Consider the following 112,687-nt stretch of genomic DNA (forward strand, 5'->3'; position numbering starts at 1 on the left):
AGAGCAAGCGCAGCGGCAACTGACAGCCGTGCTGGCGGGATGCTAGTCTCGCCGCCACTCAAGCACTTACGCCATTCGGGCCAAGGACCGGTCGCCATGGTTATCGTCCCCGCCGAGCACCCGCTGGACTGGAAGAAACCTCCCGTCATCACGCTGCTGCTGATCGTCCTCAACGTCCTGATCTACTTCGGCTACCAGGGTGGCGACAGCACCCGGCGCGAAGAAGCGGTGCGCATCTACCTCGAACAGGACCTGCTCAGCCATGAGCGGCCGTTGTTCAGCGCCTCGCTGGAACGCCGCGACCGCCTGGAAGCCGATCAACAGCGCGCCCTCGAAGGCCTTCCCCGTCAACGGCTGGCCTGGCTGGTGCTCTCGGACCTGGAGTTCGGCCACGAACTGCGCGCCCTGCCCGCCTTCCAGCAGGACGCCGCCTGGCAGGCCTCCCGCCTCAGAGCCGAAGCAGCCCGCGACCAGACCAGCAGCCTGCGCTTCGGCTTCATCCCCGAGCGCTTCACCGTGCAGGGCCTGTTCGGCTCGATGTTCCTGCATGGCAGCTTCTGGCACCTGGCCGGCAACATGGTGTTCCTGTTCATCTTCGGCTTCGCCCTCGAAGCGGCGCTGGGTCGGGCCCTTTATCTGGGCCTCTACCTGTTCAGCGGCCTGTGCTCCGGCCTGCTGTGGTGGGCCCTCGATCCTTCCTGGGTGCCGGGCATCGGCGCCTCGGGCGCGATCTCCGGTCTGATGGGCATGTACATCGGCGTCTACGGCCTGCGGCGCATCCAGTTCTTCTACTGGCTCGGGCCCCTGATGGGCTACCTCAAGGCACCGGCGCTGTGGATCCTGCCACTGTGGCTGGGCAAGGAGCTGTTCGGGCTGGTCCGCGCCGCCGACCATGTGAACTACTACGCGCACATCGGCGGCCTGGTTTCTGGTTTTCTCGCCGTCTGGCTACCGCGCACGCTGGGGCGCATGCCGGTGGACGAGGCCTACCTGAGCAAGGAAGACCCGGACGCCCCGTTCAAGCGCGCCCTGGCGTCGCTGGACGAGCAGATCGGCCGCTTCGCCCTCGACCAGGCCGCCGCACGCGGCCCGGAGCTGCTGCGGCAGTTTCCCGGGCAGCCGGTACTGGTCGAGCGTCTCTACGGCGTCGCCAAGGGGCGGCAGGACCGTGCCCTGATGAGCGAAACCCTCAAGCAGTTGTTCGCCCTGCCACCTTCCGCGACAGCCGACGCGCTGCTACGCCGCCTCGCCGAGGAAAGTGCCGCCAGCGACGCAGGGCTGCTGGCCCATCCGGCGATTCAATTGCACCTGTTGCGCAAACTGCTCCAACGCAACGAATCCGCTCAGGCATTGCACAGCTGGCGGCGCCTGTCGCGCTCGGGCCAACTGCCCGAACCGCTACCCGGCCTGACCCTGCAACTGGCCAAGCAGATGGGGCAGAAACGTGACCTGCAGGCCGTGCGCGAGCTATCGCGCTTCCTCCGCCAGCACTACCCGGATGCCGATCCAACCCGGCAGCTGACGATCTACCAGCAACATCTGGCCCCCTGATCCGCCCATGAAAAAGCCCCGCCGGCGAACCGGCGGGGCCTGGGTCATCCCTGTGTCTGGGCGCTACAGACGGCGGCTGAAATCGCGGACTTCCTCTTCCGCTTTTTCGCGGGTCCAGCCATAGCGCTCCTGCAGTTTGCCTACCAGGTATTCGGCGTGTCCGTCCGCCGCCTGCAGGTCGTCGTCAGTGAGCTTGCCCCACTTTTCCTTGAGCGTGCCGGACAGCTGCTTCCACTTTCCTTTGATGACGTCAGTGTTCATGGCGATCCTCCTCTGAAGGTTGGACAGGGGCGAGGCCGTGCGGCCTTACTCGACAGACTTCAGGCCATCGGCGGAAACCGCTGTCACGCCCTTGATACCTTTGGTGGTCTGAATGGCCAGTTCCTTCTCGGCGTCGGTCTTGACGTTACCCGAGAGGGAAACCACACCCTTGTTGGTCTCGACCTTGATGTTGGTGCCGCTGATGTCCTTGTTGGCGATCAGCGAAGACTTCACCTTGCTGGTGATCCAGGTGTCGGAGACCGCCTCTTCGGTTTTCTGAACTGTCTCGTTAGCGGCCAGAGTCGTCGGCTGGGCGAACACCGAGTTGGCGAACGAGAAGCTCAGGGCGGTTGCAGTGGCAGCGGCGAGAGCCAGTTTGTTGAAACGTTTCATGGCGGTTTCTCCTGAATTATTGGAAAACTGCGGCCCGTGCCTGGCAGCAGTTGCACCAGGACTATCGCAAGCCCTGTGCCATCTTTTCCAATTCAGGAAAATCCTTACAAATCAGTGCGTTGTGAAAACTCCAACAGCCCCCTTCGCTTGCAGTTTGCAAAGCCCGCCGCTGCGCTTCATGCAGCTTGCACGATCAGGTCCCGGAGCTTCGACCCAACTTCGCCAGCACGGCCTCGAGTTGCACCACCTCGCCCATCTGCTCGAACGCCGGGTAGCGCTGCCGAATGAAAGCCAGCAGCTGCTGCGCCGGCTCCACCTGGCCCAGCTGTTCGGAGAAAGCCCGCGCCGCCATCAGATAGGCACGTGGTAGGCCGGGGTACTCCGGGAAGCGCTTGTGCAGGTTGCGCAGCAGGCTCAGCCCCTCGCGGGCCTTGTGGCGCTCGATCAGGACCTCGGCGATGCGCTCGCACACGCTTGGGTCCTCCGGCAGGTAATCTGCCTGCAGCTGCCGGGCATTGAGGAAGGCACTGGCAGCCAGCTGCGGATTGAGCCGGCTGGCCAGGCCCAGATAGTGCGGCAGGTGGTTCAGGCATTCGGCGCGCTCGTTCAGGGCGAAGAGCAACTGGTGATAGCGCTCGTTCAGCTTGAGGTCCTGGCGACCTTCACGCAGGGCGGCGACCAGAATCTCCAGGGCGGCGCCGGTCTGCCCCTCCTTGACCCGCACTTCCGCCTCAGCCAGCGCCTTGCGACGGTGCCATTCCGGCGCGGCAAAGCCGGCTGGTGCGTCTTCCCCGGCGGAGACGTAGCCCAGTTCGCCCTGATACTGGAACACGGCGTAGCCCATCATGGCGCACATCACCACGGCGAAATAACCGGTCAGCCCCGCCACGACCGGGACCATCACCACGCGCGGCAGTCCGTTGGAGAGCAGCCAGCCAACATAGGTGGGCGATTGCCAGAGGATGAACAGGAACACGCAGAGGATAAGGTAACGCCAGCCCATGGCGGCGATGACCTGCCCCACTTCACTGGGGCTGAGCGCAGCGCCCAGGCTCTTGTCCAGGGATAGGCGGATGATGCTCGCCGGCAGCACCAGCATGAGGCCGATGTTGGCGGCCCAGTAGACGGCCTCGCTGTGGAAGTCGGCCGCCAGCCAGAGCAGGACCAGGGCGATCAGGAACACAGCCAGTTGCTGGAAGAAGGTCCGCAAGCTGTCAGCACTGAAGGCTTCGACCAGGCCCGGGGCGTCCTGGCCGCCAAAGCTCGCGGCTTCGATCACGCTGTGCAGGTACTTGGTTGCCACGCTGAGCAGCGCGACCCAGAGCACGATCATCGCCGGCATGAACACGCAGGCCAGTGCCAGCAGGGCGCAGAAGGCCAGCGGCCCGGCCTGGAAGCCGTAGGCGAAGAATTTCGGCAGGCGCTCCCAGAAGGGTTGCGCGGTATTGGCCGCGCCAAGGAAGCGCAGGTGGCCGCGGCACAACGGGCACGCCGGTGCGTACTCAGGAGCGTCGGCGTTGAGCGGAATGCAGCAGTCGCCGTAATGACGCTCGCAGGGCTGGCAATGCCAGGTCGCGGGCTGGGCACTGTGGTAGTGACAGTAACGCTTGTCCATCTCGGGGCATCCTTGGAGCGAGATCGGCGAATAGCGCATTTTCAAGGCAAAAAAAGAGGGCCCGCAAGGGGCCCTCTTTCATTTCACCGATTGCTTACACGCCAGAGGCTTCAGCAGCGGCTACGTCCTTGATGGACAGCTTGATGCGGCCACGGTTGTCCACGTCGAGAACCAGGACTTTGACTTCCTGGCCTTCCTGCAGAACGTCGGTGACCTTGTCGATGCGCTTGTCGCTGATCTGCGAGATGTGCACCAGACCATCCTTGCCCGGCAGGATGTTGACGAAGGCACCGAAGTCCACGATGCGCTCGACCTTGCCGACGTAGATCTTGCCGATTTCGGCTTCCGCGGTGATACCCAGGACGCGCTGCTTGGCGGCCTCGGCAGCTTCCTTGGTTTCGCCGTAGATCTTCACGCTGCCATCGTCCTCGATGTCGATCGAGGCCTTGGTCTCTTCGCAGATGCTGCGAATGGTGGCGCCGCCCTTGCCGATGACGTCGCGGATCTTGTCGGTGTCGATCTTCATCTGGATCATGGTCGGAGCGTTTTCCGACAGCTCGGCGCGCGGAGCGGCGATGATCTGGTTCATCTGACCGAGGATGTTCAGGCGAGCTTCCAGGGCCTGGCCCAGGGCGATCTCCATGATCTCTTCGGTGATGCCGTTGATCTTGATGTCCATCTGCAGGGCGGTAACGCCCTTGTCGGTACCGGCAACCTTGAAGTCCATGTCGCCCAGGTGGTCTTCGTCACCCAGGATGTCGGTCAGGATGGCGAACTTGTCACCTTCCTTCACCAGACCCATGGCGATACCGGCAACCGGCGCCTTGACCGGAACACCGGCGTCCATCAGAGCCAGGGAAGCACCGCAAACGGAAGCCATGGAGCTGGAGCCGTTGGACTCGGTGATCTCGGAAACGACGCGGATGGTGTAGGGGAACTCGTCCTGGGTCGGCAGCATGGCAGCAACACTGCGGCGTGCCAGACGACCGTGGCCGATTTCACGACGGCCCGCGCTGCCCATGCGGCCACACTCGCCTACCGAGAACGGCGGGAAGTTGTAGTGCAGCATGAAGGGGTCTTTGCGCTCGCCTTCGAGGGTGTCGAGCAGCTGCGCGTCACGGGCGGTGCCGAGGGTGGCAACGACCAGAGCCTGGGTTTCGCCACGGGTGAACAGCGCCGAACCGTGGGTCTTGCCCAGTACGCCGACTTCGATACGCAGCGGGCGAACGGTGCGGGTGTCGCGGCCGTCGATACGCGGCTTGCCGTTGACGATGTTTTCGCGAACGGTGCGGTATTCCAGCAGGCCGAAGACGTCTTTGACTTCAGCTGCGGAGAACTGGCCTTCGCCTTCGCCAGCGAACTTGGCGACGATTTCGTCACGCAGGGCGCCCAGGGCGGCATAACGGTCTTGCTTGACGGTGACGGTGTAGGCTTCGGAGATAGCAGCACCGAACTCGGCCTTGATGGCGTTGACCAGGACGGTGTTCTCCACCGGGGCGGTCCAGTTCCAGGTCGGCTTGCCAACTTCGGTAGCCAGCTCGGCAACGGCGCGGATAACCGACTGGAACTCTTCGTGTGCGTAGAGCACAGCGCCCAGCATCTGGTCTTCGGTCAGCTCTTCGGCTTCGGATTCAACCATCAGCACGGCGTCGGAGGTACCGGCCACGACCATGTCGAGGCTGGAGCTCTGCTGCTGCTCGTAGGTCGGGTTGAGGATGTAGCCGATTTCCGGGTGGAAGCCAACACGGGCAGCGCCGATCGGGCCGGCGAACGGAATGCCGGAGATCGCCAGGGCGGCGGAGGTGCCGATCATGGCAGCGATGTCCGGATCGGACTTCTTGTTGGTGGAAACGACGGTGCAGACAACCTGCACTTCGTTCATGAAGCCTTCCGGGAACAGCGGGCGGATCGGACGGTCGATCAGGCGCGAGGTCAGGGTTTCCTTCTCGGAAGGACGGCCTTCACGCTTGAAGAAACCACCGGGGATGCGGCCAGCTGCGTAGGTCTTCTCCTGATAGTGCACGGAGAGCGGGAAGAAGCTCTTGCTCGGGTCGGCCTGCTTGGCGCCGACGACGGTGCAGAGCACGGTGACGTCGTCCATGGTGACCAGGACGGCACCGGTGGCCTGGCGGGCGATGCGGCCAGTCTCGAGGGTTACGGTCGACTGACCGAACTGGAATTTCTTGGTTACCGGGTTCACGGTTGCTCTACCTTCTCTTTAGTTGCCTTGGGGGAAATTGTGGAAATGCCGGGAGTCGGACCCGATTTCATTCCCTGTAAAAGCGAGAAAGCCGGGAGCCAGAGCCGATGAGCGGTTTACACCGCCCATCGACCCCGGACTCCCAGCTTCCCACTTCAGGCTTGCCGTCTTAGCGACGCAGGCCCAGGCGACCGATCAGGGCGCTGTAACGAGAGGTGTCCTTGCTCTTCAGGTAGTCCAGCAGCTTACGACGCTGGTTAACCATACGGATCAGGCCACGACGGGAGTGGTGGTCTTTGCCGTTGGCCTTGAAGTGGTCCTGCAGCTTGTTGATGTTGGCGGACAGCAGTGCAACCTGCACTTCCGGAGAACCGGTGTCGCCTTCAGCTTGCTTGTACTCGTTAACGATCTGGGCTTTTTCTTGGACGCTCAGTGCCATGATGGGGCTTCCTCTGAGGTAACAGGCCAGGGACTTATCCCTGTGTTCATAGTAAGAGGAGTGACCGTGCCTGCTGACAGCCACCCTCGGTTTCGGTCTTAAGACCGAATCAGTCGACGCGGCGCCAGGCGCCCGTCTTCGACCACTTCACCGATACCGATGAAGCGACCTTCATGATCCTGCACCCGCAGCATGCCGAACTTCGGCATATCGGGGGCGCGTACCGGCTGACCATGCAGCCAGTAATAGGCGCTGTGCTCCGACAACTGCAGCAGCGGCCAGTGCTCCAGGCCGGCATCCACCGGCAACAGGAAGCGGTCGAGGGCTTCGTTGCCACCCTCGGCATGGACTTTCTCGAGTTCCTCCAGCGTCACCGACTGGTTCAGTTGGAAGGGACCTGCCTGTGTCCGGCGCAGGGCGGCGACGTGTGCGCCACAACCGAGTTCGCGGCCGAGGTCTTCGACCAGGGTGCGAATGTAGGTGCCCTTGCTGCAGGAAACCGCCAGCGTCGCACAGGGCGACTCGAACGCGAGCATTTCCAGGCGCGCAATAGTAACAGAACGCGCCTCGCGCTCCACTACCTCTCCCGCACGGGCCAGCTTGTACAACGGCTGGCCGTCCTTCTTCAGGGCCGAGTACATCGGCGGCACCTGCTCTATGTCGCCACGGAAGCGCGGCAGCAGGGCCTCGATGGCTTCCCGACCAGCGGTTACTTCGCGCTGCTCGACCACCTCGCCTTCGGCATCGGCGGTGGTCGTCGTGACGCCCAGTTTGGCAATCGTCTCGTAGGCCTTGTCGGCGTCGAGCAGGTACTGGGAGAACTTGGTCGCCTCGCCGAAGCACAGCGGCAGCACGCCGGTGGCCAGCGGATCGAGGCTGCCGGTGTGGCCGGCCTTCTCGGCATTGAGCAGCCAGCGCACTTTCTGCAGCGCCTGGTTGGAGCTCATGCCGAGCGGCTTGTCGAGAATCAGCACACCGTTGACCGCACGGCGAATGCGTTTCACCTGGGCCACGCGTTACTCCTCGGAATCGCCGCCGCGACGATCGGCAGCCACGGCGCGCTCGATCAGCGCCGACAGCTCGGCACCGCGCCGGATGCTGGCGTCGTAGCTGAAGTGCAGTTGCGGCACGGTGCGCAGCTTCATCGCCTTGCCCAGCTGCATGCGCAGAAAGCCCGCGGCATCGTTGAGGATGCTGGTGTTCTGCTTCACCACTTCGGCGTTGTCGTCCTGGCCCATCACGGTGACGTACACCTTGGCATGGGACAGGTCACGGGCCACGTCGACGCCGGTGATGGTCACCAGGCCGAGACGCGGGTCCTTGATTTCACGCTGGATCAGCAGCGCCAGTTCGCGCTGCATCTGGTCGCCGATACGCTGGGTACGGCTGTACTCTTTAGCCATTTTTCTAACCTGCTTACCCGAGCCGCGAGGCTCCGGCATCTATTACGGGTTTGAATTCAATCGGATGGCTAGGCGGGAAGCCGAAGACAGTGCTCCAGCACGGCAAGGCTTCCCAACGACGCCATACGGTTGAAGGCAAATCCGTATAAGCGGCAAACGCCCGGGACAGCTGGTCAGCCGGCCCGGGCGCTGCGTTCACGCTCGAATACCCTTACAGAGTACGAGCGACTTCGACCTTCTCGAACACTTCGATCTTGTCGCCGACGCGGACGTCGTTGTAGCTCTTCACGCCGATACCGCATTCCATGCCGGCACGGACTTCCGAGACGTCATCCTTGAAGCGACGCAGGGATTCCAGCTCGCCTTCGAAGATGACCACGTCGTCGCGCAGTACACGGATCGGACGGTTGCGGTGCACCAGACCCTCGGTGACCATGCAGCCGGCGACCGCGCCGAACTTCGGCGAACGGAACACGTCGCGCACTTCGGCGATACCCAGGATGTTCTCGCGAACATCGCTGCCGAGCATGCCGGTCAGGGCTTTCTTGACGTCTTCGATGATGTCGTAGATCACGTTGTAGTAACGCATGTCGAGGCCTTCGGACTCGACGATTTTGCGCGCACCGGCGTCAGCACGGACGTTGAAGCCGAACAGCACCGCGTTGGAGGCCAGCGCCAGGTTGGCATCGGACTCGGTGATACCACCGACGCCGCCACCGACCACGCGAACCTGCACTTCGTCGTTGCCCAGGCCGCTGAGCGAGCCCTGCAGGGCTTCCAGCGAACCGCGGACATCGGACTTGAGCACGATGTTGAGGGTCTTCTTCTCTTCCTGGCCCATGTTCTCGAAGATGTTTTCCAGCTTGCCGGCGTGGGCACGAGCCAGTTTCACTTCGCGGAACTTGCCCTGGCGGAACAGAGCGACTTCGCGGGCCTTCTTCTCGTCGGCAACCACGGTCATCTCGTCGCCGGCGTCCGGGGTGCCATCGAGGCCGAGGATCTCGACCGGAATGGACGGACCCGCTTCCTTGATCGGCTTGCCGTTCTCGTCGAGCATCGCACGGACACGGCCGTAATTGACGCCGACCAGTACCATGTCGCCCTGACGCAGAGTACCGTCCTGGACCAGCACGGTGGCTACCGGGCCACGGCCCTTGTCCAGACGCGACTCGACCACCACGCCACGGCCCGGGGCCGACGGAGTGGCTTTGAGTTCGAGCACTTCAGCCTGCAGCAGTACGGCTTCGAGCAATTCGTCGACGCCAGTACCCAGCTTGGCGGAAACGTGAACGTACGGAGCATCGCCGCCCCACTCTTCCGGGATCACGTCCAGAGCGGCCAGGCCGTTCTTGATGTTGTCCGGGTTGGCGTCGGGCTTGTCGATCTTGTTCACCGCGACCACGATCGGCACGCCGGCCGCTTTCGCGTGCTGTACGGCTTCCTGGGTCTGCGGCATCACGCCGTCGTCCGCTGCCACCACGAGGATGACGATGTCGGTCGCCTGGGCACCACGGGCACGCATCGCGGTGAACGCGGCGTGGCCAGGGGTGTCGAGGAAGGTGACCATGCCGCGGTCGGTTTCCACGTGGTAGGCGCCGATGTGCTGGGTGATGCCGCCGGCTTCGCCAGCTGCAACCTTCGCACGACGGATGTAGTCGAGCAGCGAGGTCTTGCCGTGGTCGACGTGGCCCATGACGGTCACGACCGGCGCGCGGGAAACCGCCTCACCTTCGAACTTCAGGGATTCGGCCAGTTGCTCTTCCAGGGCGTTCTCGCTGACCAGCTTGACCTTGTGGCCGAGCTCTTCGGCGATCAACTGAGCGGTTTCCTGGTCGAGTACCTGGTTGATGGTCACCGGGGTGCCCATCTTGAACATGAACTTGACGACCTCGGCACCCTTCACCGACATCTGGGCAGCGAGATCGCCCACGGTGATGGTCTCGCCGATATTCACTTCACGCACAATCGGTCCTGTCGGGCTCTGGAACCCGTGCTGGTTACGCTTCTTCAGCTTGCCCTTGCCGCGGCCACCGCCGCGACGGCCAAAGCTGTCGTCGTCGTCGCCACCACCGCTGCGTACAACGCGCGGAGCAGTGGTCTTTTCCTTTTCCTTGATCGACGGGCGATGCTGGGCATGCTTGCGATCACGGCGCTCGTCCTCTTCGTCACGCTTGGGCGCGCGGCGCACTTCTTCCTTCTTGCGGTCGTCCGCAGCCGGAGCAGCAGCGGCCGGAGCAGCCGGAGCGGCAGCAGGTGCTGCGGCACGCGGTGCTTCGGCGGCGGCCGGAGCGGCAGCAGCAGGCGCAGCATCAGTGGTCTGGCGAGCAGCGTCCGCCTGACGGCGAGCCTCTTCTGCGGCAGCACGCTGACGAGCTTCTTCCTCGACCTTCAGACGAGCAGCTTCTTCAGCAGCACGCTGTTCTTCCAGCTCGCGCTGACGCTCGGCTTCGACCTCTTCAGGGTCGCGCTTGACGTAGGTCTTCTTCTTGCGAACCTCGACGCTGACGGTCTTGCTGCCAGCGACCCGAATGGTCGAGGTGGTCTTGCGTTGCAGGGTGATCTTGCGCGGCTCATCCGCGCGATCACCGTGGCTGCCTTTCAAGTGGGCCAGCAGCGCTTGCTTCTCGCTGTCGGTCACCACCTGCTCGGCGTTGTTATGCGGCAGACCCGCTTCGCGCATCTGCTGCAGCAGGCGCTCTACCGGCGTATCGACCGTCTTGGCCAGTTCTTTCACCGTGACTTGCGTCATGCACTTCTCTCCTCAGGCCGCGAATGCTTACTCGAACCAATGGGCCCGGGCGGCCATGATCAACTTGCCGGCACGCTCTTCGTCCATGCCGTCGATGTCGAGCAGGTCGTCAATAGACTGCTCGGCAAGATCTTCACGGGTGGTTACGCCACGCAGCGCCAGGTCCACGGCCAGCTCTTTGGTCATACCATCGAGGCTGAGCAGGTCTTCGGCAGGTTGTGCGTCGGCGAGTTTCTCTTCAGTGGCGATGGCTTTGGTCAGCAGGCGGTCCTTGGCACGCGAGCGCAGCTCGTTGACGATGTCTTCGTCGAAGCCGTCGATGCTGAGCATCTCTTCCATCGGTACGTAGGCAATCTCTTCCAGGGTGGTGAAACCTTCTTCAACCAGAACCTGGGCGAGTTCTTCATCGACATCCAGCTCGTCGACGAAGCGCTGCAGGATGTCGCCAGTTTCAGCCTGCTGTTTGGCCTGGATATCGGCCTCGGTCATTACGTTCAGGGTCCAGCCGGTGAGCTGGCTGGCCAGACGGACGTTCTGGCCACTGCGGCCGATGGCCTGTGCCAGGTTGTCCTCGGCGACGGCGATATCCATGGTGTGGGTATCTTCGTCGACGATGATCGCTGCCACTTCGGCCGGAGCCATGGCGTTGATCACGAACTGCGCGGGGTTGTCATCCCAGAGGACGATGTCCACACGCTCGCCGCCCAGTTCGCCGGAGACGGCCTGGACGCGGGAACCACGCATACCGATGCAGGCGCCCTGCGGGTCGATACGCTTGTCCTTGGAGCGAACGGCGATCTTGGCGCGCGAACCCGGATCACGGGCAGCGGCCATCACGTCGATCAGTTGCTCGGCGATTTCCGGTACTTCGATGCGGAACAGCTCGATCAGCATTTCCGGCGCGGTACGCGACAGGATCAGCTGAGGACCACGGTTCTCGCTGCGGATTTCCTTCAGTAGGGCACGCACGCGGGTGCCGACGCGGAAGGTTTCACGCGGGATGATCTGATCGCGGGCCAGCAGCGCTTCGGCGTTGTTGCCTAAATCGACGATCACGTTGTCGCGGGTGACCTTCTTGACGGTGCCGGAGATGATCTCGTTGACCTTCTCGCGGTAGGCGTCGACCACCTGAGCGCGCTCGGCTTCGCGAACCTTCTGCACGATGACCTGCTTTGCGGTCTGTGCGGCGATACGGCCGAACTCGATGGATTCGATCTTCTCTTCGATGACCTCGCCGGCTTTCATGCCGGGGTGCTCTTCCTGCACGTCTTCGACGGTCAGTTCCGATGCCGGATTGGAGTAGTCCTCGTCTTCGACGATGGTCCAGCGACGGAAGGTTTCGTAGTTGCCGTTGGCGCGGTTGATTTCCACGCGCAGGTCAACCTCGTCCTCGAAACGCTTTTTGGTCGCAGTCGCCAGAGCGAGCTCCAGCGCTTCAAAAATCACGCCAGGCGGTACACCCTTCTCGTTGGATACCGACTCAACAACCAGCAGTACTTCTTTGCTCATCGTACGCCTCGCCTTTCAATCCATTGGAATCCGCGCTCTGGCGGCTCACTCAAATCGGGGAATGATGTTGGCCTTGTCGATCGAGTCGACCGGCAGCAGGTATTCATGGTCATCCACTAGGACCACCACATCCTGCTCCTCCACACCACGGAGAATGCCCTGGAAATTGCGACGCCTTTCGAAGGGCGTGCGCAGCTTGATCTTCACCTGCTCGCCGACGTAACGGGCGAACTGTTCGAGTGTGAAGAGCGGCCGATCCATGCCGGGCGACGACACCTCGAGGGTGTACTCGCCACTGATCGGGTCTTCCACGTCGAGGATGCCACTGATCTGACGACTGACGATTTCGCAGTCATCGACCAGGATGCCTTCGGCACGATCGATATAAACCCGGAGCAGGGAATGGCGACCTTGGGAAATGTACTCCAGGCCCCAGCACTCATAGCCGAGCGCTTCTACTACAGGGGCCAACAAGGCCTGCAACTGTTCTAGCTTGCTCGACACCTGATCGCCTCGCGTATGCTGTAGAAACAAAAAATGGGCGAAACGCCCATCCCTTAAGGACCGCCCTGAACCGGCGGCGCGGACTGTCCAGCTAGCAAAAAGCCCCTTAAAAGGGGCTCTGCCAAACTGGTTGCGGGAGCTGGATTTGAACCAACGACCTTCGGGTTATGAGCCCGACGAGCTACCAGACTGCTCCATCCCGCGTCAAAGCTGGTGCGAAATTATACGGTCGAGCCCCTTGAAGGTCAACCGAAACTCCGAAACGACAAGGCCCGCACTGCGGGCCTTTTCGTATATGGTACCGAGGAGGGGACTCGAACCCCTACAGCCTATGGCCACTACCACCTCAAGGTAGCGTGTCTACCAATTCCACCACCTCGGCAAAAAACCTTGCCTGCTTACTTCTGCTCAGGAGCCGCCGGAACGTCGCCGTTACCGCCTGCAGGGGCTTGAGGTTGCCCTTGCGCGCCCGGCACATCATTCGCTGCCGGAGCTTGTTCCTGCTTCTGCTCCATCACTGCTGGATCAGGAAGCCCAGCGTGACGAATTATATCAGCTTTTTCTTTAGCAAAATACGCTAAACCCAAGCTGGTAATAAAAAAAACTGCAGCCAGCACAGCGGTGAAGCGACTCAGGAAGGTAGCAGAACCCTGACTACCAAACACAGTCCCCGAAGCGCCAGCACCGAACGACGCACCGGCGTCGGCACCCTTGCCTTGCTGAAGCAGGACCAGCACAACCAGACCCAGCGCCATCAGCAGGTGAATCACGATTACAACTGTTTCCAGCATCTTCAGTTTCCTGCGGCGCGACAGATCGCACCGAACTCATCTGCATTCAGGGAAGCTCCACCAATGAGCCCCCCATCGATATCCGGCATGCCGAAAAGCTCGACAGCGTTGGCGGCCTTGACACTGCCGCCGTACAGGAGACGAAGGCCGCGAGCCACCTCTGCGTTTTCCGCCGAGATCTGCGCGCGAATCGCCGCATGTACTTCCTGGGCTTGCTCGGGAGAAGCAGTCAGCCCCGTCCCAATCGCCCACACCGGCTCGTAAGCCACAACGGCGCGGGAGAACGCCCCGACACCGAGATCTTCGATCACCGAGCCCAACTGGCGCCCGACGACCTCAAGAGTCTTGCCTGCCTCACGCTGCTCGCGGGTCTCGCCCACGCACAGGATCGGAATCAGGCCACACGACTGAACCGCCGCAAACTTGCGACTGATCACACCATCGCTCTCACCCAGAATCAGGCGACGCTCGGAGTGACCAACCAGCACCAGGGAGCAGTTCGCGTCCGCCAGCTGACTGGCTGCGATCTCGCCCGTCAAGGCGCCCTGCATCGGCTCAACCGCGCAATTCTGCGCACCGACGGCAACCGTCTTTCCATTCAGGCCTTGTACGACCTGATTGATGTACAGACAGGGCGGAAATACCGCCACATCGACACCCGTAGGGAGAGCCAGTTGACGCAGGCCTTTGATCAGCTCCGTTACGCTGGAGCGGGTACCGTGCATTTTCCAATTACCGGCCACTAAGGGTCGACGCATGCTGTACCTCGCTGAGCAAAGTGGGCGCAGATATTACTCGACGCTTTGGGAACTGACAAGAGAAATCAAGCACATACCTCTGTAACGACTTTTGCCAGCTGCTCGGCATAGCCGCGAACGCGAGCCTCTTCGTCACCCTCGACCATCACCCGAACCAGCGGCTCGGTACCGGACTTGCGCAGCAGAACGCGGCCGCGCCCGGCCATTTCCTCGGTCACCTTGGCGCAAGCTTCCTTGACCGCCGGATGCTCCAGAGGATCGACGCCACCGCCAGCGAAACGCACGTTGATCAGCACCTGCGGGCACTTGCGAATGCCCATGCGCGCCTCGGCCAGGTTCTGCCCGCGGGTCTTGAGCGCCATCAGCACCTGCAGCGCCGCAATGATCGCATCGCCCGTGGTGGTGTGCTGGTAGCACACGACATGGCCGGAATTCTCGCCACCCAGTTGCCAGTTGCGCGACTGCAGCTCGGACATCACGTAGCGGTCGCCCACCTTGGCGCGGGCGAAGGGAATATGCAGTTCCTGCAGAGCCAATTCGAGCCCCAGGTTGCTCATCAGGGTCCCGACCACGCCACCATGCAGCTTGCCGCGATCGAGCATGTCACGGGCGATCAGGTAGAGAATCTCGTCGCCGTCGACGATGGTGCCGGTATGGTCGACCATCATCACCCGGTCGCCGTCGCCGTCGAAGGCGATACCGATATCCGCATGATTAGCCAGAACAGCTTCCTGCAGCGCCCCCATGTGGGTGGAACCGCAATTGTGGTTGATGTTCAGGCCGTTGGGCTCGGCGCCGATGACGAATACCTCGGCACCCAGCTCACGGAATACGTTGGGTGCGATCTTGTAGGTCGCGCCATGGGCGCAATCCAGCGCGATGCGCAGGCCGGCGAAACTGGTGTTCGAGGGCACGCTGCTCTTGCAGAACTCGATGTAACGGCCAGCCGCGTCATTGATGCGCGAGACCTTGCCCAGACGAGCGGACTCGACCACGGTCATCGGCGCATCCAGGAGCTCCTCGATGATCAGCTCGACCTCGTCGGGCAGCTTGGTACCCTGGCCGGAGAAGAACTTGATGCCGTTGTCGTCATGGGGATTGTGCGAGGCACTGATGACAATGCCGGCTTCAGCATGGAAGGTGCGGGTCAGATAGGCGATGCCGGGAGTCGGCATCGGCCCCAGCAGCATCACGTCTGCCCCGGCGGCAGACAAACCAGCCTCCAGCGCGGATTCGAACATGTAGCCGGAAATCCGGGTGTCCTTGCCGACCAATACGCGGCATTTGCCCTGCTGACGGAAGGCCATGCCCACAGCCCAGCCCAACTTCAGCACGAATTCCGGCGTGATCGGCGGAGTGCCTACGCGCCCGCGAATTCCATCGGTACCGAAATACTTCCTGCTCATGCGGGCATCCCCTCTTCCGTTGCACTTTCCACTGCGTGAATCATTCGAACCACATCCACGGTCTCAGCGACATCATGGACACGGATAATGCTGGCTCCCTTGGTGACTGCAAGGGCGGCCAGCGCCAGACTGCCGTAGAGACGCTCACCCACCTCACGGCCGAGCGCGCGCCCGACCATGCTCTTGCGCGAGACTCCGACCAGCAGCGGGCACCCCATGTCAATCAACCTGTCCATCTGCCGGAACAGATTCAGGTTATGGCCCTGGGTCTTGGCAAAACCGAAGCCAGGATCGATGACGATCCGCTCGCGGGCAATGCCCACGGCTTCGCACAGCGCAATGCGCTCCTCAAGGAAGCCACGGACCTCCTGAAGGATATCCGGGTAACGCGGGTCGTCCTGCATGTTTCCCGGCTCACCGCGCATGTGCATCAGGCACACCGGGAGCCCGGTATCGACGGCAGCATCCAGGGCACCGTCACGCTGCAGGGAGCGTACGTCGTTGATCAGCCCAGCACCGAGACGAGCCGTCTCGCGCATCACGGCCGGAGTGGAGGTATCCACCGAAATCACCACATCCAGCTCGCGGGCGATGGCCTCGACCACCGGAGCGACGCGTTCCAGCTCCTCGGTGGGCGAAACCACGCGAGCGCCCGGACGGGTCGACTCGCCGCCGATATCGATCAGCGTGGCGCCGGCCGCGACCATCTCCGCCGCGTGACGCAACGCAGCATCGTGCTGGTTGAAGCGCCCGCCGTCGGAGAAGGAATCAGGGGTGACATTGAGGATGCCCATGACGTGTGGGCGACTTAAATCAAGAACCCGGTTGCCGCAAGGCAACCGGGTCGGGTGGTACAACGAACTCATTCAGTACTCTCAGTGTTCGCCGGCGGGCCCGCCAATCGGGTTTTCCTGGCGACCTTCGTCGCGCGGCGAGGCGGCGTTGCCGGAGGAACCGGAGTTGCCACCCTGCCAGTCACGCGGTTCACGCGGAGTGCGGCCGGCCATGATGTCGTCGATCTGGTCGGCATCGATGGTTTCGTACTTCATCAGCGCGTCGGCCATCATGTCGAGCTTGTCACGGTTATCTTCCAGCAGACGCTTGGCGATGCCGTAGCAGTCGTCGATGATGCGGCGCACTTCCTGGTCGATCAGCTTGGCGGTCTCACCCGAGATATTCGAGTGCTGGCCACCCGCGCTACGACCGAGGAAGACCTCACCCTCCTCTTCCGCGTACATCAGCGGACCGAGCTTCTCCGACAGGCCCCACTTGGTCACCATGTTCCGCGCCAGCTGGGTGGCGCGCATGATGTCGTTGGAAGCGCCGGTGGTCACGCCTTCGAAGCCCAGGGTCATCTCTTCGGCGATGCGGCCACCGAACAGAGAGCAGATCTGGCTTTCCAGAGCGCGCTTGGACAGGCTGTAGCGGTCCTCTTCCGGCAGGAACATGGTCACGCCCAGGGCGCGGCCGCGCGGAATGATGGAAACCTTGTAGACCGGGTCGTGTTCCGGCACAAGGCGGCCAACGATGGCGTGGCCGGCTTCGTGGAACGCGGTGTTCTTCTTCTCCTTCTCGGACATGACCATGGTCTTGCGCTCGGCGCCCATCATGATCTTGTCCTTGGCCAGCTCGAACTCACGCATGTCGACGATGCGTTTGTTGGAACGAGCGGCGAACAGCGAAGCCTCGTTGACCAGGTTGGCCAGATCGGCACCCGAGAAACCCGGAGTACCGCGCGCGATCACGGCCGGATCGACGTTGTCGCCCAGCGGAACCTTGCGCATGTGCACTTTCAGGATCTGTTCGCGACCACGGATATCCGGCAGACCGACCACCACCTGGCGGTCGAAGCGCCCCGGACGCAGCAGCGCAGGGTCGAGCACGTCCGGACGGTTGGTCGCGGCGATGACGATGATGCCGTCATTCATCTCGAAGCCGTCCATCTCCACCAGCAGTTGGTTGAGAGTCTGCTCGCGCTCGTCGTGACCGCCACCCAGACCGGCGCCACGATGGCGGCCGACGGCGTCGATCTCGTCGATGAAGATGATGCAGGGTGCGTGCTTCTTGGCCTGGTCGAACATGTCGCGAACGCGCGAGGCGCCCACGCCGACGAACATTTCCACGAAGTCCGAACCGGAAATGGTGAAGAACGGCACCTTGGCTTCGCCGGCGATCGCCTTGGCGAGCAAGGTCTTACCGGTACCAGGCGGGCCGACCATCAGCACACCGCGCGGGATACGACCGCCCAGGCGCTGGAACTTGCCCGGATCGCGGAGGAACTCCACCAGCTCGCTGACTTCTTCCTTGGCCTCGTCGCAACCGGCGACGTCGGCGAAGGTGGTCTTCACCTGGTCTTCCGACAACAGGCGGGCCTTGCTCTTGCCGAAGCTCATCGGGCCGCCACGTCCGCCGCCGCCGCCCTGCATCTGGCGCATGAAGAACATGAAGACCGCGATGATCACCAGGATCGGGAAGCTCGCTACCAGCAACTGAGTCCAGATGCTCTGCTGCTCGGGCTGCTTACCCTCAACAACGACGTTGTTGTTGACCAGGTCGCCGATCAGGCCGTTGTCCTGGATCGCCGGGCGGATGGTCTTGAAGGTGTCACCATCCTGGCGCTTGCCGGTGATGACATAGCCGTCGACGGTCACGCGCTCGACCTTGCCGTCCTTCACCTGCTGGATGAAGTCGGAATAGTTGAGCGTCTGCGGCTCGCTCGGGCTGGAGAAGTTGTTCATCACGGTGACGAGTACCGCCGCGATGATCAGCCACAGAATCAGGTTCTTTGCCATGTCGTTCAATTGACTACCCTCTGAAGCCGGCTCCGCCCTGGAAACCGCTTCTCACGACGGCCAGACTCCTTCCGGCCAAAATTACTACACAACGCCCGCCGCCAGGCAGGCGCCGTCTGTAACCCTTTATGAACCCCGGCTTTCACCGGTACAAGCAAAACCTGCAAGGCATAGACCAGAAGCCGGCCCAATCATTCCAGTCTAGGCGCCGCGAAAGCCCCGTGCGAGCAGATACTGCTCCCGCGAACGGTCGCGGGACGACAGCGGTTTGCGCATCTGCACCTTCTCGAAGTTCTCACGAACCATCTTGTGGTAAGCGTCGAAACCCTCACCCTGGAAAATCTTGATCAGGAAATCGCCACCCGGACGCAGCACACGGGTGCACAGGTCCAGGGCCAGCTCGCAGAGGAACATCGCACGAGGCATGTCCACAGCGGGCAATCCACTCATATTGGGGGCCATATCGGAAATCACAAGGTCTACCGGATTTTCTCCGATGGCCTCGAGCAACTGGGCAAAGACCTCGTCCTCGGTGAAGTCACCCTGGATGAAGGTGACGTCCGGGATACTGTCCATCGGCAGGATGTCCGACGCGATCAGAGTGCCCTTGTCGCCGATCACCCGACTGGTGACCTGCGACCAGCCGCCCGGCGCCGCGCCGAGGTCGACCACGGTCATGCCGGGGCGCAGGATGCGATCCTTCTCCTGGATTTCCAGCAGTTTGTAGCTGGCGCGCGAGCGATAGCCGTCGCGCTGTGCCATCTTCACGTAAGGATCGTCGAAATGTTCTTTCAGCCAGCGATGGCTAGTCTTGGAACGGGCCACGTATTACCTCGTCTGAGCGGCATCCCGGTATAACCGAAACTCGGGTAGAATATCCGCCTTTTTTCCCAGGGGTCAGATTATGGCGCTCTCTCAGGAGCAGAAAAAGCAGTTCAAATCTATCGGACATCACCTGAAACCCGTATTGACCGTTGCTGAAAACGGTCTTTCGGAAGGTGTGATGGCCGAGCTTGAGCGTGCGCTCAACGATCATGAACTGATCAAGGTGCAGTTCCGCATCACCGAACGCGACGACCGTCGTGCGCTGATCGACGAACTCTGTCAGAACGGCAGCTGCGAACTGGTTCAGTCCATCGGCAAGATGGCGCTGATCTATCGTCGCAATCCCAAGCCGAACAAGAACCTGTCGAACATCAGCCGCTTCAGCGGCCTCTGACAGTCAAGACCGGCAACGCGGAGCCGGCAAGGCTCCGCCGCGTCAGCTCCGCTCGTCCCGCCCGGGCGCCGGTTGCAGCACCAGCAGCAGACCGCACAGTGCCACCACCAGATAGTTGAACAGCAGCCAACGCTCAGCGTCCGGCGCTACCTGGCGCACCACGAAATAGGCCGCTGCCATCACCAATACGGTCAGCAGCAACTGCCCCCGCGTCTCACGGGTAAAGGCAGCGAGCCCGCGCGCCTGCCAGAGCACCAGAGCCTGGAGCAGCACGCAGAATCCCGCAAAACCCAGCAGCAGCGGCTTCAGGCCGTCGGCGACGGTTTCCACCAGCAATGGCGCCAGGCCGATCTTGTCCAGCGCCGGCAAAACCACGAACTGAAGCAGCCAGAGGCCGCCAACCCAGAATGTCTGGGCCAGCAGCCAGCTGATGGTGCCTGCGTTGAGGGATTGCCGATCAGGCGTGGCGGACTTCAACGATCTCGTACTCGACGTCGCCGCCCGGAGTCTTGACCAGAACAGCGTCGCCTTCAGTCTTGCCGATCAGCGCACGGGCGATCGGCGAGTTGACCGAGATCTTGCTGTTCTTGATGTCCGCCTCGTCGTCGCCGACGATCTGGTAGGTCACCGTCTCGTCGGTCTCGACGTTGGCGATATCGACGGTAGTGCCGAAGATCACCTTGCCGCTGTGCGGAATGGTGGTCACGTCGATGATCTGCGCATTGGACAGCTTGGCCTCGATGTCGCGGATGCGAGCTTCGGACATACCCTGCTGTTCACGGGCCGCGTGGTATTCGGCGTTTTCCTTGAGGTCGCCCAGTTCACGCGCTTCGGCGATGGCCTGGGTGATCTGCGGGCGCAGAACGGTCTTCAGGTACTTCAGTTCTTCTTCCAGGGCGCGAGCGCCCTGGACGGTCATTGGAAATTTGCTCATGCGTTGATTCCTGCATGGAGATCCTGCAGACGGCGAACGGTCTTCTCGGGACCGAACTTGAGCGCCTCACAGATCGCCTGCCCCGCCGCAATGGTGGTGGTGCAGTAGATCTTGTGCTGCAGGGCGTTACGACGGATGGAATAGGAGTCAGCGATGGACTGGCGGCCTTCGGTGGTGTTGATGATCAGGGTGACTTCGTCATTCTTGATCATGTCGACCACGTGAGGACGGCCCTCAGTCACCTTGTTCACGCGACGCACCGGCAGACCGGCAGCCTCGATCACCTTGGCGGTGCCAGCAGTGGCAACCACCTCGAAGCCCAGCGCGACCAGATCGCGAGCGACCTGAACGGCTTGCGGCTTGTCGTCCTCGCGGACGCTGATGAAGGCGCAACCGGCGTTCGGCAGGATTTCGCTGGCGCCCAGCTGGGCCTTGGCGAATGCCTCACCGAAGCTGTCGCCGACACCCATCACCTCGCCAGTGGACTTCATCTCTGGGCCGAGGATCGGGTCGACGCCGGGGAACTTGGCGAACGGGAACACCGCTTCCTTGACGCTATAGTACGGCGGGATCACCTCCTGGGTGAAGCCGACTTCGGCCAGGGACTTGCCAGCCATGACGCGGGCCGCAACTTTGGCCAGCGATTCGCCGATGCACTTGGAGACGAACGGCACGGTACGGGACGCGCGCGGGTTCACCTCGATCACGTAGATGTCTTCGCCCTGTACGGCCATCTGCACGTTCATCAGGCCGACCACGCCGAGCTCCAGGGCCATCTTCTTGACCTGCTCGCGGATTTCGTCCTGGATGTGCTGCGGCAGCGAGTACGGCGGCAGCGAGCAGGCGGAGTCACCGGAGTGCACGCCGGCCTGTTCGATGTGCTGCATGATCGCGCCGATCACCACGGTCTCGCCGTCGCACACCGCGTCGATGTCGACTTCGATGGCGCAGTTCAGGAAGCGGTCCAGCAGCACCGGGCTGTCGTTGGAAACCTTAACGGCCTCGCGCATGTAGCGCTTGAGCTCTTCTTCCTGGTAGACGATTTCCATCGCGCGGCCGCCCAGTACGTAGGACGGGCGAACTACCATCGGGTAGCCGATGTTCTTCGACAGCTCCAGAGCCTGGTCTTCGCTGCGCGCGGTGGCGTTGGCCGGCTGACGCAGGTTCAGGCGCTGGACCATGTGCTGGAAGCGCTCGCGGTCTTCGGCGCGGTCGATGGCGTCCGGGCTGGTACCGATGATCGGCACGCCGGCTTCTTCCAGGGCACGGCAGAGTTTCAGCGGGGTCTGGCCGCCGTACTGCACGATCACGCCCTTGGGCTGCTCGACGCGGACGATTTCCAGCACGTCTTCCAGGGTCACCGGCTCGAAGTACAGGCGATCGGACGTGTCGTAGTCAGTGGAGACAGTTTCCGGGTTGCAGTTGACCATGATGGTCTCGTAACCGTCTTCACGCATGGCCAGTGCGGCGTGTACGCAGCAGTAGTCGAACTCGATGCCCTGGCCGATGCGGTTCGGACCGCCACCCAGGATCATGATCTTGTCGCGAGTCGACGGATTGGCTTCGCACTCTTCCTCGTAGGTCGAGTACATGTAGGCGGTGTCGGTGGCGAATTCGGCGGCGCAGGTGTCCACGCGCTTGTACACCGGCAGCACCTTGAGCTTGTGGCGGTGGTTGCGCAGGTTCTTCTCGGTCACACCCAGCAGAGTGGCCAGGCGGGCGTCGGAGAAGCCCTTGCGCTTGAGCTTGTACATCAGCTCGCGGTCGATGGCGGACAGACCCAGGGTCTTGACGCGCTCTTCATCCTTGACCAGGTCCTCGATCTGCACCAGGAACCACTCGTCGATGCGAGTCAGGTCGAAGACTTCGGCGATGGTCTTGCCAGCGCGGAAGGCGTCGGCGACGTACCAGATGCGGTCGGCATTGGGCACGGTCAGCTCGCGCTTGAGGATGCTCTCGGCTTCCGGGTTGCTCAGGTCCAGCTTCGGATCGAAGCCGGTGGCACCGACTTCCAGGCCGCGCAGGGCTTTCTGCACGGACTCCTGGAAGGTGCGGCCGATGGCCATGACTTCACCCACGGACTTCATCTGGGTGGTCAGGCGGGCGTCAGCTTTCGGGAATTTCTCGAAGGCGAAACGCGGGATCTTGGTGACGACGTAGTCGATCGCCGGCTCGAAGGACGCTGGGGTGCGGCCGCCGGTGATGTCGTTCTGCAGTTCGTCGAGGGTGTAGCCGACCGCCAGCTTGGCAGCGATCTTGGCGATCGGGAAGCCGGTGGCCTTGGAGGCCAGCGCCGAGGAACGCGATACGCGCGGGTTCATCTCGATCACGACCATGCGACCGGTGTTCGGGCAGATGCCGAACTGCACGTTCGAGCCGCCGGTTTCCACGCCGATCTCACGCAGCACCGCCAGCGAGGCGTTGCGCATGATCTGGTATTCCTTGTCGGTCAGGGTCTGCGCCGGGGCCACGGTGATGGAGTCACCGGTGTGCACGCCCATCGGGTCGAAGTTCTCGATGGCGCAGACGATGATGCAGTTGTCCTTCTTGTCGCGGACAACCTCCATCTCGTATTCCTTCCAGCCGATCAGCGATTCGTCGATCAGCAGCTCGTTGGTCGGCGACAGGTCCAGACCACGGGTGCAGATTTCCTCGAATTCTTCGCGGTTGTAGGCGATGCCGCCGCCGGTGCCGCCCATGGTGAAGGACGGACGGATGATGCACGGGAAGTTGACCTTCTCCAGCACACCGTAGGCCTCTTCCATGGTGTGGGCGATACCCGAGCGCGGGCAGGCCAGGCCGATGTCGCGCATGGCCTTGTCGAAGCGCGAACGGTCTTCGGCCTTGTCGATGGTGTCAGCGTTGGCGCCGATCATTTCCACACCGAACTGCTCGAGCACGCCGTGGCGCTCCAGGTCCAGGGCGCAGTTCAGAGCGGTCTGGCCGCCCATGGTCGGCAGCAGCGCGTCAGGGCGCTCCTTCTCGATGATCTTGGCGACAGTCTGCCACTTGATCGGCTCGATGTAGGTGGCGTCGGCCATGGCCGGGTCGGTCATGATGGTGGCCGGGTTGGAGTTCACCAGGATGACACGGAAGCCTTCTTCCTTCAGGGCCTTGCAGGCCTGTGCGCCGGAGTAGTCGAACTCGCAGGCCTGGCCGATGACGATCGGGCCGGCGCCGAGGATCAGGATGCTCTTGATGTCTGTACGCTTGGGCATGGGACTCTCGTTGCAATATTCAGGAAAGGGTTGCGCTGGCCAGCTTCACGCCAAAGCCGACGAACAGGGCGCCGACGCCACTCGAGGCGCCGGCAGCCAGCCGTTGCCGCCGACGGAACCAGGCCGCCAGACGCACACCGGAGAAAATCAGGAAACTCAGGTACAGGGCGCTGATGATCTCGAGGATCGTACCCAGCACCAGGAACGACAGGCCGGGGTAGGCGTAACCCGGGTCGACGAACTGGATGAAGAAGGAAATGAAGAAGAGGATCGCCTTGGGGTTGGACAGGCTCAGCAGCAGCGCCTTGCGGAACGGCTGGTTGACGTCCACTTCCTTCGCCGGCGCGGCGGCCGCCTCCAGCGGGTGGCGCAGCTTCTGCCAGCCACCGCGGAGCATGCCGATCCCCAGATAGAACAGGTACGCGGCGCCGACGTACTTCAGGCCCAGGAACAGCATCGGCTCAGCCTTGAGGACCGAGGCGATTCCCAGCGCCGACAGGAACATCAGGATCGCATCACCGAGGAACACCGCACTCGCCGCCCGGTAGCCCGAGGCCACGCCGCGCTGGGCGGCAGTGGCGAGGACGAACAGCGAGTTCGGCCCCGGCAGCAGGACGATGAACAACGTACCCAGGACGTAGGTCCAGAGGTCGGTGATTCCCAGGGTCGGCATCATCTTCTTCTACCTCTTCGAGCTCGTACTCAGCGACGCTCGGCCATCGCCGCGATGAAGCGGTCGAACAGCGGAGCCACGTCATGCGGGCCTGGGCTGGCTTCCGGGTGACCCTGGAAGCTGAAGGCTACCTTGTCGGTGCGCTCGATACCCTGCAGGGTGCCGTCGAACAGCGACTTGTGGGTGGCGCGCAGGTTGGCCGGCATGCTGCCTTCATCGACTGCGAAACCGTGGTTCTGGCTGGTGATCATCACCACGCCCGAATCCAGGTCCTGCACCGGGTGGTTGGCACCGTGGTGGCCGTGGCCCATCTTCAGGGTCTTGGCGCCGGAGGCCAGGGCCAGCAACTGGTGGCCGAGGCAGATGCCGAAGACCGGAATCTCGGTATCGAGGAACTCGCGGATGGCCTGGATGGCGTAGTCGCACGGCTCGGGGTCGCCAGGACCGTTGGAGAGGAAGATGCCGTCCGGGTTCAGGGCAAGCACTTCGCTGGCCGGGGTCTGCGCCGGCACCACGGTCAGTCGGCAGCCGCGGGCAACCAGCATGCGCAGGATGTTCAGCTTGACGCCGAAGTCATAGGCGACCACGTGGTACGGCAGGTCGGCGGCGGCAATTTCCGGATGGCTGTCGGTTTCCAGATTCCACACGCTGGAGCGCCACTCGTAGCGCTCGGTGGAGGAAACGACTTTTGCCAGGTCCATGCCTTTCAGGCCCGGGAAGCCGCGCGCCAGTTCGAGGGCCTTTTCCTCGGTGGCGTCGTCGCCGACCAGGATGCAGCCGTTCTGCGAACCCTTCTCGCGCAGGATGCGGGTCAGGCGGCGGGTATCGATGCCGGCGATGGCAACGGTGCCGTTCTCTTTCAGGTAGTCCGGCAGGGACTGCTTGTCGCGCCAGCTGCTGGAGAGCAGCGGCAGATCACGGATGATCAGGCCGGCGGCCCAGACCTTGTTCGACTCGGCGTCTTCCGGCGTGGTGCCGGTGTTGCCGATGTGCGGGTAGGTCAGGGTGACGATCTGTTGGGCGTAGGAAGGATCGGTGAGGATTTCCTGGTAGCCGGTCATGGCGGTGTTGAACACCACCTCTCCGACGGTCTGACCGTCGGCGCCGATGGCGTCACCGCGAAAAACGCTGCCGTCGGCAAGTGCAAGTATGGCTGGCTTAGTCAAGAAGACCTCCCGTAGTTCAAGCCTGGCTGGGCGTGCGCAGATTGTAAAAAAGCGGGATGACATCAGAAGAAGTCATCCCGCTTTTTATGTGATCATGCTGCGCTACTTTTAGTGGACACACTAAAGCTGTAGTTTACAGAAATGCGACATCATGGTCCACCTTTTGCACGACGTACGGCCATGCCACTCAGCGCAAGCCGAGAACATCCTGCATGTCGTACAGGCCGTTGGCCTGCCCATCCAGCCACTGCGCAGCACGCACGGCGCCGCGAGCGAAGGTCATGCGGCTCGAAGCCTTGTGGGTGATTTCCACGCGCTCGCCGTCAGCAGCGAACAGGACGGTGTGATCGCCCACCACGTCGCCGGCACGCACGGTGGCGAAACCGATGGTCTCGCGCGGACGGGCGCCGGTCTGACCTTCACGACCGTACACAGCCACCTTTTCCAGATCACGACCCAGCGCGTTGGCAACCACTTCGCCCATGCGCAGCGCGGTGCCGGACGGCGCGTCGACCTTGTGACGGTGGTGCGCTTCGAGAATCTCGATGTCCACGTCGTCGCCCAGAACACGGGCGGCGGTGTCGAGCAGCTTCAGGCAGAGGTTCACACCGACGCTGTAGTTGGCCGCGAAGACGATCGGGATGTCCTTCGCCGCTTCGCTGAGCAGCTCCTTCTCCGCCGTGGAGAAACCGGTGGTACCGATGACCATGGCCTTGCCGGCCTTGCGGCAGACTTCCAGGTTCTTCAGGGTCACGGTCGGGTGGGTGAAGTCGATCAGCACGTCGAACTCATCGACCACCTTGGCCAGGTCCCCCGACAGCGGCACACCAATGCGGCCCAGACCGGCCAGCTCACCAGCGTCGGCGCCCACCAGAGTGCTGTCCGGACGGTCGACCGCCGCGGTCAGGCCGGCGCTGCCATTGGTCTGCTGGACCGCCTCGATCAGGGTCTTGCCCATGCGCCCGGCGGCGCCCATTACGGCTATACGTCGCATATAAAACAGCTCCAAAGCTAAAAAAGCCCCGGACGATTCGCACCGCCGGGGCCTTGCATCATAGATCGTCGAAGAAGCGCTTCATGCCTTCGAACCAGCCACTGGCTTTCGGCGAGTGGGAAGAGTTGCCCTGCAGGGTATTGCGGAACTCTTCGAGCAACTCGCGCTGACGCTTGTCCAGGTTGACCGGCGTTTCGACGACGACGCGGCACATCAGATCGCCCGCACCGCCGCCGCGCACCGGGGCAACGCCCTTGCCGCGCAGGCGGAACAGCTTGCCGGTCTGGGTACCCTCGGGGATCTTCAGCTTCACGCGGCCGTCCAGGGTCGGCACTTCCAGCTCGCCACCCAGGGCGGCGTCGGCGAAGCTGATTGGCACTTCGCAGTACAGGTGCTTGCCGTCGCGCTGGAAGATGTCGTGCTCGCGCACGTTCACCACCACGTACAGGTCGCCCGCCGGGCCACCGTGTGCGCCGGCTTCGCCTTCGCCGGTGAGACGGATGCGGTCACCAGTATCGACGCCGGCCGGGACTTTCACCGACAGGGTCTTGTGCTCTTCCACGCGACCCTGGCCGTGGCAGGAGCCACAGGGGTCGGTGATCATCTTGCCGCTGCCATGGCAACGCGGGCAGGTCTGCTGCACCGAGAAGAAGCCCTGCTGCATGCGCACCTGACCGATACCACCACAGGTGGTACAGGTGACCGGCGTGGTGCCGGGCTTGGCGCCGCTGCCGCTGCAGGTCTTGCAGCCGACCAGAGTGGGAACGCGGATGGTCACGGTGGTGCCGCGAACCGCATCTTCCAGGTCCAGGTCGAGGGTGTAGCGCAGGTCGGCGCCGCGCGCCGGGCCGCCACGGGAGCCGCCGCGTCCGCCGCCGCCACCGAAGAAGTCGCTGAAGACATCGCCGAAGATGTCCGAGAAGCTCGCGCCACCGAAGCCCGCACCGCCACCGCCCATCTGCGGGTCGACACCGGCATGGCCGTACTGGTCGTAAGCCGCGCGCTTGCTGGCGTCGGACAGGACCTCGTACGCCTCGTTGGCTTCCTTGAATTTGTCCTCGGCTTCCTTGTCGCCGGGGTTGCGGTCCGGGTGGAACTTCATGGCGAGCCGGCGATAGGCCTTCTTCAGGTCCGCTTCGCTGGCGCCGCGCTCGACACCCAGTACCTCATAAAAATCACGTTTGGCCATAAAATCTTTGCACCTTGAAAACCTCTCCCCCAGACACGCCAACGCGGGAGCAAGCCCCCGCGTGACGTTTCATGCGCACCGACACGCTGGTCGGTGCGCCGGAGCGGAAGCAAGCACGCGGCTTACTTGTTCTCCTTGACCTCTTCGAACTCGGCGTCGACGACATCGTCGCCAGCCTTGTCGTCAGCGGCCTCGCCCTGAGCGGCAGCACCCGGCTGCGGCTGTTCGGCGTACATCTTCTGCGCCAGCGGAGTGGATGCCTGGGACAGCGCATTCATCTTCGCTTCGATCTCGGCCTTGTCGTCGCCCTTCACGGCAACTTCCAGCTCGCCCAGCGCCTTGTCGATGGCAGCCTTCTCTTCGGCAGTGGCCTTGTCGCCAGCCTCGGTGACCATCTTGCGAGTCGCATGGACCAGCGCATCACCCTGGTTGCGGGCAGCGGCCAGCTCCTCGAACTTGCGGTCTTCCTCGGCATTCGCCTCGGCGTCGCGGACCATCTGCTGGATCTCGTCTTCGGACAGGCCCGAAGAAGCCTTGATCACGATGGACTGCTGCTTGCCGGTGGCCTTGTCTTTCGCACCAACGTGCAGGATACCGTTGGCGTCAATGTCGAAGGTCACTTCGATCTGCGGCACACCGCGCGGAGCCGGCGGGATGTCGGCCAGGTCGAATTTGCCCAGCGACTTGTTCTGGCCGGCTTGCTTGCGCTCGCCTTGCAGCACATGGATGGTCACGGCGCCCTGGTTGTCATCGGCAGTGGAGAACACCTGCGACTTCTTGGTCGGGATGGTGGTGTTCTTGTCGATCAGTGCGGTCATCACGCCACCGAGGGTTTCGATACCCAAGGTCAGCGGGGTAACGTCGAGCAGCAGCACGTCCTTCACGTCACCGGCCAGCACGGCGCCCTGGATGGCAGCACCCATGGCTACGGCTTCGTCCGGGTTGACGTCCTTGCGCGCTTCCTTGCCGAAGAACTCGGCAACGGTCTTCTGTACCAGCGGCATGCGGGTCTGGCCGCCGACCAGGATCACTTCGTCGATCTTCGAGACGTCCAGGCCGGCGTCTTTCAGCGCAACGCGGCACGGCTCGATGGTGCGGGTGACCAGGTCTTCCACCAGGGATTCCAGCTTGGCGCGGGAAACCTTGACGTTCAGGTGTTTCGGGCCGGACGCGTCAGCGGTGACGTACGGCAGGTTGACGTCAGTCTGCTGGGTCGAGGACAGCTCGATCTTCGCCTTCTCGGCAGCTTCCTTCAGGCGCTGCATGGCCAGCGGGTCGCCCTTGAGGTCCATGCCGGATTCTTTCTTGAACTCTTCGACGAGGTAGTCGATCAGGCGCAGGTCGAAGTCTTCACCACCCAGGAAGGTGTCACCGTTGGTGGCCAGTACTTCGAACTGGTGCTCGCCATCGACTTCGGCGATTTCGATCACGGAAACGTCGAAGGTACCGCCGCCCAGGTCATAGACGATGATGGTGTGGTCGCCCTTGGCCTTGTCCAGGCCATAGGCCAGCGCAGCCGCGGTCGGTTCGTTGATGATGCGCTTGACGTCCAGACCGGCGATGCGACCGGCGTCCTTGGTGGCCTGACGCTGGCTGTCGTTGAAGTAGGCCGGAACGGTGATGACCGCTTCGGTGACCGGCTCGCCCAGGTAGTCCTCGGCGGTCTTCTTCATCTTCTTCAGGACTTCGGCGGAGACCTGCGGCGGAGCCATCTTCTGGCCCTTGGCCTCGACCCATGCGTCGCCGTTGTCAGCCTTGACGATCTTGTAAGGCACCATTTTGATGTCTTTCTGTACGACGTCTTCTTCGAAGCGACGGCCGATCAGGCGCTTCACCGCGTACAGGGTGTTGGTCGGGTTGGTCACGGCCTGGCGCTTCGCCGGCTGACCTACCAGGATTTCGCCGTCGTTGGCGTAGCCGATGATCGACGGGGTGGTACGAGCGCCTTCGGCGTTCTCGATGACCTTGACGTTACCGTTCTCCAGGATGGACACACAGGAGTTGGTGGTCCCCAGGTCGATACCAATGATTTTGCCCATATTTCACTCTCCAGAAATTAGATTCCGCGCTGACCCTGTTGCGGGTCTTTGGCTCGGTTGATTACCCAGATGGGGACCGGGTGGTGGATTTCAAGCCTTCTCGTCGATCGAAGGCGGAGTTTGTTCCGGTGCCTTGCTGACCACGACCATGGCCGGACGCAGCAGACGACCGTTGAGCAGATAGCCCTTCTGGAACACCTTGACCACGCTGCCCGGCTCGAGACGAATGCTCTCTTCCATCGCCATGGCCTGGTGGTGTTCGGGGTTGAACGGCTCGCCGTGCGGATCGACCGGCTCGAGGTTGTAGCGCTTCAGGGTGTCGTGGAACATCTTCAGCGTCAGCTCGATGCCTTCGCGCATCGGCTTGATCACTTCGTCTTCCGGGTTCGACATCTCCAGCGCGCGCTCGAGGGTATCGACGATCGGCAGCAGGTCGCCGGCGAATTTCTCCAGGGCGAACTTGTGCGCCTTCTCCACGTCCTGCTCGGCACGGCGGCGGACGTTCTGCAGTTCGGCAACGGCGCGCAGGCTCTGGTCCTTCGCCGCGGCTACCTGTTCTTCCAGTTCCAGCACGCGGGCGTTCAGATCCCCGTTGGCGCCGGCGTCCGGCTGCTCGTTGAACTGGGAATCCTGAGTCTGTTGTTCGTCAGACATGCCACTCTCCTAAAAAAGAAAATAAGCCTTTGAAAACAAGGCGAACCCAATGGTCCGCGGCTCTGCCGTGTATATGGGGCGGCTTTTCCTGACTTCAAGGGCGCGACTCAAAGGGGCAGCCCGCAAAGGCGACGAGGGAGAATTGCCAGCGGCAAAAAATACTGTATAAATAACCAGACCTATCTGCGGAGCCGCCGCCCATGCTGGTTCATCTGTCCGTGCACAACTACGCCATTGTCGAGCACCTCGATCTCGAGCTCGCCGCCGGCATGACCGTGATCACCGGCGAAACCGGCGCCGGCAAGTCGATCATGCTCGACGCCCTCGGGCTCGCGCTGGGCGACCGCGCCGACAGCGGCGTGGTACGCCCCGGCTCCGACAAGGCAGACATTCTCGCCAGCTTCGATGTCAGCGCGATTGCCGAAGCCCGCGACTGGCTTGCCGAGCGCGACCTGGAACAGGACGGGCCGTGCATCCTGCGCCGAGTGATCACCGCCGAAGGCCGCTCCCGCGCGTACATCAACGGCTCCCCCTGCCCACTGGGCGACCTCAAACACCTGGGCGAGCTGCTGATCGACATCCACAGCCAGCACGAGCACCAGTCGCTGCTCAAGGCCGACACCCACCGCCGCCTGCTCGACGAATTCGCCGGCAGCCAGGACCTGGCGCGCCAGGTACACCTCGCCGCGCAGCGCTGGAAGCAGACCCGCCAGGAGCTGGACCGCCTGTCACGCAACGGCGACGAGCAGCGCGCCCGCCATCAGTTGCTCAGCTACCAGCTGGAAGAACTGGAAAACCTCGGCCTGGGTGACAACGAACTGGAGCTGCTGGAAGCCGAACACAAGACCCAGAGCAACGCCGGCAGCCTGATCGCCGCCTGCCGCCAGGTCGTCGAGCTGTGCAGTGAAAGCGATGCCGGCAACGTGTTGTCGGCACTGACCTCCAGCCTCAACCGTCTCACCGCCTTCCCGAGCCAGCCGGCTGCATTGGGCGAAGCGGTGAACCTGCTCTCCAGTGCGCAGATCCAGGTGGAAGAAGCCATCGGCGAGCTGAATCGCTTCGTCGATCACTTCGACGCCGACCCCATGCGCCTGCAACAACTGGAAGAGCGCATGGACGCCATCTATAGCCTCGCGCGCAAACACCGCGTGCAGCCCCACGAACTGCAGGACCTGCAGCAGCGACTGCTGGACGAACTGGACGCGCTGATCGCCGACGACGAAGCCGTGGAGCGTCTGGGCGACGAACTGGCCGCCTACGCCCGCCACTATCAAGAGAAGGCCGACGAGCTCAGCCGCCTGCGCCAGGACGCCGCGCCGAAACTGGCCAAGGCCGTGGAAGTGGAGATGCAGCGCCTGGGCATGCCCGGCGGGCGCTTCGCCATCGAACTGCGCCAGTCCAGCTCGGACGAGCCGCAGGTCAGTGGCCTGGAGCAGCTGGAATTCCTGGTCAGCGCCAACCCCGGCCAGCCGATGAAAGGCCTGGCCAAGGTCGCCTCGGGCGGCGAATTGTCGCGCATCAGCCTGGCGATCCAGGTGATCACCGCACAGACCTCGCGCATTCCTACCCTGGTCTTCGACGAAGTGGACGTCGGTATCGGCGGTCCCACTGCCGAAGTGGTCGGCCAGTTGCTGCGTCGCCTTGGTGATCGCGGCCAGGTGCTGACCGTCACCCACCTGCCGCAGGTCGCCGCCCAAGGCCACCAGCACCTGTTCGTGCACAAGGACCGCGATACCAGCGAAACCCGCACCGCCGTGGCCAACCTGAAGAAGGCCGAGCGCATCGAGGAAATCGCCCGCATGCTTGGCGGCGTGGACCTGACCAAGGAATCCCTGGCCCACGCCCGCAAGATGGTGGATTCGGCCGTACAAGGCTGAAGCGCTTCCACTCAAAAGCCGCACAAACGAAAACGGCGACCCGAGGGTCGCCGTTTCTGCATCTGCGTGCGCTTACTTCTTCTTGCGCACGTAGAGCACCAGGTTGTGATCGACGAGCTCGAAGCCGCGCTCCTTGACGATCTCCTTCTGGCGTTTCTCGATTTCCGAGTCCATGAACTCGATGACTTCGCCGGTATCGACGCAGACCATGTGATCATGGTGACCGCTGTCAGCCAGCTCGAAGACGGCATGGCCGCCATCGAAGTTGTGGCGCACCACCAGGCCGGCGGCTTCGAACTGGGTCAGGACGCGGTAGACGGTGGCCAGACCGACGTCTTCACCCGCCTCCATCAGCGCTTTGTAAACATCCTCTGCGCTCATGTGGCGCTGCTCGGCGGAATCGAGCATCTGGAGGATCTTGACGCGCGGCAGTGTGACCTTAAGTCCGGCTTTGCGCAGTTCGCTATTTTCAACCATGTGTGCTTTCTCGGCGCGGAATGCTTCGCAGCATCTCTCAATACAGGTATGATCGGGATTTCGTCGCTCAGCCAAGATAGTGGAAGTCACCCCTTGATGCAAAACGCCAAGCTCATGCTGACCAGTCTCGCTTTCGGGCTGGGACTCGCCGCACTCGCCGGTTGCTCGTTCCCGGGGGTCTACAAGATCGACATCCAGCAGGGCAACGTTGTAACGCAGGATATGATAGACCAGTTGAAGCCCGGAATGACCCGGCGCCAAGTGCGGTTTATCATGGGCAACCCCCTGATCGTGGATACTTTCCACCCCAATCGCTGGGACTACCTCTACAGCATCCAACCTGGCGGCGGTCAGCGCCAGCAGGAACGGATGAGCCTGTACTTCGGCGAAAACGACCAGCTGGTCGGTCTGAACGGCGACTTCATGCCCGGCGTCAGCCGCGACGAGTCGATCCTCGGCAAGGAAGGCACCCCGGCAACCTCGCCGTCGCAGCCGACCCAGCAGCAGCCCGAACAGCCCAAGGAAGAACCGGCCAAGCCCGGCTCCGTGGAAGAGCAGATCCAGAAGGAAGTCGACCAGGTGGAAACCGTGCCGGTCCCGACTCCGGAACCGCTGGACAAGAATCCGCAGTAAGGGATTCGCGCCAACGAAAAAGCCCGGCCAATGCCGGGCTTTTTGCTGCCTGCGCTTTCAGCACACAAGAATCAGCAGCGCGCCGCCTTGGCCCGCGCAGCGCGCTGCTTGCGTACTTCCTTGGGATCAACGATCAGCGGACGGTAGATTTCCACTCGCTCGCTCTCCTCCAGCACACGCTCCTCGGGCCTCGCCACTGCCTTGCCGAAGATACCCAGCGGGCAATCCTGCACATCCAGGCCGGGAAATTGCGCAGCGATGCCCGACAACAACACCGCTTCGCGCATCCGCGTGCCGCGCGGAACACTCAGGCGCAGCAGCGCCTGCTTCTCCGGCAACGCGTAGACGACCTCGATGGCGATGCTCGCGGATTCAGCCATGCAGCTGCTTGGCGCGCTGGCAGAAGGCGTCGACCATGGTGTTCGCCGCCTGGGTGAACAACGGGCCGAGGGTGGCTTTCACCAGGGCGCCAGCGTAGTCGAAGGTCAGGTCGAGGGAAATCTTGCAGGCCTTGTCGCCCAGGGCCTTGAAGGTCCACACGCCGTGCAGCTGGGAGAAGGGGCCTTCCTCGAGATTCATCTCGATGCTCTGCCCCGGCACCAGCGCATTACGCGTGGTGAAGCGCTGGGTGATGCTGCCCTTGGCCACGGTCAGCTCGGCGCGCATGGCCGTATCGCTGGCCTCCAGCACGGTGGAGGCGGAACACCAGGGCAGGAACTCCGGGTAGCGCGCCACATCGTTGACCAGGTCGTACAGCGCCTTCGCCGGATAGGGCAGCAGCGCCGAACGCTGGATATGCGTGCTCATAGACGTCTCGCTTGGTTGTGGGGCGTTTCATACGCCCGCTGCTCAAAAAAACAGCGCGCATTGTCCGAGATTAGCCACACACCCTCAAGCTTGCATGCCGTCGCACGTTGTCCCGATAGCGGCGCGGCGAGCGACTCCCTATAATGCGCGGCCTATGGCTAAACAGAAGAAACACCCTTCGGGGACCATCGCGCAGAACAAGAAGGCTCTGCACGACTACTTCATCGAGCAGCGCTTCGAGGCGGGCGTCGCCCTGGCCGGCTGGGAAGTGAAAAGCCTGCGCGCCGGCAAGGCGCAGCTGGTGGACAGCTACGTGCTGCTCAAGGATGGCGAAGCCTGGCTGCTGGGCAGCCACATCACGCCGCTGACCACTGCCAGCACCCACGTCATCGCCGACCCGGTGCGCACGCGCAAGCTGCTGCTGCACAAGCGCGAGCTGGGCAAGCTGTTCGGTGCCGTGCAGCAGAAGGGCTACGCCTGCGTCGCGCTGTCGATGTACTGGAAGAAGCACCTGATCAAGTGCGAGATCGCACTGGCCAAGGGCAAGAAAGAGTACGACAAGCGCGGCACCGAGAAGGAGCGCGACTCCGACCGGGAAATCCAGCGCGCTATTCGTCACGGCAAGGACGACTGAGTCCTTTCGCGCCCTCCTGCGAGGGCGCGTTGCCGGTCAGGCGTCCACCGAGCCTTGGCGTCGCTGTGCCCGTTGCAGGCGCAACTCCTTCGCCTGCACCTCGGCCAGCACTTCCTGCACGTAGTCGATATGTCGCTGGGAAATCTCCCGCGCAGCTTCCGCGTGCCCGCCGATAATCGCCTCGTACAACTCGCGGTGCTGGCGCATCAGCTGCTCGCGGGTCTCGTCACGCTGCGCGTACATCCCGCCGATGTTGGTCACCACGTTGCGCTTGAGCAGGTCGAACAGGCCGCGAATGGTGTGCAGCAGCACGGCGTTGTGACTGGCCTCGGCAATGGCCAGGTGAAAGGCCGCGTCCGCCGCACCCTCTTCCGCACGACTGACTTTCCCCACGCGCAGGTAACAGTCCTGCAGCGCATCGAAGGCCTGTTTCAGGCGCTGGTGATCCACCTCGGTCGCGCGCTGCGCCGCGTAGAAGGCGCAGGAGCCTTCCAGGGTGTGGCGAAACTCCAGCAGGTCGCGCTGGGCCTCCGGGTTGCTCTCCAGCAGATGCAGCAGCGGATCGCTGAACATTGAGCCCAGTCCTTCGCTGACGTAGTTGCCGCCGCCCTGACGACTGACCAGCAGGCCCTTGGCGCCGAGCTTCTGGATCGCCTCGCGCAGTGACGGCCGCGAGACGCCAAATTGTTCGGCCAGCACACGCTCGGCAGGCAGTCGCTCGCCAGCCTTGAGAGTGCCCTCGAGGATCATCGCCTCCAGCCGCTCGACAATGTCGTCCGACAGACGGCGTTGCTTGACCTGACCAAAACTCATGCGGGTGAACTCCTTCGCTCTCTCACTCTAGGCCGCGACCTGCGCGGCGCGCGGCAGCCTAACCAGTGCCGCCAGCGACAACAAGACCAGCGCACCTATCCGATAACGCTCGACAAAAGTCGCAGGGCAGCAAATTGACACGCCGACAGCAGGGCTTTTACCCTGAGCGCTCGGCTTTGTAAATTGGTCATACCAATTTACCGGAAGTCGGATTACACGACAACACATGCACGAAAAACTACAAGCCGCGATCAGTCGACCGTCTGCCCAACGCGCCACAAGCGCATCGGAATCGCCCGACCGGCAACCAGGCCCTCCACCCAAAAACAATTAGGGAGCCAACCAGATGCAAACCTGGCAGCAGATCTACACCCCGCTCGGCAGCCTCGGCCTGTCCGCGCTGGTCGCCGTCATCCCGATCGTGTTCTTCTTCCTCGCCCTCGCCGTGTTCCGCCTCAAGGGCCACGTCGCCGGCAGCATCACCCTCGCCCTCTCGATCATCATCGCCATCGCCGCCTTCGGCATGCCCGCCGACATGGCCATCGCCGCCGCCGGCTATGGCTTCGCCTACGGCCTGTGGCCGATCGCCTGGATCATCGTCGCGGCGGTGTTCCTCTACAAGCTCACGGTCAAGAGCGGCCAGTTCGAAGTGATCCGCAGCTCGGTGCTGTCGATCACCGGCGACCAGCGCCTGCAGGTGCTGTTGATCGGTTTCTCCTTCGGCGCCTTCCTCGAAGGTGCCGCGGGCTTCGGCGCGCCGGTGGCGATCACCGCCGCCCTGCTCGTCGGCCTGGGCTTCAATCCGCTGTATGCCGCAGGCCTGTGCCTGATCGCCAACACCGCGCCGGTAGCCTTCGGCGCCCTGGGCATCCCGATCATCGTCGCTGGCCAGGTCACTGGTATCGACGCGTTCAAGATCGGCGCCATGACTGGCCGCCAGCTGCCGTTCCTGTCGATCCTCGTGCCGTTCTGGCTGGTGTTCATGATGGACGGCCTCAAGGGCGTGAAGGAAACCTGGCCGGCCGCGCTGGTCGCCGGCGGCAGCTTCGCCATCACCCAGTACTTCACCTCCAACTTCATCGGCCCGGAACTGCCGGACATCACCTCCGCCCTGGTCAGCCTGATTTCCCTGACCCTGTTCCTGAAGGTCTGGCAACCCGCCAGCGAGCGTGAAGTGGTCGCCACCGCCGGCGGCGCCGCCGTGCTGGGCGGCAACGGCCCGCGCAGCGCCGAGCCGACTCCCTACAGCTTCGGCGAAATCCTCAAGGCCTGGTCGCCCTTCCTGGTGCTGACCGTACTGGTCACCATCTGGACCCTGAAGCCGTTCAAGGCGCTCTTCGCTCCAGGCGGCGCGCTGTACAACCTGGTCTTCAACTTCGCCATTCCGCACCTGGACCAACTGGTGGTGAAGACCGCGCCCATCGTCGCCAACCCGACGCCGATCGCCGCCGTGTTCAAACTGGACCCGGTCTCGGCCACCGGCACCGCGATCTTCCTCTCCGCCGTGATCTCGATGTTCGTCCTGCGCATCAGCGCGAAAACTGGTCTGACCACCTTCAAGGAGACCCTGGTCGAGCTGAAATGGCCGATCCTCTCCATCGGCATGGTGCTGGCCTTCGCCTTCGTCACCAACTACTCGGGCATGTCCACCACCCTGGCACTGGTCCTGGCCGGCACCGGCGCGGCCTTCCCGTTCTTCTCGCCGTTCCTCGGCTGGCTGGGTGTGTTCCTGACTGGTTCGGATACCTCTTCCAACGCCCTGTTCAGCTCGCTGCAGTCCACCACCGCGCACCAGATCGGGGTCAATGACACCCTGCTGGTGGCCGCCAACACCAGCGGCGGCGTGACCGGCAAGATGATCTCGCCGCAGTCCATCGCCGTGGCCTGCGCCGCGACCGGCATGGTCGGCAAGGAATCCGATCTGTTCCGCTTCACCCTCAAGCACAGCCTGATGTTCGCCGCCCTGGTGGGACTGATCACCCTGGCCCAGGCGTACATCTTCACCGGCATGCTGGTGCACTAAGGCAAGACCCGACTCCGCGCCTGCGCGCGGAGATCCGTCCAAAGCAGCTAAGGTCTTTCGAGGTCACCCGCGCCAGCGCGGCGGCCTCGACAAGTCCCTCAACGATGAGACGCCCATGATCATCTCTGCCTCTACCGACTACCGCGCCGCGGCCCAACGCAAGCTGCCGCCGTTCCTCTTCCACTACGCCGACGGCGGCGCCTACGCCGAGCGCACCCTGCGCAACAACGTCGACGACCTGGCCAACATCGCCCTGCGCCAGCGCGTGCTGAAGAACATGTCCGAGCTGAGCCTTGAGACGAAGCTGTTCGACGAGACGTTGAGCATGCCCATCGCCCTGGCCCCCGTCGGCCTGACCGGCATGTACGCCCGGCGCGGAGAAGTACAGGCAGCCCGCGCGGCCGCCGCGAAAGGCATCCCGTTCACTATGTCCACGGTGTCGGTCTGCCCCATCGAGGAAGTCGCCCCGGCCATCGACCGGCCCATGTGGTTCCAGCTCTATGTGCTGAAGGATCGCGGCTTCATGCGCAATGCCCTCGAGCGCGCCAAGGCCGCCGGCGTGAAGACCCTGGTGTTCACCGTCGACATGCCGGTGCCCGGCGCCCGCTACCGAGATGCCCACTCCGGCATGAGCGGCCCGAACGCGCCGCTGCGCCGTGTCTGGCAGGCCATGACCCACCCGTCCTGGGCCCTCGACGTTGGCCTGCTGGGCAAGCCCCACGACCTGGGCAACATCTCCAAATACCGTGGCAACCCCACGGGCCTGGCCGACTACATCGGCTGGCTGGGCGCCAACTTCGACCCGTCGATCTCCTGGAAGGACCTGGAGTGGATCCGTGAATTCTGGGACGGCCCGATGATCATCAAGGGCATCCTCGACCCGGAAGACGCAAAGGATGCAGTGAAATTCGGTGCCGACGGCATCGTCGTGTCCAACCACGGCGGCCGCCAGCTCGACGGCGTGCTCTCCAGCGCCCGCGCCTTGCCGGCGATTGCCGATGCAGTGAAAGGCGACCTGAAGATCCTCGCCGACTCCGGCATCCGCAACGGCCTGGACGTCGTGCGCATGATCGCCCTGGGCGCGGACACCGTGCTCATCGGCCGCGCCTTCCTCTACGCCCTGGCGACCCACGGCGAAGCCGGCGTCAGGAACCTGCTGGACCTGTTCGAGAAGGAAATGCGCGTGGCCATGGTGCTCACCGGCGCCAAGACCATTGGCGAGATCACCCGCGACTCGCTGGTGCGCGAACTGGGCGCGTGATCCATACGCCCACACGAAATACAGCCTGATTGACCGGGGTACTTGGCGCGCCAGACGCCATGGCCCCGCGAGGAGATTGCATGAGCCTGCCCGCCGCGTTCCTCGACACGGTAGAACACCTGATCCCCCGCGAGCGCCGCTTCGACGACCCGCTCTCGACCCTGGCCTTCGGTACCGATGCCAGTTTCTACCGGCTGATCCCCAAGCTGGTGATCCGCGTCGAGAGCGAAGACGAAGTCGCCAGCCTGCTCAAGGCCGCCCACGCCAACCAGGTCGCGGTGACTTTCCGCGCCGCCGGTACCAGCCTCTCCGGCCAGGCCGTGAGCGACTCGGTGCTGCTGGTGCTGGGTGACAACTGGAACGGCCGCGACATCCGCGACGGCGGTACGCAGATTCGCCTGCAGCCCGGCGTCATCGGCGCCCAGGCCAACGCCTGGCTGGCTCCGTTCGGCCGCAAGATCGGCCCGGACCCGGCGTCGATCAACGCCTGCAAGATCGGCGGCATCGTCGCCAACAACGCCAGCGGCATGTGTTGCGGCACCGCGCAGAACAGCTACCACACCCTGGCCGGCATGCGCCTGCTGCTGGCCGACGGCACGCTGCTGGACAGCGAGCTGCCCGACAGCCTCGCGGCTTTCCGCGAAAGCCACGGCACACTGCTCGACCAGCTCGCCGAGCTGGGCCGGCAGACCCGCGCCAACACCGAGCTGGCCGCGAAGATCCGCCACAAGTACCGCCTGAAGAACACCACCGGCCTGTCGCTGAATGCGCTGGTCGACTACGACGAGCCGCTGGATATCCTCACCCACCTGATGGTCGGCTCCGAGGGCACCCTGGGCTTCATCAGCGCGGTCACCTACGACACCGTGCCCGACCACCCGAACAAGGCCAGCGCGCTGATCGTCTTCCCCGACGTGGAGACCTGCTGCAAGGCCGTGACCGTGCTCAAGCAGCAACCGGTGTCCGCCGTGGAACTGCTGGACCGCCGCAGCCTGCGCTCAGTGGAGAACATGCAGGGCATGCCGACGTGGGTGAAGAGCCTCTCCGAAGGCGCCTGCGCGCTGCTCATCGAATCCCGCGCGGCGACCCAGTCGCTGCTGCACGAACAGCTAACGCAGATCAGCGCCTCCATCGCCGCTTACCCAGTGGAGAAACAGGTCGACTTCAGTGAAGACCCGGTGGTCTACAACCAGCTCTGGCGCATCCGCAAGGACACCTTCCCTGCCGTCGGCGCGGTACGCGAAACCGGCACCACGGTGATCATCGAGGACGTCACCTTCCCCGTCGAGCAGCTGGCCGAGGGCGTCAACCGCCTGATCGAGCTGTTCGACAAGCACGGCTACGACGAAGCCATCCTGTTCGGCCACGCGCTGGAAGGGAACCTGCACTTCGTCTTCACCCAGGGTTTCGAATCGCCTGAGCAGATCGCGCGCTACTCGGCCTTCATGGACGACGTCGCGCACCTGGTCGCCGTGGAATACGGCGGCTCGCTCAAGGCCGAGCACGGCACCGGGCGCAACATGGCGCCCTTCGTCGAGCTGGAATGGGGCCACGACGCCTACCAACTGATGTGGCAGTTGAAGCGCCTGCTCGACCCCACCGGCATCCTCAACCCCGGCGTGGTGCTGACCGACGACCCGCAGCTGCACCTGAAGAACCTCAAGCCGCTGCCGGCTGCCGACGAGATCGTCGACAAGTGCATCGAGTGCGGTTTCTGCGAACCGGTCTGCCCGTCCAAGGGGCTGACCCTCAGCCCGCGCCAGCGCATCGTCATGTGGCGCGACATCCAGGCCAAGCGCCGCGCTGGCGTCGACACCACCGAGCTTACGCGCGACTACCAGTACCAGGGCATCGACACTTGCGCTGCCACCGGCCTGTGCGCCCAGCGCTGCCCGGTGAACATCAACACCGGCGAGCTGATCAGGAAGCTGCGCGGCGAGGAGGCACATCACGCTGGCACGGCCACCTGGCTCGCACGCAACTTCGCCACCGCCCTCAAGGGTGCGAAGTTCATGCTGCATGCCGCCAACGGTGCGCGCAGGGTGCTCGGCGCGCCACGCCTGGCTCGCCTCAGCGCTTCCATCAGCCACGCCAGCAAGGGCCGCGTGCCGCAGTGGACGCCGGCTATGCCGCAACCCGTGCGCCTCGCAGCCACATCGCAGCCTGTGGATAACGGCAAGCCGCGCGTCGTCTACCTCACCGCCTGCGTGTCCCGCGCCATGGGCCCGGCGGCGGCGGACGAGGAACAGATGCCGCTGATCGACAAGACCCGCCAGCTGCTGGAAAAAGCTGGCTACCAGGTGGTCTTCCCGGACAACGCCGACAACCTCTGCTGCGGCCAGCCGTTCGCCTCCAAGGGCTACAAGAGCCAAGCCGACGCCAAGCGCGACGAACTGCTCGCCGAATTGCTGCGCGCAAGCCGGGGCGGCCTCGACCCGATCTACTGCGACACCAGCCCCTGCACCCTGCGTCTGGTGCAGGAACTGGCGGATGACCGGCTGAAGATCTACGACCCGGTGAAGTTCATCCGCACCCATCTGGTCGAGCGTCTGGACTTCCAGCCGCAGGACAAGCCGGTGGCCGTGCACGTCACCTGCAGCACCCAACACCTGGGCGAAAGCCAGGCGCTGATCGACCTGGTCAAGCGCTGCACCCGCGAAGTGGTGATCCCCGAGGGCATCCACTGCTGTGGTTTTGCCGGCGACAAGGGCTTCACCACGCCAGAGCTGAACGCGCACTCGCTGCGCACGCTCAAGGACGCGGTGCAGTATTGCGAGGAAGGCGTCTCCACCAGCCGCACCTGCGAGATCGGCCTGTCCGCCCATGGCGGTATCGATTATCGCGGCGTGGTCTATCTGGTGGATCGGGTGACCCGCGCTCGCCCCGCCTGATTGACGCCGGCCCTGCCGGCGGATCGCGGGCGCGGCCCGCTCCTACAGGCTCCGGCTTACGTAGGAGCGGACTCCGTCCGCGATCGCTTTCACCCCACGCCGAAATCGCCGATCCCCTTAACTCCTCGTTAAGCGAGCGCTGTCACCCTCTGCCCTAACCGGATCACGCCAGCTATCCTGCTGCACAGGCCGGTAGAGGGGACCAAGATGAGAATCCTGTTGGCAGAAGACGACCAGCTGCTGGGTGATGGCATTCGCGCGGGGCTCGGTCTGGAAGGCGACACCGTGGACTGGGTGAGCGATGGCGTGGCCGCCGATCAGGCGCTGGCCACCGATGAGTTCGACCTGCTGGTCCTCGACCTCGGGCTGCCGCGCAAGGACGGCCTGGAAGTGCTGCGCAGCCTTCGCCGCCGCGGCGACCTGACCCCCGTGCTGATCCTCACCGCCCGCGACAAGGTGGCCGACCGCGTCGCCGGCCTGGACGCGGGCGCCGATGACTACCTGACCAAACCCTTCGACCTCGACGAACTGCTCGCCCGCGTCCGCGCCCTGACCCGCCGCCACACTGGCCGCGCCGCGCCGCTGCTGCAACACGGCGAACTGGCACTGGACCCGGCCACCCACAAGGTCAGCCTCAGCGGCGAACCGGTGGACCTGGCTCCGCGCGAATACGCGCTGCTGCGCCTGCTGCTGGAACAACGCGGCAAGGTGCTGTCCCGCGCCCGCCTGGTGGAAGCCCTCTACGGCTGGGACGGCGACCTGGAAAGCAACGCCATCGAAGTGCACATCCACCACCTGCGGCGCAAGCTGGGCAACAGCCTGATTCGCACCGTGCGCGGCATCGGCTACGGGATCGACCGCCCCGAAGGCGCCGCACGAGCTTGAGCGGCGCACCCCGCCGCGCCGGCTCCATCAGCCGGCGCCTGCTGCTGACACTGATCGGCGGTGTTTCCCTGCTGTGGCTGGTCGCCGGCCTGTTCACCTACCACCTGACCCGTGAACAGGTGAATCGCCTCTACGACCAGGACATGATCGACTTCGGCCAGGCAGCCCTGAGCCTGATCGATGTCGCCGACGCAATAGACCCGCAGTCCAGTGACGCCATGGAAATCCTCGCGCGCAGCCGCAAGGCCATCGAAGGGCTGCCGTTGATTCGCCGCGAAGCCACGCTCGGCTATGCCGTCTGGTACCACGGCCAACCGCTGCTGGCCACCCACAAGCCCCCCAGGGGAATCGAGGCGCAGCCGCCGGGCTTCTCCGACCTGCTCAGCGGCGGGGTCAACTGGCGCGTGTTGCACATGGCCACGACGGGGACCGACGAGGTGCGCATCTGGGTCTTCGAGGACCTGCACTACCGCCACAAGACCCTGCACCTGCTGCTGTTCAGCGCCCTTTTCCCGTTGCTGCTGGCCCTGCCGCTGTTCGGCGTGCTGGTGTGGTTCGGCGTCCGCCAGGGCCTTGCGCCGTTGCGCGGCCTGATCGAGCAGGTACACCAGCGCGGCGCCCACAGCCTCCACCCGCTGGCCCTGAGCCGCGCACCGGTGGAGGTGCACAGCCTGGTCAACGAACTGAACCTGCTGCTGGAACGTCTGCACTCGGCGATGGAGGCCGAGCGCCGGCTGACCAGCGACGCTGCCCACGAAATCCGTACGCCTTTGGCCAGCCTGCGCACCCACGCCCAGGTGGCGCTGCGCTCTTCCGACCCGGCCGCCCACGCCCACGGACTGCAGCAGGTCAGCCGCAGCGTCGAACGGATCAGCGCGCTGATGGAGCAGATTCTCCTGCTGGCGCGGCTCGATGCCGAAGAGCTACACGAAATCTTCGCCCCGGTGGACCTGCGCCTGCTGGCCGAAGACACCATCGCCGATCTCGCGCCGCAGGCCATCGACAAGCAGATCGAACTGACCCTCGATAGCCAGGAGGTCACGCTGCGCGGCGTCGCGGCGTGGCTCGGACTGATGCTCACCAACCTGGTCGGCAACGCCCTGCGCTACACCCCCGAAGGCGGCCGCGTGGCCGTCAGCCTGGAAAGCGCGAGCGACCGGCTGACCCTCTGGGTGCGTGATAACGGCCCCGGCGTGGCGCCGGCCGAACAGGCGGCGATCTTCACCCGCTTCTACCGCAGCCCCAGCGTCGCCAGCAGCAACGGCAGCGGGCTGGGCCTGCCCATCGTCAAGCGCATCGTGGAAATCCACCACGGACGCATTTCCCTGCACGAAGGGCTGGACGGCGACGGCCTGGGCGTCTGCGTCGAATTGCCGACAACCGCCGAGCCGATTCTCTGAACCCCGCGTAAACCGTGGCAGTCCACCCTGTACGGCCCGCTCGTTCGGTCCGCGACAACGGTCAAGTTGACAGGAGTACTGCCATGAAACGTGCCGCCCTGCTCATTACCGCCGCCCTGCTGGCGTCGCCGGCTTTTGCCGCCGACCTGTGCAGCGACAATCTGCAGAAAGTCGACGACGCGGTGAAAACCGTCACCAACAACACCCAGGCCCAGGAACAGGCCATGCGCCTGCAGGAAAAGGCCGCCCAGGCCCAGGCCGCGGGTGACACCAAGGCCTGCATCGCGCAGACCGAAAAAGCCCTGCAGCTACTGAAGAAGAACGCCGGCGACGGCGGAGCCAACGGGTGATCCCGCACGCGGCGGCCGGCTTCCGGTCGGTCGCCGCTCATAAGGCCCACTAAGCCTGCGCCATTCGCGACGCCGTACTTGATTCCCCGCCCACCTCACCCGCCTAAGATGGTGCGATTCCCGACCACAAGAACCACAACCGGAATCGTCATGCCCGTCACCCGCCTGCTCATCGCCAACCGTGGCGAAATCGCCATCCGCATCGCCCGCGCCGCCGCCGAGCTGGGAATCCAGACGCTGGCGATCTTCGCCGAGGACGACGCCGCCTCGCTGCACACACGCCAGGCCGACCAGGCCGCGGCCCTGAATGGGCGTGGCGCCAGCGCCTACCTCGACAAGCAGCAGATCATCGACATCGCCCTGGCCCAGGGCTGCGACGCGGTGCATCCGGGCTATGGCTTCCTTTCCGAGAACGCCGCCTTTGCCCGCCGCTGCGAAGCCGCCGGGCTGACCTTCGTCGGCCCCTCGGCGGAAGTGCTCGACGTCTTCGGCGACAAGGCCCGCGCCCGCGACCTCGCCCGCGAACATGGCGTGGCGCTGGCCGCCGGCAGCAACAGCGCCACCTCATTGGAAGATGCCGAACGCTTCTTCCGCGAATTGCCCACCGGCGCCGGCATGATGATCAAGGCCCTCGCTGGCGGCGGTGGGCGCGGCATGCGCGCGGTGCGCAGCGTCGAGGAGATCGCCGACGCCTACGCCCGCTGCCAGGCAGAGGCCCGCGCGGCCTTCGGCGATGACCGGCTCTACGTCGAACGTCTGATCCAGCGCGCCCGCCACATCGAGGTGCAGGTGATCGGCGACGGCCGCGTCGTCAGCCACCTCGGGGAGCGCGACTGCACCCTGCAGCGGCGCAACCAGAAGCTGCTGGAGATCGCCCCCAGCCCCAACCTGCACCCCCGCCTGCGTGGCGCCATCCTCGCCGCTGCCGTGCGCCTCGCCGAAGCGGTGAACTATCGCGGCCTGGGCACCTTCGAATTCCTGCTGGACGAAGACAGCGGCGACTTCGTGTTCATGGAAGCCAACCCGCGCCTGCAGGTCGAACACACCATCACCGAAGCGGTGACCGGCATCGACCTGGTCCAGGCGCAACTGCGTATCGCCGCGGGCGCCAGCCTCGCCGAGCTGAACCTGACCCAGGCAGAGATTCCCGCGCCGCGCGGCCACGCCCTGCAACTGCGGATCAACCTGGAAACCCTCGCCAGCGACGGCACGCCCCATCTCGCTTGCGGCACCTTGAGCGCCTACGAGCCGCCCAGCGGCCCCGGCCTGCGCGTGGATGGCTACGGCTACGCCGGCTACCGCAACAGCGCCGGCTACGACTCGCTGCTGGCCAAGCTGATCGTCCACGGCAACGGCGGTTATCCACAGCTAGTGCAGCGCGCCTATCGCGCGCTCTGCGAGTTCCGCCTGGAAGGCGTGGCGAGCAACATCCCGCTGCTGCTCAATCTGCTGCGCCAGGGCGCGGTGGCCGACAACCAGGTCACCACCCGCTACATCGAAGAACACCTGCCCACCCTGCTCGGTGCACAGGATCACGCGCACCCACATCGCTTCTTCAGCCATGCCGGCGCAACCACACAAGCCCAGCGCAGCAGCGAAGCGCCGGCCGGCTGCATTCCGCTCGCCACACCCAGTGCGGGTGTGCTGGTCAGCCTGAACGTGGCGACTGGCGACGCCGTTGCCCAGGGCCAGACCATCGCCGTGGTCGAGGCGATGAAGATGGAGTTCGAGGTGAAGGCCAGTGCCAGCGGCATCGTCCATAGCCTCGCCGCCACGCCCGGCGACAGCCTCGGCGAAGGCGACGCGCTGCTGTTCGTCGAGCCGGCGGACATCCAGGCGCAGAACAATGAAAACAGCGCCGCCATCGATCTCGACGCCATCCGCGCCGACCTCGCCGAAGTGCTCGAACGCCACGCCATCGGCCTCGACGAGCGCCGCCCGGACGCCGTCGCCAAGCGCCACCGGATCGGCAAGCGCACCACCCGCGAAAACCTCGCCGACCTGCTCGATGACGGCAGTTTCATCGAGTACGGCGCCCTGGCCATCGCCGCCCAGCGCCGTCGCCGCAGCGTCGAGGAACTGATCGCCAGCAGCCCGGCCGACGGTCTGGTCAGCGGGCTGGGCAGCATCAACGCCGCGCAGTTCGGCGACGAGAAGGCCCGCTGCCTGGTGCTGGCCTACGACTACACGGTGTTCGCCGGCACCCAGGGCGTGATGAACCACAAGAAGACCGACCGCATGCTGCACCTTGCCGAGCAGTGGCGCATCCCGCTGGTGCTCTACGCGGAAGGTGGCGGCGGGCGGCCGGGCGACACCGATTTCGTCGGCGTGGCCGGGCTGGACAACATGAGCTTCGTCGGCCTCGCGCGGCTCTCCGGGCTGGTGCCGCTGGTGGGCGTGGTCTCCGGTCGCTGCTTCGCCGGCAACGCTGCGCTGCTGGGCTGCTGCGACGTGATCATCGCCACCCGCGATACCAGCCTGGGGATGGCCGGCCCGGCGATGATCGAGGGCGGCGGCCTGGGCAAGTTCGCCCCCGAGGAAGTTGGCCCCAGCGACGTGCAGAGCGCCAATGGCGTGATCGACGTACTGGTGGAAGACGAGGTCGAAGCCACCCGCATCGCCCGCCAGTACCTCGCCTACTTCCAGGGCGACAGCGCCGACTGGCAATGCGCCGACCAGCGCCTGCTGCGCCACGCGGTGCCGGAGAATCGCCTGCGCGTCTACGACATCCGCCAGGTCATCGAGCAACTGGCCGACAGCGGCTCGGTGCTGGAACTGCGCCGGCACTTCGCCGCCGGGATGGCCACCGCGCTGGTGCGCATCGAAGGCAAACCCTTCGGCCTGATCGCCAACAACCCCATGCACCTGGGCGGCGCCATCGATGCCGAGGCCGGCGACAAGGCCGCACGCTTCATGCAGCTGTGCGACGCCTTTGACCTGCCGATCATTTCGCTGTGCGACACCCCCGGCTTCATGGTCGGTCCGGAAGCAGAGAAGACCGGCACCGTGCGCCACGTCTCACGCATGTTCGTCACTGCCGCCAGCCTCAGCGTGCCGTTCTTCACCGTGGTCCTGCGCAAGGGCTACGGCCTGGGCGCGCAGGCCATGGCCGCCGGCAGCTTCCACGCTGCGCTGTTCACGGTCGCATGGCCCAGTGGCGAGTTCGGTGCCATGGGGCTGGAAGGGGCGATCCGCCTCGGTTACGCCAAGGAGCTGGCTGCCATCGAGGACGCGCAGGAACGGCAGAAGCTGTTCGACAAGCTGGTCGCCGCCGCCTACCGCAACGGCAAGGGGCTGAACATGGCGAGCTACCTGGAGATCGACGACGTCATCGACCCGGCCGACACCCGCCGCTGGCTGCTGCGCGGCCTGGCATCGACGCCAAAGCCCGCACCGCGCCAGGGGAAAAAGCGTCCACTGATCGATACCTGGTAACCCATGGGTTGAGCTGCTCGCCCGATCCGTTAGAATGCGCGGCGTCATTGGGGAGTAGCCGACCGTTCGACGAACGGGGGCGACGTCAACACACTTGGCCCACAGGCCATGGCGTCGTCAGCAGCTTTGCCTGGCAAGACCTTTGACCACGTGATCTCCGCAACGGCCGGGGAGATGCGTGGTCATGGGTACTTACACCGGCCGGGAGCTTCACCGTGATGCACCACCCCACCCTTCGCTCCATCCCTCTGGAGCTGCGCGCATGCTGACCTTCATCCTCGAACTGCTCGGCATGCTGCTGGTGATCCTGATCGCCGCCGAACTCTTCACCAACGCGCTGGAACATTTCGGCGAGCGCCTGGGTATCTCCGAAGGCGTTACCGGTTCGCTGTTCGCCGCCATCGGCACCGCCCTGCCGGAAACCCTGATTCCTCTGCTGGCCCTGTTCGCCGGTACCAGCAACGTCAACCTCAATGAGGAAGTCGGCGTCGGCGCGATCCTCGGCGCACCGCTGATGCTTTCCACCTTGTCCACCTGCCTGATGGCGCTCGCCGCCTGGCGCGCTCGCGGCCTGTTCGGGCGCATCCGTCCCGAGCGCACGGGCATGCAGCGCGACCTGAACTTCTTCCTGGTCGCCTTCAGCTTCGCCACCATCGCCATGTTCGTCCCGGCTGAACTGCACTCCGTACGCGTCGCCCTCAGCGTACTGCTGGTGCTCACCTATATCGGCTACATCACGCTGACTATCCGCGCCTCGCAAAGCCTGGTGGAAGACGGCCACGGCACCGAAGCCGACCACCACATGTACCTGTCGCGCATCGGCCTGCCGACCAACCTCGTCACCATCCTGCTGCAGCTGCTGCTGGGCCTGGCGCTGCTGGTGCTGGGCGCCAAGGGCTTCATCCATGGCGTGGAAGGCCTGTCGCACATCCTGGGGATTTCCGCGCTGCTGCTGTCGCTGCTGATCATCCCCATCGCCACCGAACTGCCGGAGAAGATCAACAGCATCCTCTGGGTACGCCGCGGCAAGGACACCCTGGCCTTCGGCAACATCAGCGGCGCCATGGTCTTCCAGGGCACCCTGCTACCCGCCATCGGCATCCTGCTCACGCCCTGGCAGCCGCGTATCGAAGTGCTCACCGGCGTGCTGGTCACTCTCGGCGCTGCACTCTGGCTGCGGATCAACGCCCAGCGCGGCGGCGGCCTGCCGATCTGGGTACTGATGCTCAACGGCGTGCTGTACGCCGCCTATCTGGGTATCACCCTGTCGCGCTGACGCAGACGGCTCATTGCCTACACTGACAGTCCGGGCTGCCGTTTCGGCGGCAGCCGCACGACTAGCGATACGCCGAAGGAGTGAGCATGAAAATCCTGGTAGTCCTGACCTCCCACGACCAGCTCGGCAGCACCGGCAAGAAAACCGGCTTCTGGCTCGAGGAGTTCGCCGCGCCCTACTACGTGTTCAAGGATGCCGGCGCCAGCCTGACCCTGGCCTCGCCCAAGGGCGGCCAGCCGCCGCTCGACCCCAAGAGCGACGAGGAAGGCGCACAGACCCCGGCCACCCTGCGCTTCCGCCAGGACGGCGACGCCCAGGCCGCGCTGGCCAGCACCGTGAAGCTCAGCGAAGTGAAGGCCGATGACTACGACGCCGTGTTCTACCCCGGCGGCCACGGCCCGCTCTGGGACCTGGCCGAGGACCGCACCTCGGTGGCGCTGATCGAAGCCTTCCACTCCAGCGGCAAGACCGTCTCCGCCGTGTGCCACGCCCCGGCCGTGTTCCGTCACCCGCGCGGGCTCGACGGCCGGCCGCTGGTACAGGGCCGGCACGTCACCGGCTTCTCCAACAGCGAGGAGGACGCTGTCGGCCTCACCGACGTGGTGCCCTTCCTCGTCCAGGACATGCTCAAGGCCAACGGCGCCCGCTACAGCAAGGGCCCGGACTGGCAGAGCCACGTCGAGGTGGACCGCGGCCTGATCACCGGGCAGAACCCCGCGTCCTCCGAGGCCGTGGCCGAAGCCGTGCTGAAATTCCTGAGCTGACAACGGCTTGCGCCGCCCCGGGTGGCTATCGGGGCGGCTTTCCCGTAGAATGGATCTCGACCTTGACAGGTTTTGGGGCCGATTAGGATTCGACGCCGGTAACAAAACTCTAGGGGCATGCCGAGTAGGTGACAGTTCTCGTAAATCAGCTGCCACAACTTTATAGTTGCCAACGACGACAACTACGCCCTAGCAGCCTAAGTGCCGCTAGCAGACCCTAGGGGATGCCTGTAAACCCGAAGATTAGGTCTGTCATATAGAACAGGATCGCCGCCAAGTTCGCTGTAGACGTAACGGCTAAAACTCATACAGCTCGCTCCAAGCGCCCTGCCACTCGGGCCGCAAGGAGTTAACCTAATAGAGATGGCTAAGCATGTAGAACCGACAGCGGAGAACTGGCGGACGGGGGTTCAAATCCCCCCGGCTCCACCAAATCCAAAGATAAAGGCGCTGAGCCTCAAGCCCAGCGCCTTTTTTCTTGCCCGCGATTTGCCTAGAGCGTCAGGAACCCCAGCCGTGGCATCAGCGGTTCGGCCTGCTCTTCCACTACCCTTTCCACGCACGGTTTGCGCAGGCGCAGGCGTTCGGCGTTGCACAGCAGTGGGCCGTCCTCGTCGGCGGCGCCGAAGGGATCGTCGATCAGCACGCCCTTGATCAGTCCCTGCCGGAACAGTTCGCGGATGGCGAAAAGGTTGGCTTCGCGGGGGCCGGCAAGATCGGCGATGGATTTGAAGTCGGTTTCCGTGAGCTGGCTGAGCACGGCGCTCAGCTGGGCCTGGGAGGGTTTGCGACTCATGGGGTACTCCGGGATGAAGCGGGGGCAAGCATGACTATCGGGGACAAATGTTAACGCTGTATTAGCAGGCGAGCAGGCCGACCTTGGTCGGCCTGTCGGAGGAATCTTCCGACTCAGTCTCGGGAGATGCCCATTTCCAATAGCGCGAGGCGCTCTTCAAGAGCCGCAATACGGCCTTCCAGTTCGACCAGACGGCCTTCGTCATGACCACCACCATCGCTGCGCTCGCTGGAGGCACGGCTACCGCTGGCGGCAATGGCAGCCTCGCGGTCTTCCTCGGTGCCCAGCAGGTGCATGTAGCGATCCTCACGCTGGCCGCTCAGGCGCTCCAACTGAAGGGCCATGCCACGGCCAGCGAGGCGCTCGAGCTGGTGACGGACTTCCTCGGTGTCGTCGAAGTCGTGCATGCGCTGGCTGCGGGTGAGCAGTTCGTTGAGGGTCTGCGGGCCGCGCAGGAACAGCAGGCCGAGCAGGATGACCTGTGGTTTGACCAGTTCCAGCGCCTTGTCCAGCCGCTGCTCCCAGCGGTCGGCACGGCTGCCCATCACCAGGCGGGTCATTTCACGCCCTTCCAGATGACGCAGGGACTGGCCAACTTGACCGGGCGTGAGGTTCATCACCGGGTCGCGACTGGTCTTCTGGTTGCACGCGGTGACCAGTGCGTTGAGGGTCAGCGGGTAGGCTTCGGGGGTGGTGAGCTGCTTTTCGATCAGGCACCCGAGAACGCGGGCATCCGTTGCACTCAGGGGTTCGAAGTCGGAGAGGGTGTCGAGCGACTGGCTCATGGCGGTATCCGTCGATGAGGGAACCGCCCTAGCCTAGCCGTTTACGCAGCGTTTGGCAGCCTCAGGCGGCACCGGCAAGACGGCGGTTCAACGGTCGTTCAATGACCGCCCAGTGCGAGAAGGACGCCGCCAGCTCCTGCTCGCGCCCCTGCGCATCGCGCCCCAGTGTGCGTCGGGCAAGGTCGCCGGTGAACCAGTTGGCGGTGTTGGCTGCGACAACTCGCCCTTCGCCATTCACCACCAGGGCCTCATGGCCCATCTGCATCAGGCTGCCCAGCAGCACGCCCTCGAACTCGTGCAACGCGATGTCGGCGGCGGCGACACCGATAAAGCGGCCGTCCACCTGGATCGGCACGGAGAAGGCGAGGATGTACAGGTCGGTGCCGTAGAGGTCGACGAAGGGCCCGACCACCGAGGGCTGGCCGCTGGCGCGCGGGCGGGAGAACCACGGCATGTTGAGGTAGTTGTAGAAGCTCTCGCTGCGCCGGTTGAAGTTCAGGCTCATGGGCACGACCTTGTCGCCACGGCCGTGGTACCACCACTCCAGGTACATTTCCTGGTCCGCCAGCTCGCCCGGCTCGATCACCACGCCGGTGCCGTGCAGGCGCGTGCCGTCATCGGTGAGGTCGTGCTGGATACGCGGGCGCAGGGCGCCAAGGTCCTTCGAGGACGGGCGTTTGCCCTCCTCCGCCAGCGTGCGCCAGATCGCCACGACCTCGCCGGCCAGCTCGTCGAGGCGCTGGAAAACGTTACGGATGGAAGCGTCGATGCGCTGGGCGCAGCGCTGGAGTTCATCCGTGGGTTGTTCGCTGGACATGACCGGGGCCTCGCTGTTCTTGTCGTTGTTCTTGCTCAAGGGCGGGCCAGAGAGGCTCGCAAAGTCGGATCAGAAAGTCAGTCAATGCGCTCGCTCGACCGCGCCGTGAAAGCAGCAAGCGCTGTGCCAGTCAGCCGTCTTCGGCCAGCAGGCTCAGGCGCAGGTTGATCAGCCGCTTGATGCCACGGGTGACGTGGGCCTCGGCCAGCGCGCCGGCCAGGTTCGAATCACCGGCGCTGATCGCTTCGAGGATCGCGCGGTGCTCCTGCTCGATGGCTGCGGCGCCCGGGAAGCCTTCCACCGGCAGCCACAGCCATTCGCCGATTTCCGCCTGCAGGCGCGTCTCCGCGTGGGTCAGGCGCACGGACTGGGCGGCGACGGCGATTTCGATATGGAAGCGCGCATCGGCACGGCGCTGTTCCTGCCGGGTGGTGGCGCCCGCCAAAGCATCGAGGTATTGGGCGATGCGCGCCTGCTCATCGGAGGTGGAGCGCTGCGCGGCGAGGCGCGCGGCAGCGCCGGCGATGGCGACATGCTCGTCGCCCAGATCGCGCAGCTCCAGCGCACTCATCTGGCGCAGCTGCCCCAGCAGGGCGTCCTCGGACGTGTGCTGCGGCGAGCAGACGAAACTGCCGCCGTTACGCCCGCGCCGGGTCTCGATCACGCCGCGTTCGCGCAGCTCCGCCAGGGCATCGCGCAGGGTCACGGTGGCGACGCCGAATTGCATCGCCAGCTCGCTTTCGCTGGGCAGTTGCTCGCCTTCGGCGTAGAGGCCGAGGTCGACCATTTCCACCAGTCGGCGCGCGACTTCCTCGGTGCGCCCTTCCTGGCGCAGACGCATGAAACTGGCGGGGCGGACTTTCCTGAATTCGTTCATAGGCAGCAGTGCGAGGCGCGCGGAGGCGTCCTGCGCGAAATATTCCTGTTCTGGCGATCTGTTCTGGCGTCGAGGGCGAAGTCTACCGGCAAGACCGGCTGCGGCTTCGCGCAAAACTATGTCTCCATATTTTTAAATCGCTTTCCGGACTTTCAGCAAGGCCTTTTGCCACGAAAACCCCTTTAAGACGCTCATTTTTCGACCTGTATTGGCAACGGGAAAAACATAAGATATGGTTTCAAATGTATTTGCCAGCGACGGTCCGCAGGCCGTCTCCGCCAACAACAGGAAGAACGAGGAGCGATACGCATGAGCCAGCCAACCCGCGCCGAATGGGAAGCCCGCGCCAAGGCCCTGAAGATCGAGGGCCGCGCCTTCATCCAGGGCGAGTACCTTGCCGCCGCCTCCGGCGAAACCTTCGACTGCATCAGCCCGGTGGACGGCCGCCTGCTGGCCAAGGTCGCCAGCTGCGGCGACGCCGACGCCGAGCGCGCCGTGCAGAGCGCCCGCAGCACCTTCGATTCCGGCGTCTGGTCGCGTGAAGCGCCGGCCACCCGCAAGGTCGTGATGATCCGCTTTGCCGCCCTGCTGGAAGAGCACGCCGAGGAGCTGGCGCTGCTGGAAACCCTGGACATGGGCAAACCCATCGGCGATTCGCTGAACGTCGATCTGCCGGGCGCCGCCGACTCCCTGCGCTGGAGTGGCGAGGCCATCGACAAGGTCTACGACGAAGTGGCCGCCACCTCCCATGACCAGCTAGGCCTGGTCACCCGCGAGCCGGTGGGCGTGGTCGCCGCCATCGTGCCGTGGAACTTCCCGCTGATGATGGCCGCCTGGAAACTCGGCCCGGCACTGGCCACCGGCAACTCGGTGATCCTCAAGCCGTCCGAGCGCTCGCCGCTGACCGCCATCCGCATCGCCCAGCTGGCCATCGAAGCGGGCATTCCCGCCGGCGTGCTGAACGTGCTGCCGGGCTACGGCCACACCGTCGGCAAGGCCCTGGCGCTGCATATGGACGTGGATACCGCGGTGTTCACCGGCTCCACCAAGATCGCCAAGCAACTGATGGTCTACGCCGGCGAATCGAACATGAAGCGCGTCTGGCTGGAAGCCGGCGGCAAGAGCCCGAACATCGTCTTCGAGGATGCGCCTGACCTGCAGGCCGCCGCTGAATCCGCTGCCGCCGCCATCGCCTTCAACCAGGGCGAAGTGTGCACCGCCGGCTCGCGCCTGCTGGTGCAGAAGTCGATCAAGGCGAAATTCCTGCCGCTGGTGGTCGAGGCCCTCAAGGGCTGGAAGGCCGGCCACCCGCTGGACCCGGAAACCAACGTCGGCGCACTGGTCGATGGCCGCCAGCTGGAGCAGGTGCTGGGCTACATCCAGGCCGGCCAGGACGAAGGCGCGAAGATCCTCACCGGCGGCAAGCGCGTGCTGGAGGAAACCGGCGGCACCTACGTCGAGCCGACCCTGTTCGACGGCGTGAGCAACGCGATGAAGATCGCCCGCGAGGAAATCTTCGGACCGGTGCTCTCGGTCATCGAGTTCGAGGACGCCGACGAAGCGATCCGCATCGCCAACGACACCCAGTACGGGCTGGCGGCGGCAGTCTGGACCCGCGACATCTCCAAGGCCCACCTCACCGCCCGCGCCCTGCGCGCCGGCAGCGTGTGGGTGAACATGTACGACGGCGGCGACATGACCGCGCCCTTCGGCGGCTTCAAGCAGTCGGGCAACGGTCGCGACAAGTCGCTGCACGCCTTCGACAAGTACACCGAGCTGAAGGCGACCTGGATCAAGCTGTAATCCGGCGAGAACCAGCGACAAGAGAGGTTTGGAGCAAGACGGCGCGCGGCTGAACCCGCGCGCCGAACAATAACAACAACGCTTTCCGTTGCACCCGATTGGCTGCCGACGCGAAAACCTCAGACAGGACACCCACGATGAACAGCTCGATCCAGCCAGGCGCCGCCCTGGACCGCGACGCGGAGCAACTCCGCGCGCTGGGCTACACCTCCAATTTTGAACGCAGCATGACCCTCTGGCAGAACTTCGCCCTGGGCTTCACCTACCTCTCGCCGGTGGTCGGCGTGTACACCCTGTTCGGCCTGTGCCTGGCCGCCGGGGGCCCGCCGATGTTCTGGTCCTACCTGCTGGTGGGCATCGGGCAGATGCTGGTGTGCCTGATCTTCTGCGAGGTCGTCTCGCAGTTCCCCATCTCCGGCGGCGTCTACCCCTGGGCCCGACGCCTGGTGGGCAAGCGCTGGGCCTGGATGGTCGGCTGGATCTACTCGGTGTCGCTGTGCGTGACCATCGCTGCCGTGGCCCTGGGGGCCGGCCCGTACATCGCCACATTGCTCGGCTTCGAATCCACCCCGGTGACCAACACCCTCGTCGCCCTGGCACTGACGGTGATCGCCACCCTGCTCAACCTGTCCGGCACCAAGCTGCTGGCCCGCGTGGCGATGTTCGGCTTCATCTGCGAGCTGCTGGGCGCGCTGGTGATCGGCACCTACCTGCTGATCTTCGAACGCCACCAGCCCTTCTCGGTGCTGTTCAACACCTTCGACATCCGCATCGACGGCAGCTACTGGCCCGCCTTCCTCACCGCCTCGCTGGCCGGCATGTTCCTCTACTACGGCTTCGAGGCCTGCGGTGACGTCGCCGAGGAAACCCCGAACCCCAGCCGGCGGATTCCCAAGGCCATGCGCATGACCATCTGGATTGGCGGCGGCGCTGCCATCTTCGCTGCCCTGGCGCTGATCCTCGCGGTACCGGACATGGCTGCAGTGATCTCCGGCGCGGATAAAGACCCGATGACCACCATCCTCGACAACGCCTTCGGTGTAACCGGTGCGCGCCTGGTGATGGCGGTGATCATCGTCTCGTTCGTCTCCTGCGTGCTCAGCCTGCAGGCCGCCGCCAGCCGCCTGCTGTACTCCTACGCCCGCGACGAGATGGTGATGGGCAGCGGCCTGCTCAAGCGCCTGTCGCCCAACACCCACGTGCCGGTGGCTGCGCTGATCGCCTGCGGCGTAATCCCGTCCGTGATCGTCTGCGCCGGCTTCTACCTGCAGAACGCCATCGCCATGGTGGTGAGCTTCGCTGCCATCGGTATCTACCTGTCGTTCCAGATGATCGTCGGCGGCGCCCTGTTCGCCCGCCTGCGCGGCTGGAAGCCGAGCGGTGCCTTCACCCTGGGCAACTGGGGGTGGATCGTGAACGTCCTGGCGCTGACCTACGGCGTGCTGGCGATCATCAACATGTCCTGGCCGCGCACGCCGGATGCGCCCTGGTACCTGAACTACGGGATCATCCTGGTGGGCGGCATCGTGATCCTGCTGGGCCTGGCCTACATGACCCTGTTCCGCCCGTACGACAAGGGCACCGCTCCCCACGGGGATGCGTGGAAGCTGCATCAGCAGTAAGCGTTCGAAGCGAAACGAAAACGCCCGGTAGGATGCCGGGCGTTTTTTATGGCGTGCAGTGTTCGAGCAATCGCCGCACGGACTCCTGCAGTGGTTCCCAGCTGGTATCGACCACGACCTCCGGCTGGAGCGGCACCTCATAGGGTGAATCGAGGCCGGTGAACTCACGAATGAGCCCCCGTCTTGCCTTGCCGTAAAGGCCCTTGGGATCTCGCTGCTCACAGAAGGCGAGCGGCGTGGCGACATGGACTTCGATGAATTGCCCTGGGCCGAACTGCGCCCGCAGGAGCTCCCGGTCGCGCTGGTAGGGCGAAATGAAGGCACAGAGAACGATCAGCCCGGCATCCACCATGAGCTTTGCCGCTTCTCCGGCTCGACGGACATTCTCCGCCCGGTCTGCTTCGCTCATGCCGAGGTCCCGGCAAAGGCCGTGACGCACATTGTCGCCATCGAGCAGACAGGTTTTCACTCCCGCGTCGTGCAGGGCAAAGTCGAGTGCATTGGCGAGCGTCGACTTTCCCGCCCCCGAGAGACCGGTAAACCAGATGCACGCACCGCGTTGCTGCATCAAGTCCGCACGCATCTGCGGTGTCACCTTCTGCTCGTGCCAAAGGACCTCGCGGCTCGGGGCCATCGACATGTCTACCTACTCATTCCGGAAAAAATGAAGAGACTGACGAACTCGGCAGAAGGTTCCAATGCGCCGATTCCCAAACCGCTGAACGGTATTTCCGACTTGCGAACAGGAGCACAAGTCCAACGAAGAAACCGCCCACAGCAGCTGACGTGGTGGGGCGCGCCTGACGGAGCGAACCGTTTGTCGGTCAGGCAAGCTCCTCGGACTGCGCCCAAAGGCGCTCTCCCGCGCCGGGCGTTTCCATCCACTGCTTCAGCGAACGCGTCGGCAGGTCGAAGTACTCCCGCGTGCGTGAGTAGCCGTGCCCGCCCATACGCCCGATGGCGTCGAGACCGAGTTGGTCGATGTAGAGCGTGGCCGGGTCGATCAGGTCGTCGCGCACGTGGGCCATCAGCACTTCTCCGAGGATGATCTCCCGCGACTGGCCGATGGACAGCGCCATCATCCGCCGACACTCCAGAGCCACCGGCGCCTCGCCGATGCGCGGGCAGCCAACGCGGGTGCCGGGGATGGCGGTGAGGCCGGCGGCGACCAACTCGTCGAAGCCCGGCTCGAAGGGCACGGCGCAGACGTTCATGGCTTCCACCAGCGCGTCGGAGACTATGTTGACGGTGAATTCCTGGTTCTGCCGGATGTTCAGCGTGGTGTCCTTGGGGCTCAGGTCGCTGTAGTTCTCCACGCCCAGGGCGAGGATCGGCGGGTCGGCCGAGAGGGCGTTGAAGAAGCTGAAGGGCGCGGCATTGGCGCGACCCTCAGCGTCGATGGTGGTGACCAGGGCGATGGGCCGGGGCACCACGCTGCCAATAAGGATCTTGTATTTCTCGCGGGCGGAGAGCCGCTGGAAGTCGAAGCTGAGCATGGGGTGATCCTTCACGGGGCCGTTGGTGCATGCGCGTCGAGCAGCGGCGCGTCGGCGCTGTACGAGTCGGCAAAGGGAATCGCGGAACGGAACAGCGTGCGCCACGGCGGGTTGCCGAAGGCTCGCTCGGCGTGGTGCTGCATCTGTTTCTGGAACAGTGCGTCGGCGCGGTGTTGCAGGTCGGCGTAATCGACGCCGATCACCTGGCCGCCCTGCATCACGCTGCGCCCGTCGATGAAGCTGGCAATGCAGTCGTCGCCGCGGCCAGCGGTGAACAGGTTTTTCAACGGGTCGAAGAACGGCCCCTGATGGAAGTCGCCGAGGCGGAACACCGTGATGTCCGCGCGGGCGCCGACGGCGAGGCGGCCAAGATCGTCGCGGCCCAGCGCCTGGGCGCCGCCGAGGGTGGCGGCGTTGTAGAGATCGAGCATGCGCGTATGCTCGGCATCGCCTTCCTTCACCCGCGCGATATTCAGGCCCTGGCGCAGGTTGTCGAGCATGTCCGCCGGGAAGGTGTCGGTACCCATGGCGAGATTGATGCCGCGTGCGCGGTAGGCACCGAACGAGTCCAGCGCATCGCCTTCGCGGGCGAACACCACCGGGCAATGCACCAGGCTAGCGCCGGTATCCGCGAGGCGCTGCAACTCGTGCTCGCCGCTGTGCAGGATGCCGTGGGGCAGCACGCTGCGCGGGTTGAGCAGGCCGTAGCTGTCGAGCCACTGCAGAGAGGAGGTGTCGCACAGGCGGCGCACCAGCTCCACCTCGTAGCGCGACTGGCAACAGTGCAGGCGCAGCGGCGCGTTCAGTTCGCGCTGCACGGCGGCGGTACGCTCAAGCAACGCCGGCGTGCAGGTTTCGATGCGATCCGGCAGCAGCGCGCCGCGCACCAGGCCGTCGTGGGCGCCGTCGAAATCGCGGAAGAAGCGCTCGGCTTCCTTCAGTCCGGCAAGACCGGCTGCTTCGTCCCAGTGCTGTGCGGAGCTGCCGTCGGCGCGGGCGTAGGTCATGCCACTCATGTAGCAAGGGCCAAGGTAGGTGCGCAGGCCAAGCTTGCCGGATAGCGCGGCGACCCCGGCAAATTCGTCGTAGTGCTCGGCCCAGCGCCGGTAGTACATCGAGGTGATCGGCATGGCGGTGGTGATGCCGTTGCGGATCAGCTGGGTGAAGGCATAGCGGTACTTGAACAGTTCCTCGTCCGGACTGTAGCACTCGCTCGGCCCGGCACGCAGGTAGTCTTCGGACCACACGCGCCCCATGTTCCACTCGGCGCCGTTGTCCAGGGTGAGCACCGTGGAGTCGAGATCGCCGAGTGCGTCGAGGTCGATGAAGCCGGGGCCGATCAGCGCGTGACCGTAGTCGATCCACTGGCTGACTTCACCGAGGAAACCACGGCCGACGAAGACAATTTTCCCGCCCTCGAACACCACTTCGCCGTGGCGCCAGAGCACGTGCTGCTTGCCGTCGAAGCCAACCACGAAGCTGGCTTTCAGGCCGATGCGGGGCGTGCTCACAGGCGCGACTCCACCAGGCGACCCTGCTCGGCGATCAGCTTGCCGGCCTTGAACACCTGGCGCTGCGCTGGGCGCGCAACCACGGCTTCACCGAGGGTTTCGACTGGCAGCAGGAGGAAGTCCGCCGGCGCGCCCACGTCAATACGCGCCGGCTCGCGACCCAGTGCGCGAGCACCGTTGTCGGTAGCGGCGACGAAGGCGGCGGCAAGGTCGTCGTCCTTGCACAGGTCGAAGCGGAAGGCGAGGAACATGGCGCGTTCGAGCATGTCGCCGTTGCCCATCGGCGACCAGGCATCGCGGATGCCGTCGCTGCCCAGGCACAGGTTCACGCCGGCGTCGCGCAGGGCGAGGAACGGCGGCACCGGGGTGTCGGCCGGTGCGGAACTCATCAGGGAAATGCCCAGTTCGGAGAGTCGCTCGGCCAGCGGCTCGACCTGCTCCCAGGGCGTCATGCCCAGGCAGTAGGCGTGACTGATCATCACCTTGCCCTGCAGGCCGTGGCGCTCGGTGTAGTCGGCGATGCGGGCGATCTGCCAGAGGCCCAGCTCGCCCTTGTCGTGCAGGTGAATATCCACGCCACGGCCGAACTCAACCGCCAAGCCGAAGACGATATCGAGCTGGGCAATGGGGTCGTCATCGATGCCGCAGGGGTCGAGCCCACCGACGTTCTCCACGCCCAGCGCCAGCGCCTCGCGCATCAGTTCGGCGGTGCCGGGGCGACTGACCAGACCAGTCTGCGGAAAGACTACGAACTCCATGTCGATCAGGTCCGCATAGCGCTCGCGCAGCGCCTGCATCGCGACCACGTGGCGCAGGCCCAGCTCGGGGTCGATATCCACGTGGCAACGGAAGGTCAGCGAGCCACGGGCGATGCACTGCTCCAACAGCGCGCTGGCGCGGGAGGCGATGGGGGCTTCGATCTCACGCAGTACGCGGCGCTCGTTGGCGATGTAGTCCTTGAGCGTGGGGCCGGCGCTGTTGGGGCGCCAGGGTTGGCCCCAGAGGGTCTTGTCCAGGTGGCAGTGGCTTTCCACCAGCGGCGGCAGTAGGAGCTGGCCGGCGCCGTCGATGTCGCCTGCCTGCGGCGCTGCATTACTGGCCGGGCGGCGCTCGGCGATGCGGCCGTCACGGATGAGGAAGTCTTCCGCTGCGTTACCCAGCGGACGAATGTTGCGCAGCCAGTAGCTGTCGGTCATGGGGACCTCGAATCCAGAGAAGAACGTAGGGCGAATAACTGCTTGCAGTTATCCGCCGATGAGCATGATGACGGTGAGTCGGTGCCAACGCCCTCCCCTCACCCCAGCCCTCTCCCGGAGGGAGAGGGGGCAGTGCGTGCCGGCTGATGCCAAGGTTTCATCCTGCACCGCCCGGTCCCCTCTCCTGCTTGAGGAGCGGGGCGCGTAGCCAGGGTTAGGGTGAGGGCGCTCTTGAGAAGACGGCTCATCAGCCCTTGAGCTTGGACCAGATGCGGTCCTGCAGCTCGCGGGACTTGTTGCTGCATTCCTTTTCCAGACGCAGGCGCGAGGCGTACTCCTCGGGCATGTTGATGGCGTCCATGACCTTCCACTTGGCGTCCAGCAGATGGTCGGTCTGGATGCCGTTGGAATAGGCGATGGCGTTGGTTACCGCGGCGGCGTTCTCCGGCTTCATCATCCAGTTGATGAAGACCTTGGCGTTCTCCGGGTGCGGCGCGCTCTTCGGCACGGCGAAGTTGTCCTGGAAGGAGGCCACGCCCTCGCGCGGGTAGACGTACTTGATGGTGCTCTTCTGCAGCGTGGCGCGGGCGGTGGAGCCGTTCCAGTTCTGCATCAGCACGACTTCGCCGGAGGCCATGCGGTCGACGGTGTTGTCGGAGCTGTACATCTTCAGGAAGGGCTTCTGCTTCTGCAGCAGTTCGAGGATCTTCTTGGCGTCCTGCGGGTTCTCGGTGCACTCGTCGACGTTGAGGTAATGTGCGGCGGCGTTGATCAGGCTGCTCGGGGTATCCAGCGCGGCGACCTGGCCCTGCAGTTCCGGACGCGGCTCGAAGAATTCCTTCCACGAGTCATCCAGCTTGCCGCCCGGCACCCGCGCGCTGTCGTAGGAGAAGCCGGTGGTGCCCCACAGGTAAGGCGCCGAGTACTTGCGGCCGGGGTCGAAGCCCGGGTCGCGGAAGGCCGGCTTGACGAACTCGAAGTTGGCCAGCTTCGGCGTGTCGATTTCCAGCAGCAGGTCCTGGTTGATCAGCGTCTGCATGATCGAGTGCGACGGCACGATCACGTCGTACGCCGCGCCGCCGGCCTGCAGTTTGGCCAGCAGGGTTTCGTTGCTGTCGTAGCCGTCCATGGTGACCTTGATGCCGGTCTCCTTCTCGAACTTGGCCAGCAACTCCACCGGGTAGTAGTCGGTCCAGTTGTAGAAGAACAGCTGCTTGGGCTCCTCTGCCTGGGCGACGCCCGCAGCCAGCAGGGCGAGGGACAAACCGGCAAGGCCGTGACGCAGGGCATTCAACTTCATGTGGCTCTCCGAAACGTAAGGTCAGAAAACGAAAGGTTGGCAGTCTTGATCAGGCGTCCGGTTTGCCGCGCTGGCCGAGCCAGTACGACAGCACCACGAGGACGATGGAAATCACCAGCATGAGGGTCGAGATTGCGTTGATCTCGGGGGTCACCCCGGCCTTGATGGCCGAGAAGATGTAGACCGGCAGCGTCGTCGAGCCGGGGCCGGCGACGAAGAAGGTCATGATGAAATCGTCGAGGCTGACCACGAACGCCAGCACCGCGCCGGACAGCACCGCCGGCCACAACAGCGGCAGCGTCACCCGGCGGAACACCTGGTAGGGGCTGGCGTAGAGGTCACCGGCGGCTTCCAGCAGGCTCTTGTCCAGGTCATTCAGGCGCGCACGGATCGGCAGGTAGGCGAAGGGAATGCAGAATCCGACATGGGCGACTATCACCGTCATCAGGCCCAGCTTGATGCCCAGCGACATGAACAGCAGCAGCGTGGCCACCGCGATGACGATCTCCGGCAGGATCAGTGGCAGGTTGATGCCGCCCTCCACCAGCCGGCGTCCGTAGAACGGCCGCGAGGTCGCCAGCGCCGCCGCCAGGGCGATCGCCGTGGACAGCACGGTGGCAAAGCCGGCGACCACCAGCGAGTTGAACGCCGCCGCCTGGATCGAGGGGTTGGCGACTATCTTGCCGTACCAGGCGAAGGAGAATTCGGTCCACACCGTGGCCGAGCGGTTGGCGTTGAAGCTGTAGCCGATCAGCACGAGGATCGGCAGGTACAGGTAGGCCAGGACCAACAGGCTGGTTTCGCGGGTGCCGGGCAGTTTCTTCAGGTGCTGGGCGATCATGCGTTGGCTCCTCCCAGGTGGACGGCCTTGGCGGCGCGGCGGCTATACAGGGCGAACGCGATCAGCGCGAGGAGCATGATCGCCAGCAGCAGGAACGACAGCGAACCGCCCAGCGGCCAGTTGCGCGCGGTGCCGAACTGTTGCTGGATGAGGTTGCCGATCATCAGCGTCTTGCCGCCGCCGAGGATCGCCGGGGTGATGAAGGCGCCCAGGCTCGGGACGAACACCAGCAGGGAGCCGGCGATCACGCCGGGCATGGACAGCGGCAGGATCACCCGCTGCAACGCCTTCCAGCGGTTCGCACCCAGGTCATAGGCGGCCTCGACCAGGCGCCAGTCGAGCTTCTCCAGGGTCGAGTAGATCGGCAGGATCATGAACGGCAGGAAGCTGTAGACCAGGCCGACGCAGACCGCGAAGTCGTTGTACAGCAGGGTGATGCCGCCGGCCTGGGGGAACAGCGCGTTGACCGACTGGGCGATCCAGCCGTGCTCGCGCAGGATGATCAGCCAGGCGTAGTTGCGGATCAGCAGGTTGGTCCAGAACGGGATGGTGATCAGCAGCACCATCAGGTTGCGCGAACGCTCGCTGAGGCTGGTCATCCACAGCGCCACCGGGAAGCCGAAGAGGAAGCACAGCAGCGTGGTGCCGCCGGCCTGGAACAGCGAACGCAGCAGTGCCTGGGCGTAGACCCAGTTCAGCTCCAGGTTGCCGTCGAAGTCTTCCTGGAAGAACAGCTGCACGTAGCTCTGGATCTGCCAGTCGGCGTGCCAGTCGACGCCGCCGTAGAGGTTGCGCGGCAGCAGGCTGATGTAACCCATGATCGCCAGCGGGATGGCGATCAGCCCGAGCAGCGTCAGCGCCACCGGGCTGAGCAGCAACAGGCGGCGAGTGGTGGGCGACTCGTTCATTTCAGGCCTCCATCAGCAGGCAGGCCTGGGGCGGCAGGTGCACCGCCACGGCCTCGCCGACGTCGCGGGCGCGACCGCCCTCGTTGCTCTCGCGCAGGGTGATCTGCGAGGAATCGGGCAGGCGGCAGCGATACAGCGTGGCGGTGCCGACGTACATCACCGTCTCGATCACCGCGCGCAGGTGGTGCGGCTGCGACGGGTCGACCAGCTTCGAGCGCTCCGGGCGGAAGGCCAGTTGGACACTGGCACTGCTCAGGCCCGCCGGCAGCTCGCAGGGGATTTCCGCCGCCATGGCGTTGGGATGGAAACCGCCCTGGCGCATCTGTCCGGGGAGGAAGTTGATATCGCCGATGAACTGCGCGACGAAGCGATGCGTCGGGCGTTCGTAGATTTCGTTGGGCGTGCCGATCTGCATGATGTTGCCGTGGGACATCACGGCGATGCGGTCGGACAGGGTCAGCGCTTCTTCCTGGTCGTGGGTGACGAAGATGAAGGTGATGCCCGCCTCTTCCTGCACGCGCTTGAGCTCGACCTGCATCTCCTTGCGCAGCTTCAGGTCCAGCGCGGACAGAGGTTCGTCGAGCAGCAGTACCGAAGGCTTGGGCGCCAGCGCGCGGGCCAGGGCCACGCGCTGCTGCTGGCCGCCGGAGAGCTCGGCGGGCTTGCGCCGCGCCAGGTGTTCCATCTGCACCAGTGCCAGCATCTCCTTCACCCGGCCGGGAATCTCGCCGCGCCCCAGGCCCTGCATTTCCAGGCCGAAGGCGATGTTCTCGCTCACCGACATGTGCGGGAACAAGGCGTAGCTCTGGAACACGGTGTTGATGCGGCGGCGGTAGGGCGGCAGGTCGTTGACCCGCTCGCCGCCAACGAGGATGTCGCCGGAGGTGACGTTCTCGAAGCCGGCGATGCTCCGCAGCAGCGTGGTCTTGCCGCAGCCGGACGGCCCCAGCAAGGTGAAGAACTCGTTATGGGCAATGTCGACCGAGACCTCGTTGAGGGCGGGAGCGACGTTGGGATCATCGGTGTAGCGCTTGCTGACCCGACGCACCTCGACTGACGACGAGTGATTCATTTTGGTGCATTCCTCTTGTTTTTGTATGCAATATTTGAATGCAATCTAGAAATAGCTGATGTATTTTTCTTCTGCAACTGGTTTTGCACGGACGGTTTTGCGGCATCCTTTGAAGGGTCAAGCAAGAGGCGGAGTCGCTCATGGCGGAGAATCACCCCGAGTCCACGGTGGAACGCGTCTACCAAGGGGTTTACGAGGCAATCAGCAAGCGCACCCTGCGCCCCGGCATGAAGCTGGGCGAGGCGGCGTTGGCGGAATTGTTCAAGGTCAGCCGCACTTCGGTGCGCGCGGCGCTGAAACATCTGGAAGCGGACGGGCTGGTTTCCAGTGCGCTCAACAAGGGTGCATGGGTGTCGTTACCCAGCGACGAGGAAATCCGCTCGCTGTTCGAAACGCGGCGGCTGATCGAGATCGGCATCGTCAGCGAACTCTGCCGCCGCGCGGACAGTGCGATCATCCAGGACCTGCGCGACCACGTGGCGCTGGAAGAGGCGACCCACGACCACGACCACGCGCGGTTCGTCCACCTGCTGGGCGAGTTCCACCTGAAGCTGGCGGCGGCGCTGAACAACCCGGTGCTGCTGGACTTCTTCCGCAAGCTGATCGAGCGCGCCTCGCTCTACGCCACCACCCTGGACGACGACCAGCACGAGACCTGCCGCGGCAACGAGCACCAGCGGCTGATCGAATACATCGAGTCAGGCAACCAGGCGGCGGCCATCGAACTGACCTGCATGCACCTCAATGCGATCGAGCAGGCGATTCTCAAGGCGGCGGGGAACCTGAAGGCGGATTACCATCCGCTCAAGCATTTGATCGGCGGCTGAACGTGGAATGTAGGGCGCATAACCTGGAACAGGTTATCCGCCAGCACACCCGCGGCGGATAACGCTGGCGCGTTATCCGCCCTACGCAAAGCACGCAGAGAAGAACGCCCGGCACTGGCCGGGCGTTTTTCATTCAGGCGGTCGGGCCACCCGTGATGCGATCGAAGCCACGACGAATCTCTTCTTCGGGCAGGTTGTCGCCGATGAAGACAATCACGCTCTCGCGCTGCTCGTTGCCCTTCCACGGCGTATCCCAGTCGAAGCCATACAACCGCAGCACGCCCTGGAACACCAGGCGGCGCTCCTCGCCGGCGATGTTCAGCACGCCCTTGTAGCGCAGCAGCGAGTTGCCGTGCCACTGCAGCAGGTCGTCCATGAACTCGCTGAGGCGTTCGATATCCAGCGGGTTGTCGCTGCGCAGTACCAGGGTGGTGATGCGGTCGGTGGTGTCCGCCGCCGGGCGCACCGGACGCAGCAGCGGGCGCAGGCCGAGGTCGGCGTTGAGGTTGAAGCCGCGCACGTCGAGCAGGCGCTCCAGTTCGATGGCGCCGTGCTTCACGGCATGGATCTCGGCGCGGCGGTTGATGCGCTGCAGGCGCTCGACCAGGGCCTCGTACTGGGCGGGAGAAACGAGGTCACTCTTGCTCACCAGGATGCGGTCGCCGAAGCCGACCTGAGCCTGGGCGATGGCTTCCTGCAGGTGGCGCTCGGCATTGGCGGCGTCCACCAGGGTGATGATGCCGTCGAGCAGGTAACGCTCGCGCAGGGTCTCGTCGACGAAGAAGGTCTGCGCCACCGGGGCCGGGTCGGCCAGGCCGGTGCACTCGATCACCACGCGATCGAAGTCCAGCTCGCCGTTGTCGCGGCGCTCCAGCAGGACGTAGAGCGCGCGCTCCAGGTCGCTATTGATGGTGCAGCAGACGCAGCCGTTGGACAGCGTCGTCACCTGAACCGCATCGTCGCCGAGCAATTGAGCGTCGATCGGCGTCTCGCTGAATTCGTTCTCGATCACGGCGATCTTCAGACCGTGCTCGGCCTTGAGGATGTGCTTGAGCAGGGTGGTCTTGCCGGCCCCGAGGAAGCCGGTGAGGACGGTCACCGGAATCTGCGGCGCGCTTGCGGAATCGGTCATGGAAACATCCAGGCAATCAGAAAGGAAAACGGGCAGAAATGAAACGGGCCGCGATCGCTCGCGGCCCGTCCGTTATACACCTATCCGCGCGGTCAACAGCAGCGGATCGGCCTTCCCTTGCCGCCACCGTAGCGCGCCTCCTGGCGCTCGCGGAAGAACTCCTCGTAGGTCATCGGAGTCTTGTCCGGGTGCTTGTTCTGCATGTGCTGAACGTAGGTGTCGTAATCGGGCATGCCGACCAGCATGCGGGCGGCCTGCCCGAGATACTTACCCATGCGGCTGAGGTCGTTGAACATGAGGCTCCTCCGTCAGGCGTCCGGGATCGGCTGGAACGGAGCTTCCTTGTCGGTGCGCTCCTTCTTGGTCCAGGCGCTCGCGCCTACCTTGATCGCGTACACCAGCACGCTGAACACCACCAGCAGGAACAGCACGGTGAGGCCGGCGTTGATGTAGGCGTTCATCATCACGTGCTGCATCTGGCCGATGTCCTTGGCCGGGGCGATGATCTGACCGGCGTCCAGGCCGGCGGAGTACTTCTTGCCCAGGGCGATGAAGCCCACGGCCGGGTTGCTGTCGAAGATCTTGATCAGGCCGGCGGTGGTGGTGCAGATCAGCAGCCAGGCGGCCGGCAGGGCGGTCACCCAGACGTACTGCTGGCGCTTCATCTTGATCAGCACGACGGTGGAGAGCATCAGCGCAATGCCGGCGAGCATCTGGTTGGAGATGCCGAACAGCGGCCACAGCGTGTTGATGCCACCCAGCGGATCGACCACGCCCTGGTACAGCAGCCAGCCCCACAGCGCGACGCAGCCGCCGGTGCCAATGATGTTGGCGGTCCAGGATTCGGTCTTCTTCAGCGCCGGGACGAAGTTGCCCAGCAGGTCCTGCAGCATGAAGCGCCCGGCACGGGTGCCGGCGTCCACCGCGGTGAGGATGAACAGCGCCTCGAAGAGGATCGCGAAGTGGTACCAGAAGGCCATGGTGTTCTCACCCGGCAGCACCTGGTGAAGGATGTGCGCGATGCCCACGGCGAGGGTCGGCGCACCACCGGCACGGGCCAGGATGGTGGTCTCGCCGATGTCCTTGGCGGTCTGGGTCAGAATTTCCGGGGTGATGGTGAAGCCCCAGCTGCTGACGGTCTGGGCCACTGCGGTGACGTCGGTGCCAACTACGGCCGGCGGGCTGTTCATGGCGAAGTAGATGCCCGGCTCGATGACCGAGGCGGCGACCATCGCCATGATGGCCACGAAGGACTCCATCAGCATGCCGCCATAGCCGATGTAGCGGGCGTCGGGCTCGCGGTTGAGCAGCTTGGGCGTGGTGCCCGAGGAGATCAGCGCGTGGAAGCCGGAGACGGCGCCGCAGGCGATGGTGATGAACAGGAACGGGAACAGGCCGCCCTTCCACACCGGGCCGGTGCCGTCGGTGAACTGGGTCAGGGCCGGCATCTTCAGCTCCGGCGAGACGATCACGATGCCGATGGCCAGGGCGATGATGGTGCCGATCTTGAGGAAGGTCGACAGGTAGTCACGCGGCGCCAGCAGCAGCCAGACCGGCAGAACCGAGGCGATCGCGCCATAGGCGATCAGCATCCAGACGATCTGCACGCCGTGGAAGGTGAACACCGGGGCCCACTCGGGGCTGGCGGCGATCTGCCCACCGAGCCAGATGGAGCCCAGCAGCAGCACGATACCGACCACGGAAATCTCGCCGATGCGACCCGGGCGGATGTAGCGCATGTACACGCCCATGAACAGCGCGATCGGGATGGTCGCCAGCACGGTGAACATACCCCACGGGCTTTCGGCCAGGGCCTTCACCACGATGAGCGCGAGCACCGCGAGGATGATGATCATGATCAGGAACGCGCCGAACAGAGCGATGGTCCCCGCCACCTGCCCCATTTCCTCGCGAACCAGTTCACCCAGCGAACGCCCGTTGCGGCGGCTGGAAATGAACAGGACCATGAAATCCTGCACGGCACCGGCCAGCACCACGCCGGCGATCAGCCAGAGCGTGCCGGGCAGGTAACCCATCTGCGCGGCCAGTACGGGACCGACCAGCGGGCCGGCGCCGGCGATGGCAGCGAAGTGGTGACCGAAGAGGATGTGCTTGTTGGTCGGGACGTAGTCCAGACCATCGTTGTTGAGGACCGCAGGGGTCGCTCGGTTGGCGTCCAGTTGCATCACCTTGGTGGCGATGAACAGGCTGTAGTAGCGGTAGGCGACCAGGTAGATGGCAACCGCCGCGACGACGATCCACAGTGCGTTGATGGCTTCGCCGCGACGTAGTGCCACGACTCCCAAGGCAAATGCACCGACTATCGCCACCGCCAGCCAGGCGAGGTGACGTAGCAGGCTGTTGTTATTGTTCATAGCGAGGCTTCCGACAGTTTGAAGGCGAGAATTCGCAGAAAAATTCTAGTCTTTTCCGGCGACCCATTCATACGACCTTAGTCTAGGGCGGTTACGCGCTTATTGCCGGAGGTCAACGCGCTCGACCGCAGGGTCAGGAAATGAAAAGGCCCGCCTGAGGCGGGCCTTTTGCGGCGCAACGGTCGGTCAGGCCGGCTGCTTGGCGTACTGCGCCAGGGTCTGGTCACGGCTCATCACGGCCAGGGTGTTGTTGAGTACCTGCTCGCCGGTGGCGTCCTTGGAGGTAAAGATCTCACCGAAGTGCTGCTGGGTGACCTGGGCGAAGTGCGCGCGGTCCTGGGTCGGGATGCCAAGCAGGACGGCGTAGGCGTCCAGCGCCTCGCCGTGGCCCTGGGCCATGTTTTCGGCAATATTGTCGAGCATGCCGTTCATGGCGAAGATCGAGCGGCCGCCGTAGGAAATGCGCTGACTGGCGTCGCAGCCGTTGGTGCCGGAGGTCAGGCCGAAGGTGGCGTTGCCCGAGGTGCCGTTGGTGGTGGTGGCCAGCAGGTGCGGGAACAGGCCGCGCTGACCGTCGAAGACCATGTTGCCCCAACCGCAGCCCTTGCCGCTCTGCCCGGCTTCGTCCGCGTGCGCCGCCAGGCTGGCAACGCTGATAACCCCAAAAATCAGACCCTTGATGAGTTTATTGTCCATGCTCTGCACTCCGCCGTTGTAGTGGTTAAACGCACATGGAGCTTTGGCGAGGGTCCGCAGGCTGTCAAACCCGCGCGGCGCGCCTCTGACGGACGCAACCGCAGCGACCGGACTACGACGCGTCAGCACTGCCTTGCGTCTATAGTGAGGCGAAGCAGAAACGGCCGGAGAGCCACGACATGACTGACGATCACGACGAGCGCCGGCGCTTCCAGCGCATCGCCTTCGACGCCGGCACCGAGATCAGCCAGGGCGACCTGCGCTGGAAGGTGACGCTGCTCGACCTGTCCCTGCAGGGCCTGCTGGTGCAGCGGCCGGAACACTGGAACATCGTCGCGCAGGAACCGGTGCAGGTGCGCATCTACCTGGGCTTCGACGTCAACGTCTATATGGAGGCCGACCTCGCCTGGGAGCGTGAAGGCCTGCTGGGCTTCAACTGCCGGCACATCGACCTGGACTCCATCAGCCACCTGCGGCGCCTGGTGGAGCTGAACCTGGGTGACGAATCGCTGCTGGAGCGAGAGCTAACACTGCTCAGCGAACATTGAAACTCCCTGAAGGAGCGCCCCATGGGGCCGCTCCTTCAGGAGCACCAGGATCTATTCGAACAACGCATCCAGCGCCTGCTCCAGGCGCGTGACCGCGATCACCTGCAGGCCGGGCGGCGACTCCTTCGGCGCGTTGCCCTTGGGCACGATGGCGCGCTTGAAGCCATGCTTGGCGGCCTCTTTCAGGCGCTCCTGGCCACTGGGCACCGGCCGCACCTCGCCGGACAGGCCGACTTCGCCGAACACCAGCAACTGGTGATCCAGCGGGCGGTTGCGCAGGCTGGACATCACCGCCGCCATCAGCGCCAGGTCCGACGCCGTCTCCAGCACCTTCACACCGCCGACCACGTTGAGGAACACATCCTGATCGTAGGTCGGGATGCCGCCGTGGCGGTGCAGCACCGCCAGTAGCATGGCCAGGCGGTTCTGGTCCAGGCCCAGGGTCACGCGGCGCGGGTTGGCCAGGTGGCTGGTGTCCACCAGCGCCTGCACTTCCACCAGCATCGGCCGCGAACCTTCCCAGGTGGCCATGACCACGCTGCCCGGCACCGATTCCTGAGCGCGGGTGAGGAAGATGGCCGACGGGTTGGAGACTTCCTTCAGACCACGGTCGGTCATGGCGAACACGCCCAGCTCGTTCACCGCACCGAAGCGGTTCTTCACCGCCCGCAGCAGGCGCAGACGGCCATCGGATTCGCCCTCGAAATACAGCACGGTGTCGACCATGTGCTCCAGCACGCGTGGGCCGGCCAGGGAGCCCTCCTTGGTGACGTGGCCGACGAGGAAGATCGCCGTGCCGCTCTGCTTGGCAAAGCGCACCAGCAGTGCAGCGCTTTCGCGCACCTGGGCGACACCGCCGGGCGCGGATTGCAGCTGCTCGGTGAAGATGGTCTGGATCGAGTCGATCACCATCACCTTGGGCTGCTCCTGGCGCGCCGTGGCGATGATGGTCTCGATGCAGGTCTCGGTCATGACCTTGAGTTTGTCCTCAGGCAGGCCCAGGCGTCGGGCGCGCATGGCGACCTGCTGCTGGGATTCCTCACCTGTGACATAGAGCGCCGGCAGGCGCGTGGCGATGTTGCAGAGGGTCTGCAGGAGGATGGTGGACTTGCCGATGCCGGGGTCACCGCCGATCAGCACGACCGAGCCGTCGACCAGACCGCCGCCCAGGGCACGGTCCAGCTCCGCCGAGGCGGTGGAGAAGCGCGGCATCTCCTCGACGCTGACTTCGGCAAGGGTCTTGATGTTGGCCTGCTGGCCGGCCCAGCCGCCGCGACCGGAGGAGCTGCTGGCCGAACCACCGGTGGGGGTGGTATCGATGACGGTCTCGACCAGTGTGTTCCAGGCGCCGCAGTCAGGGCATTGACCGGCCCATTTCGGGTAGGTGGCGCCGCACTCGGTGCAGCCGTACATGCGCTTGGCCTTGGCCATGGGGGACTTCCGTCGAATGCAAAGTCCCCATCATAAGCCAATCGGGTGGAGCGGTTCAGAACCTATTTACGGTCTCGCGAGCTAGAGCAGAAGTGCGCTGAAATCGGTCGAGAGAGCGGAGTTTACACGCAGTAAATGAGCACCCCGAGGCCGATTTCAGCGCGGTTCTGCCGACGCGCAGCAGACCGTAAACAGGTTCTTAGCTCGCCAGGCGGCGATACTGACTTTCCATATCGTGCTTGAGGCTTTCGCGGCGCATCAGCAGCGAGGCCAGCGTGCAGTCGGGGCGTTCGATACCCTCCTCCACGCGACCGATGCGCTGGTCCAGCAGCTCGTATTGCAGCTTCAGGCGGACCAGGCGCTCCTGGGCGCGCAGGACTTCGGCGTTGCGTTTGGGGAGCTTGGTGACGGACTTGCCAGAGGACGAAATGGCTTTACGCATGGCGGTGGCACCGGTTGGAAAGAGATGACGGGAGCCTACGCCTCGCTCCGACACACACCCTTGACTCTGATCAAGCTCAACCGGATCGCTTGAGCAGGTCGGAAATCTCGTCCTTCAGCGCCACGCGCTGCAGCTTGAGGGAATTGAGAGCGAGGTCGTCCATCGCCTGGCGGCCGTCCTCGATGTCGTAGATTTTCTTGTCCAGCTCCTCGTAGCTGGCGGCCATGCGGGTGAAGTTCGCGTCCTTCCCGTGCAACCGGGTCATCAGGGCCTTCTGGTCGGGGAACTCGCGGGACAGGGGATGATGCTCGAGCGGCATGGCGGGCCTCCTTCTGTTGATGAGTTGGAATGGATGGCTTGCCCGATAAGCCTAGACCACGGCGCGCTGCCGCCCACCGCCGCCGGTCATACCGCTGGAATTGACCGCGCGCGGGGTGTTCAGACGGCGACGGGCCGCTAAACTGCGCCTGTCCCCCTCTATCTTGCGTAACAAGGAGTCTGTGCATGAGTCTGCTCAACGAATTCAAGGCCTTCGCGGTCAAGGGCAACGTGGTCGACATGGCCGTCGGTATCATCATCGGCGCCGCCTTCGGCAAGATCGTCTCGTCCTTCGTCGGCGACGTGATCATGCCGCCCATTGGCCTGCTGATCGGCGGCATGGACTTCTCCGACCTGGCGATCACGCTCAAGGCCGCCGAGGGTCAGACGCCGGCGGTGATGCTGGCCTACGGCAAATTCATTCAGACCTGCCTGGACTTCATCATCGTGGCCTTCGCCATCTTCATGGGCGTGAAGGCCATCAACAAGCTCAAGCGCGAAGAGGCCGTGGAGCCCAGCGCCCCGCCGGTGCCGAGCGCCGAAGAAACCCTGCTGACCGAGATCCGCGACCTGCTCAAGCAGCAGAACAACCGCGCTCCTTGAGCAGATCGCTGACCGGGCCGGGTACGGCCCCTCCTGGCGTCAGCCCGGCGGCGTCAGCAGTACGCGGCCGATGCGTCGCTCGCTGACGTCCGTCACCTCCAAGCGCCAGCCTCCCAGCTCCAGCGTGTCACCCTTGGCCGGCAAACGGCCAAGGTGCTTGAGCGCCAGCCCGCCGAGGGTCTGGTACTCCGCTGTCGGGCGGGCGTGGAAGCCGACCCGGTCGGCCAGCGCCGACAGCGTCACGGCACCATCCACCCGGTAGGCGCCCGCCTCCGCCTCGATGTCCGTACCGGACACCTCGCTGGCGTCCGGCAGCTCGCCGGCGATGGCCTCCAGCACGTCGGTCATGCTCAGCATGCCCTCGAAGCCGCCGAACTCGTTGACCACGAAGGCCAGGTGGGTCGAGGCCTCGCGCATCAGCTCCAGCGCGCCCAGCACCGTGCTGCTGTCCGGCAGGCTCAGCGGCTCGCGCAGCAGCGGCAGGATGTCCAGTTCGCGGCCCTGCAGCAGGGCGGAGAACAGCTCCTTCTTGTGCACATAGCCCAGCGGCTCGTCGATGTTGCCTTCGCGGATCACCAGCAGTCGCGAGTAAGGCGACTCCAGCAGCGCGCGGCGGATGTTCTCCGGGCTATCGGCCACGTCCACGCGGTGCACGCGCTGGCGGTCGATCATAACGGCCTTCACCGGACGCTCGGCCAGGCCCAGCACACCACTGATCATCACCCGCTCGCGGCGGTGGAACGGCGCGTCGCCGCCATCGTCCTCACCCACCAGGTCGGCGATGTCTTCGCCCACTTCGTCGGCGTCGACTTTGCCGCCCATCAGGCGCAGCACGGCGTGGGCGGTCCGCTGGCGCAGGCCACGCTGGCCGCGCTGGCTCTTCTGGCGTTTCCAGCGCACCAGCTGGTTGGCCATCTCGATCAGCAGGCTGAAGCCGATGGCGGCGTACAGGTAGCCTTTCGGGATGTGGAAGCCCAGGCCTTCGGCGGTCAGGCTGAAGCCGATCATCAGCAGGAAGCCCAGGCACAGCATGATCACCGTCGGGTGCTCGTTGACGAAGCGGGTCAGCGGCTTGCTGGCCACCATCATCAGGCCGATGGAGAAGATGACCGCGATCATCATCACTTCCAGCTGCTCGACCATGCCCACGGCGGTGATCACCGCGTCGAGGGAGAACACCGCGTCCAGCACCACGATCTGCGCGACCACCGGCCAGAAGGCGGCGTAGACGCGCTTGCCGTTGGAGGTGTGCACGCGGCCTTCCAGGCGTTCATGCAGCTCCAGCGTCGCCTTGAACAGCAGGAACAGACCACCGAACAGCATGATCAGGTCGCGGCCGGAGAAGGACTTGCCGAACACCTCGATCAGCGGTTCGGTGAGCGTGACCAGCCAGGAAATGCTCGCCAGCAGGCCCAGGCGCATCAGCAGCGCCAGCGACAGGCCGATCAGCCGTGCGCGGTCGCGCAGGTGCGGCGGCAGCTTGTCCGCGAGGATCGCGATGAAGACCAGATTATCGATGCCGAGCACCAGCTCGAGCAGGATCAGGGTGAGCAGGCCGAGCCAGGCCGTGGGGTCCATCAACCATTCCATGTCGAACGACCTCGCTGGGCGCGCGCCATGGCAGGCTGGGAAGGCTTATCCGCGAACGCGGATGCCGGGGGAGGTTCGCCGAACGCCGGCTCTACAGGGGTAGCGACCGGGGCCGGCGTTGTACTTTGACTGTCCATAAGGTCCGAAAAAAGGGAAACGGACGCCCATCCTAAGGGCAAAGCCCCGCGGCCCTAAGGGGACAATCTTTTCAAAATCTATCGGACAAGGCTTACCAATAGTTTTCCACGGCGATCTGGCCGGGCTTGCGCGTCAGCGCCAGGCTCATGCCACGGGCCTTGAGCACGGCGCGGGTGTCCTCGATCATCTGCGGGTTGCCGCAGAGCATCACCCGCGAATGTTCCGGGGTGAGTTCCAGACCGGCGGCGCGTTCCAGCTCGCCATTCTCGATCAGCGTGGTGATCCTTGCGTTCAGGCAACCGGGCACTTGCTCGCGAGTGACTACCGGGATGAACTGCAGCTTGTGGATATGTTCGGCCAGATGCTCCATCGCGCCGAAGCTGGCGATCAGGTCGCGATAGGCCAGTTCCTTTTCCTCGCGGGCGCTGTAGACCAGCTTGATGGTCTCGAAGCGTTCCCACACCTCGAAGTCCTGCAGGATCGACAGGAACGGCGCCAGGCCGGTGCCGGTGGAGAGCAACCAGAGGTCGCGGCCATCGGGGAAGCGGTCGAGGGTGAGGAAGCCGAAGGCCTGGCGATCCACCAGCAACTGGTCGCCGACGCGCAGGCGGCTGAGCTCGCTGGTGAATTCACCGCCGGGGACGACGATGGAGAAGAATTCGAGGAAGTCGTCGTGGGGCGCCGAGACCATCGAGTAGGCGCGCCAGACGATGCTGCCGCTGGGCTTGTACACGCCCAGGCGGGCGAACTGCCCGGCGCGGAAGCGGTAGCCGCTGTCGCGGGTGGTGCGCAAGGTGAACAGGCTCGGGGTGAGCGTCTGCACCTCCACCAGGGTCTGGCGGGTGAACTTCTCTTCGCTGGCGGTCATCGTCCGCTCCTTTGCAGGCAACGGCCCATTTTCCCGTATTCCCGGCGCGAGAAACACCCGCAAGGCTTGTGGCTATCCAGGGAGATCGCCACAAGCCTGCTCTGGATCAGTGCTTGCGGTTCACCACCTGGGCGGCGCGCAGCACGTCGGTGCCGATCTCGCCCTCGAACTGCTTCCACAGCGGCTGCATGGCGGTGCGCCAGGCTTCGCGCTCGGTCGGGGTCAGGGCGATGATGCGCGACTTGCCGTTGGCGACCACGTGTTCGCGCTCCTTCTGGTTCAGCGCCTCGGCGTCCTTGTTCACCTCGACGGTAACCTCTTCGACGATGCTTTCCAGCTGGGTGCGCACCGGGTAAGGCATGCTGTTCCAGAACTTCTGGTTGCTGATCACCATGTAGCTGAGCACACCGTGGTTGGTCTCGGTGATGAACGGCTGGGCGCTGTCGAGCTTCTGGCTGCCGATGTTCGACCAGGTGTTCTCGGTGCCCTGCACCTTGCCGTCCTGCAGCGCCTTGAGGGTCTCGGCGAAGGGCATTTTCACCGCCGTGGCGTCGAGCAGGCCGAACTGGGCGTTGATCACCGAAGACGGCTGGATACGGAAGGCCAGGCCCTTGGCATCGGCCGGCGCGCGCAGTTCACGGTTGGCCGAGAGCTGCTTCATGCCGTTGTTCCAGTAAGCCAGGCCGTAGATGCCCGAGCGCGCCATGGAGTGCAGCAGTTCGCGGCTCTTGTCGCGTTTCTGGAAGCGCTTCACCGCCTCCAGGTCGTCGAACAGGAACGGCAGATCGAAGACTTCCAGCTGCTTGGTGTAACCCTCGAACTTCGACAGCGACGGCGCCAGCATCTGCACCTTGCCGTCCTGCAGCGCCTGCAGCTCGTCGGCATCGCCGAAAAGCGTGGAGTTGGGGAACACCTCGACCTTCACCTGGCCGGCCAGGCGCTCTTCCACCAGCTTCTTGAACAGCAGCGCACCGCGGCCCTTGGGCGTGTCATCGGCGACGACGTGGGAGAACTTGATGACGATGGGCTCTTCGGCGAAGGCCGGTTGAGCCACGAGGAAAAGGGCGGACAAGGCCACCCCGAGCAACGACTGGTACATCGATATCCTTATGCAATGGCAATAGCCCGGCGCGCGAACGACTGTCGCGTGTCGAGGATTCGTGAAGACTTGGAAGAGTGGCCGTCGGTCGGCGGAGCGCAGCTCCGGGATCGGGCCCTACCGGGTCGCATGGACCGCCCGGTTATTATTGGGATGCCGCCACGCAGACGAAGGCGGGGCGGATAGGTCATAATTTTTCGGTATAACGCTGGCCCGCACAAGCCATTGCGAGTCAACCACGTCTCAATTTAATGACAAAATCGTTGCAATAAGCCACTACTCATTGCCAACGAAGCAACACCTCTATCTCAGCCATTTCCGTCGTTTCGAGAGTCCCATGCCCGTCCTCGCCAGCCCCTTCGCCCAGCTCGACCTGGTCCGCCACCCCGAACAGCGCGAAGACCCGCTGCAGGCCTTCGATGCGGCCGACGAGTACCTGCTCAGTCATCTCCATGAGCAAGGCGTCGGCGCGGACAGCCGTGTGCTGGTGCTCAACGACAGCTTCGGCGCCCTCGCCGCCAGCCTCGCGCCCCATGTGCGCCTGACCAGCAGCGGCGACTCGCACCTGGGCTTCATCGCCCTCGAGCGCAACCTCGAACGCAACGGCCTCGCCGAAGCGCCACTGACCTTCGTCCCCGCCAGCGAAACCCCGCAAGGCCCGTTCGACCACGTGCTGATCCGCGTGCCCAAGACGCTGGCACTGCTGGAAGAACAGCTGATTCGTCTGCACGGCCAGCTCGCGCCAGGCGCCAAGGTGGTTGCCGCCGGCATGATCAAGCACCTGCCACGTGCCGCCGGCGACCTGCTGGAAAAGTACATCGGCCCGATGCAGGCCTCGCTGGCAGTGAAGAAGGCCCGCCTGCTGGTGGCAACGGCCGAAGAGCGCCCCGCGCCCTCCTCGCCCTACCCCAGCCGCTACCGCCTGGAAAAACCTGCTCTGACGCTGCTGAATCACGCCAACGTGTTCTGCCGCGAAGGCCTGGACATCGGCACCCGCGCCTTCCTCCCGCACCTGCCGCAAGTGCACCACGCCGTGCGCGCGGCGGACCTGGGCTGCGGCAACGGCGTGCTGGGCATCGCCTTCGCCCTGCTCAACCCGCAGGCCGAGCTGACGCTGGTGGACGAGTCGTACATGGCCGTGCAGTCCGCGCGGGAGAACTGGCAGGCCGCCCTGGGCGACCGCCCGGTGGACATCCACCCCGACGACGGCCTCGCCTGCCAGGCCGCCGACTCCCTGGACCTGATCCTCTGCAACCCGCCCTTCCACCAGCAGCAGGTGGTCGGCGACTTCCTCGCCTGGCGCATGTTCCAGCAGGCCCGCGCCGCGCTGGTAACCGGCGGCGAGCTGTGGATCGTCGGCAACCGACACCTGGGCTACCACGCCAAGCTCAAGCGGCTGTTCCGCGGCGTGGATCAAGTGGCGGCAAATCCGAAATTCGTGGTGCTGAAAGCGACCAAATAAGCGCTCGGGATTGCTCCGGCCGTCGTGCCGGAGCAGCATGGTTCGCCCCCACCCGGATGCGCGCCATGACCGCACAAGAAGCCGCCCTCCTCCCGCCCGAACTGATCCGCACCGCCGACGGCGTCGATCTCGCCTTGCACCGCGTAGGCCCGGCAGACGGCGTGCCGGTGGTGCTGACCCACGGCACCTTCTCCAACCACCGCAGTTGCCTCGGGCTGGCCAACTACCTGGGCAGCCAGGGTTTTGCCTGCTGGCTGTTCGACTGGCGCGGACATGGCGACAGTGGGCGCAACGATTTCCGCCACAGCTTCGACGACGTGGCCGAGCAGGACGTGCCGGCGATTCTCGATGCCGTGAGCCAGCGCACCGGGCAGGCGGCACTGCACTGGGTCGGCCATTCCGGCGGTGGGCTGATCGTCTCGATGTGGGCGGCGCGCCATCCCGAACTGGCGCAGCGACGGTTGCGCTCATTGGTGCTGATCGGTTCGCAGGCCACCGCGGCCGGCACCAGTCCGCGGCACTGGCTGATGCTCCAGGCTTTCGACTGGATGCTGCGCTGGCGACGGATCGCGCCCAGCCGCGCGAAGAGCGTTGGGCCCGAGGCGGAAAGCGCCCGGCTGATGCGCCAATGGTGCCAGTGGAATTTCCGCCGAAGTTTCGACTCGCTGGAAGGCTTCGACTATCTGGCCGGACTGGGCGGCGTAGAGCTACCGGTGCTGGGCGTGGCGGGCAGCGGCGATACCTTTATCGCGCCGGTCGCCGGGTGCGAGGCGCTGGTGAAGGCGTTTGGCGGAACGGAGGCGAAACTGGAGCTGTTCGGGCTGGCGACCGGAGCGCGGGAAGATTACAGCCATAACCGCCTGCTGCTGTCGCGCAATGCCAGCCTGGAAGTCTGGCCGCGCATCGCCCAGTGGCTGGCACAGCGCTGACTCGTAGGGCGCATAACTTGGAACAGGTTATCCGCTGGTGGCTTTTGCGGCGGATAACGCTGGCGCGTTATTCGCTCTACGCGGCTGCCAGACTGTCGCGGGCATGGCCCGCTCCTACAGGTTCAGTGCGGCCGGGGTGTCGACGTCGCGCAGCACGCCTGCGTCAGTAACTTCCAGGGTGATGCAACGATCTCGATTGGCCTGCACCACCGTGCGGGCGCCTTCGTCGCCGGTAAGCTGTGTCAGCGCCGGCCAGAACTCGCGGCCGAACAGCACGGGGTGGCCGCGCTGGCCGTCGTGAAGCGGGAAGAGAATGCCCGAGGCGCTGGCCGCATCGGTTAACGCACGCAGGGTTTGCGGAGCTATCCACGGCATGTCGCCGAGCAGGATGGCCACGGCCTCAGCCTGCGAGTCGCTCAGCGAAGCCGCTCCAGCCGCCAGGCTGTGCCCCATGCCCAGTGCCGCGTCCGGGCTGTGGATAACCCGGCAACCCACGGGCAGACCGAAATCCTCCGCCTGCTCGCCGTCACGCAGCACCACCCGGACTTCATCGAATACCACCTGCGCGCGTTCGACGCTGTGCGCCAGCAGGCTGCGCCCGTCAGGCAAGGTCGCGCGGCGCTTGTCCGCGCCGAAGCGCGAGCCCTGGCCGGCGGCCAGGACCAGCGCCACGACCGTCACAGCGCCTCGCGGGCGATGCCGCTGCGGGTGCGCAGGATGTCGGCGAGCACGGCCAGGGCGATTTCCGCCGGGGTCTTGCTGCCGAGGTTGAGGCCGATGGGGGCATGCACGCGCGCCAGGTCAGCGTCGTTCAGGCCGCCGATGCGGTGCAGGCGTTCGCGGCGCTTGTCGGAGGTGGTGCGCGAGCCCATCACGCCGATGTAGAAGGCCTCGGTGCGCACGGCTTCGAGCATCGCCAGGTCGTCGATCTTCGGGTCGTGGGTCAGGGCAACCACGGCGGTGTCCGCGTGGCAGCCGCCGTTGGCGATGAAGATCGACGGCAGTTCGCGGCGGATTTCGATGCCGTCCAGCACCACGCCATCCAGCGCCTCTTCGCGGGGATCACAGAGGATCACCTCGAAGCCCAGGCCCTTGCCGAACTCCGCGCAGAAGTGCGCAACGCTGGAGTAACCCGCCAGCAGCAGGCGCTGCGCAGCGCCGACGCGCAGGCGCACGCCAGCTTCGTCGCGTTCGACCCGCGGGCCATGCTCGTGGTCGTCGCTCAGGCGGCGACTGCCGTCCTGCAGGTTCACTTCGCGCAGCAGGCGGCGCTGGCCGAGCAGCGCCGATTCCAGTTCGCGCAGGTGGGCCTGCACGTCGCAATCGGGCGCGAGGTTTTCCACCAGCACGTCGAGGATGCCGCCGCAGGGCAGGCGGATATTGCTGCGGGTATCGGTGCCGTCGCCGTAGCGCACGACGACTACCGGCTCGCTGAACTCGCCTTCGGCGACACGTTCGAGGAAGTCATCCTCGACGCAGCCCCCGGACAGCGAGCCCACCCACTGGCCGCTGGCGTTGACCGCCAGCAGCGAGCCCGGCGCGCGGGGCGCCGAACCATAGGTGAAGAGCACGCTGCACAGCCACACGCGCTGCCCGGCATTGGACCACTGGAGCGCCTGCCGGACTACTTGCAGATCGAGATGCTGCACGACTCACTCCGCCTTGAGTTGAGCGACCTGTTGTACGCCCATGTCACCCGGCAAGCCACCCCAGGCCTGGCGCAGGTAGTTGATGAGGTCGGTGAGCTGCTCGTCATTGAGCTTGTCGGCGAAGCCCGGCATCGGCTGCATGCGCTCGAAACCGGTGAATTGCTGCTCGCGGATGCCCTCGACAATGACCTTGGCCAGGTTGCGCGAATCGGCCAGGCGCAGAGTGGTGTTGCCCTGCATGGCCACGGCAATGTGCGGCTTGCCCTCGCCGTCGTTGCCGTGACAACCGGCGCAGACGTTGAGGTATTGCTGGCGGCCACGCTTGGCACTGTCGCTGAGCTTGTCCTCGGTCACGGCCTGGACCACCTTGGCCTGCGGCGGTTGTTCGCCGAGCAGGTAGGTCGACATGGCAGCCAGGTCCTCGTCACCCAGGTGCTGGGTGCTCAGGTGCATCACCGGGAACATCTCGTTGAACATGCTGCCCTGCGGGCTCATGCCGTGCTTGAGGAAGCCGGTGAGATCGCTGCTGGTCCAGCCGCGCTCGGCCAGGTCCTGGGCCAGCAGGCTCGGGGCGCTGTAGCCGTTGAGCAGGCCGCCGGTGAGGCGCTTGTCCTGCTGCAGGGCGCCGATCTGGTTACGCGGGGTGTGGCACTCGCCGCAGTGGCCGAGCACTTCCACCAGGTACTGCCCGCGCTGGTACGCCGCGCTCTTGCCCTCGGCGTTTTCCAGCTGGACGCTCTTGCCGTAGAGCATGTTCCAGCCCGACAGCCCCATGCGCACGTTGAACGGGAAGCTCAGGCTGGTTTCGGGCGCGGCGCGGTGCACCGGCGTCTGGCTCATCAGGTAGGCGTAGAGGGCATCGCTGTCCTCGCGCTTGATGAGGTGGTACGAGGTGTAGGGCATGGCAGGGTAGAGATTGGCGCCGTCCTTGCGCTTGCCTTCGGTGAGAGCAGCGAAGAAGTCGTCGGCGCTGTAGTTGCCAATGCCGAACTCCTTGTCCGGGGTGATGTTGCTGCCGTAGATGGTGCCGAACGGCGAGTGGATCGGCAGGCCGCCGGCGAACGGCGCGCCGCCCTCGGCGGTGTGGCAGGCCATGCAGTCGGCGGCGCGGGAGACGTACTCACCGCGCTTGATCAGCTCCTGGTCGGCCGCCTGGGCACTGATCGCAAGGCCGAGGCTGACGGCCAGCGTGAGGCCGGAAAGAATGCGCTGCATGCTTAGCCCTCCTTGACCAGGCCGAGATCGGTCAGCACTTCACGGGTGGCGTCGTAGTAACGCACGTACCCGGTGCAGCGACAGATGTGGTGGCCGAGGCTCGCCTCGATGGTGGATTCCAGTTCGCTCTTCTTCAGCGGCTGGCGCTGGGCCTTTTCCACCAGCACGGTGGCGGCATTGACGAAGCCCGGTGCGCAGTAGCTGCACTGGAAGGCGAAGCGGTCGACGAACTTCTGCTGGATCGGGTTCAGTTCCTTCACCGAACCGTCTTCCTCGCGCTTGGCGTGGCCCTCAATGGTGCGCACCTTCTTGCCTTCGAAGTAGTGCGCGCCGGTGATGCAGGTGCGGACTTCCTCGCTGGTGCCGTCGGGATTGTCGACGATCACCACGCAGGCGTGGCAGATGCCCTGGCCGCAGCCCAGGCGCGAGCCGGTGAGGTTCTGGTATTCGTGCAGGTAGTCGATCATCGGCAGGTCCTCGGGAACCTCGACCGGACCGACGGTTTGACCATTCAGGGTCAGGTTGAGCGGACGGTTAGCCATGGAGGGCCTCCTTGATGCGAGCGGGGGTGATGGGCAGGTCGCGGACGCGCTTGCCGATGGCGTGGGCCACGGCGTTGCTGATGGCGCCGACCACCGGGATCATCACCACTTCGGCGATGCCCTTGGACGGGTCGCTGGGCGACAGCGGCGGAAGGATTTCCGAGCTCTGCTGCCAGACGGCCACGTCCTTCGCCTTCGGGAGACGGTAGCGGTTGAAGTTCCAGTCGCCCTCGCCCGGGCCACCCTCGTACAGCGGCATGTCTTCCAGCAGCGCATGGCCGATGCCCATGGCGGTACCGCCTTCGATCTGCCCTTTCACCAGTTCCGGCACCAGCACGCGGCCGCACTCGATCCAGCTGTGGTGGTTGAGCACGGTGACTTCGCCGTTGCCCTTGTTCACTTTCAGCTCGACGATGGTCGCCACCGGGCTGTAGTAGGTCACCGCAGCGTTGTTCAGCTGCACCGGCGGATAGGCCACATTCTGGCGGTCCAGCAGGTGGAAGCCGGCGCTGTTCATCTGCGCCTTCTTCACGCCGGGAGCGCCGTCGCCGTATTTCACGGCCAGGGCGTCCAGCGGCAGGCGGTCGCGCACGCCGTCGATGACGTAATCGCACTCCGCCCAGCTCCAGCGGTTGAAGCCGTGGACGGTAGCGCCGGTGACCAGGCCCTTGTCGTGGGCGACCTTGGCCAGCTCGGCGAACGACAGCGGCTCCAGGCCGTTGGCGGTGAGCTTGCCGTCGACCCAGTGGGCGTCTTCGCGGCGCACCACCAGCGGGTTGGCCGCGCCGTTGAACGGGCCGCGACGCCAGATTTCCAGGGCCGCCGGCCACAGGCCGTGGTTGAACAGCACGCGCGCCGCTTCACGGGTGGCATGGCTGAAGTAGTAGGCCGAGTTGGTCGCCGACGACGCCGAGGCGTACTTGCCGACCCAGCGCGGGTTGCGCAGCTTCTCGTCCTGGGTGGGCTGGTTCATGGTGTAGGGGTCTTCGCCGCTGAGCAGCTGAAGTTCCGGCCACTCGGTCTCGGCGGTCTTCATCTCGTCCGCCGGTTTGCCGAGGAAGTCGGCCACCACCAGCGCCTGGGAAGTGGACATGCCCGTGCCGATCTCGATGCCGATATGGCGCATGTGCACCTTGCCCTGTGCATCGAACTCGATGCTCGCCATGGGCGCTTCGGAGCCGGTGCCGAAGTCCTTCTGGCAGATGGCGAAACCAACGCCGTACCAGTGGTCCGGATCCTTGGCGTCCATCTCTTTCTTGCGCGCGTCGCGGGTCTTCCACCACTCGTGGGCAGCGGCCTTGTCGAGAATCTCATGCAGGCGCAGAGCACCGGCAGGGATCGCGCCCTGGGTGTTCTTCATGCCGGACTTGAGTGCGTTGACGCGGCGCAGCTCGATGGCATCGACGCCCAGGCGACCGGCGATCTCATCCACCATCATCTCGGTGGCGGCCATGCTCTGCAGGGTGCCGTAGCCACGCATGGAACCGGCCTCGACGGCGCGGGAATGGTAGGCGGTCACCTGCAGGTCGTTCTGCGGCATGTAGTAGATCGACTGCGCAGCGGTAGCGCCCACGGCAGCCACGGACGGGCTGTAGTTGATGCGGCCGCCGCCGTCCACGCTCATCTCGGTGCGGAAGATCTTGAAGGTCATGTCCTTCTTGTCCACCGCCAGTTGGTAGCGAATGTCGAACGGGTGGCGCTTGATGCCGCTCTGGAACTGCTCGTAGCGGTCATTGGCCAGGCGCACCGGTACACCGTTGCCGTACAGCGCAGCCAGGGCCGCGTAGTAGACGAAGATGTTGTGGTCCTTGGAGCCGTAACCCACGGTGTAGCCGGGGTGCATGTTCAGCTTGGCCAGACCGAAGCGCGACGGGGCGATCATGTGCGCCGTCTCGAAGGCAGCCTCGAACGGGCACTGGGTGGCGACCACGAAGTGCAGGGTCTTGCTCGCCGGGTCGTACCAGCCGTTGCCGTTGTCCGGCTCCATGGCGGCCGGCTCGATGGACGGGGTCTTGTAGCGCTCGTCGAAGACCAGCCAGTTCTCCGGCGGGTTGTCGATCTGGTCCTTGATCTTCTGCGCGTAGAACAGGCCCTGCTCGGTGAGATCACCGTGCTGGTTGGGCTGCTGGTTCCACACCGGTTTGCGCTCGCGGATCATCGGGAAGAGGATCGAGTCCTTGAGGCTGGAGAACTCGTCCGGATCGGCCGAAGTCGCGCCGCCGACACGTACGTAGCGGAAGCTGCCGTAGGGATCGCCCTGGTACAGCGGGGCCTGCGCGCCGTAGCGGATCGCCTTGTCGTTGAACTTCATCTTCAGCTTGGCCTGACGGAAGCGCTCGAAGTCGTTCCAGATCAGGATGGCCACCGGGTGGCCGATGAACATCGGCACCTTGCCGCGCGGCAGCAGCGGGTCCGGGGCGTGGGCTTCGGGGAAGACGATGCCGTCCTTGTCGAGGTCCTCGGCGGTGACGATGCGGTCGGGCTGCAGGTCGGCGCCGAGCCAGGCAAGGTCGATGCCGTCGAAGATACGATCGGCCTTGATGGTCTTGAGCAGCATGGCGTGGCCCTGCTGCTGCGGCCAGCCGGGCATGTCCTTGGAACGGATGTCGCGGGCGAACACCTTGTTGCCGCAGACCTTGGACAGCGCGTCGTTACGGAAACGCGCCTTGCCGTCGTGGCCCATCCACTGCTGGGGGGAGACGGTGACGGAGTTTTCCATCAGGGCAGCGAAAGCCCGGCTGCCGAGCGGCGCCATGGTCACGCTGACACCGGCAATCAGCCCGCCTTGCAGGAAGGCGCGCCGGGAAATATCACGGTTGGACATGGTTCATCCTCTGGACGGTGAAGGCCCGCCCATGTCGTTTTTTCTGTGCTGGAGAGAGTTCGGAGGCCGCGGATTCGCGGGCGTCTCGGGGATGGCGCCGAAGGAAGGATCCTGCAGTAAAACCTGACTCTTCTGTCAACTTTAACGCACCTCAATAGTGCGAAGCAAAGTCAATCGGGCGGCTTGTCGCGGCGATGAAAATTTTAGTCGACGCATCGAGACTATTCGCCAATTGCGGGTTTCGCCGACGACAGGCGTAAAAGTGTTACAGCGTGCTACGCTGCGCAGCCCTTGCTTAGCCTCCTAACAAAAGCACTTTCCATGACCGCCGAAGCCACGTCCCTGCTGCGTCACCGCCCCTTCCTCGCCTTCTGGCTCGCGCGCGTCTGCACCGCCAGCGCCTTCCAGATGATCACCGTGGCCATCGGCTGGCACATCTACGAGCTGACCCACAACGTGCTCGACCTCGGCCTGGTGGGATTGGTGGAGTTCACCCCGCGCGTGCTGTTCATGCTGCACACCGGCCACGTCGCCGACCGCTACGACCGCCGCCGCATCGCCTCGCTGTGCCAGATCGGCCAGGGCCTGATCGCTGTCGCGCTGGTGATTGGCGCCAGCACTGACAACGTGACCCGCGAGATGATCTTCGTGATGGCCTTCTTGCTGGGCACCGCACGGGCCTTCGAGATGCCGACCACCCAGGCGCTGCTGCCAAACATCGTGCCCACCGCGCTGTTCCCGCGCGCCGTGGCGGCTTCAGCCTCGGCGATGCAGGCGGCGACCATTGCGGCGCCTGCCTTCGGCGGTTTCCTCTATGCCTTCGGCGCCTTCTGGGTCTACACGCCGACCGCAGTGCTGTACTTCATCGCCTGCACCCTGGTGCTCACCTTGCCCAAACGCCAGGCGCCGGCGGCGCAGGGCAAGGCAACCCTGGAATCGCTGCTGGCCGGCATCCGCTTCATCCGCAGCCGCCCGGACATCTTCGGCGCCATCTCCCTGGACCTGTTCGCCGTGCTGCTGGGCGGCGCCACCGCGCTGCTGCCGGTGTTCGCCAAGGACATCCTGCTCACCGGCCCCTGGGGCCTGGGCCTGCTGCGTTCGGCGCCGGCGGTGGGTGCGCTGCTGATGTCGTTCTGGCTGGCGCGCTTCCCCATCGAGCGCAACGTCGGGCGGATCATGTTCCTCGCCGTGGGCATTTTCGGCGTCACCACCATCGCCTTCGGCCTGTCGACGTCCTTCTGGTTCTCCCTGGCAGTGCTGGTGGTGCTGGGCGCGGCGGACATGATCAGCATGGTCATCCGTGGCGCCTTCGTGCAGCTGGAAACCCCGGACGAGATGCGCGGCCGGGTCAGCGCGGTGAACGGCCTGTTCATCGGCGCCTCGAACCAGCTGGGCGAGTTCGAGTCCGGCCTCACCGCCCACTGGCTCGGCACCGTGCCGGCGGTGGTGCTCGGCGGCGTCGGCACGCTGGTGGTCACCGGGGTGTGGATGAAGCTGTTCCCCACCCTGGCCAAGCGCGACAAGTTGCACTGAAAAAAATCCCCCGCAGGAAGCACCTGCGAGGGATGTGGGAACGGGCACCGCGGACGGCGCCCGGATGGGATCGATTGCGCGGATCTAGTGCGGTGTGCCCAGCCCCGCCGCGCTCATGAACAGACGCATCAGCCAGGCTGCGATACCCAGGCCGGCGACGCTCAGCGCCCAGATCAGCACCAGCCAGCCCAGCCGCTTGCGCAGCGGCGCCTTCTGCGGTTCCTCGTGAGTCATGCTGCGCACCTCTAGTGGTAGCCGTCGCCGTGCTTCACCTTGCCGCGGAACACGTAGTAGCTCCACGCGGTGTAGACGAGGATGAAGGGGATGATGAACAGCGCGCCCACCAGCATGAAGCCCAGGCTCTGCGGCGGGGCTGCGGCGTCCCAGATCGACATCGACGGCGGGATGATGTTCGGCCACAGGCTGATGCCCAGCCCGCTGTAGCCGAGGAAGATCAGCGCCAGGGTGAGCAGGAACGGCTTCACATGGTCATTGCGCGCCACCGAGCGCAGCAGGCCGTAGAAGGTCAGCAGCACCAGCAGCGGCACCGGCAGGAACCAGAACAGGTTCGGCAGGCTGAACCAGCGCTGGGCGATGTCTTCGTGGGCCAGCGGAGTCCACAGGCTGACGATGCCGATGATTGCGAGCAGCACCAGCGCCAGCGGTTTGGCCAGGTCATGCATGCGTTCCTGCAGGCGGCCTTCGGTCTTCATGATCAGCCAGGTGCAGCCCAGGAGGGTGTAGGCCACCACCAGGCCGAGGCCGCAGAACAGCGGGAACGGCGCCAGCCAGTCCAGCGAGCCGCCGGCGAAGGCACGGTTCTCCACCGGGATGCCTTCGATGAAGGCACCCAGCGCCACGCCCTGGAAGAAGGTCGCCACCAGCGAGCCGATGATGAACGACTTGTCCCACAGGTGACGCTTGTTGGCCCGCGCCTTGAAGCGGAACTCGAAGGCCACGCCGCGGAAGATCAGCCCGACGAGCATCAGGATCAGCGGCAGGTACAGCGCCGAGAGCACGGCCGAATAGGCCACCGGGAAGGCGCCGAACAATGCCGCGCCGCCCAGCACCAGCCAGGTCTCGTTGCCGTCCCAGACCGGCGCGACGGTGTTCATCATCACGTCGCGGTCGCCCTCGTCCTTGAAGAACGGGTAGAGCATGCCGATGCCCAGATCGAACCCGTCCATCACCACGTACATCATCACGCCGAAGATGATGATGATCGCCCAGATCAGCGGAAGATCGATTCCCATGGCTCAGTTCCTCCCCGCGTCAGTGCTGTCATCATCGTCAAAACCCTCTTCGGTGGCCGACAGCGGCCGCGCGGCGGTACGTTTCTGGCCGGCGCCGCCATGGCTGGTCTCGCGGCCTTCGTGGGTGACCGGGCCCTTGCGCACCAGCCGCATCATGTAGCCGATGCCCACGCCGAACAGGCTGAAGTACACCAGAACGAACATCACCAGGGTCAGGCTCATCTGCGCGACGCTGTGGTTGGACACCGCGTCCGAGGTGCGCATCAACCCGTAGACGACCCACGGCTGGCGACCGATCTCGGTGGTGAACCAGCCGGCGAGGATCGCGATCAGGCCGGACGGTCCCATCCACAACACCAGATGGAGGAACGCGCGGTTCTCGAACAGCCGCTTGCGCCAGCGCAGCCAGACGCTCCACAGGCCCACCAGGATCATCAGCAGCCCCAGGCCGACCATGATGCGGAACGACCAGAAGATGATGGTGGAGTTGGGCCGGTCGGCTTTCGGGAAGTCCTTCAGCGCCGGGATCGGCTCCGTCAGGCTGTGGTTCAGGATCAGGCTGCCGAGTACCGGAATCTCGATCTTGAAGCGGGTTTCCTCGCGCTCCATGTCCGGCCAGCCGACCAGAATCAGCGGCGTCGGGCCCCCTTCGCTGTTGTCCCAGTGGCCCTCGATGGCAGCGATCTTCGCTGGCTGGTGCTTGAGGGTGTTCAGGCCGTGGGCGTCGCCCACCATGGCCTGGATGGGGGCGACGATCAGCGCCATCCACATGGCCATCGAGAGCATCTTGCGGATCGCCGGGTTGTCGCGGCCGCGCAGCAGGTGCCAGGCCGCCGAAGCGCCGACGAAGAAGGCGGTGGCGACGAACGAGGCGATCGCCATGTGCAGCAGGCGATAGGGGAATGACGGGTTGAAGATGATCGCCAGCCAGTCCACCGGCACCACGATGCCGTTGACGATCTCGTGACCCTGCGGGGTCTGCATCCAGCTGTTGGAGGCGAGAATCCAGAAGGTGGAGATCAGCGTGCCGATCGCCACCATCACCGTGGCGAAGAAGTGCAGGCCCGGGCCGACGCGGTGCCAGCCGAAGAGCATGACGCCGAGGAAGCCGGCTTCGAGGAAGAACGCCGTGAGCACCTCATAGGTCAGCAGCGGGCCGGTGACGCTCCCGGCGAAGGCCGAGAAGGCGCTCCAGTTGGTGCCGAACTGGTAGGCCATGACGAGGCCGGAGACCACGCCCATGCCGAAGTTGACGGCGAATATCTTCGACCAGAAGTGATAGAGGTCGCGGTAGACCTCCTCGTTGGTCTTCAGCCACAGGCCTTCGAGTACCGCCAGGTAGCTGGCGAGGCCGATGGTGATGGCGGGGAAGATGATGTGAAAGGACACGGTAAAGGCGAACTGGATCCGGGCCAGGTCGAGCGCCTCTAATCCGAACATGACGATTCCTCTTCAGGCTGACGCCAACCCCACGGAAGGGTCGGGCACCGTACCTTGCGCATGCGCAGGGCGTTCTTGCGTGATGTCTGTGTTTCCAATGACTCAGTTTCGAGCCACCGATCTGGCGTCGGTTCGGGTTCTTTTTGCCGCTCAATCAGAATGGACCACCATCTGCATTGACGCCGCTCAAGAAACTGCATCGATCTTACGCGCCCGGCGGACGGTGGCTGGAGTGGTGGGTTGCCGCGCGACGGGGTGTCGCGCGACAGCTTGTCTCAGGGCAGGCCATGACACTCCATATGAACAAAATCGAATATGAAAATGAAAAATTAATATTTTATTGGAATAACAAGACCGGGTAACTTTCGCTGCAACCGCTGCCGAGTGAGCCGCGGAAAAAGAATCCACCGCCCGTACGAAGGCCCCATCCCGGCCGGCCCGGACGCCAGCGGTCATCTGCCCCACAAGGACATCGCAATGAAAAAGCTGCTGCTTCTGACCGCCCTCGCCGCTGCCTTCAGCACTACTGCCTTCGCCAACGAGAAGCTGGTGGTTGCTGCCACGCCGATCCCCCACGCCGAGATCCTCGAGCTGATCAAGCCGACCCTGGCCAAGGAAGGCGTGGACCTGGAGATCAAGGTCTTTACCGACTACGTACAGCCCAACGTGCAGGTTGCCGAGAAGCGCCTGGACGCCAACTACTTCCAGACCAAGCCGTACCTGGACAACTTCAACTCCGGCAAGGGCACCAACCTGGTCACCGTGACCGGCGTGCACGTCGAGCCCTTCGGCGGCTACTCGAAGAAGTACAAGTCCATCGACCAGCTGCCTGACGGCGCCACCGTCGCCATCCCCAACGAAGGCAGCAACAGCGGCCGCGCCCTGCTCCTGCTGCAGAAGGCCGGCGTAATCAAGCTGAAAGACCCGAGCAACGCCCTGGCCACCCCGAAAGACATCGCCGAGAACCCCAAGCACCTGAAGTTCAAGGAGCTGGAATCGGCCCTGCTGCCGCGCGTGCTGGACCAGGTCGACCTGGACCTGATCAACACCAACTACGCACTGGAAGCCAAGCTCAACCCGGTGAAGGACGCGCTGATCCTCGAAGACCGCAACTCGCCCTACGTGAACTACCTGGTGGCGCGCCCGGACAACAAGGACAGCGATGCCCTGAAGAAACTCTCCGCCGCCCTGACCAGCCCGGAAGTCAAAGCCTTCATCGAGAAGAAGTACAACGGTGCCGTGGTGCCGGCCTTCTGATCCGTCGCCCGGCCGCTGGCCGGGCGCAACGACTCCCACGCTGGGCGCGCCTTGAGCGCGCCCACTTCGACGCCGGTGGGCAGGTTCCACCGGCGTTTTTCTTTCCCAAGGACTTGCCATGAGCGACCACGCCAAAGGCTCCTCCACCCGCGCCGTGCATGCCGGTCACGATGCCGACCGGCGCATGGTCACCCGCGCCAAGAGCCAGCCGATCTACCAGAGCTCGGTGTTCGTCTACGACTCGCTGGAGCAGGTCGACGACTTCCTTGCCGGCAACCCCGACAACTACATGTACACGCGCATCGGCAACCCCAACCACAGCGCCGTGGAAGAGCTGCTGCGCGAGCTGGAAGGTGGCGAGGACGCGCTGTTCTCCGCTTCCGGCATGGCGGCCATTTCCGCCGCGCTGCTGGGCGTGCTCGGCGCCGGCGATCACCTGATCGCCAGCCGCGAGCTGTACGGCACCACCCAGAGCCTGATCGAGAAGGAACTGACGCGCTTCGGCATCGCCTCCAGCCTGCTCGACCTCAATGACCTGGCGGCGGTGGAAGCGGCGATCACCCCGACCACGAAGCTGATCTACACCGAGACCGCCTCCAATCCGCTGGTACGCATCAGCAACGTCCCGGCGCTGGCCGAGCTAGCCCATCGTCACGGCCTCAAGCTGCTGGTGGACAACACCTTCCTCTCGCCGGTGCTCTACCAGCCGCTGCGCGATGGCGCCGACCTGGTGATCCACAGCACCACCAAGTACCTCAACGGCCACAGCGACGCCATGGGCGGCGCGCTGGTCGGCGATGCGCAGTGGATCGCCGCCGCGCGGCGCTTCCAGATCAACGCCGGCGGCAGCGCCAGCCCCTTCGAGAGCTGGCTCAACTTCCGCGGCGCCAAGACCCTGGCCCTGCGCATGAAGGCCCACTCGCAGAACGCCCAGGCGCTGGCTGAAGCCCTCGAAGCGCACCCGCAGGTGGCCCGCGTGTTTTACCCCGGCCTGCCCTCGCACCCGGACTTCGAGCTGGCGCAGCGGCTGTTCCGCAAGGGCCATTCGGGCATGTTGAGCTTCACCCTGAAGGGCGGCCTCGACCAGGTCGACACGCTGATCGGCGAGCTGCAACTGGCCGCCTTCGCGCCGTCGCTGGCCGGCGTCGCCAGCAGCATCACCCACCCTGGCAAGACCTCGCACCGCGCGCTGTCCGCCGAAGCCCTGACCGCGCTGGACATCCACGACGGCACCATCCGTGTGTCGGTAGGCATCGAGGACAGCGAGGACATCGTCCGCGACTTCCTGCAGGCGCTGGACGCGCTGTAAGAGCAGAAGGAGATTCCCCATGAACGCACCCCACGCGCCGCTACCGCTGCTGACCTTCCCCGACGCCGACAAGAGCCCGCTGAGCATCCGCGCCAAGGCGCTGGTGTTCTTCGACCCGCGCTCCCATGAAGTGCGCGACGAGGTGGAGCGCCTGGCACCGTTGCCGCAACCGGTGCTGATCCACGGCGAGACCGGCACCGGCAAGGAGCTGCTGGCCCGCCACATCCACCGCGCCAGCGAACGCCCCGGCCTGTTCGTCGCGGTGAGTTGCAGCGCACTGAGCCGCAACTACGCCGACGCCGAGCTGTTCGGCTACGCGCCGGGCGCGCACAACGGCCCGGTAGGCAGCCGCGCCGGCTGGTTCGGCTCGGCCAACGGCGGCACGCTGTACCTGGACGAGATCGCCGACCTGCCGCTGTCGCTGCAACAGAAACTGCTGCGCGTGCTGCAGGAGCGCGAAGTGCTGCGCGTCGGCGCGCGCGAGCCGGTGCCGGTGGACGTGCGCCTGGTTGCCGCCACCAGCATCGATCTGGGGCAGGCGGTGAAAGCGGGCAAATTCCTCGAAGGGCTGCAGCAGTACCTGCACGACGGCAACCTCACGCTGCCGCCGCTGCGCGAACGCATCGGCGATATCCAGCCGCTGGCGGAGTACTTCCTCGGCGTGCATGCGCAACGCCTGGAACTGCCGGTGCCACAGATCGCCACGGATACACAGCGTGCTCTGGAAGGCTATTCGTGGCCGGGAAACATCCGCGAGCTGGAGAACGTCATCCACTTCGCCCTGCTGGTCAGCCCGGACGAGGAGATTCGCCCGGAGCATTTGAATTTTTCAGGCGGCGCGGCGGGGTCAGGCGGCGTAGCGGGATCAGGTGGCGCGCTCGGAACTGGCGGGGAATCGAAGGTAAACGAAGCGGCGCTGGACCATCTGGTGCGCCAGCCCGGCGTCGAAGCGCAGCTGCGTGCGCTATTGCAACGCCTGGAGCACGAGCGCGGCTGAGTCGCCGCGCTGTAGTCGCCAGCGCGACCCGAAGGGCCGCGCACGGGCGACAGCATGCAACTGGGGTATTACTTGGTGGCGGTGTTCGAGTGAGCAACCACCGGGGTGCACGACGGGTTGGTCAGCTTGGCCGGATCGGTCAGCAGGCCCGGCATCATGCGCGAGGTGCAGTTGAAGATGCGGCCTTTGGTGGTGGTGGCGACGTAGGAGAGCTCCTGGCCACCCAGGGCATCCGGCTGACCGGCTTTGACGTCGCTGACGACCAGCTCGTCGGAGGAAGCCAGACCGATCATCTGAGCGGTAGCGGCTTGCAGCGGAACGATGGCCTGGTTGGTGGTCATGGTCTGGCAACCGGCCAGCGAAGCGAAGAGTGCAGTGGCAATGGCAATGCGTTTGAAGTCCATCTCGAGATACTCCCTGTTGGTGGTTTTTTGTCCTGCCGGAGGAGACTAACGGAATCGGCAAGTCAATCGCCATAGCCGTTTCACATGTTTTTCACGAAATATTGCACACCCGTTCAAGTTTCCGGACTGGAACCCGCTCTATTCCGGTAACTGTGCTATGCGGAGAACTGTTTCACCCGCCTGACAGCCGGTAATCGTGGCAAAGCCACGATTGGCGCTGAACCGTTTCACCTTTAGCGACGAACGGTCGCAGTGAAAGGCTTTGCCGAGTTGCAGGTCGGCAGGAGGGAATCCTGAGCAAAGAGTCAAAATCAGGCTAATTACCCGCGAATTCAGAGCAAAGCAGTCCCATCGACCAGATCAATACCGCTCATCAAGACCATTCACTTCTTTTCGTCACAATATTCAGGGAAAATGGCTATCAGGCGGTCGGGACCCATTTTCCCCGGCGCCATTGGAGACTATCGTGACCAGCTTTGCCGCTCTTGCTAACTTCTTCGCCGCCACCGCTTTCCTGACCGCGCCCGCGAAGGCCGACCCGGAACGCCGTGAGATCCGTGAGGCGAAAAAGAACCGTCGCAAGTAAAGCAGTACCCGCTCCGCTCGGCCCTCGAACAGGGCCGGCGGCGGGACCATCGGTCCCGCCGATTGGCCTTCCAGGGCCTTCCCGTGTTTTCATTGAATGCTTGTTCAAGGAAAACTTCGAGGGACCCCGCCCGTTTTGTCCGTTGCACAATCCCCCCCGTCCGTAACACCCTCCCCCGCCATGCGCATGAACCCACCGGTCTTCTACGGTGCGGCCGCGCTGATCCTTCTCTTCGCCCTGATCGTCATCAGCCAGCCGCAACAGGCCGGTGAATGGCTGCTCGCCGCGCAGTCCTGGGCTGCCGACAGCGTCGGCTGGTACTACCTGCTGGCGATGACGCTGTACCTGATCTTCGTGGTGGTCACCGCGCTTTCCGGCTACGGAAAGATCAAGCTCGGTGCCGACCACGACGAGCCGGAATTCAGCTACCTGTCCTGGGCCGGCATGCTGTTCGCCGCCGGCATCAGCATCACCCTGTTCTTCTTCTGCGTATCCGAGCCACTGACCCACTTCGCCCAGCCGCCGCAAGGCGAGGCCGGCACCCCGGAAGCGGCGCGCCAGGCCATGCAGCTGCTGTTCCTGCACTGGGGCCTGCACGGCTGGGGCGTGTTCGCCCTGGTGGCGATGGCGCTGGCCTACTTCGCCTATCGACACAACCTGCCGCTGGCGCTGCGCTCGGCGCTCTACCCACTGATCGGCAAGCGCATCAACGGCCCCATCGGCTACGCCGTGGACTGCTTCGGCATCATCGCCACGGTGTTCGGCCTGGGCGCGGACATGGGCTTCGGCGTACTGCAGCTCAACGCCGGCCTCGACTTCCTCTTCGGCGTCGCCCACAGCCACCCGGTGCAGATGACGCTGATCGCGCTGATGATGGGCGCGGCCATCCTGGTCGCCGTGTCCGGTGTCGACAAGGGCATCCGCCTGCTGTCGGACATCAACATGCTGCTGGCCTGCGCGCTGCTGCTCTTCGTGCTGTTCGCCGGCCCCACCCAGCACCTGCTCAACACCCTGGTGCAGAACATCGGCGACTATCTCGGCGCCCTGCCGACCAAGAGCTTCGACCTCTACGCCTACGGCAAGGACGGCAGTGACTGGCTGGGAGGCTGGACGGTGTTCTACTGGGCCTGGTGGATCGCCTGGGCGCCCTTCGTCGGCCTGTTCATCGCGCGCATCTCGCGCGGGCGGACGATCCGCGAGTTCGTCTTCGGCGTGCTGTTCATCCCGCTGGGCTTCACCCTGGCGTGGATGTCGATCTTCGGCAACAGCGCCCTGGACCAGGTGCTCAACCATGGCTTCAGCGAGCTGGGCCGGGTGGCCATCAGCGATCCGTCCATGGCGCTCTACCAGATGCTGCAGAACTACCCGGCCAGCCGCGTGGTGATCGCAGTGACGGTGCTGGTCAGCTTCGTCTTCTTCGTCACCTCGGCGGACTCCGGCACCGTGGTGCTCTCCACCCTCTCCGCCCACGGCGGCAGCGCCGACGACGACGGCCCGAAGTGGCTGCGGGTGTTCTGGGGCGTGGCCACCGCGCTGGTTACCGGCGGCCTGCTGTTCGCCGGCAGCATCGATGCGCTCAAGTCAGCGGTGGTACTGACCTCGCTGCCCTTCTCGCTGATCCTGCTGCTGATGATGTGGGGCCTGCACAAGGCGTTCTATCTGGAATCCCAGCGCCAGCGCGCGCGCACCCATTCTCTGGCACCGCCGCCCTCGGCCAAGCCCGGCGGCTGGAAGCGGCGCATCTCCCAGGCTGTGCACTTCCCCACCCGCGACGAGGTGTACCGCTACATGGTCGACGTGGTCAGCCCGGCGATTGCCGAAGTTTCCGAAGTGTTCCGCGAGAAGGGCCTGCAGGTGGATTCCGACCTGGACCTGAGCAACCTGGAAATCGGCCTGGAGATCGGCCACGGCGCGCAGCATCCGTTCCTCTACCAGGTCTCGATGCGCGGCTACTTCACCCCGTCCTTCGCCCGCGCCGGCATGGGCGGCCTGCACCTGAAGAACCGCCGCTACTTCCGCGCCGAGGTGCACCTTTCCGAAGGCAGCCAGGACTACGACCTGATGGGCTACAGCAAGGAGCAGATCATCAACGACATGCTCGACCAGTACGAGCGGCACCTGCAGTTCCTGCATCTGGTGCGCTGAGCCGCTGACAGCGGACCGGCGCCCGGTGCATTGATCGCCGGTGCGCCGACGTGACTCAGGGATGAACACCTCGCAGGCAAGCCGTGAACCGCTTCGCGGCCGTCTGGATCACCACAGGATGTGGGCGGAGGTCGTCTGTGCGGGATTTGTCTGCGGAGCGCTGACAGCTGCGAACTCGCGAGTGAAGTTGAAATCGATCAAGGCGCTGAAATCCAGCACATTCTCCGCACTTTTGGAGCCAAAAAGTGACTTGACCATGACCCCGCTCACCGGAGGGTGCCCAGGGTTGATCAACGCCGTGATGATCTTGCGCGCCGTGTTGACGCCATGTTCGGGGTCCACGTAGCTCGCATCTTTGGCAGCCATCATCAGCAGAACGAAGAATACCCAGCGTGGCGACATCTGCTCGCCGGTTTCGGTGAACCCTGGATGAGCTTTCACACTTCCCTTGGCTTCGACCAGAACGTAACGCTCGACTGCGCCGCTGACCATATTGCGCTTCACCCAGATCTGATCGATGCCGTTGGGCCTTCCCGCCTTGGACTTGCCCACCTTCAACTGATAGTCGGCGCTCTGGCTGGTCAGCATGATCTTGCTTGACGCGTACTCTCCACGAGCCTCGGTGACGACCCGCGACTGATGCGATCCCGACTGGGTCGGTATGCTCGAGGCCAGCTCGGAGAAGTGCGTCTTGAGGCGCGCGAGGGATTTTCCCTCGTGCTTCATGTATTTCTCGAAGCCCATGAGGGTCGTATTGGTGTACCCACCGTACATCCAATGAATCAGCTGGTTGTAGAGCGGCGAGCTTGCCTGACTGACGGAGAGGATCAACCGGATCATGTGGCCGTGCGGGTCATTCGGCGTAAGTTCCCGATTACGCTGCCAGGCCTCCAGAGCATCCCTCGCCAGCTGCGGGTCCCGCATGATTTGCGCGGTCATCGGATTGCTGGCCAGTATATGGGAGCTGTCGATCCTGGCCGGGCCCATGGTGTTGGCGTCCTGGGTCAGCGCGCTGCGAACGGTAGTGGCTTGACCGGAGTCCAGAAGTATCAGCTGGGACTGGCTGTTCAGCGCCGTCGGCTCATGGTGCTTGTTCAGGATCTGCTGAATCTGACCGTTCTGCTGCCCGGTGATCAACTGCGCCTGCAGCGTGCCCAACGCGGTCCGGGGATAGATCAACTGGCCGCCGCTGTTGGCCGTTGAAAGGCATTGAGCCGGCGAGACATGAATGTATGTGCGCTCCTTGACAGCAATCCCTTGATGGAGCTTGCCCAACAGGCTCGCGTTGAACGGGTGAGTCGGGGCATAACTGGGTAGCGTGTTCATGGGCGTCCATTCACCATATTGCCTTGAGCTGCTGTCAAACCTAGCCCAAATGCGGCTACTTGCCCCGGCCCGCCGGCGATTGGACGAGAGAGGCGCCGTGCATGCGCCTCCTCGCTGGCAGTGATCTACTGGCGCACCCCGCTCAGCACCTTGCGGTAGAACAGCACGCAGATCGCCACGAACACCACCAGGCCCAGCCACTGCGCAGTGTCCTCGAAGCCATCGCCGACCAGCGCCAGAGGCGTGGCCGAGCCGGTGGTGCCGATGATGGCGGCGAGCAGGATGCCCATCAGGCTCTCGCCGACGATCAGGCCCGAAGCCAGCAATACACCCCGGCGCTTGGGCTCGTCGGAGAATTTCTCCACATCCTTGCCGGCGGCTACCGCGCGCTTGGCCAGGGCGGTTTCCAGCAGCCAGCCGATCACCGCGCCGACCACCAGGGTCATGCCGATGGTCGGCGGCAGGTAGATGCCCAGGCCGACGGCGAGCACCGGCAGGCTGGCCTTGCCGGTGCGGCGCAGCAGCACGTCCACCAGGATCAGCGCGATGCCCAGCGCCACGCCGATGAGGATCATGTTCCAGTTCAGCGCGTTATGGAAAATCCCGCTGGCAATCGCCGTCATCAGCGTCGCCTGCGGTGCGGCCAGCGCGGCGTTCGGGTCCATGCCCTCGCGCGGCAGGGCGCCGGTGAAGCCGTAGGCGTTGAACAGCAGCTCCAGCACCGGCGGGATCACCAGGGCGCCGACCAGGCAGCCGACGATCAGCGCCACCTGCTGGCGCCACGGGGTCGCGCCGACCAGGTAGCCGGTCTTCAGGTCCTGCAGGTTGTCGTTGGAAATCGCCGCGATGGCGATCACCACCGAGGTGGTGAACAGCGCCAGAGCAATGGCCAGCTTGCCGCCCTGCTGGTCGAGGAAGCCGGTTTCCAGCGAGCCGACGCCCAGGATCAGCAGCGACACCAGGATCACCGCGATGATGCCGATGCCGGAAATCGGGCTGCTCGACGAGCCCACCAAGCCGGCCATGTAGCCGCAGGCCGCAGCGATCAGGAAGCCGAAGAAGAAGGCGAAGATCACGCAGACCGCCACCAGCCCCCAGAAGCCGAAGCCTTGCAGGTCCGGCGCGGCCTCGCCGAGGAAGTAGGAAAACACCACGAACAGCGCCACCAGCAGCAGGCCGGCGATGGTGACGATCCACTTCGCCGACAGGTCCTGCTCGGTGCGCAGGTCGCTCACCTCACCGCGCCCGCGAACGGCACTGAGCGACGACCAGACGCCCTGCACCATGGGCTTGAACAGGGTCGCCAGGGTCCACAGCGCGGCAATACCGATGGTGCCGGCGCCGAGGAAGCGCACCTGGCTGCTCCACAGTTTGGTGGCCAGCTCCGGCAGGCTCTGCCCGGCGGCCAGCACGCTGTTCACCGAGAGTAGCGGCACGGCTACGCCCCAGGCGATGACCACGCCGATCAGGATGGCGATGCCGGCGGTGATGCCCATCAGGTAACCGGCGCCCACCAGCGCCAGGGAGAAGCCGGTGGAGAGGCGGAACGCCGCCTGCCCGGCGGTGAGCCAGAAGCTGAAGCCTTCGGCGAGGACCTTGAAGCCGCTGCTGAGCAGGCTGAACGCGGCGGCGACCACGCCACCGGCGAGGATGTCGCGCAGGCCCGGGCCACCGGCTTTCGCGGGCTTGCCGGCCTTTTCCTCTTCCTCGTCCTGGCTGCCGACGCGCAGGATCTCCGCTGCGGCCACGCCTTCGGGATACGGCAGGCTGCTCTGTACCACCATCACCCGGCGCAGCGGGATGGTGTAGAGCACACCGAGGATGCCGCCGATGGAGCAGATGGCGGCGGTCTGCCAGAACGGGAAGCCGCTCCAGTAGCCGATCATCAGCAGACCGGGAAGGATGAAGATGATCGAGGACAGGGTGCCGGCCGCCGAGGCCTGGGTCTGCACCATGTTGTTCTCGAGGATGTTGGAGCCGGAGAAGTAGCGCAGCACGGCCATGGAAATGACCGCCGCGGGGATCGACGAGGCGAAGGTCAGGCCGACCTTGAGGCCGAGGTACACGTTGGAAGCGGTGAACACCACGGTGATCAGCGCGCCGAGGATCAGGCCGCGAACCGTCAGCTCGGCGAGGTTGGACTCGTCGGGAATCCTTTCTTGCATGTAGGCAATCTCTTAATGAAGCGAAACTGCCAAAGCGTAGGACAGTGAGCCATCCGCCGCGACCCAGAATGGCGACGAATGCGGTCTGCGGTGCGGCTTCGTTGCCGCAAGTCACGGGGATGGCGGGAAATTCCGGGCCTACATCGAGCTAGCTCCTACAAAAATCTCTCGTAGACCGTAGGGCGCATAACGCCCAAGGCGTTATCCGCCATTGCGGCGGATAACCCGTTCCGGCTTATTCGCCCTACCGGAACGAAAAGTCGTCAGAACGGCTTGTCGCCGAGAATGGTCGCGCGATGCATCACCCGGCGCTGCGGACGGTAGTCGTCCACCGCGTAATGCTGGGTCACGCGGTTGTCCCAGAAGGCCACGTCGTTCTCCTTCCAGCGCCAGCGCACAGTGAACTCCGGGCGGGCGAAGTGGGCGAACAGCAGGTCGAGGATGGCGCGGCTTTCCGCCGGCTCCAGCTCGTTGATGCGGGTGGTGAAGCCATCGCTGACGAACAGCGCCTTGCGCCCGGTAACCGGGTGTGTGCGGATCACCGGATGGCTGCGCGGCGGGTTCTTCTTGCGCGCATCTTCCAGGCGCGCGAGGTCCGCATCGGTGGCGCCGAAGCGCTCCTGGGGGAAGGACTTGCTGATGTCGTGGGTCGCGGTGAGTCCGTCGAGCAACTGCTGCAGCGGCTTCGACAGCGCCTCGAAAGCCGCGATGCCGCTGGCCCACAGGGTGTCGCCACCGTAGGGCGGCAGCTGCTTGGCGGCCAGTACGGCGCCCAGCGCCGGGGTCTCCAGGAAGGTCACGTCGGTGTGCCAGATGGCGTTGTCGCGCACGTCGGTGACAGCGGTGTCGAGGACGATGACTTCGCGCTGTTCGGGCGAGCTGGGGTAGATCGGGTGGATGTGCAGGTCGCCGAAGCGCGCGGCGAAGTTCGCCTGCTGGGTCGGCGTCAGCGGCTGGTCGCGGAAGAACAGCACGTGATGATCGAGCAGGGCCTGCTCGATCTGGCGCTGCGCCGCGTCCCCCAGCGGGTCGGCCAGACGCACGCCGGAAACGATGGCGCCCAGGGCCGGGCTGATGGGTTCGATACTCAGGGTGGTCATGTTCGTGTTCTCTCGTGAGGTTCACGGGAAGAGCCACGCTCTCCCCTACCCCTCGCCGGCATGGCGAGGGTGTCGAATCGGTTTGTTATTCCCAGGAAGCGAAGCGCTTCTGCAGCCAGCGCAGGCCCAGTTCGAAGCTCAGCGCGATGGCGGCGATCAGCAGGATTCCCAGCACCACCACATCAGTGGCAAGGAACTGCGCGGCGGACTGCACCATGAAGCCCAGGCCGCGGTTGGCGGCGATCAGCTCGGCGGCGACCAGGGTCGACCAGCCCACGCCCAGGGCGATGCGCAGGCCGGTGAGGACGTCCGGCAGAGCGCTGGGCAGGATCACGTGGCGCACCACCTGCAGGCGGCTGGCGCCCAGGCAGCGCACGGCCTGGATGCGCGACTTGTCCACGCGGCGCACGCCGGCTGCCGTGGCGATCAGCAGCGGCGCGAACAGCGCGAGGTAGATCAGCAGCACCTTGGACAGCTCGCCGATGCCGAACCAGATGACGATCAGCGGCAGGTAGGCCAGCGGCGGCACCGGGCGGTAGAACTCCACCAGCGGATCGAACGCCGCGCCCACCAGCGGGTTGAGGCCCATCAGGATGCCCAGCGGAATGGCCGTCAGCACCGCCGCGCCCAGCGCCAGCAGCACGCGCAGCAGGCTGGTGCCGATGTGTTGCCACAGCGAGGCATCGACGTAGCCCTCGGCGAGCAGGCGCTGGAAGGCTTCCACCAGTTGCTCCGGCGCGGGCAGGAACAGGGTGTCGACCCAGCCCAGGTGCGTGGCCAGCCACCAGAGCACGAAGATCGAACCGACGCTGCCGGCGGCGGCCCAGCGGCGGTAGTCGCGCGGCGCACTGCGGGCAACCGGCGCGGCAGCCGGGAGTTTGCCGGCAAGGGCATCAGTGGGCATGTTCGGCCTCCGGTTCTTCCAAAAACTCATCGAGAAGCAGTTGGCGCAGGCGCGCGAATTCCGGGTCGGACTTGATCGAGCGCACCGGCTCGCCAGCGGCGTAGCGGCGGGCGAAGTCCAGCGGCAGGCGCTTGACGATGCGCGCTGGCGGCCCGTCCATCACCACCAGGTCGGTGGCGAGGAACAGCGCTTCGTCGACGCTGTGGGTAATCAGGAACAGGCCCTTGCCGGTCTTGCGCCACAGGTCGAGGGTCAGCACCTGCATGCGCTCGCGGGTCAGCGCGTCGAGAGCGCCGAAGGGTTCGTCGAGCAGCAGGAAATCCGGCTCCACCGCCAGCGCGCGGGCCAGCCCCAGGCGTTGCCGCTGGCCACCGGAAAGCTGCGAGATGCGGTAGTCCGCGTGCTCGCCCAGGCCCACCAGCTTGAGGACTTCATGGGCGCGGGCGTTGCGCTCGGCAGCGCCAACGCCACGGATTCGCAGACCCAGCGCAACGTTGTCCAGCGCGCTCAGCCAGGGCATCAGCGCGTCGTCCTGGAACACCACTCCGCGCTCGCCACCGGGGCCGCTGAGGGTACGGCCGTCGATCTGCACGCGGCCGTTGTCCGGCGCCTGGAAGCCCGCCAGTACGTTGAGCAGGCTGGACTTGCCGCAGCCGGACGGGCCGAGCACCACCAGGGATTCGCCCTTGGCCAGGCTGAGAGTAAGGTCCTGCAGCACGACGCGCTCGCGTCCACGCTGCTGGAAAGTGAGGCTGACTGCCTCGGCCGTCAGACGGCTCATGTTCTGCCCTCCGTAGGGTGAGAAGGATTACGTAGCGGCTCCCTGTAGGAGCGGGCCATGCCCGCTATTCGCGCGCATGGCGCGCTCCTAAAAGGTTGAGTCCGTCGTTGCGTCTCAGCGCTGCCCGACCTGCACGCTCTCTGCCTGGCGCACGTAGTCGGCGCTGACGTAGGGCGAGTAGTCCTTGAGCACCGAAGGCACGCGCTTCTGCTCTTTCAGGAAGGCGGCGGTGCCGGCGATGTCCTTGGCGGTACCGCCACCCAGCAGGGCTGACGACAGCTGCGCCTGGGATTCGGGGAAAGCGGAGCCGGCCAGCAGCTCGGGCACGTCCTTCGGATCGGCGCCGGTCAGCCGGGCGATCTTCTTCACCTGTTCGGAATCAGCGGTCCACTGCGCCTTGTGCGCGTTGTAGTCGGCGAAGGAATCCAGGCTCACGCGGGCGAACTTGGCGATGACTTCCGGATGCTTCTCGGCGAAGTCCTTGCGAGCCACCCAGACCTCGAAGGTCGGTGCGCCCCACTGGCCGACTTCGGCGGCGTCGGTCAACACCTTGCCGGACTTCTTGATCTCGCCCAGGGCGGGCGACCAGACGAAGGCGCCATCGATGTCGCCACGGCGCCAGGCGGCGGCAATCTCGGTGGGGTTGAGGTTGACGATCTTCACCTTCGTCGGGTCGATCTGCCAGTGCTTGAGCGCGCCCAGCAGGCTGTAGTGCGAGGTGGAGACGAAGGGGGTGGCGATGGTCTTGCCGATCAGGTCTTCGGGCTTCTCGATCTTGCTGCCGTTGCGTACCACCAGGGCCTCGGCGGCGTTGATCTGCGCGGAGACGATGAAGGCCACGATCGGCAAACCGCGCGAGGTGGCGGCGGCCAGCGGGCTGGAACCGAGGTTGCCCAGTTGCACGTCGCCCGAGGCGATGGCGGCGACCACTTCCGGGCCGCTGTTGAAGCGGCGCCAGTCAAGCTTCTCGCCGATGACCTTTTCATAGGTGCCATCGGCCTGCGGAACCTTGGTCGGGTCGATGCCGGTCTGGTAGCCCAGGACGATGTCGGCAAACGCGGCGCTCTGGAAGGACAGGGCAGCCGCCACAGCGACGCCGGCCACGGCACGGCGTACGAAACGAGGTTTGTTCATGGTGTTTCCTCTGAAGGTAACGGCGGTGCCGGCCTCACAGAGGGGACGGACCACGGGACGGGTTCGATGACTTGATTTGGGTGTCCGGCGGTCCGGTAGAGCTAGATTACCGATATAAAAAACTTCGAATAAATAATTTTTAGTTCTTAACTTATGAGCGCCAGCGCTTGTCTCGACTCCGCTACAGGCCCCGTGCTACGGCACTTCAGGTAGCACCGGAGAACACCCGGGCGCGAGTGCCCTCCTGGCGCAAGCCAACCTGCACAGCGTGCTGCGCCACCGCCGCGGTTTCCGCCACCAGGGTCGCCAATGCCGCGCTGCGGCTGAAGCTCAGGCCGTTGCCCGCCGCCTGGGCGGACTCGAAGGCCACTGCCGACTGCTCGGACAGCCGCAGCCCCAGCGCCAGCAGCCGCTGCAATTCCCCCGCCGCCGCCCGCGCCGGCAGGTTCTCGAAGGTCTGCACGGCAAGGCCTAGGGCAATGTTTGCCTGCAACAATGCGGAGAGGCTGCCGCGCAGTTGCGCACGGGGCGTCCACGGCAGGCCGGGCGGCAGCAGGATGTCCTCGGGATGCAGGCGCACCTCATGGCAATGCAGCAGGCCGCCGCCGCTGGGCTCGAATCGATCCAGCCCGTTGCGATCCGCCGGCAGCGCGGCAATCAGCAAACCCTCGCTGGGCGCATGGCGCGCCGAGATCAGCAGCCAGTCCACCGCCTCGGCGCCGAAGCAGTCATGGCGCCCGCCCTGCAACAGGAAACCACCGCGCCGATGCTCGCGCGCCAGCAGGCGGCTTTCCTGATGATCGACCGCCTCGCCCCACAGCCATTCGCGCTCCACGCTGAGCGGCAGCAGGCGCTCGCGTTGCTCGCTGCTGCCCAGCAGCAACACGCTGGCCAGTTGCAGGTGATGCAGGGCGAACAGCCGCGCCAGGGTGCCGTCACGCTCGGAGAGATCGCGCAGGGTCTGCAGCACCTCGTCCCAGCCGGCGCCGCGTCCGCCGTACTCGCGCGGCACGGACAGGGCCAGCAGGCTGGACGCGCGCAGTGCATCGCTCCAGCGCTGGGTGGGAGGCAGTTCGGAAAGCGTGGAAAACGGTACCACCAGGCTCATGCACACCTCGGCTCGAAGGGTGATCAGTGGCCTGGGCGAATGGCGCGCGGGTGTACTGAAGGGGAGAAAGGAGTCAAAGAAGAACGGCCCCCGAATGGAGGCCGTTTCATACCCTAGCGAATCGCGCGAGACGCGCGAAATAACCTTTCGGGCTTAGCTCATGCCGCGAGTCAGAGCGCTTCCTTGCGCCGCCACTGCGGCAGGCCGATCAGCACCACCGCACTGATGATCACCGCCATCGCCAGGGATTCGGCCAGACCGATGTGCTCTCCGGCGAAGACCACGCCGAGCATCACCGCCACCGCCGGGTTGACGTAGGCGTAGCTGGTGGCCGCCGCCGGGCGCACGTTGGCCAGCAGGTACATGTAGGCGCTGAAGGCGATGATCGAGCCGAACACCACCAGATAGGCCAGCGCGCCCCAGCCGGCGGCCGTGGGCATCTGCTCCAGGCGCTCGCCGCTGAGGAAGCTGCCCAGCAGCAGCACGCCGCCGCCCACCAGCATTTCCACCGCGCTGGCCATGGCTCCAGCGGGCAGGTCCAGGCGACGACTCCACACCGACCCGAAGGCCCAGGTCGCCGCCGCGAAGATGATCAGCGCCGCGCCCGCCGGGCTGCCCTGCAGGTTCGAGCCAAGGTTGAGCAGCACAATGCCGAACAGGCCCAGGGCGATGCCGGCCCATTCCAGCGCATTGGTCCTGTTGCCGAAGAAGCGCCCAAACACCAGGGTGAACAGCGGCACGGTGGCCACCGCCAGCGCCGCCACGCCCGAGGCCACGCCCCAGTGCTCGGCCACCGTCACCCCGCCATTGCCGCAGCTGAGCAGGAGGATGCCGATGGCGCCCGCCGACAGGCACTGCTTGAGCGTCGGCAAGGGTGCGCCGCGCGAGAGCATCCAGACGAACAGGATCGCCCCGGCGATGATGAAGCGGCAGCCGGCCATCAGCATCGGCGGCCAGGATTCGACGCCAATGCGGATCACCAGGTAGGTCGACCCCCAGATGAAATAGAGGGCGAAGAAAGCGGCAATCAGGGTCAGTGAGACGCGGGCTCTGGGCATGGGCATGGTGGTCATGGGTGGGGCTCGACAAGGCAGGCAGGGCGATTCATTTTATGCAGGTCAATCGCCCCGGATAAGGCACAGACAACGCCATTACGGGCATAACACTTTTCTTTCGATGGATTTTCACAAGGCTTGCCGTCGAATCAAAACCGGAGTCATTGCATGGACAAGTACGACCGCGCGCTGCTCGCCGCCCTGCTGGAAGACGGCCGGCTGTCCTTCGCCGAACTGGCCCGGCGCATCAACCTCTCGCCTCCCGCCGTCGCCGATCGCGTGGCGCGCCTGGAGGCCGAAGGGGTAATCACCGGGTACCACGCCAGCGTAGACCTGTCGAAGATGGGCCGCTCGATCCAGTGCCTGATCGAGATGCGCCTGAACGACCACCGCAGCAAGAGCATGCTCGACCCGCTGCTGGAGATCCCGCAGATCATCGACTGCTACCGCATCACCGGCGAGGCCTGCGTGATGCTCAAGGTGGCGGTCAGCTGCACCCAGGAGCTGGAAGAGCTGATCGACCGCCTCGCCCAGTTCGGCACCAGCAAGACTTCGCTGGTGCTCTCCACGCCTTTCTCGCGACGAATCCATCCGGGGATGTTGCAGGGCGGCTGAGCTGCGCATCTAGAAGAAAATTGCGCCCGCCCCCAAACAACGGCTTCCCCTTGTAGGAGCGGGCCATGCCCGCGATCGCGCCCATGGGGCGCTCCTACAGGGGAGCTCATCACTCACCGGCTGGCTCCCACAGGCAACGTTCAGTTTCGTAGGGCGCATAACGCGCCAGCGTTATCCGCCATTCCCTTACCGGCGGATAACCTGTTCCAGGTTATCCGCCCTACGATTCGGGGCGCCGGCCTTTCGAAGAAGAAAAAAAGGCGGCGCCGCTCGCGCGGTGCCGCCTGAAGTCACGGAGTTGCTACATCGTGGGGCCGAAAAACATCGGTCCCGCTGTATTGGATTACCGTTCGACGATCGCGGTCACACCCTGGCCGCCTGCCGCACAGATCGAGATCAGCCCGCGCCCCTTGCCGGCGCCATCCAGCAGCTTCGCCAGGTTGGCGACGATGCGCCCGCCGGTGGCGGCGAACGGGTGGCCGGCGGCCAGCGAACTGCCCTTCACGTTGAGCTTGCTGCGATCGATGGAGCCCAGCGGCGCATCGAGGCCGAGGCGGGTCTTGCAGTAGTCCGCGTCTTCCCAGGCCTTGAGGGTGCACAACACCTGGGCGGCGAAGGCTTCGTGGATTTCGTAGAAGTCGAAGTCCTGCAGGGTCAGGCCGTTGCGCGCCAGCAGGCGAGGCACCGCGTAGACCGGCGCCATCAGCAGGCCCTCGTGGCCGCCGACGAAGTCCACCGCCGCCGCTTCGCCATCCTTGAAGTACGCCAGGATCGGCAGGCCGCGCTCCTTCGCCCACTCCTCGCTGGCCAGCAGCACCACCGAGGCGCCATCGGTCAGCGGCGTGGAGTTGGCCGCCGTCAGCGTGCCGCGCGAGCCGCGCTCGAACACCGGCTTCAAGGTGCCGATCTTCTCCAGGTTGATGTCCGGCCGCAGGTTCTGATCGCGCACCAGGCCACGGAAGGGCGTCATCAGGTCGTTCTGCCAGCCTTCGTCGTAGGCGGCAGCCAGCTTGTGATGACTCTCGAAGGCCAGCTTGTCCTGCTCGTCGCGCGGGATGGCCCAAGTCTGTGCCATCAGCTCGCAGTGCTCGCCCATCGACAGCCCGGTTCGCGGCTCGCCGTTCTTCGGGATGTGCGGCATCAGGTGGCGCGGGCGGATTTTCAGCAGGCTCCTGATTTTCTCGCCGTTGGACTTGCCGCGGTTGGCTTCCAGCAGGATCTTGCGCAGCCCTTCGTTGACGCCGATGGGCGCGTCGGAGGTAGTGTCCACGCCGCCGGCGATGCCGCAGTCAATCTGCCCGAGGGCGATCTTGTTGGCCACCAGGATCGCCGCTTCCAGGCCGGTGCCGCAGGCCTGCTGGATGTCATAGGCCGGGGTTTCCGGTGCCAGGCGCGTGCCCAGCACGCACTCGCGGGTCAGGTTGAAGTCGCGCGAATGCTTGAGCACGGCGCCAGCGACGACCTCGCCCAGGCGCTCGCCGTGAAGCTTGTAGCGCTCGATCAGCCCGTCCAGCGCGGAGGTCAGCATCTCCTGGTTGCTCGCCGTGGCATACACGGTGTTGGAGCGGGCGAAGGGAATACGGTTGCCGCCGACGATGGCGACCCGGCGCAGTTGGGTCATGCAGGGCTCCTGAGAATGAGCGTTGAAGTGCGCTCAAGGCTAACCTTAGCCGCTTGTGTCGCATTGGCCGCCCCGCCGTTGCGCAGGTCAGCGCGGTCAATTGCGCCGAACCCGCCGCTGCGTAGAGTGGTCAGCACTTTGAGAACCTGTGCAGGAGCCCGTTCCATGACCGATCGCTACATTGCCTTCGCCAACTCCAACGTCGGCCGCCGCCTGGTCGGAGCCCTCGGCCTGCCCGCGCCGGTCCGCCTGGAGCGCTGGAGCGCCGGGCGCACGCGGCCGGTGGACGGGGCGCTGCTGCTCGGCGGCGAGGGCAACCTGAACGAGGCGGTGCTGCCCTTCGCCGAGCGCCTGACCGATGCGCTGTTCTCCTTCAGCGACGGCCAGTACGGCCTGCCACGCTGGACCGCCGAGCACGGCCCGAAGCTCAAGGCCATCGTTTTCGACGCCAGCGGCCTGACTCGCTTCGAGCAGACCCTCGAGCTGCGCACCTTCTTCCAGGGCGCCCTCAAGGGCCTGGACAAATGCCCGCATGTGGTGATCCTCGGCCGCGCGCCGGAATCCGTGAAAGACCCCATCGCCGCCAGCGTGCAACGCAGCCTGGAAGGCTTCAGCCGCTCGCTGGGCAAGGAAATCCGCCGGGGCGGCAACGTCCAACTGGTGTACGTCGGCAAGGGCGCCGAGGACCAGCTCGAAGGCGCGCTGCGCTTCTTCCTCTCGCCCAAGAGCGCCTATGTGTCCGGGCAGGTCGTGCGCCTGTCCGCCTATGACAAGCAGGTACAGGACTGGAGCCGTCCGCTGGTGGGCAAGCGCGCGCTGGTGACCGGCGCCGCCCGTGGCATCGGCGCGGCCATCGCCGAGACCCTCGCCCGTGACGGCGCCGACGTGGTGCTGCTGGACGTGCCGCCGGCCAAGGATGCCCTCGATGCGCTGGCCGCTCGCCTGGGCGGGCGTGGTGTGGCGCTGGACATCTGCGCCGCCGACGCCGGTGCTCAACTGGTGGCAGCACTCCCCGATGGCGTGGACATCGTGGTGCACAACGCCGGCATCACCCGCGACAAGACCGTCGCCAAGATGAGCGAAGCCTTCTGGAACTCAGTGATCGACGTGAACCTCAAGGCCCCGCAGGTGCTGACCCAGGCGCTGCTGGACGCCGGCAAGCTGCACGACGACGGCCGCGTGGTGCTGCTCGCCTCCATCAGCGGCATCGCCGGCAACATGGGCCAGACCAACTATGCGGTGAGCAAGGCCGGCCTGATCGGCCTGGCGCAGGCCTGGGCACCGGCGCTGGGCAAGAAGGGCATCAGCATCAACGCGGTGGCGCCGGGCTTCATCGAAACCCAGATGACCGCCGCCATCCCGCTGACCATCCGCGAAGCCGGCCGGCGCATGAACTCCATGGGCCAGGGCGGCCTGCCGCAGGACGTCGCCGAAACCGTGGCCTGGTTCGCCCAGCCGGGCTCGGGCGCGGTGAGCGGGCAGGTGCTGCGGGTCTGCGGGCAGAGCCTGCTGGGCGCCTGACCGGATTCCCCTGTAGGAGCGGGCCATGCCCGCGATCGCGCCCATGGGGCGCTCCTACAGGGTCAGCCCTGTGCCATTGCCGCAGAAACGCGGGGCGAAAGCTCAGCTTCGCGCCGCCACCAGTTCGCGAAACTCCTCCGCACTCACCCGATGATCGCCATCGCGATCCGCGCGCACGATCAGCGCCGGCTCCTGGGTCATGAATTCCACCTGGCTGACCTTGCCATCACCATCCCGGTCCGGCCAGGCAATGGCATTGGGCGAGACGTTCACGCTGGGGTTGGGCGGGGTCACTTCTTCGCGGGTGAGCAGGCCATCCTGGTTGCGGTCCAGCCGGTGGAACATGCGCACACGCATGGCGGACAGATCATCGGCCTCGATGAAGCCGCTGCCATCGCGGTCCAGACGGGAGAACGCCGTCTGCTCCATTTCCCCCGCCGCGGCTTGCTGAACGCTCAGCAGCAGGACGGTGGACAGCAGCAGGGTCTGGCGGATTCGGCTTTGCATCGGGCGTACCTTGGCGGGAGTTGACCGGCAAAGCCTAGCCAGAGGCGGACTCGAAACGGTTCGATCACTCCGCCGGCGGTTGCGGTCGGCCGCGCCGGCGGAACTCCACCGGAGTCTCGCCGACCCAGCGCTTGAAGGCGCGGTAGAAGGTGCTCGGCTCGGAGAAGCCGGTGCGCTCGACGATCACCTCGATGCGCTCGTCGGTCTTGAGCAGCAACTCCTTGGCCAGGCGGCAGCGGTAGTCGGTAACCAGGTCGTTGAAGCGCACCCCGGCCATGGCCAGGCGTTCGCGCAGGCGGCGGGCCGGCATGTCGAGACGAGCGGCGACCTGCTCCAGCGTCGCGCCGCCATCCACCAGCAGCACGCCGATCAGCTCGCGCACCTTGCGCACCAGGTCCAGCCGCTCTACTTCCGCCAGTTGCCGGCGCGCCAGGGACTCATGCATGCGCAGCAGTTCCGGCGCGGCATGGCGCGAGGGTTTCTCCAGCACCTCGGCGTCGAACACCAGCGCATAGCGATCCGCGCCCAGTACCGCCGGGCAGCCGTAGACCTCGCGGTAACGCTCGGCGGGCGCGCCTTCCTCGTGCATCAGCTGTACTTGCTGGGGCTTGAAATCGCCCTCGGTGAGCGCATGGAACAGGCGCACCACCGCACCGGCGAGCATTTCGGGGAAGTGACGGTTGGTCCCGGCGGTATGACCGAGCAGCAGCACGGCCTTCTCGCCCTCCACTTCCAGGCGGGCGTTGAGGGTGTCGGAGAGCAGGCGCACGTAGCGCAGGGCGTGGCGCAGACCTTCGCCGAAGGTGGCGCTGGAAAGGAACAGGTACTCCAGCAGCAGGCCATGGAACGCGGGCAGGTGGCCGGCCAGATAGAGGCCGACGTGCTCTTCGCCGCACTCTTCGGCGGCCGCCTTCCAGAACAGGTTCTGTGCGCTGTGGGGGAATCGTCCGGCAGGCAGGCTGCCGGCAGGCAGGCCGACGCGAGCCAGCACGCGGTCGGGGTCGGTACCGCTGGCGCGCAGGGCGTCGATCACCGGGCGCATCAGCGCCACATCGTCGGTCAGATCACGCATGGTGTTTTTTCTAGTTATCCATGAGGCGGGCCCATCTTAGGCAGCTTTCCTATCGCCCCTCAAGAGAATCAGGAACAAGCGTGCGGGAAATATCCGAGCAATCGGACGGTCACATTGACTTGCCTGCCGCGCGCCGCGTTGCCACGGCCAATGCCCGCCGGTGACCGGCGGCTAAGCTGAGTGAATATTCGTCAGGAGATACCCGATGCCCCGCGATTGGCTTGACCTGTCCGCCCCACCCGCCCTCACCGGCCTGTTCGCCCGCGCCGCCGTGCGCCGCGGCGTGCGTGGCCGCAGCCTGCCGACACGCGGCCTGCGCTGCCCGGTCACGGTCGACCCGAAGCACCTGGAGCGCTACCGCAAGGTCTGTGGCTTCGCCGACAACCACCTGCTGCCACCCACCTACCCGCACATCCTCGCCTTCGGCCTGCAGATGGGCCTGCTGACGGACGCGCGCTTCCCCTTCCCGCTGCTGGGCCTGGTGCACCTGGAAAACCGTATCAGCGTGTTGCGCCCGCTCGGCGGCCTGGGGCCGTTCAACGTCAGCGTGCGGGTGGACGACCTGCAGCCCCATGAGAAAGGCGTGACCTTCAGCATCATCACCCAGCTGCACGACCAGCTCGGGCTGCTCTGGGAAGGCGACAGCCGCATCCTGTTCCGCGGCATGCGCCTGGACGGCACGCCGCCGACCCGCGAAGAAGTGGCCGAGCTGCCGCTGGAGCAGATCGACGCCTGGAACTGCCCGGCGGACATCGGCCGGCGCTATGCCCGAGTGGCTGGCGACTACAACCCGATCCACCTGTCTGCCGCCAGCGCCAAGCTGTTCGGTTTCCCCCGCGCCATCGCCCACGGCCTGTGGAACAAGGCGCGCAGCCTGGCCGCCCTGGGCGAACGTCTGCCGATGGCCGGCTATCGGGTCGACGTGCGCTTCCAGAAGCCGGTGCTGCTGCCGTCCCAGGTCAACCTGCTGGCCAGCGAGCCGGCGCCTTCCGGGCAGTTCAGCCTGCGCGGCAAGGACGGCCTGCCGCACATGGCCGGCAGCTGGAGCCCGCTGGACGTTTGACGCGCCAGGCTTGAAGCTATGGGGCTCACGTTGGAGCCCCATCTGCATGAACCTCGAAGCCATCACCGCGCGCCTGCACGCCATCCGCGACCACAA

At 65.0% G+C, this 112,687-nt stretch carries 102 protein-coding genes, 2 tRNA genes, 1 other RNA gene and 1 riboswitch (2 of these 106 running past the window's edge); of the genes, 32 read left to right on the top strand and 73 right to left on the bottom strand.

Going from position 1 to position 112,687, the window contains the following annotated elements; all coding sequences use genetic code 11:
* Nucleotides 1-23 carry the 3' end of a DUF2845 domain-containing protein gene (locus tag ABKS89_RS25955; protein WP_348588206.1) on the top strand. 301 nt of this gene lie to the left of the window's left edge, so the window shows 23 of its 324 coding nt (coding positions 302-324); the start codon falls outside the window, past its left edge; its stop codon occupies nt 21-23.
* 73 nt (nt 24-96) lie between these two features.
* Nucleotides 97-1,551, top strand: a complete 1,455-nt coding sequence (locus ABKS89_RS25960; RefSeq protein WP_138214236.1) for a rhomboid family intramembrane serine protease — start codon at nt 97-99, stop codon at nt 1,549-1,551.
* A gap of 63 nt (nt 1,552-1,614) precedes the next feature.
* On the opposite strand, the gene ABKS89_RS25965 is transcribed toward ABKS89_RS25960, so the two are convergent.
* From ABKS89_RS25965 to rlmE, 18 genes are all read right to left on the bottom strand, one after another.
* Nucleotides 1,615-1,812, bottom strand: coding sequence for a CsbD family protein (locus ABKS89_RS25965; protein ID WP_054910617.1), 198 nt, complete (start codon nt 1,810-1,812; stop codon nt 1,615-1,617).
* Between the two features lie 45 nt (nt 1,813-1,857).
* Nucleotides 1,858-2,205: a BON domain-containing protein gene (locus tag ABKS89_RS25970; RefSeq protein ID WP_081520706.1), complete on the bottom strand. Its 348-nt coding sequence runs from the start codon at nt 2,203-2,205 to the stop codon at nt 1,858-1,860.
* Nucleotides 2,206-2,398: 193 nt separating this feature from the next.
* Nucleotides 2,399-3,820: a hypothetical protein gene (locus tag ABKS89_RS25975; protein WP_348588207.1), complete on the bottom strand. Its 1,422-nt coding sequence runs from the start codon at nt 3,818-3,820 to the stop codon at nt 2,399-2,401.
* 94 nt (nt 3,821-3,914) lie between these two features.
* Complete coding sequence (pnp, locus tag ABKS89_RS25980) at nt 3,915-6,020, bottom strand: polyribonucleotide nucleotidyltransferase (RefSeq protein WP_348588208.1); 2,106 nt, start codon at nt 6,018-6,020, stop codon at nt 3,915-3,917.
* A gap of 169 nt (nt 6,021-6,189) precedes the next feature.
* Nucleotides 6,190-6,459: a 30S ribosomal protein S15 gene (gene rpsO, locus ABKS89_RS25985; protein ID WP_017518939.1), complete on the bottom strand. Its 270-nt coding sequence runs from the start codon at nt 6,457-6,459 to the stop codon at nt 6,190-6,192.
* Between the two features lie 98 nt (nt 6,460-6,557).
* On the bottom strand, nt 6,558-7,472 hold the full coding sequence (gene truB / locus ABKS89_RS25990; RefSeq protein ID WP_081520703.1) for a tRNA pseudouridine(55) synthase TruB: 915 nt from the start codon (nt 7,470-7,472) through the stop codon (nt 6,558-6,560).
* A 3-nt stretch (nt 7,473-7,475) separates the two neighbouring features.
* A complete protein-coding gene (rbfA, locus tag ABKS89_RS25995; protein WP_045216758.1) occupies nt 7,476-7,862 on the bottom strand; it encodes a 30S ribosome-binding factor RbfA in 387 nt (128 codons plus the stop codon).
* 211 nt (nt 7,863-8,073) lie between these two features.
* The gene (infB, locus tag ABKS89_RS26000) at nt 8,074-10,611 is read right to left on the bottom strand and encodes a translation initiation factor IF-2 (RefSeq protein WP_348588209.1); all 2,538 of its coding nucleotides are present in this window, start codon (nt 10,609-10,611) and stop codon (nt 8,074-8,076) included.
* A gap of 27 nt (nt 10,612-10,638) precedes the next feature.
* Nucleotides 10,639-12,120: a transcription termination factor NusA gene (gene nusA, locus ABKS89_RS26005; RefSeq protein ID WP_017518943.1), complete on the bottom strand. Its 1,482-nt coding sequence runs from the start codon at nt 12,118-12,120 to the stop codon at nt 10,639-10,641.
* A gap of 45 nt (nt 12,121-12,165) precedes the next feature.
* Nucleotides 12,166-12,624, bottom strand: coding sequence for a ribosome maturation factor RimP (gene rimP / locus ABKS89_RS26010; RefSeq protein WP_045216751.1), 459 nt, complete (start codon nt 12,622-12,624; stop codon nt 12,166-12,168).
* Nucleotides 12,625-12,751: 127 nt separating this feature from the next.
* Nucleotides 12,752-12,828: transfer RNA gene (locus ABKS89_RS26015), tRNA-Met, on the bottom strand.
* Between the two features lie 92 nt (nt 12,829-12,920).
* Nucleotides 12,921-13,006 (bottom strand) — tRNA-Leu (locus ABKS89_RS26020).
* A 16-nt stretch (nt 13,007-13,022) separates the two neighbouring features.
* Entirely contained in the window at nt 13,023-13,415 is a 393-nt protein-coding gene (gene secG, locus ABKS89_RS26025) for a preprotein translocase subunit SecG (RefSeq protein ID WP_138214232.1), read from the bottom strand.
* A gap of 2 nt (nt 13,416-13,417) precedes the next feature.
* Entirely contained in the window at nt 13,418-14,173 is a 756-nt protein-coding gene (tpiA, locus tag ABKS89_RS26030; protein WP_138214231.1) for a triose-phosphate isomerase, read from the bottom strand.
* Between the two features lie 65 nt (nt 14,174-14,238).
* Nucleotides 14,239-15,579, bottom strand: coding sequence for a phosphoglucosamine mutase (glmM, locus tag ABKS89_RS26035; RefSeq protein ID WP_348588210.1), 1,341 nt, complete (start codon nt 15,577-15,579; stop codon nt 14,239-14,241).
* Complete coding sequence (gene folP / locus ABKS89_RS26040; protein ID WP_348588211.1) at nt 15,576-16,445, bottom strand: dihydropteroate synthase; 870 nt, start codon at nt 16,443-16,445, stop codon at nt 15,576-15,578. The genes glmM and folP overlap by 4 nt, the downstream gene beginning before the upstream one ends.
* 9 nt (nt 16,446-16,454) lie before the next feature.
* Entirely contained in the window at nt 16,455-18,371 is a 1,917-nt protein-coding gene (ftsH, locus tag ABKS89_RS26045) for an ATP-dependent zinc metalloprotease FtsH (protein WP_138214228.1), read from the bottom strand.
* A gap of 201 nt (nt 18,372-18,572) precedes the next feature.
* Nucleotides 18,573-19,196: a 23S rRNA (uridine(2552)-2'-O)-methyltransferase RlmE gene (gene rlmE, locus ABKS89_RS26050; RefSeq protein ID WP_045216738.1), complete on the bottom strand. Its 624-nt coding sequence runs from the start codon at nt 19,194-19,196 to the stop codon at nt 18,573-18,575.
* A 79-nt stretch (nt 19,197-19,275) separates the two neighbouring features.
* Between rlmE and ABKS89_RS26055 the strand changes: the two genes are divergently transcribed.
* Complete coding sequence (locus tag ABKS89_RS26055; protein WP_015478938.1) at nt 19,276-19,590, top strand: YhbY family RNA-binding protein; 315 nt, start codon at nt 19,276-19,278, stop codon at nt 19,588-19,590.
* Between the two features lie 42 nt (nt 19,591-19,632).
* Here the strand turns inward: ABKS89_RS26055 and ABKS89_RS26060 are convergent, their stop codons facing one another.
* From ABKS89_RS26060 to grpE, 9 genes are all read right to left on the bottom strand, one after another.
* Nucleotides 19,633-20,067, bottom strand: a complete 435-nt coding sequence (locus tag ABKS89_RS26060) for a DUF4149 domain-containing protein (RefSeq protein WP_348588212.1) — start codon at nt 20,065-20,067, stop codon at nt 19,633-19,635.
* A complete protein-coding gene (greA, locus tag ABKS89_RS26065) occupies nt 20,048-20,524 on the bottom strand; it encodes a transcription elongation factor GreA (RefSeq protein WP_017518953.1) in 477 nt (158 codons plus the stop codon). Before greA ends, ABKS89_RS26060 begins: the two co-directional genes overlap by 20 nt.
* Nucleotides 20,521-23,742, bottom strand: a complete 3,222-nt coding sequence (gene carB, locus ABKS89_RS26070; protein WP_138214226.1) for a carbamoyl-phosphate synthase large subunit — start codon at nt 23,740-23,742, stop codon at nt 20,521-20,523. Before carB ends, greA begins: the two co-directional genes overlap by 4 nt.
* 19 nt (nt 23,743-23,761) lie before the next feature.
* The gene (gene leuE / locus ABKS89_RS26075) at nt 23,762-24,415 is read right to left on the bottom strand and encodes a leucine efflux protein LeuE (RefSeq protein ID WP_026079047.1); all 654 of its coding nucleotides are present in this window, start codon (nt 24,413-24,415) and stop codon (nt 23,762-23,764) included.
* Between the two features lie 29 nt (nt 24,416-24,444).
* Nucleotides 24,445-25,581 (bottom strand): glutamine-hydrolyzing carbamoyl-phosphate synthase small subunit, encoded by a 1,137-nt coding sequence (gene carA / locus ABKS89_RS26080; RefSeq protein ID WP_138214225.1) that lies wholly within the window; start codon nt 25,579-25,581, stop codon nt 24,445-24,447.
* A 187-nt stretch (nt 25,582-25,768) separates the two neighbouring features.
* Nucleotides 25,769-26,575: a 4-hydroxy-tetrahydrodipicolinate reductase gene (gene dapB, locus ABKS89_RS26085; protein WP_138214224.1), complete on the bottom strand. Its 807-nt coding sequence runs from the start codon at nt 26,573-26,575 to the stop codon at nt 25,769-25,771.
* Between the two features lie 58 nt (nt 26,576-26,633).
* On the bottom strand, nt 26,634-27,764 hold the full coding sequence (gene dnaJ / locus ABKS89_RS26090) for a molecular chaperone DnaJ (RefSeq protein WP_088416373.1): 1,131 nt from the start codon (nt 27,762-27,764) through the stop codon (nt 26,634-26,636).
* Nucleotides 27,765-27,886: 122 nt separating this feature from the next.
* Nucleotides 27,887-29,803, bottom strand: coding sequence for a molecular chaperone DnaK (dnaK, locus tag ABKS89_RS26095; protein WP_184592263.1), 1,917 nt, complete (start codon nt 29,801-29,803; stop codon nt 27,887-27,889).
* A gap of 90 nt (nt 29,804-29,893) precedes the next feature.
* Complete coding sequence (gene grpE, locus ABKS89_RS26100; RefSeq protein ID WP_138214222.1) at nt 29,894-30,457, bottom strand: nucleotide exchange factor GrpE; 564 nt, start codon at nt 30,455-30,457, stop codon at nt 29,894-29,896.
* A gap of 200 nt (nt 30,458-30,657) precedes the next feature.
* Here grpE and recN point away from each other — a divergent pair, with 200 nt between their 5' ends.
* A complete protein-coding gene (gene recN / locus ABKS89_RS26105; RefSeq protein WP_348588213.1) occupies nt 30,658-32,334 on the top strand; it encodes a DNA repair protein RecN in 1,677 nt (558 codons plus the stop codon).
* Between the two features lie 72 nt (nt 32,335-32,406).
* On the opposite strand, the gene fur is transcribed toward recN, so the two are convergent.
* Nucleotides 32,407-32,811: a ferric iron uptake transcriptional regulator gene (gene fur / locus ABKS89_RS26110; RefSeq protein ID WP_009613072.1), complete on the bottom strand. Its 405-nt coding sequence runs from the start codon at nt 32,809-32,811 to the stop codon at nt 32,407-32,409.
* A gap of 96 nt (nt 32,812-32,907) precedes the next feature.
* Here fur and ABKS89_RS26115 point away from each other — a divergent pair, with 96 nt between their 5' ends.
* Nucleotides 32,908-33,444 carry an outer membrane protein assembly factor BamE gene (locus ABKS89_RS26115; protein WP_081520687.1) on the top strand — a complete coding sequence of 179 codons (537 nt, stop codon included), beginning with the start codon at nt 32,908-32,910 and terminating at the stop codon, nt 33,442-33,444.
* Nucleotides 33,445-33,515: 71 nt separating this feature from the next.
* On the opposite strand, the gene ABKS89_RS26120 is transcribed toward ABKS89_RS26115, so the two are convergent.
* A complete protein-coding gene (locus tag ABKS89_RS26120; protein WP_348588214.1) occupies nt 33,516-33,824 on the bottom strand; it encodes an RnfH family protein in 309 nt (102 codons plus the stop codon).
* Nucleotides 33,817-34,251, bottom strand: a complete 435-nt coding sequence (locus ABKS89_RS26125) for a type II toxin-antitoxin system RatA family toxin (protein ID WP_081520685.1) — start codon at nt 34,249-34,251, stop codon at nt 33,817-33,819. Before ABKS89_RS26125 ends, ABKS89_RS26120 begins: the two co-directional genes overlap by 8 nt.
* Before the next feature lie 154 nt (nt 34,252-34,405).
* On the opposite strand from ABKS89_RS26125, the gene smpB reads away from it, so the two are divergent.
* Complete coding sequence (gene smpB, locus ABKS89_RS26130; protein ID WP_017518965.1) at nt 34,406-34,885, top strand: SsrA-binding protein SmpB; 480 nt, start codon at nt 34,406-34,408, stop codon at nt 34,883-34,885.
* A 36-nt stretch (nt 34,886-34,921) separates the two neighbouring features.
* Here smpB and ABKS89_RS26135 read toward each other — a convergent pair whose 3' ends face one another.
* Nucleotides 34,922-35,698, bottom strand: coding sequence for an FCD domain-containing protein (locus tag ABKS89_RS26135; RefSeq protein WP_285888202.1), 777 nt, complete (start codon nt 35,696-35,698; stop codon nt 34,922-34,924).
* A gap of 346 nt (nt 35,699-36,044) precedes the next feature.
* On the opposite strand from ABKS89_RS26135, the gene ABKS89_RS26140 reads away from it, so the two are divergent.
* From ABKS89_RS26140 to ssrA, 10 genes are all read left to right on the top strand, one after another.
* Nucleotides 36,045-37,721, top strand: a complete 1,677-nt coding sequence (locus ABKS89_RS26140) for a lactate permease LctP family transporter (RefSeq protein WP_138214218.1) — start codon at nt 36,045-36,047, stop codon at nt 37,719-37,721.
* A 115-nt stretch (nt 37,722-37,836) separates the two neighbouring features.
* Nucleotides 37,837-38,982, top strand: a complete 1,146-nt coding sequence (gene lldD / locus ABKS89_RS26145; RefSeq protein ID WP_138214217.1) for an FMN-dependent L-lactate dehydrogenase LldD — start codon at nt 37,837-37,839, stop codon at nt 38,980-38,982.
* 80 nt (nt 38,983-39,062) lie between these two features.
* A complete protein-coding gene (locus ABKS89_RS26150) occupies nt 39,063-41,873 on the top strand; it encodes an FAD-binding and (Fe-S)-binding domain-containing protein (protein WP_348588215.1) in 2,811 nt (936 codons plus the stop codon).
* 207 nt (nt 41,874-42,080) lie between these two features.
* On the top strand, nt 42,081-42,758 hold the full coding sequence (locus ABKS89_RS26155; protein WP_138214215.1) for a response regulator: 678 nt from the start codon (nt 42,081-42,083) through the stop codon (nt 42,756-42,758).
* A complete protein-coding gene (locus ABKS89_RS26160) occupies nt 42,755-44,158 on the top strand; it encodes a sensor histidine kinase (protein ID WP_348588216.1) in 1,404 nt (467 codons plus the stop codon). The genes ABKS89_RS26155 and ABKS89_RS26160 overlap by 4 nt, the downstream gene beginning before the upstream one ends.
* An 83-nt stretch (nt 44,159-44,241) precedes the next feature.
* The gene (locus ABKS89_RS26165; protein ID WP_081520678.1) at nt 44,242-44,508 is read left to right on the top strand and encodes a PA2433 domain-containing protein; all 267 of its coding nucleotides are present in this window, start codon (nt 44,242-44,244) and stop codon (nt 44,506-44,508) included.
* 150 nt (nt 44,509-44,658) lie between these two features.
* A complete protein-coding gene (locus ABKS89_RS26170; protein ID WP_348588218.1) occupies nt 44,659-47,943 on the top strand; it encodes an acetyl-CoA carboxylase family protein in 3,285 nt (1,094 codons plus the stop codon).
* 37 nt (nt 47,944-47,980) lie between these two features.
* Nucleotides 47,981-48,149: riboswitch (yybP-ykoY riboswitch) on the top strand.
* A 56-nt stretch (nt 48,150-48,205) separates the two neighbouring features.
* Nucleotides 48,206-49,219, top strand: coding sequence for a sodium:calcium antiporter (locus ABKS89_RS26175; protein ID WP_348588219.1), 1,014 nt, complete (start codon nt 48,206-48,208; stop codon nt 49,217-49,219).
* A gap of 86 nt (nt 49,220-49,305) precedes the next feature.
* The gene (locus ABKS89_RS26180) at nt 49,306-49,983 is read left to right on the top strand and encodes a type 1 glutamine amidotransferase domain-containing protein (protein WP_138214211.1); all 678 of its coding nucleotides are present in this window, start codon (nt 49,306-49,308) and stop codon (nt 49,981-49,983) included.
* Nucleotides 49,984-50,057: 74 nt separating this feature from the next.
* Nucleotides 50,058-50,415: a transfer-messenger RNA gene (gene ssrA, locus ABKS89_RS26185) on the top strand.
* 61 nt (nt 50,416-50,476) lie between these two features.
* Here the strand turns inward: ssrA and ABKS89_RS26190 are convergent.
* The 4 genes from ABKS89_RS26190 to ABKS89_RS26205 all read right to left on the bottom strand — a co-directional run bounded on the left by ABKS89_RS26190 (nt 50,477) and on the right by ABKS89_RS26205 (nt 53,258).
* Complete coding sequence (locus ABKS89_RS26190; protein ID WP_348588220.1) at nt 50,477-50,779, bottom strand: hypothetical protein; 303 nt, start codon at nt 50,777-50,779, stop codon at nt 50,477-50,479.
* Between the two features lie 113 nt (nt 50,780-50,892).
* A complete protein-coding gene (locus tag ABKS89_RS26195; protein ID WP_081520087.1) occupies nt 50,893-51,564 on the bottom strand; it encodes a YceH family protein in 672 nt (223 codons plus the stop codon).
* A 61-nt stretch (nt 51,565-51,625) separates the two neighbouring features.
* A complete protein-coding gene (locus ABKS89_RS26200) occupies nt 51,626-52,420 on the bottom strand; it encodes a cache domain-containing protein (protein ID WP_242015341.1) in 795 nt (264 codons plus the stop codon).
* A 91-nt stretch (nt 52,421-52,511) separates the two neighbouring features.
* Nucleotides 52,512-53,258 (bottom strand): FCD domain-containing protein, encoded by a 747-nt coding sequence (locus ABKS89_RS26205; protein ID WP_518300970.1) that lies wholly within the window; start codon nt 53,256-53,258, stop codon nt 52,512-52,514.
* Nucleotides 53,259-53,567: 309 nt separating this feature from the next.
* Here ABKS89_RS26205 and ABKS89_RS26210 point away from each other — a divergent pair, with 309 nt between their 5' ends.
* Complete coding sequence (locus tag ABKS89_RS26210; RefSeq protein ID WP_348588222.1) at nt 53,568-55,061, top strand: aldehyde dehydrogenase; 1,494 nt, start codon at nt 53,568-53,570, stop codon at nt 55,059-55,061.
* A gap of 137 nt (nt 55,062-55,198) precedes the next feature.
* Complete coding sequence (locus tag ABKS89_RS26215) at nt 55,199-56,683, top strand: APC family permease (RefSeq protein WP_138214200.1); 1,485 nt, start codon at nt 55,199-55,201, stop codon at nt 56,681-56,683.
* A gap of 46 nt (nt 56,684-56,729) precedes the next feature.
* Here ABKS89_RS26215 and cysC read toward each other — a convergent pair whose 3' ends face one another.
* From cysC to ABKS89_RS26255, 8 genes are all read right to left on the bottom strand, one after another.
* Nucleotides 56,730-57,323 (bottom strand): adenylyl-sulfate kinase, encoded by a 594-nt coding sequence (gene cysC / locus ABKS89_RS26220; protein ID WP_242015340.1) that lies wholly within the window; start codon nt 57,321-57,323, stop codon nt 56,730-56,732.
* Nucleotides 57,324-57,507: 184 nt separating this feature from the next.
* Nucleotides 57,508-58,179: a flavin reductase family protein gene (locus ABKS89_RS26225; RefSeq protein WP_348588223.1), complete on the bottom strand. Its 672-nt coding sequence runs from the start codon at nt 58,177-58,179 to the stop codon at nt 57,508-57,510.
* A gap of 11 nt (nt 58,180-58,190) precedes the next feature.
* A complete protein-coding gene (locus ABKS89_RS26230; protein WP_138214198.1) occupies nt 58,191-59,690 on the bottom strand; it encodes an amidohydrolase family protein in 1,500 nt (499 codons plus the stop codon).
* Nucleotides 59,687-60,886: an amidohydrolase family protein gene (locus ABKS89_RS26235; protein ID WP_348588224.1), complete on the bottom strand. Its 1,200-nt coding sequence runs from the start codon at nt 60,884-60,886 to the stop codon at nt 59,687-59,689. The genes ABKS89_RS26230 and ABKS89_RS26235 overlap by 4 nt, the downstream gene beginning before the upstream one ends.
* Nucleotides 60,887-61,133: 247 nt before the next feature.
* A complete protein-coding gene (locus ABKS89_RS26240; RefSeq protein ID WP_138214196.1) occupies nt 61,134-62,186 on the bottom strand; it encodes an extracellular solute-binding protein in 1,053 nt (350 codons plus the stop codon).
* 49 nt (nt 62,187-62,235) lie between these two features.
* A complete protein-coding gene (locus tag ABKS89_RS26245) occupies nt 62,236-63,027 on the bottom strand; it encodes an ABC transporter permease (protein WP_138214195.1) in 792 nt (263 codons plus the stop codon).
* Complete coding sequence (locus ABKS89_RS26250; RefSeq protein ID WP_138214194.1) at nt 63,024-63,935, bottom strand: ABC transporter permease; 912 nt, start codon at nt 63,933-63,935, stop codon at nt 63,024-63,026. Before ABKS89_RS26250 ends, ABKS89_RS26245 begins: the two co-directional genes overlap by 4 nt.
* 1 nt (nt 63,936) lies before the next feature.
* Nucleotides 63,937-65,007, bottom strand: a complete 1,071-nt coding sequence (locus tag ABKS89_RS26255) for an ABC transporter ATP-binding protein (protein ID WP_348588225.1) — start codon at nt 65,005-65,007, stop codon at nt 63,937-63,939.
* A gap of 140 nt (nt 65,008-65,147) precedes the next feature.
* Here ABKS89_RS26255 and ABKS89_RS26260 point away from each other — a divergent pair, with 140 nt between their 5' ends.
* Nucleotides 65,148-65,834, top strand: a complete 687-nt coding sequence (locus tag ABKS89_RS26260; RefSeq protein ID WP_081520076.1) for a GntR family transcriptional regulator — start codon at nt 65,148-65,150, stop codon at nt 65,832-65,834.
* 133 nt (nt 65,835-65,967) lie between these two features.
* Here the strand turns inward: ABKS89_RS26260 and yjiA are convergent, their stop codons facing one another.
* From yjiA to ABKS89_RS26280, 4 genes are all read right to left on the bottom strand, one after another.
* Nucleotides 65,968-66,966: a GTPase gene (gene yjiA / locus ABKS89_RS26265; protein ID WP_138214191.1), complete on the bottom strand. Its 999-nt coding sequence runs from the start codon at nt 66,964-66,966 to the stop codon at nt 65,968-65,970.
* Nucleotides 66,967-67,058: 92 nt separating this feature from the next.
* The gene (locus tag ABKS89_RS26270) at nt 67,059-67,262 is read right to left on the bottom strand and encodes a YbdD/YjiX family protein (protein WP_015478970.1); all 204 of its coding nucleotides are present in this window, start codon (nt 67,260-67,262) and stop codon (nt 67,059-67,061) included.
* Between the two features lie 12 nt (nt 67,263-67,274).
* Entirely contained in the window at nt 67,275-69,341 is a 2,067-nt protein-coding gene (locus ABKS89_RS26275; RefSeq protein ID WP_348588226.1) for a carbon starvation CstA family protein, read from the bottom strand.
* 186 nt (nt 69,342-69,527) lie between these two features.
* Nucleotides 69,528-70,037, bottom strand: a complete 510-nt coding sequence (locus tag ABKS89_RS26280) for a DUF3015 domain-containing protein (RefSeq protein WP_138214189.1) — start codon at nt 70,035-70,037, stop codon at nt 69,528-69,530.
* Nucleotides 70,038-70,216: 179 nt separating this feature from the next.
* On the opposite strand from ABKS89_RS26280, the gene ABKS89_RS26285 reads away from it, so the two are divergent.
* On the top strand, nt 70,217-70,585 hold the full coding sequence (locus ABKS89_RS26285; RefSeq protein WP_054906515.1) for a PilZ domain-containing protein: 369 nt from the start codon (nt 70,217-70,219) through the stop codon (nt 70,583-70,585).
* A gap of 51 nt (nt 70,586-70,636) precedes the next feature.
* On the opposite strand, the gene radA is transcribed toward ABKS89_RS26285, so the two are convergent.
* The 3 genes from radA to ABKS89_RS26300 form a co-directional block, all read right to left on the bottom strand.
* Entirely contained in the window at nt 70,637-72,016 is a 1,380-nt protein-coding gene (gene radA, locus ABKS89_RS26290; RefSeq protein WP_081520071.1) for a DNA repair protein RadA, read from the bottom strand.
* Between the two features lie 199 nt (nt 72,017-72,215).
* Complete coding sequence (locus tag ABKS89_RS26295) at nt 72,216-72,458, bottom strand: hypothetical protein (protein WP_138214188.1); 243 nt, start codon at nt 72,456-72,458, stop codon at nt 72,216-72,218.
* A gap of 76 nt (nt 72,459-72,534) precedes the next feature.
* Nucleotides 72,535-72,777, bottom strand: coding sequence for an HP1242/YdcH family protein (locus ABKS89_RS26300; protein ID WP_081520069.1), 243 nt, complete (start codon nt 72,775-72,777; stop codon nt 72,535-72,537).
* Nucleotides 72,778-72,962: 185 nt separating this feature from the next.
* Between ABKS89_RS26300 and mscL the strand changes: the two genes are divergently transcribed.
* Nucleotides 72,963-73,379, top strand: coding sequence for a large-conductance mechanosensitive channel protein MscL (gene mscL / locus ABKS89_RS26305; RefSeq protein ID WP_045216609.1), 417 nt, complete (start codon nt 72,963-72,965; stop codon nt 73,377-73,379).
* Nucleotides 73,380-73,418: 39 nt separating this feature from the next.
* Here the strand turns inward: mscL and ABKS89_RS26310 are convergent, their stop codons facing one another.
* The 3 genes from ABKS89_RS26310 to ABKS89_RS26320 form a co-directional block, all read right to left on the bottom strand.
* On the bottom strand, nt 73,419-74,969 hold the full coding sequence (locus tag ABKS89_RS26310; RefSeq protein ID WP_138214187.1) for a TerC family protein: 1,551 nt from the start codon (nt 74,967-74,969) through the stop codon (nt 73,419-73,421).
* Between the two features lie 229 nt (nt 74,970-75,198).
* Nucleotides 75,199-75,975, bottom strand: coding sequence for a ferredoxin--NADP reductase (locus ABKS89_RS26315; RefSeq protein WP_024764776.1), 777 nt, complete (start codon nt 75,973-75,975; stop codon nt 75,199-75,201).
* A gap of 106 nt (nt 75,976-76,081) precedes the next feature.
* Complete coding sequence (locus ABKS89_RS26320) at nt 76,082-77,074, bottom strand: TRAP transporter substrate-binding protein (protein WP_348588227.1); 993 nt, start codon at nt 77,072-77,074, stop codon at nt 76,082-76,084.
* Nucleotides 77,075-77,411: 337 nt separating this feature from the next.
* Between ABKS89_RS26320 and ABKS89_RS26325 the strand changes: the two genes are divergently transcribed.
* Nucleotides 77,412-78,536, top strand: coding sequence for a methyltransferase (locus ABKS89_RS26325; RefSeq protein ID WP_348588228.1), 1,125 nt, complete (start codon nt 77,412-77,414; stop codon nt 78,534-78,536).
* A 65-nt stretch (nt 78,537-78,601) separates the two neighbouring features.
* A complete protein-coding gene (locus tag ABKS89_RS26330) occupies nt 78,602-79,465 on the top strand; it encodes an alpha/beta fold hydrolase (protein ID WP_348588229.1) in 864 nt (287 codons plus the stop codon).
* A 114-nt stretch (nt 79,466-79,579) separates the two neighbouring features.
* Here ABKS89_RS26330 and ABKS89_RS26335 read toward each other — a convergent pair whose 3' ends face one another.
* The 5 genes from ABKS89_RS26335 to ABKS89_RS26355 are packed head-to-tail and all read right to left on the bottom strand — an operon-like array spanning nt 79,580 to nt 85,695.
* Nucleotides 79,580-80,146, bottom strand: a complete 567-nt coding sequence (locus ABKS89_RS26335; protein WP_348588230.1) for a nucleotidyltransferase family protein — start codon at nt 80,144-80,146, stop codon at nt 79,580-79,582.
* Nucleotides 80,143-81,114 carry an XdhC family protein gene (locus ABKS89_RS26340; RefSeq protein ID WP_348588231.1) on the bottom strand — a complete coding sequence of 324 codons (972 nt, stop codon included), beginning with the start codon at nt 81,112-81,114 and terminating at the stop codon, nt 80,143-80,145. Before ABKS89_RS26340 ends, ABKS89_RS26335 begins: the two co-directional genes overlap by 4 nt.
* 3 nt (nt 81,115-81,117) lie before the next feature.
* A complete protein-coding gene (locus ABKS89_RS26345) occupies nt 81,118-82,329 on the bottom strand; it encodes a c-type cytochrome (protein ID WP_348588232.1) in 1,212 nt (403 codons plus the stop codon).
* 2 nt (nt 82,330-82,331) lie between these two features.
* A complete protein-coding gene (locus tag ABKS89_RS26350) occupies nt 82,332-82,871 on the bottom strand; it encodes a (2Fe-2S)-binding protein (RefSeq protein WP_024764769.1) in 540 nt (179 codons plus the stop codon).
* The gene (locus ABKS89_RS26355; protein WP_348588233.1) at nt 82,864-85,695 is read right to left on the bottom strand and encodes a xanthine dehydrogenase family protein molybdopterin-binding subunit; all 2,832 of its coding nucleotides are present in this window, start codon (nt 85,693-85,695) and stop codon (nt 82,864-82,866) included. Before ABKS89_RS26355 ends, ABKS89_RS26350 begins: the two co-directional genes overlap by 8 nt.
* A gap of 321 nt (nt 85,696-86,016) precedes the next feature.
* On the opposite strand from ABKS89_RS26355, the gene ABKS89_RS26360 reads away from it, so the two are divergent.
* A complete protein-coding gene (locus tag ABKS89_RS26360) occupies nt 86,017-87,228 on the top strand; it encodes an MFS transporter (protein WP_138214179.1) in 1,212 nt (403 codons plus the stop codon).
* Nucleotides 87,229-87,312: 84 nt separating this feature from the next.
* On the opposite strand, the gene ABKS89_RS26365 is transcribed toward ABKS89_RS26360, so the two are convergent.
* From ABKS89_RS26365 to ABKS89_RS26375, 3 genes are read right to left on the bottom strand one after another with little or no spacing between them, the layout of a single operon-like run.
* Nucleotides 87,313-87,462, bottom strand: a complete 150-nt coding sequence (locus tag ABKS89_RS26365; protein WP_081520058.1) for a DUF2474 domain-containing protein — start codon at nt 87,460-87,462, stop codon at nt 87,313-87,315.
* A gap of 11 nt (nt 87,463-87,473) precedes the next feature.
* Nucleotides 87,474-88,481, bottom strand: coding sequence for a cytochrome d ubiquinol oxidase subunit II (cydB, locus tag ABKS89_RS26370; protein WP_138214178.1), 1,008 nt, complete (start codon nt 88,479-88,481; stop codon nt 87,474-87,476).
* A 3-nt stretch (nt 88,482-88,484) separates the two neighbouring features.
* On the bottom strand, nt 88,485-89,921 hold the full coding sequence (locus ABKS89_RS26375; RefSeq protein ID WP_081520056.1) for a cytochrome ubiquinol oxidase subunit I: 1,437 nt from the start codon (nt 89,919-89,921) through the stop codon (nt 88,485-88,487).
* 477 nt (nt 89,922-90,398) lie between these two features.
* Between ABKS89_RS26375 and ABKS89_RS26380 the strand changes: the two genes are divergently transcribed.
* The 3 genes from ABKS89_RS26380 (at nt 90,399) to ABKS89_RS26390 (ending at nt 93,484) form a co-directional block, all read left to right on the top strand.
* Complete coding sequence (locus ABKS89_RS26380; protein ID WP_081520055.1) at nt 90,399-91,178, top strand: MetQ/NlpA family ABC transporter substrate-binding protein; 780 nt, start codon at nt 90,399-90,401, stop codon at nt 91,176-91,178.
* Between the two features lie 118 nt (nt 91,179-91,296).
* Nucleotides 91,297-92,487, top strand: a complete 1,191-nt coding sequence (locus ABKS89_RS26385; protein WP_348588234.1) for a trans-sulfuration enzyme family protein — start codon at nt 91,297-91,299, stop codon at nt 92,485-92,487.
* 19 nt (nt 92,488-92,506) lie between these two features.
* Entirely contained in the window at nt 92,507-93,484 is a 978-nt protein-coding gene (locus ABKS89_RS26390) for a sigma 54-interacting transcriptional regulator (RefSeq protein ID WP_348588235.1), read from the top strand.
* A gap of 68 nt (nt 93,485-93,552) precedes the next feature.
* Here the strand turns inward: ABKS89_RS26390 and ABKS89_RS26395 are convergent, their stop codons facing one another.
* Nucleotides 93,553-93,888: a hypothetical protein gene (locus ABKS89_RS26395; RefSeq protein ID WP_138214175.1), complete on the bottom strand. Its 336-nt coding sequence runs from the start codon at nt 93,886-93,888 to the stop codon at nt 93,553-93,555.
* Between the two features lie 772 nt (nt 93,889-94,660).
* Here ABKS89_RS26395 and betT point away from each other — a divergent pair.
* Entirely contained in the window at nt 94,661-96,619 is a 1,959-nt protein-coding gene (betT, locus tag ABKS89_RS26400; RefSeq protein WP_138214174.1) for a choline transporter BetT, read from the top strand.
* Between the two features lie 108 nt (nt 96,620-96,727).
* Here betT and ABKS89_RS26405 read toward each other — a convergent pair whose 3' ends face one another.
* The 8 genes from ABKS89_RS26405 to yedA form a co-directional block, all read right to left on the bottom strand.
* The gene (locus ABKS89_RS26405) at nt 96,728-97,945 is read right to left on the bottom strand and encodes a hypothetical protein (RefSeq protein ID WP_138214173.1); all 1,218 of its coding nucleotides are present in this window, start codon (nt 97,943-97,945) and stop codon (nt 96,728-96,730) included.
* 125 nt (nt 97,946-98,070) lie between these two features.
* A complete protein-coding gene (locus ABKS89_RS26410) occupies nt 98,071-100,110 on the bottom strand; it encodes an OPT family oligopeptide transporter (RefSeq protein ID WP_348588236.1) in 2,040 nt (679 codons plus the stop codon).
* Nucleotides 100,111-100,373: 263 nt separating this feature from the next.
* Nucleotides 100,374-101,210: a taurine dioxygenase gene (gene tauD / locus ABKS89_RS26415; protein ID WP_348588237.1), complete on the bottom strand. Its 837-nt coding sequence runs from the start codon at nt 101,208-101,210 to the stop codon at nt 100,374-100,376.
* Nucleotides 101,211-101,295: 85 nt separating this feature from the next.
* Nucleotides 101,296-102,114 carry an ABC transporter permease subunit gene (locus ABKS89_RS26420; protein WP_348588238.1) on the bottom strand — a complete coding sequence of 273 codons (819 nt, stop codon included), beginning with the start codon at nt 102,112-102,114 and terminating at the stop codon, nt 101,296-101,298.
* Nucleotides 102,104-102,895 (bottom strand): taurine ABC transporter ATP-binding protein, encoded by a 792-nt coding sequence (locus ABKS89_RS26425; RefSeq protein ID WP_348588239.1) that lies wholly within the window; start codon nt 102,893-102,895, stop codon nt 102,104-102,106. The genes ABKS89_RS26420 and ABKS89_RS26425 overlap by 11 nt, the downstream gene beginning before the upstream one ends.
* A 114-nt stretch (nt 102,896-103,009) precedes the next feature.
* Nucleotides 103,010-104,029 carry a taurine ABC transporter substrate-binding protein gene (tauA, locus tag ABKS89_RS26430; RefSeq protein ID WP_138214168.1) on the bottom strand — a complete coding sequence of 340 codons (1,020 nt, stop codon included), beginning with the start codon at nt 104,027-104,029 and terminating at the stop codon, nt 103,010-103,012.
* A 205-nt stretch (nt 104,030-104,234) separates the two neighbouring features.
* Nucleotides 104,235-105,137 (bottom strand): acyl-CoA dehydrogenase family protein, encoded by a 903-nt coding sequence (locus ABKS89_RS26435; RefSeq protein WP_348588240.1) that lies wholly within the window; start codon nt 105,135-105,137, stop codon nt 104,235-104,237.
* A 170-nt stretch (nt 105,138-105,307) separates the two neighbouring features.
* Nucleotides 105,308-106,195 carry a drug/metabolite exporter YedA gene (gene yedA / locus ABKS89_RS26440; protein ID WP_348588569.1) on the bottom strand — a complete coding sequence of 296 codons (888 nt, stop codon included), beginning with the start codon at nt 106,193-106,195 and terminating at the stop codon, nt 105,308-105,310.
* 165 nt (nt 106,196-106,360) lie between these two features.
* Here yedA and ABKS89_RS26445 point away from each other — a divergent pair, with 165 nt between their 5' ends.
* The gene (locus ABKS89_RS26445) at nt 106,361-106,807 is read left to right on the top strand and encodes an Lrp/AsnC family transcriptional regulator (protein WP_081520044.1); all 447 of its coding nucleotides are present in this window, start codon (nt 106,361-106,363) and stop codon (nt 106,805-106,807) included.
* A gap of 343 nt (nt 106,808-107,150) precedes the next feature.
* On the opposite strand, the gene ABKS89_RS26450 is transcribed toward ABKS89_RS26445, so the two are convergent.
* A complete protein-coding gene (locus ABKS89_RS26450; protein WP_348588241.1) occupies nt 107,151-108,428 on the bottom strand; it encodes an acetyl-CoA C-acetyltransferase in 1,278 nt (425 codons plus the stop codon).
* 165 nt (nt 108,429-108,593) lie between these two features.
* Between ABKS89_RS26450 and ABKS89_RS26455 the strand changes: the two genes are divergently transcribed.
* Nucleotides 108,594-109,949, top strand: coding sequence for a 3-oxoacyl-ACP reductase (locus ABKS89_RS26455; protein ID WP_348588242.1), 1,356 nt, complete (start codon nt 108,594-108,596; stop codon nt 109,947-109,949).
* 102 nt (nt 109,950-110,051) lie between these two features.
* On the opposite strand, the gene ABKS89_RS26460 is transcribed toward ABKS89_RS26455, so the two are convergent.
* Both ABKS89_RS26460 and ABKS89_RS26465 read right to left on the bottom strand, forming a co-directional pair.
* Entirely contained in the window at nt 110,052-110,456 is a 405-nt protein-coding gene (locus tag ABKS89_RS26460; RefSeq protein WP_348588243.1) for an EF-hand domain-containing protein, read from the bottom strand.
* A 64-nt stretch (nt 110,457-110,520) separates the two neighbouring features.
* Nucleotides 110,521-111,528 carry an AraC family transcriptional regulator gene (locus ABKS89_RS26465; protein WP_081520040.1) on the bottom strand — a complete coding sequence of 336 codons (1,008 nt, stop codon included), beginning with the start codon at nt 111,526-111,528 and terminating at the stop codon, nt 110,521-110,523.
* Nucleotides 111,529-111,733: 205 nt separating this feature from the next.
* Here ABKS89_RS26465 and ABKS89_RS26470 point away from each other — a divergent pair, with 205 nt between their 5' ends.
* Nucleotides 111,734-112,591 carry a MaoC family dehydratase gene (locus tag ABKS89_RS26470; protein WP_138214162.1) on the top strand — a complete coding sequence of 286 codons (858 nt, stop codon included), beginning with the start codon at nt 111,734-111,736 and terminating at the stop codon, nt 112,589-112,591.
* Nucleotides 112,592-112,637: 46 nt separating this feature from the next.
* Nucleotides 112,638-112,687, top strand: partial view of a nucleotide pyrophosphohydrolase gene (locus ABKS89_RS26475; protein ID WP_017520638.1) — the 5' end (the start) only. Its footprint extends 268 nt past the window's final position; 50 of the gene's 318 nt are visible here — the first part of the coding sequence; it begins with the start codon at nt 112,638-112,640; its stop codon lies beyond the right edge, outside the window.

Source organism: Pseudomonas sp. LABIM340 (assembly GCF_040017195.2).
Lineage (GTDB): Bacteria > Pseudomonadota > Gammaproteobacteria > Pseudomonadales > Pseudomonadaceae > Pseudomonas.

Excerpts from the sequence above, each read along its gene's own strand:
- ABKS89_RS25960 (WP_138214236.1), top strand. The coding sequence starts at position 97 with ATGGTTATCGTCCCCGCCGAGCACCCGCTGGACTGGAAGAAACCTCCC.
- ABKS89_RS25965 (WP_054910617.1), bottom strand. The coding sequence starts at position 1,812 with ATGAACACTGACGTCATCAAAGGAAAGTGGAAGCAGCTGTCCGGCACG.
- ABKS89_RS25970 (WP_081520706.1), bottom strand. The coding sequence starts at position 2,205 with ATGAAACGTTTCAACAAACTGGCTCTCGCCGCTGCCACTGCAACCGCC.
- ABKS89_RS25975 (WP_348588207.1), bottom strand. The coding sequence starts at position 3,820 with ATGGACAAGCGTTACTGTCACTACCACAGTGCCCAGCCCGCGACCTGG.
- rpsO (WP_017518939.1), bottom strand. The coding sequence starts at position 6,459 with ATGGCACTGAGCGTCCAAGAAAAAGCCCAGATCGTTAACGAGTACAAG.
- rbfA (WP_045216758.1), bottom strand. The coding sequence starts at position 7,862 with ATGGCTAAAGAGTACAGCCGTACCCAGCGTATCGGCGACCAGATGCAG.
- infB (WP_348588209.1), bottom strand. The coding sequence starts at position 10,611 with ATGACGCAAGTCACGGTGAAAGAACTGGCCAAGACGGTCGATACGCCG.
- nusA (WP_017518943.1), bottom strand. The coding sequence starts at position 12,120 with ATGAGCAAAGAAGTACTGCTGGTTGTTGAGTCGGTATCCAACGAGAAG.
- secG (WP_138214232.1), bottom strand. The coding sequence starts at position 13,415 with ATGCTGGAAACAGTTGTAATCGTGATTCACCTGCTGATGGCGCTGGGT.
- tpiA (WP_138214231.1), bottom strand. The coding sequence starts at position 14,173 with ATGCGTCGACCCTTAGTGGCCGGTAATTGGAAAATGCACGGTACCCGC.
- glmM (WP_348588210.1), bottom strand. The coding sequence starts at position 15,579 with ATGAGCAGGAAGTATTTCGGTACCGATGGAATTCGCGGGCGCGTAGGC.
- folP (WP_348588211.1), bottom strand. The coding sequence starts at position 16,445 with ATGAGTTCGTTGTACCACCCGACCCGGTTGCCTTGCGGCAACCGGGTT.
- ftsH (WP_138214228.1), bottom strand. The coding sequence starts at position 18,371 with ATGGCAAAGAACCTGATTCTGTGGCTGATCATCGCGGCGGTACTCGTC.
- ABKS89_RS26055 (WP_015478938.1), top strand. The coding sequence starts at position 19,276 with ATGGCGCTCTCTCAGGAGCAGAAAAAGCAGTTCAAATCTATCGGACAT.
- greA (WP_017518953.1), bottom strand. The coding sequence starts at position 20,524 with ATGAGCAAATTTCCAATGACCGTCCAGGGCGCTCGCGCCCTGGAAGAA.
- carB (WP_138214226.1), bottom strand. The coding sequence starts at position 23,742 with ATGCCCAAGCGTACAGACATCAAGAGCATCCTGATCCTCGGCGCCGGC.
- leuE (WP_026079047.1), bottom strand. The coding sequence starts at position 24,415 with ATGCCGACCCTGGGAATCACCGACCTCTGGACCTACGTCCTGGGTACG.
- dapB (WP_138214224.1), bottom strand. The coding sequence starts at position 26,575 with ATGCGACGTATAGCCGTAATGGGCGCCGCCGGGCGCATGGGCAAGACC.
- dnaJ (WP_088416373.1), bottom strand. The coding sequence starts at position 27,764 with ATGGCCAAACGTGATTTTTATGAGGTACTGGGTGTCGAGCGCGGCGCC.
- dnaK (WP_184592263.1), bottom strand. The coding sequence starts at position 29,803 with ATGGGCAAAATCATTGGTATCGACCTGGGGACCACCAACTCCTGTGTG.
- grpE (WP_138214222.1), bottom strand. The coding sequence starts at position 30,457 with ATGTCTGACGAACAACAGACTCAGGATTCCCAGTTCAACGAGCAGCCG.
- recN (WP_348588213.1), top strand. The coding sequence starts at position 30,658 with ATGCTGGTTCATCTGTCCGTGCACAACTACGCCATTGTCGAGCACCTC.
- fur (WP_009613072.1), bottom strand. The coding sequence starts at position 32,811 with ATGGTTGAAAATAGCGAACTGCGCAAAGCCGGACTTAAGGTCACACTG.
- ABKS89_RS26115 (WP_081520687.1), top strand. The coding sequence starts at position 32,908 with ATGCAAAACGCCAAGCTCATGCTGACCAGTCTCGCTTTCGGGCTGGGA.
- ABKS89_RS26120 (WP_348588214.1), bottom strand. The coding sequence starts at position 33,824 with ATGGCTGAATCCGCGAGCATCGCCATCGAGGTCGTCTACGCGTTGCCG.
- ABKS89_RS26125 (WP_081520685.1), bottom strand. The coding sequence starts at position 34,251 with ATGAGCACGCATATCCAGCGTTCGGCGCTGCTGCCCTATCCGGCGAAG.
- smpB (WP_017518965.1), top strand. The coding sequence starts at position 34,406 with ATGGCTAAACAGAAGAAACACCCTTCGGGGACCATCGCGCAGAACAAG.
- ABKS89_RS26135 (WP_285888202.1), bottom strand. The coding sequence starts at position 35,698 with ATGAGTTTTGGTCAGGTCAAGCAACGCCGTCTGTCGGACGACATTGTC.
- ABKS89_RS26140 (WP_138214218.1), top strand. The coding sequence starts at position 36,045 with ATGCAAACCTGGCAGCAGATCTACACCCCGCTCGGCAGCCTCGGCCTG.
- lldD (WP_138214217.1), top strand. The coding sequence starts at position 37,837 with ATGATCATCTCTGCCTCTACCGACTACCGCGCCGCGGCCCAACGCAAG.
- ABKS89_RS26150 (WP_348588215.1), top strand. The coding sequence starts at position 39,063 with ATGAGCCTGCCCGCCGCGTTCCTCGACACGGTAGAACACCTGATCCCC.
- ABKS89_RS26155 (WP_138214215.1), top strand. The coding sequence starts at position 42,081 with ATGAGAATCCTGTTGGCAGAAGACGACCAGCTGCTGGGTGATGGCATT.
- ABKS89_RS26165 (WP_081520678.1), top strand. The coding sequence starts at position 44,242 with ATGAAACGTGCCGCCCTGCTCATTACCGCCGCCCTGCTGGCGTCGCCG.
- ABKS89_RS26170 (WP_348588218.1), top strand. The coding sequence starts at position 44,659 with ATGCCCGTCACCCGCCTGCTCATCGCCAACCGTGGCGAAATCGCCATC.
- ABKS89_RS26175 (WP_348588219.1), top strand. The coding sequence starts at position 48,206 with ATGCTGACCTTCATCCTCGAACTGCTCGGCATGCTGCTGGTGATCCTG.
- ABKS89_RS26180 (WP_138214211.1), top strand. The coding sequence starts at position 49,306 with ATGAAAATCCTGGTAGTCCTGACCTCCCACGACCAGCTCGGCAGCACC.
- ABKS89_RS26190 (WP_348588220.1), bottom strand. The coding sequence starts at position 50,779 with ATGAGTCGCAAACCCTCCCAGGCCCAGCTGAGCGCCGTGCTCAGCCAG.
- ABKS89_RS26195 (WP_081520087.1), bottom strand. The coding sequence starts at position 51,564 with ATGAGCCAGTCGCTCGACACCCTCTCCGACTTCGAACCCCTGAGTGCA.
- ABKS89_RS26205 (WP_518300970.1), bottom strand. The coding sequence starts at position 53,258 with ATGAACGAATTCAGGAAAGTCCGCCCCGCCAGTTTCATGCGTCTGCGC.
- ABKS89_RS26210 (WP_348588222.1), top strand. The coding sequence starts at position 53,568 with ATGAGCCAGCCAACCCGCGCCGAATGGGAAGCCCGCGCCAAGGCCCTG.
- ABKS89_RS26215 (WP_138214200.1), top strand. The coding sequence starts at position 55,199 with ATGAACAGCTCGATCCAGCCAGGCGCCGCCCTGGACCGCGACGCGGAG.
- cysC (WP_242015340.1), bottom strand. The coding sequence starts at position 57,323 with ATGTCGATGGCCCCGAGCCGCGAGGTCCTTTGGCACGAGCAGAAGGTG.
- ABKS89_RS26225 (WP_348588223.1), bottom strand. The coding sequence starts at position 58,179 with ATGCTCAGCTTCGACTTCCAGCGGCTCTCCGCCCGCGAGAAATACAAG.
- ABKS89_RS26235 (WP_348588224.1), bottom strand. The coding sequence starts at position 60,886 with ATGACCGACAGCTACTGGCTGCGCAACATTCGTCCGCTGGGTAACGCA.
- ABKS89_RS26240 (WP_138214196.1), bottom strand. The coding sequence starts at position 62,186 with ATGAAGTTGAATGCCCTGCGTCACGGCCTTGCCGGTTTGTCCCTCGCC.
- ABKS89_RS26245 (WP_138214195.1), bottom strand. The coding sequence starts at position 63,027 with ATGATCGCCCAGCACCTGAAGAAACTGCCCGGCACCCGCGAAACCAGC.
- ABKS89_RS26250 (WP_138214194.1), bottom strand. The coding sequence starts at position 63,935 with ATGAACGAGTCGCCCACCACTCGCCGCCTGTTGCTGCTCAGCCCGGTG.
- ABKS89_RS26255 (WP_348588225.1), bottom strand. The coding sequence starts at position 65,007 with ATGAATCACTCGTCGTCAGTCGAGGTGCGTCGGGTCAGCAAGCGCTAC.
- ABKS89_RS26260 (WP_081520076.1), top strand. The coding sequence starts at position 65,148 with ATGGCGGAGAATCACCCCGAGTCCACGGTGGAACGCGTCTACCAAGGG.
- yjiA (WP_138214191.1), bottom strand. The coding sequence starts at position 66,966 with ATGACCGATTCCGCAAGCGCGCCGCAGATTCCGGTGACCGTCCTCACC.
- ABKS89_RS26270 (WP_015478970.1), bottom strand. The coding sequence starts at position 67,262 with ATGTTCAACGACCTCAGCCGCATGGGTAAGTATCTCGGGCAGGCCGCC.
- ABKS89_RS26275 (WP_348588226.1), bottom strand. The coding sequence starts at position 69,341 with ATGAACAATAACAACAGCCTGCTACGTCACCTCGCCTGGCTGGCGGTG.
- ABKS89_RS26280 (WP_138214189.1), bottom strand. The coding sequence starts at position 70,037 with ATGGACAATAAACTCATCAAGGGTCTGATTTTTGGGGTTATCAGCGTT.
- ABKS89_RS26285 (WP_054906515.1), top strand. The coding sequence starts at position 70,217 with ATGACTGACGATCACGACGAGCGCCGGCGCTTCCAGCGCATCGCCTTC.
- radA (WP_081520071.1), bottom strand. The coding sequence starts at position 72,016 with ATGGCCAAGGCCAAGCGCATGTACGGCTGCACCGAGTGCGGCGCCACC.
- ABKS89_RS26295 (WP_138214188.1), bottom strand. The coding sequence starts at position 72,458 with ATGCGTAAAGCCATTTCGTCCTCTGGCAAGTCCGTCACCAAGCTCCCC.
- ABKS89_RS26300 (WP_081520069.1), bottom strand. The coding sequence starts at position 72,777 with ATGCCGCTCGAGCATCATCCCCTGTCCCGCGAGTTCCCCGACCAGAAG.
- mscL (WP_045216609.1), top strand. The coding sequence starts at position 72,963 with ATGAGTCTGCTCAACGAATTCAAGGCCTTCGCGGTCAAGGGCAACGTG.
- ABKS89_RS26310 (WP_138214187.1), bottom strand. The coding sequence starts at position 74,969 with ATGGAATGGTTGATGGACCCCACGGCCTGGCTCGGCCTGCTCACCCTG.
- ABKS89_RS26315 (WP_024764776.1), bottom strand. The coding sequence starts at position 75,975 with ATGACCGCCAGCGAAGAGAAGTTCACCCGCCAGACCCTGGTGGAGGTG.
- ABKS89_RS26320 (WP_348588227.1), bottom strand. The coding sequence starts at position 77,074 with ATGTACCAGTCGTTGCTCGGGGTGGCCTTGTCCGCCCTTTTCCTCGTG.
- ABKS89_RS26325 (WP_348588228.1), top strand. The coding sequence starts at position 77,412 with ATGCCCGTCCTCGCCAGCCCCTTCGCCCAGCTCGACCTGGTCCGCCAC.
- ABKS89_RS26330 (WP_348588229.1), top strand. The coding sequence starts at position 78,602 with ATGACCGCACAAGAAGCCGCCCTCCTCCCGCCCGAACTGATCCGCACC.
- ABKS89_RS26345 (WP_348588232.1), bottom strand. The coding sequence starts at position 82,329 with ATGCAGCGCATTCTTTCCGGCCTCACGCTGGCCGTCAGCCTCGGCCTT.
- ABKS89_RS26350 (WP_024764769.1), bottom strand. The coding sequence starts at position 82,871 with ATGGCTAACCGTCCGCTCAACCTGACCCTGAATGGTCAAACCGTCGGT.
- ABKS89_RS26355 (WP_348588233.1), bottom strand. The coding sequence starts at position 85,695 with ATGTCCAACCGTGATATTTCCCGGCGCGCCTTCCTGCAAGGCGGGCTG.
- ABKS89_RS26360 (WP_138214179.1), top strand. The coding sequence starts at position 86,017 with ATGACCGCCGAAGCCACGTCCCTGCTGCGTCACCGCCCCTTCCTCGCC.
- ABKS89_RS26365 (WP_081520058.1), bottom strand. The coding sequence starts at position 87,462 with ATGACTCACGAGGAACCGCAGAAGGCGCCGCTGCGCAAGCGGCTGGGC.
- cydB (WP_138214178.1), bottom strand. The coding sequence starts at position 88,481 with ATGGGAATCGATCTTCCGCTGATCTGGGCGATCATCATCATCTTCGGC.
- ABKS89_RS26375 (WP_081520056.1), bottom strand. The coding sequence starts at position 89,921 with ATGTTCGGATTAGAGGCGCTCGACCTGGCCCGGATCCAGTTCGCCTTT.
- ABKS89_RS26380 (WP_081520055.1), top strand. The coding sequence starts at position 90,399 with ATGAAAAAGCTGCTGCTTCTGACCGCCCTCGCCGCTGCCTTCAGCACT.
- ABKS89_RS26385 (WP_348588234.1), top strand. The coding sequence starts at position 91,297 with ATGAGCGACCACGCCAAAGGCTCCTCCACCCGCGCCGTGCATGCCGGT.
- ABKS89_RS26390 (WP_348588235.1), top strand. The coding sequence starts at position 92,507 with ATGAACGCACCCCACGCGCCGCTACCGCTGCTGACCTTCCCCGACGCC.
- ABKS89_RS26395 (WP_138214175.1), bottom strand. The coding sequence starts at position 93,888 with ATGGACTTCAAACGCATTGCCATTGCCACTGCACTCTTCGCTTCGCTG.
- betT (WP_138214174.1), top strand. The coding sequence starts at position 94,661 with ATGAACCCACCGGTCTTCTACGGTGCGGCCGCGCTGATCCTTCTCTTC.
- ABKS89_RS26405 (WP_138214173.1), bottom strand. The coding sequence starts at position 97,945 with ATGAACACGCTACCCAGTTATGCCCCGACTCACCCGTTCAACGCGAGC.
- ABKS89_RS26410 (WP_348588236.1), bottom strand. The coding sequence starts at position 100,110 with ATGCAAGAAAGGATTCCCGACGAGTCCAACCTCGCCGAGCTGACGGTT.
- tauD (WP_348588237.1), bottom strand. The coding sequence starts at position 101,210 with ATGACCACCCTGAGTATCGAACCCATCAGCCCGGCCCTGGGCGCCATC.
- ABKS89_RS26420 (WP_348588238.1), bottom strand. The coding sequence starts at position 102,114 with ATGCCCACTGATGCCCTTGCCGGCAAACTCCCGGCTGCCGCGCCGGTT.
- ABKS89_RS26425 (WP_348588239.1), bottom strand. The coding sequence starts at position 102,895 with ATGAGCCGTCTGACGGCCGAGGCAGTCAGCCTCACTTTCCAGCAGCGT.
- tauA (WP_138214168.1), bottom strand. The coding sequence starts at position 104,029 with ATGAACAAACCTCGTTTCGTACGCCGTGCCGTGGCCGGCGTCGCTGTG.
- ABKS89_RS26435 (WP_348588240.1), bottom strand. The coding sequence starts at position 105,137 with ATGAGCCTGGTGGTACCGTTTTCCACGCTTTCCGAACTGCCTCCCACC.
- yedA (WP_348588569.1), bottom strand. The coding sequence starts at position 106,195 with ATGCCCAGAGCCCGCGTCTCACTGACCCTGATTGCCGCTTTCTTCGCC.
- ABKS89_RS26445 (WP_081520044.1), top strand. The coding sequence starts at position 106,361 with ATGGACAAGTACGACCGCGCGCTGCTCGCCGCCCTGCTGGAAGACGGC.
- ABKS89_RS26450 (WP_348588241.1), bottom strand. The coding sequence starts at position 108,428 with ATGACCCAACTGCGCCGGGTCGCCATCGTCGGCGGCAACCGTATTCCC.
- ABKS89_RS26455 (WP_348588242.1), top strand. The coding sequence starts at position 108,594 with ATGACCGATCGCTACATTGCCTTCGCCAACTCCAACGTCGGCCGCCGC.
- ABKS89_RS26460 (WP_348588243.1), bottom strand. The coding sequence starts at position 110,456 with ATGCAAAGCCGAATCCGCCAGACCCTGCTGCTGTCCACCGTCCTGCTG.
- ABKS89_RS26465 (WP_081520040.1), bottom strand. The coding sequence starts at position 111,528 with ATGCGTGATCTGACCGACGATGTGGCGCTGATGCGCCCGGTGATCGAC.
- ABKS89_RS26470 (WP_138214162.1), top strand. The coding sequence starts at position 111,734 with ATGCCCCGCGATTGGCTTGACCTGTCCGCCCCACCCGCCCTCACCGGC.